The following is a 115,343-nucleotide window of genomic DNA, read 5'->3' as shown; positions in this document are numbered from 1 at the left end:
AACAACCACAGCTGTCAATGGTGGTCTTCTAGTGCAGACACTCGATCGAGCAGAGATCGATCCCGAAGCCTTCACGGTAGTGACAGAGCGCAAACCGACTCAAGAAGAGATGGATGCGCTACTCTTTGCCTGGAAAGTGGTTAAACATGTGAAATCGAATGCCATTGTTGTTGCGAAAGAGGGGCAGACTTTAGGTGTCGGTGCAGGGCAGATGAACCGTGTGGGTGCAGCTCAAATCGCACTCGATCAAGCAGGAGCAGAAGCAGAGGGTAATGTTTTAGCATCTGATGCTTTCTTCCCAATGCCAGATACTTTAGAAAATGCAGCGAAAGCCGGCATTAAAGCGGTTATTCAACCGGGTGGTTCAATTAAAGATCAAGATTCGATCGATGTCGCAAATCGTTATGGTATTGCCATGGTCTTTACAGGAACACGCCATTTTAAACACTAATCAATCGTAAGATTGAGAGTTAATCTCCTTAGATGGAGAAAAAAGCCAAAAAACAGAATCGTCCACTTGAAGTCGTAATTTTATTGTGTGGTGCTTTAAGAGCGATCAGAGATGAACGGTTCTGTTTGGAGGAAGTCAAAGTGCCGGAGGACGCAAGTTCTCCGGCATTTATGTATTGGGATTAATATAATCACCCCAATTTTGATCTTTGTGCCACTTTCTGTGTTGATTATCTGTTCAAATGAGATTTAGTCAAAAACTTTTATGCAGAATAGATTAAAATAAGAGCCTTTATTCTATTGATACTCAATATTTATATTGTACTCATTCGAGGTAGTGCATGGATTGGCAGCAGGTTATCTTCCAGTTTTTAGGTGGTTTGGGTCTATTTCTTTTTTCTATTAAGTATATGGGGGATGGGCTACAAAAGTCAGCTGGCAATCGACTACGCTCCATTCTAGACCGCTTTACGACAAACCCTTTTATGGGGATCTTAGCGGGTATCTTTGTGACTGTTTTGATTCAGTCAAGCTCCGGGACAACGGTGATTACTGTTGGATTAGTGAGTGCCGGCTTGATGACATTACGTCAAGCGATCGGCGTGATTATGGGGGCTAATATTGGGACAACGGTGACCGCCTTTATTATCGGGATCGATATCGGAGAATATGCCTATCCCATTCTTCTGACCGGTGCGGTTATGCTCTTCTTCTTTAAGTCGGCAAAGATCCAAAACTTAGGACAGATCTTCTTCGGCTTTGGTGGTCTTTTTATCGGGCTAGATCTAATGAGTAGCGGCCTTTCTCCACTTCGTCATCTTCCACTCTTTACCGATCTGATCTTAGAGATGAGCCATAGCCCGATCTTAAGTGTCTTTGTGGGAACGGTATTCACCTTAATTGTACAATCATCAAGTGCGACGATAGGGATCTTGCAAGGCTTATATGCAGAGAATTTAATCTCGTTAGAGGCGGCATTACCGGTTCTATTTGGGGATAATATTGGAACAACGATTACTGCTGTTCTTGCGGCGATTGGTGCTAATATTGTGGCAAAACGAGCAGCTGCAATTCATGTTCTCTTCAATGTCTCCGGTGCTATTATCTTTCTGCTCTTTTTAGGGCTCTTTACCCACTTTATTGTCTGGGTAACAGGCGCTCTTCATCTTGAGGCGAAGATGCAGATTGCATTTGCCCATGGAACGTTCAACATTGTCAATACCTTGATTCAGCTCCCCTTTATTGGTGCTTGGGCTTATCTTGTCACGAAGTTATTGCCGGAGCGGGAGAAGCAGAAAGAGAAGATTGCACTCTATCTTGATGAAACACTTATTGAAAAATCGCCCTCTATCGCAATAGGACAGGCCAAAAAAGAGGTGATTCATATGGGAAATCTCAGCTTAGATGGTCTTCGTACTGCTTATACCTATCTTAAGAATAATAATCCCGATGAAGCGGTCTTTGCCAATATGTTGGAGAAGAATATTAATCAGCTCGATGAGGAGATCACTAAATATTTAGTAAAGATATTCCCGCACTCAATCTCTCCTCGTGATTCAAATGAGCTACAAGCGCTTCTCAATTTAGTCTGTGATATTGAGCGTATCGGCGATCACTCTGAAAATATTATAGAGCAGATCAACTATATGAATGAGCGCAATATCGTTTTAAGTGATGATGCAAGGAATGAGGTCTATGAGATGTTTGAATTGACAATCAACTCAGTAGCGCTCTCGATAGAAGCGTTAGAGAAGGGGGATCTAAGCAAAGCACGTCACGTTTATGAATTAGAAGATCAGATCGATGAGATGGAGCGTTATCTTCGTAAGCAACATATCCATCGCCTTAACCATGGTGATTGTACGCCTAAATCGGGCTTAACTTATACCGATCTTCTCTCTAATCTTGAACGTATCGGTGATCATGCTCATAACGTTGCAGAGATGCTCTTAGATAAGGCGCAGATTAGAAAATAGATTGATGGTGTAATTATAAATATACCGCTAGATATAGCGGTAGGTATTTTTACCTATTAGAGAAGTTAGAAAAGTTAAAAAAGGCTCTTTATCAGAGCCTTTTGTTTGCATCATTTTTACATTAATTTTGTATCTTGTTGCATGGATGAATGATCATGGTAAAGATAAAGATCGTATTGCTCTGATCTTGTTAGCCCAATAAGAGCGAGTCATCTTCTACTTTATCGCCTCTTGTCTGTTCAAAGAGCATCAATAGATCAGAGATGGTGAGCTCTTTGCGCATCTCTCCTGAAACATCGAGAACAATCTCACCTTGATGTAACATCACGGTGCGATTGCCAAGGGAGAGGGCCTGCTGCATTGAGTGCGTTACCATCAATGTCGTGAGGCGATTTTTACTAACAATCTCTTCCGTGAGCTTTAAGACAAACGCTGCGGTTTTAGGGTCGAGGGCGGCGGTATGCTCATCAAGTAGTAAGATCTTCGATGGTTGTAGAGAAGCCATAAGAAGGCTAATCGCTTGTCGTTGCCCCCCAGAAAGAAGCCCCATACTATCTTCAAGACGATTCTCAAGGCCGAGTTTTAGGGTAGAGAGATGTTGCCGGAAAATCTCTCTTCGTTCTTGATTAATTGCCGGGGAGAGCCGAAAAGAGGGTGCGCCGCGATCATAGGCGAGCGCTAAATTCTCTTCGATTGTCAGGCTTTCACAGGTGCCGGTCATCGGATCTTGGAAGACGCGGGCAACTAACCGCGCCCGCTCTGATACCGTCTTTTTAGTGACATCTTCATCATTGATAAAGACTTTGCCGGCAGTTGTTGTCGCGTTACCACTAATAACATTTAAGAGGGTCGATTTCCCGGCACCATTTGTACCGATAACGGTGACAAACTCCCCCTCACGAATGGTGAGATTGACCTTCTTAAGGGCAATATTCTCTAACGGTGTATGTTCATTAAAGATCACTTGAACATTTTCTAAACGCATCATAACTATCTTCTCCCTCTCAATTTCTTAAATTTGCCCTTTATTTGGGGTAGGACTAGTGCAATAACCACTAATGTGGAGGTTATAAAGTTTAGATCTTGTGCGCCAACTCCAATTTTTTGTAATGGTTCGCTATGAAGCGCCAGTGCGATAAAGAGACGATAGAGTAGAGCACCTAAAATAACCGCTGTGGTGATCCAAAACATCTTTTTTGAAGTGATAAAGGTTTCGCCAATAATCACAGCTGCTAAACCGATAACGATTGTTCCCACACCAATAGAGATATCAGCGCCCCCTTGTGTCTGTACATAGAGAGAGCCTCCTAAAGCAATGAGCGCGTTAGAGATCATCATGCCGAGATAGGTGGTTAAATTGGTGTTGATTCCCTGTGCTTGCGACATCTTGATATTTGCACCGGTTGCTCTTGTTGCAAGTCCTGTACGGCTTCTAAAGAAGAGATCGAGTAGGAGTTTGCCGGCAACAATAAAGAGAAGAATAATCAGCGGCTTTACCCAAAATTGATTACTATAATCCTCATTGATAAATGGGGTGATAACGGTAGGTTCCCAAATTAAGGGTAGATTCGGTGCGCCCATAATTCTTAAGTTGACAGAGTAGAGCGCAATCATCACTAAGATACTTGCCAGAAGCTGCATAATCTTTAAGGAGACATGTAGCCAAGCAGTCACAAAACCTGCAGCAGCGCCGGCAAGGGTTCCAAAGAGCGTTGCAAGCCAAGGATTAACGCCGGCAATAATAGAGACGGCACAGACAGCGCCTCCTAAAGGAAAGCTTCCATCTGCGGTTAGATCAGGAAAGTTGAGTATTCTAAATGAGATCAGAACGCCTAAAGCGACTAATCCGTAGATTAAGCCCACCTCTAAGGCGCCGAAAAGCGAGATAATCGACATTAAAACTCCATATTAAAAAGATCGATATAAGAAAGAGAGCGCTCATAAGAGAGAGCTGATGAGATATTCGCATCTCTCTTAAAGCGCTATTTAAGTTACTCAATCACCTTAACGGCAGCATCGATCACTTCAGGAGGAAGGGTTACACCTTGCTGTGCTGCTGCTTTTAAGTTGACATAGAGCTCAGTATTTTGTGGCTTTTCTGAAGGGATATCGCCGGGCTTTTCACCATTTAAGATACGAACAACCATCTTGCCGGTTTGGCGACCCATGCCATAATAATCCCCACCTAAAGCGGCAACAGCACCACGCTCAGCCGATGAAGTATCTGAAGCGATAAGCGGAATCTTTGTCTGAACAGCTGCTTGATACATCGATTCATACGCTGAGACAACATTGTTATCGGTACTGGTATAGATCACATCAACACGATCTTGTAAGCTCTTCACCGCGGTAGAGATATCGGTTGTTCTTTGGGCAGGTGCCGGCACAACACGAATATTTTGCGGCGTTAAGATCTCTTGGAGCTGCTCTAAGACGATTGTGGAGTTAACCTCGCCGGGGCTATAGACAAAACCGATACTTTTAACTTCTGGAATAATGGTTTTAATAAGCTCTACTTGTGGTTCTAATGGAAGATGGTCGGAGACGCCTGTGACATTGCCACCCGTAGCTTCCCAACTACGAACAAGATTTGCGGCGACAGGGTCAGTCACTGCGGTATAAACAATTGGAACCGTTCTCGTTGAAGCAAGAAGCGCTTGCGCACTAGGGGTTCCAATTCCGACAGCCACATCGGGATGATCGCCGGCATATTTTTTAGCAATTTGCGCCGCCGTTGCACTATTACCTTGTGCGCTTTGGAATTGGATTTTAAGATTTTTTCCCTCTTCATAGCCCGCATCTTTAAGCTCATCAATAATTCCTTGGCGAGCCTGATCAAGCGCCGGATGTTCTACAATTGCTGTAATTGCCACATGTTTGGGCTTCTCAGCAACGGCGAATGTACCGATCGAGAGCGGTAATACTAAAGAGAGCATTTGTAACACTTTTCTTCTATTCATTATTTCAATATCCTCATTTTCTCTGATTGTTAATCGTTAATTTTTGATTGTTAATTACTAATTACTAATTACTAATGAGTCACTAGTAACCAATCATTGATCATTAATCGTATTTGTTAAATATTATTTTTAACTACCTTATCTTGATACTTTTATCTTGATACTTTTAAGATTTTGATAGAACTTCTCATCCCTCCCATTCCTCCCATTCCTCCCATTCTTCCCATATTTCCGTTAAATCATCTATTGAAATCATGGACACTTGAAGTTTCTAACTATAGGAGATCACTCGAAAAAAGTTCAATACTTTGAACATAACACAAAACAATTTATCTGGATAGTAACTGTTCAATAGAATGTTTCAATCTTGCCATTTTCAGGGGGATGAGAAAGGGTGCTATACTCGATAGAGGTATCATTAATATATAATTTCATAGAATCGTTTTATACGCTCGATGAGACGCAATAGGTTTTGTCGATTTGTAGGGTTATAAAATTGTTGATCTTATGAGGATATGATTCATCAGAGTAGATTAGGAGAGAGAATGTTAAATTGTAAAGATGGGATGTGTGAAGCAACGCCGCATCAGAAGCAAGAGGGCGTTCCTAGAGCGCTTGCAGAGAGAGGCCGGCATATCATCTATGTGAATGATCCGATGTGTTCATGGTGTTATGGAATCTCAGAGATCGTGACGGGACTCCAAGCTTATTGTGATAAGAAGGGGATAGGCTTTGAGATGATGGTGGGCGGACTTCGCTCTGGCGGTCCTGAAAGTTGGAGCGCTGCGCAACGACAATATCTACGAGAGGTTTGGAGTAGAATCACTAGAGTGACGGAGCAATCTTTTAACTTTAAGATTTTAGATCTTGAATATTTTGATTATGATACAACGCCGAGCTGCCGGGCGATTGTTGTCGCTAAAACATTATTGCCGGCAGATAATGGGCGAAGTTTAGTGCAATTTCTCCATGAATTGCAGAAGAAGTTTTATCTCAGAGGGGAAGATCCCAAAGAAGTCGATTTTTATCGTTCGATCTGTGAGCAGTTTAAAATCGATTTTGAGCAATTTACGACCCTTTTTCTCTCCGATGAGATAAAAGAGGAGACCTTAAGAGAATTTAATTGGTGTGCTGAACATGATGCGACCCTCTTTCCCACATTCCTCTGGATCGATGGCGGGGATATTCGCCGTTTAGCATCAGGCTACACCTCATTAGATCATCTAGTTCGCCGTATTCCTATTATCGAAGCGGAAGAGAGTGGTGCAGAGATAATTCCTTAAAGAATCATTACTCTATAAAGTTTTCTGATAAACGCCTGGAGATAGAGGGCTTAAGTTGAACCTCATTTTGTGAGAGATTCACTTAAGCCCTATTTAATTAATATCGATAGTATTGATATATCCGTACATCCATACATCTATACATCTATATATCTATATATGTATCTACAATGTTTAAACCATCGGTCTAATCTATAACTCTAATCAACAAGTCTAATCAACAAGTCTGACCTATCAGTCTACTTCAATGCAGATCAAATTTACTAATTGACGGCAATTCCGGTATTCGCTTTTACACGAATCTCATTATAGATCGCTGTCGCCTCTGCTTGATTGCACTTTTTAGCACCGATCAGCGTTCCTACATAGCCGGCGATAAAGCCTAATGGAATGGTGATAATGGCCGGTACAGCAAGATCGACTAGAGGTGAACCGACAAAGATCGCCGCTCCCGGTGTTTCAGACCAGATGTTAGGCCCCATCATTCCGAGAATGAGGCAGGAGATTACGCCTGTTGAAATCGCTGCGACAGCCCCTGTAGAGTTAAATTTACGCCAGTAGATAGTGTAGAGAACAACCGGCAAGTTTCCTGAGGCCCCAATGCAGAATGCAAATGAGACGAGGAAGGAGACATTAAGATTTTGGGCAAAGAGTGCGAGAAAGATAGAGAGTACTGCAATACCGATCGATCCTGCACGCGCGGCGGCAACTTGTTGTCTAACGGTCAATTTACCACCCTTAATAATCTCACCATAGATATCGTGAGAGATCGCCGATGCTCCTGTTAATACTAAACCAGAGACAACTGCTAAAATCGTGGCAAAAGCAACGGCACTAATAAAGGACATTAAGACATCTCCCCCTAAATAGTGAGCGAGCAGAGGAGCTGCGGTATTACCCGCTTTATTTTCTGCCATAATATTCTCAATCCCCACAAATTGTAGTGCGCCAAACCCTAAGAAGATGGTGAGTGAGAAGAAGATCGTTGTAATCCAGGTTGTCCAGGATATCGATGCTCTTGCCGTCTTTGCATCTCGAACGGTAAAGAAGCGCATTAAGATATGGGGAAGCCCTGAAGTACCTAAGACCAATGCCATCATCATTGAGACAGAGTCGAGTGGGCTTGAGTATTTAATGCCGGGAACTAAAAACTTCTCTCCATGCTCTTTAGCAATCGTATCGAACATATTGGTAATGGAGTAATCAAACTTAATAAAGACCATTGCTGCTAAGAGTCCAGTTCCAAAGAGCAGAAGGAAAGCTTTAATAATCTGTACCCAAGAGGTTGCCGTCATGCCTCCAAAGAGAACATAGCTCGTCATCATCACCCCAACAATCATCACCGCAATCCAATACTCAATTCCAAAGAGCAGTTTGATGAGTGCGCCGGCACCTACAAGTTGCGCAATCATATAGAGGATCACAATCACAATGGTTCCTGAAGCGGCAACACCCCGAACCCGCTTCTCATTAAAGCGAGCAGTGAGCATATCGGCAAGGGTATATTTTCCTAAGTTTCGCATCGGTTCAGCAATCAAGTAGAGCAGTACCAAGTTAGCGACAACATAGCCGATCGAGAAGAAAAATCCATCAAATCCCGTTAGAGCAATAGCGCCAGAAACACCTAAAAAAGCAGCAGCAGAGAGATAATCCCCGGCGATAGCAAAACCATTTTGCCAGCCTTTAAGGCCACCACCGGCGGTATAGAAATCGCTGGCTGAAGAGGTTCGCTTAGCCGCAAAATAGGTAACAACTAAAGTTAAGCCCACAATGGCTAAAAAGAAGGAGACAGATACCATATTCATCTTAATGTCCTCCTCTTGTTGCTTGATACTCGGCGATTAAACGTGCAGAGAGCTTATCGAAATGAGTCGCCTTTCGGATATAGAGCGTGCAGAGAATAATCGTCATCAAAAAAAGGAGCGCCGAATAGATCCAAACGCCGGTAATTGCGCCAATCACAGGTGTTTGTAATATCGGTTGAAAAGCCAAAATCGGCAGTAAAATGTAGATAAATAGAAAGATCCCCGTAATCGTAAAGAGAAAACGGTTCTTCTTCCTGACAAATTGGTGAAAGCTCTCCATCGATTCGATGGTGTTATAGTCCTCCCTTGTTAAGGGTTCTTTTTGTAGATCTATCATCTGATCCATATTTATTCCTCCTAGTGGTTATGGTCATCGCGATCTACTCTGTAATCTTTCTCTTCTTCTTATTATTATATTTATAATTATTGTTGTTTATTGTTAGTTATTATTATTCTCTGGCTATAGCTTTTAGCTATATTTTAATTTTTATGAATTGTCTTCGTGAGTTAATTTTTAAGTTAATATTTACCTCTATAATATTCGCTTCTATATTTTTGAATCTATATTTCCAGTCTATATTTCTTACCTATATTTCTAATTATTAATTCACGATTGCCTAATAGTACTACCCCAACTCTCATCTCGATGTCAAATAATTAAGCAAAAGGGGATAACGTTAAAATGGAAAATAGAAAGTAGCGAATAGAAAAAAGCTACTATCGAGTGATCTCAATAGTAGCTCTTAGTGAGTAGGGGACTACTCCTTAAAAGTTTAAACTTTTCAGCTTTTCAGTTTTTTAACTTTTAGGTTTTAAGTGTTTAGGTTTTAAATTTTTAAAAACCGATTTAAAAGGACTCTAGATCCACTTAGTAGGGGCGGCCATCGCGAAAAGCTTCGATCTTCTTATTTGTATCATATTGTGATAGCGCATAGACAGCCCAAAGTGCTGCTGGAATCCAGCCAATCAGAGTGAACTGAAGAATAAGACATACAATACCCGCCAATGGACGTCCGATAGTGAAGAAGACTAAAAATGGGATGAAGATGGCAATTAGTAAACGCATAATCGTACTCTCTCTTTTTATAATGAATTGAATCGAAACAATCAATCGAACAGGTTTTAATAAAATAAATTATTCTCAATTATATACTGAATAGCGCGATTATACAGCTTTTTCTTAATATTCTAATGGGATTTTTCAATCTGTTTCTACCTTTAACCTAAGGGCATCTATGCTATACTTTCGGGAATTATTGGGAGAGGATGGATCACAAGCCGATAATAATCTTGCGATCCTTGATCATCGTTGAAATCGATTCATTTAACATTCATTTAGGATAACTTTATAGATGAAAGTATTAATTGTAGGTAAAGGTGGCCGTGAGCATGCGCTTGCGTGGAAGAGTAAGAAGAGCCCATTAGTCTCTGAGGTTTTTGTTGCACCCGGCAATGCGGGAATGACAGAGGATGCAACATTAGTTGCGCTTTCGGAAACTGATCCTATTGCACTTGCGGATTTTGCAGAAAAAGAGGGGATCGATCTGACGATTATTGGCCCTGAAGCAAGTCTTGTTGCCGGCGTTGCTGATGAGTTTAAGCGTCGAGGATTATTGGTCTGGGGGCCTGATAAAGCCGCGGCTCAGATTGAGGGCAGTAAAGATTTCTCCAAAAAGATGATGGTGAAATATGGTGCGCCTACCGCCCATTCAGAGAGCTTTACCGATAGCGAAATGGCGAAAGCATATGTGGGAGAGATTGGACTTCCTATTGTGATTAAAGCAGATGGTTTAGCTGCCGGAAAAGGGGTTGTGATTCCTGAAACGATGGAAGAGGCATTAGCAACTATCGACGATATGCTCGAAGGCAATAAGTTTGGTGAGGCGGGCAGCTGTATCTTAATTGAAGAGATGCTGGTTGGAGAAGAGTTCTCTTTAATGTGCTTTGTCCATAATGGAACGGTGATTCCGATGGTGATGGCGCAAGATCATAAACGTGCATACGATAATGATGAAGGACCTAATACCGGGGGGATGGGCGCTTATGCACCTACTTTCGGAGCAGATAGCCCTGAAGTTTCGGAAGCTGTTGCTAAAATTATGCAACCGATTGTCGATGGCTTGAGCAGTGAGGGAATGCCATATACAGGATTTCTCTATGGTGGGCTCTTCCGCACAGCAGAAGGTTTTAAGGTAATTGAATTTAATGCTCGCTTTGGCGATCCCGAAGCGCAAATTATTCTCCCACTTTTAGAGAGTGATCTGATTGAGATTATCTATAATCTTTTAACGGAGAAGCCTTTGCCGGAAATTAAGTGGCGTCCACAATATGCGATCGGCGTTGTGCTTGCTTCTGAAGGTTATCCCGATCATCCCAATACGGGCCATCCATTGAAAAAATTGAACCTTAATGGTGAAGATGAATTGATTTTCTATGCCGGCGTTAGGGAAGAGAATGGAGTGTTGTTGAGTGATGGCGGCCGTATCCTTCTCAATGTTGCTATTGCAGATGATTTTAAAAGCGCTTATGAGAAAGCATATCGCAATATGAAAGCATTAGAAGTTCCCCATACTTTCTATCGCTCCGATATTGGGCATAAGCAGTTTAATCGCCAATAATTGATATTGATCGATCAATATTGAAATCAATATGAGAGAGATCTCGGTTAAAGAGCCTCTTCTTCGGAAGAGGTTTTTTTGTGTAAAAAAGAAGCAAAAAATAGCGATTTTTGTGTCAAGTTATTGTATAAATATTATGAAGATAATTTTATCTCTTCTAAATAGGTGAGCTATATCAATCTTTTTAACTTTCTTAAAGGGTATGAATTCTCAGCTTTTTAGAGGTGAATCTTGCAAATTGCGCATGAAAAGCCTCTTTTCATCAATTTTAGGTTATCAAGAAACGAAGTTAAAGGGATGGATCGATCGATACTACTTATGAAAAAAGATATTTTTTAAGGAGATTTAATCGCCTATTTTGTTGTGCGAAATTTGTGCAACTTTTAAGGTTGAAAAGTGCAAAACCATGAGAAATCATTGATTTTGTGTTACTATTTCGACGTCAAATTAAAAAATCTCTATTAAAACTAAGGGCATAGGGCTCTTAGGAAAGACTCTCCACTAGAGGGAGAGAAAGGATGTTAAAAACAGATGGTAGCAACAAATATTAGAGGAAAATTGCCAGACAAAGAGGGCGATCAACCCGGTGAAAATAGTGGTCTATTTTCATCGCTTCATCTCCCCGTCTTTATTAGCGCAAATATTATCATTTTTATTATTATCGCTTTAGCGCTCTTTCTACCCGATGCTCCGGCATTTTTTAGTGGGGCACTTGGCTGGATTACCGAGAATCTCGGTTGGTATTATCTTCTTGCGGTAGGAATCATATTAATCGCATTTATCTTTGTCGCATTGAGTCGTTATGGAGCTATTAAGTTAGGTCCTGACCATTCTGAGCCGGCTTATAGCGATCGCAGTTGGTTCGCGATGCTCTTCTCAACAGGGATGGGGATCGGAATCATGTTCTTCGGGGTGGCAGAGCCATTACTTCACTACCTCAATCCTCCAGTTGGAACACCTGAGACTATTGAAGCTGCTAAATCAGCGATGAATATCACCTTCTTCCACTGGGGAATTCATGCTTGGGCGATTTATGGTATCGTCGGTCTTATTTTGGCTTACTTTAGCTTTAGATTGAATCTTCCATTGGCAGTGCGTTCAGCACTTTATCCGATGATCGGTGATCGTATCTATGGTCGTTGGGGAGATGCGATCGATACTTTTGCGGTGATCGGTACAGTCTTCGGGGTTGCTACAACACTCGGCTTCGGGGTTATGCAGATCAATACAGGTCTAAACTACCTATTCCCTGCAATTCCTGTTGCATCGCCGACACAAGTGATCTTAATTATTATCACAACTGCTTGTGCAACACTTTCTGTCTCAATGGGATTAGATAAAGGAATTAAGATCCTTTCGGAGCTCAATCTTATTTTAGCCTTTGCTTTAGTGCTCTTTATCTTCCTCTTTGGGGGTAAAGTACTCTTCCTTTTAGAAGTATTAATGCAAAATATTGGCCAATATTTCTCATCAATTTTCAATAGCACTTTCAATATGTATAGTTATGAAGCGGCTTCATCTCCTGCGATGAAGGAGCAGATTGAAGGTTGGTTAGGGGGCTGGACAATCTCCTATTGGGGTTGGTGGATTGCTTGGTCACCATTTGTGGGGATGTTTATTGCAAAGATCTCACGTGGTCGTACTATTCGTAACTTCGTCGGTGGCGTTCTCTTAATTCCTGCAGGATTTACCTTCTTCTGGATGACAACATTTGGTAACTCCGCGATCGATATGATTGCATCAGATGGTGTTACCGAACTTAAAGAGACACTTTTAGGTCCTGATGGTAGTTCTAAAGCGCTCTTTGCCTTTATTAGTCATTTCCCTGTAGCAGAAGCAGTTCAGACAATTATTCCGGCAGAGTGGATTCGCGGAACGATCTCCTTTATTGCTGTTGTGATGGTTGCGGTCTTCTTTGTGACGAGTGCTGACTCGGGTGCTTTAGTGATGGATATGTTAGCAAGTAAGAAAGATGTGGCAGTTACACCACTCTGGCAGCGTATCTTCTGGGGTTCAATTACTGGTTTAATTGCTATTGTTCTGCTTCTTAATGGCGGCTTAGGATCATTACAAGCGGTTTCGACTATGAGTGCGTTCCCCTTTAGTATTGTGATTTTGATCTCAGTCTATGGACTCTTTAAAGCACTTCGTATGGACTTTGGTAAGATCGATATTCGTAATAAAGCGAATATGTATGTTCAGCCGAGTACTCGAGATTCTGGTGGTTGGCAGAAACGTCTACGTAACGTGACGGTCTATCCGCGTCGTGATAATGTCTTACGCTTTATGGAGCTAGTTGTTGTTCCCGCCTTTGAAGAGGTTAAATTAGAATTTATCAAGCAAGGCTTACCTGTTAACCTTCATTTAGAAGAGGAAGGGGATATCTCTCTTGAGATCGATCATGGTGATAATGCAAACTTTATCTATCGTGTTAAAGCGAAACATTATCTCAAACCAAGCTTTACACTACTTGATGAGGAATCAGATCAAGAGAATCAGAAATATTTCCGCGCGGAAGTCTATCTTGATGATGGAAGTAAGGGATATGACATTATGGGATATACCAAAGAGAATATTATGAATGATATTGTTGACCAGTACACAAGTCATCACTACTTCATACAGAACTTTGAGGTCCCTTCAGATTATGATGTAGGCTCAAACCCCAACGAATCATAATCGATACTCTAGAGTATGATAAGGAGCGTAGCTTATTAAAGTTACGCTCTTTTTTAACGTTTTTTTATCAATTAGCGGTGACTGAAACAGAAGCAACAGGGGCTGAACGCTGCCGGATCTTACTATCGCGTACTTCCAGAGATTACGCGCCGGCAGGACGGCAATTTTATTACTCGTAAGAAAGATTATTTTAAAGATACTATTTCCGACATTATTAATGTTTAATCACGGGCATGCCAAATTGTGGGCATACGGTGGTGAAAAGAGCGAGATGGTCGGCTCCCGCCATTCAATGAATCTTCTTAAGAATGATTGATTGAAACAGAAGCAACAGGGGCTGAATGCTGCCGGATCTTACTATCGCGTACTTCCAGAGATTACGCGCCGGCAGGAGGGCAATTTTATTACTCGTAAGAAGGATTATTTTAAAGATACTATTTCCGACATTATTAATGTTTAATCACGGGCATGCCAAATTGTGGGCATACGGTGGTGAAAAGAGCGAGATGGTCGACTCCCACCCCTCAACGAATCTTCTTAAGAATGATTGATTGAAACAGAAGCAACAGGGGCTGAACGCTGCCGGATCTTACTATCGCGTACTTCCAGAGATTACGCGCCGGCAGGACGGCAATTTTATTACTCGTAAGATAGATTATTTTAAAGATACTATTTCTGACATTATTTCCGACATTATTAATGTTTAATCACGGGCATGCCAAATTGCGGGCATACGGGGATGAAAAGAGCGAGATGGTCGGCTCCCGCCCCTCAACGAATCATCTTAAGAATGATTAATCGAGATTAATTGAGATTAATTGAAGTAAATTGAAGCGAAGAGAGCTGTTGAGTTGCCGGAGATCATTACTGTATGCATTTTTATAGGGGTATTAGCTATCTTCTCGCAATACTTTGAGAATTAAACTGATAATGATGGCGATAATACCACCGATAAAGGTCTCGATAATACGATCTATCAATAGCTCAACCTTTGGAGGATGATCCCAATACATGCCTAATTCAACAAGTACCAAGCTATAACAAGTAACGCCGAGCGTGACGATAAGATAACTCTGTTTAAAGCAGATGGGGAGAAGAAAAGCGAAAAAGAAGAGAAGAGCGACCATGATATAGAGTCTATTGATCGGGATATGGAGGGATATCTGAAAGAGAATAAAGAGTGCGATTACGGCAATCACACTTCCCCAGAAGCGTAACCAAGTATTATGAATAACGGTCATTGCTTTGGGCGGCATTACCATTAAGAATGTGATTGTTGCCCAGTAATTTTTTTCGATTCCTAACATTTGAGGAATAATCAGGCTTAAAAATAATCCTGAACTATAGATAAAAGCTCGCGGGATGAGATTCGTATCGAGTCGGAAGAGCTCATGGGTAAAGATCCCCTGTTTAAAGGCTTCAAGATCGATCTCTTTTCGTAGAAGATAGTGGGAGATAAGCAGTGCCGAGAGCGTACCGATCGCACCACCAATCGCAAGTTGATTATCTGCTATCGGTAGAGCAGTACCGATTGTTGCAAAAATAATGACAAAGCGAATTGCTCGATCAAAGACAGGATCTCTTCCAAAAAGGTAGTAGTAGAAGTAGCTAATAATAAAGAGAAAGAGATAGAACTTCCAAGTGAGATGAAATAGTTGACCAATATAACTACTGCTGAAGATCAATATGATCCACAATGCCACATAGAGAAGATTGCTCCGATCAGGTTTAGCATTGTAGAGCGCATAGGTACAGAGCACCGAAAATGAGGTCCAGGCGATTGCCGCATGTAGACCAATAAATTGTGCGGCAATCAGTGCGCTGATAGCCATGCTAAAGACAAAGACGAAGCTGTCTCGAAAAGAGATTTTTTTGGGCAGATTGGAAGGGGATTGTGACATATTTATAAGCTCCAGAAAACTGCTTTATCTAATCGGAATAAGCCGGCAATATTGATCCAGCCATAGAGTTAAATTCCGCACATTAGTGTATCACTGATCTATAGAAAAAATCTTGATCGATTCAATATGCTTTGGGGTTAATGATGTTAATGGTGTCAAAGGTGTTAGTGGTGCGTTGATGAGATCTAGTTGTTGATAGATAAAATCAGTCTCATGGGTGATCTTCCCACCATCGATAATACGCTTTAAGAGCGGTTTAGGCGTCTCAAATTGCGGTAAGGGGAGATCAAGCTTTTTAGCCATCGCTTGATAATAGCTCTTACGTTCGAGATGAAGTGGGGTAACAAGATTGTAGATTCTATCGATTATCTCAATCTCTTTGGGGTTCTTATTATTTTTTCTCTCTTGCTGCGCGATAAGTGTCGCAATAGCGCTTAAGAGATCTTCAATGTGGAGTAAGTTGATCGCATCATAGGGAGATTTAATCTCTTCTCGCCCGGCAAGAGAGAAGATAGGATGGCGACCATTGCCGATGAGCCCCCCTAAACGAAGAATGGTGCTCGGAATCTTGCTGCTGCGGATTACTATCTCGGCAGTTAGAATTGCTTTTGCATTTTGAGTTTGAGGAAGCGGTGGGATCTCTTCATGGATTAACCCACTGGTTGCGCCATAGAGGGAGGTAGAACTTAAAAAGAGCAGCTCACGTGCTTGGTAAATCTCTGCTAACTCAACGATTCTACCGATCATCTCACCGTAGGTGGGTGCCGGTGTTTGATGGGAGGCCTCTTGATCTATCGGTTTTTTGTTTTCCCACTTTTCTTTTTTATTATCTATGAAGGGGGAGGGCGGAATCGTAATGATAATGGTTCGATCCTGAAAATAGGACTCCATTTGTGATTGAGTCTCTTCTTGAAAGAGCTCTCTTTCAGAGAGCGATTTTAATTGTAAACTTCCTGAATAAGTGCTAGTTGCTGCCTTAATCTCCCGCTCTAATTGTGATGGAATCTCCCGTTTTGTTGCTATCACATCCGCCCCATGAAATGTTAATAATTGAGCTAATGGAAGTCCTGCCCAACCGGCACCAATAATGAGAATCTGTTGATTATTTAAACGATTATTCATCTATTTTCCTTACAATTGCATCTAAAATTAATCTATATCAATTGACATAGAGCAAAGAGTGAAGAGAAAGATGATCTCTGCTATAGTCAAAAGGAGAGAGTGGCTCAAGAAAGAGATAGCTTTTCAGAAGCTTAAAGATCCCGACGCTTGAGAATCTATTGAATTATCTCTATTGATTTCTTCTGTTAGTGTAAGCGATTTAGGTCAATAGAGATAATCGAATAGATCAGTTAAGGGATATTGATCATCTCGAGGTTTCTTTAGGGCAGGCGGTATAGGGTTCTGCTTTGAAGTTCTACTATCAATGGGCAATCAGATGATTGCACCTCTGCTACAAGTGATGAGTGGTTCAGCAATTTTATTTCGCTACTTAATCTTATATTGAGTGTCACTCTACTCCCCTTAAATGATCTACAAGATTGTGGTGCGATTAGCGTGCCGTCATTTTAAAGTCATTGATGAATTTTAAGGGGGTTCATAATGAAAAACAGTAATCTATTACATAATAAAGAGGGAAATGCCGGCAGTGATTGGCGCCGTTTTCTACTATTGATGATTGTTATCTTACCGCTCCTCGCATTCTGTCTTATTGGTGCTTATGGGTTAGGCGTTTGGATTATGCAGCTGCTCTTCTGGGGACCGCCGGCATAAGCGGATGCTATAGAGCAATCAGACAGTCAGTGATCTTATTTTGACTCATCACTACAACATCAACCTACTTATCAACTGCAGCATTATCGCTGCAATAGTTTTTGTTATCCACTTTTCGCTATCTAATTATTAGCATTAGCGATTTTCGCAGATATGATTTTGTTATCTGTTATTGAATGGGCGAATCTATCAATTCAAGATATACAAAGATGATGATTGATAGTGATGAGAGATGAGATCCCACAGAGAATTATTAGATTAAGGGATATAATCATGGGAATATTTAGACGATTAAAAGAGATGCTCTACAATCTCTTTTTAAAGCCGAGCATGCGTATAGGGCTCGGTGTTTTAGTAACCGGCGGATTTATTGCCGGCATTATCTTCTGGAATGCTTTCGATGCGGGTTTAAAGGCAACAAACTCAGAGGCATTCTGTATCAGCTGCCACACAATGGCAGATAATGTCTATCCAGAACTTCAGCAGACAGTCCATTTTCGGAATCGTACAGGGGTGCGTGCATACTGCTCCGATTGCCACGTTCCGCATAACTTCACCGATAAAATTGCCCGTAAGGTTCAAGCAAGCCGTGAGGTCTGGGCACACTTAACTGGTGATATTGGCACAAGAGAGAAATTCTTAGATAAGCGTTTAGTCCTTGCACAAAGAGAGTGGGATCGCTTAAATGCCAATGGTTCAAAAGAGTGTCGTGCTTGTCACGATTATGAACATATGGCTTTTGAGAAGATGGACATTATGGCAGAGATGGAGATGCGTGGCGCGGCAAGTCGTAATACAAGTTGTATCGAGTGTCATAAGGGGATTGCACATCAACTCCCTGTTGTTGAGAGTATCCGCAATGAAGATCTCGATAAACTCTTAACCTCAGCCAATAAAGAGTCCACGGCGGTTAATCATGAATATTATAACGTTCTACCACAGACACTCTATCTCGATGAGTCCTTAAGTGAGCCGATTGGTACCTTAGAGGTGGCAACGGAAGTTCGCATTATCGATAAGAAAGGGGATGCCGAGCAGATCGAGTATGAGTTATGGCGCAAAAATAAGGGTTATGGACGCGTTCTCTATGGTGCTTATAGTCTTAATATGGTTAGCGCAATTTTAGATAAAGAAGTTGCACAAAATAGTGAGTTTAATATTGTTGAGACGAAAGAAGATCCTTTAACAGGGCTTGAATGGCAACGAGTGAAGGGAACTGCTTGGATCGAAAAAGGTGGCTTAATGGCGGATATTACACCGATCTGGGAAGTCGCCAATGCAAGTTATACCAAAGGTTGTAGTACTTGCCATATTCAACCCGATACTGAGCATTACGATACCAATACCTGGCCAGGCTTATTTGCCGGAATGGTGGGCTTTACCAATATGGATGAAGATACCTCTAAGGTGGTTCTAAAGTATCTCCAGCTCCATTCGATGGATTTTAAAAATAATCAGAGCGCGCGTTAATACGCAGAGAGTATCAAGCTCCATTTAGAAAGATTATTCAGGAACATTAAAGTTAAAGAAAAGAGAGCGGTGAAGCGTTATCACGATCTATTCTCTTAAGATCAATAGAGCCTTCATCGATCTAATAAAGGATTGAAATATGAGTTATCAAACAGATAGATCTCGCCGGGGATTTTTAAAGATGGCATCACTGATCGCAGGTGGATCATTGGTTGCACCGGCATTGATGGCAGAATCTCTTCTTCATACTAAAGCGCCGACTGATGTCGATATAGAGACATTAACCGAATGGCGTATTTCGGGCGCTCATTGGGGTGCTTTCCGTGCAAAAGTAGTTGCGAATCGTCTTGTTGAGGTAGAACCTTTTGAGTTTGATCGTTATCCAACAAGAATTTTAGATGCCGTTCCCGGGATTATCTATAGCCCGGCGCGTGTTCGTTACCCTCTGGTACGCCTCGATTGGTATAAACATCGTCACAATAGTGATACGAGTCAACGTGGGGATAATCGCTTTATCCGCGTCAGCTGGGATGAAGCACTCGATCTAATCTATGAGTCATTAGAGCGAATTCAGACCCAATTTGGTCCTTGGGCGCTTCATACCGGAAATGTGGGTTGGCGCTCTGTCGGACAGGTGCATAGTTGCGGAAATCATATGCTTCGCGCAATTGCGATGCATGGTAATAGTGTCGGGACGGCTGGGGATTACTCAACCGGTGCGGGGCAGGTGATTATGCCCTATATTCTCGGCTCAACGGAAGTCTATTCGCAAGGTACTTCATGGGATATTATTCTCGAAGAGAGTGATGTCATTGTAATTTGGGGCTCCGATCTGGTGAAGAATCTACAGGTTGGCTGGAATACAGAGACACATGAAGCTTATGGCTACCTTGAGCAGCTCAAAGAGAAGGTCGCAGATGGGGAGATTCGGGTGATCTGTATCGATCCTGTTAAGAGTATGACAGCAAATTATCTCAATGCTGAGCATCTCTATGTTAACCCTATGACAGACCTTGCGGTGATGATGGGAATTGCCCACACGCTCTGGAAAGAGGATCTCTATGATAAGGAGTTCCTAGAGACCTATACCTTAGGCTTTAATGAGTTTCTCCCCTACCTAAAAGGGGAGACAGAAGATATGGTGGAGAAGACACCAGAGTGGGCAGCAGAGATCTCAGGCGTACCGGCCAATACCATCCGTGAGCTTGCGCGTACAATGGCGCAAAATCGCACACAATTGATGATCGGATGGGCATTACAGCGTCAACAACATGGAGAACAACCTTACTGGATGGCGGCTATTGTTGCTGCGATGCTAGGGCAGATCGGTCTTCCAGGCGGTGGTATCAGCTACTCGCATCACTATAGCTCTGTGGGAGTCTCTTCATCAGGAGCTTCAATGCCGGGAGCATTCCCTCTCAATCTCGACTTTGGCCGTGAGCCAAAATATAAGAGCACCGACTATAAAGGATACTCCAACTTTATTCCGGTTTCGCGTGTTGTCGATGCACTCTTAGAGCCGGGTAAAGAGATCAATTATAATGGTAATAAGATTAAGTTAGCGCCCTATAAGATGGCGATCTTTTCTGGTGCAAATCAGTGGCATCGTCAGCAAGATCGTAACAAGATGAAGCGGGCCTATCGCAACTTAGAGACCGTTGTTGCGGTCGATTATGCTTGGACAGCAACTTGTCGCTTTGCCGATATTGTTCTGCCGGCATGTACCCCTTATGAGCGTAATGATCTCGATGTTTACGGCACCTATAGTAATCGCGGTATTATCGCGATGCATAAGTTGATCGATCCACTCTACTACTCGAAGAGTGATTTTGATATCTGGCGTGAATTTAGTAAGCGACTCAATCGTGAAAAAGAGTATACGCAAAATCGTAATGAGATGCAGTGGATCGAGAAGATCTATATGGATTGTTATAATGAAAACTATCCAAAAGGCTTCTACATGCCCTCATTTAGAGAATTCTGGGAGCGTGGATATGTACTCTTTCCTGAGGGTAAACCATGGGTTCGCCATGCAGACTTTAGAGAAGACCCGGAGGTTAATGCTCTAGGAACACCTTCAGGCTTTATTGAGATCTATAGCCGAACGATTGCAAGTTATGGTTATGAAGATTGTAAAGGGCATCCGATCTGGATGGAGAAGGCAGAGCGTTCACATGGTGGGCCAAAATCTGATCGCTACCCACTCTGGTTACAATCGGCGCATCCCGATAATCGTCTCCATTCACAAGGATGTGAAGCGACAAAAATGCGCGAGAGCTATGCGATTGCCGGCCGTGAACCTGTCTTTATTAGCCCCATTGATGCAGAGAAGCGCGGCATTAAGCATGGGGATCTCGTTCGGGTCTTTAATGATCGTGGTCAGCTGCTTGCCGGGGCGAATGTTAATAATAACTTCCCAGAAGGGGTTGTTAGGATCTTTGAAGGTGCTTGGTATTCACCCCTCGATGAGACGATCGGTTCGATCGATACCTATGGTGATCCCAATACATTGACGATGGATGTGGGGACTTCAAGTCTCTCTCAAGCACCGAGTGCGAATACTTGTCTTGTGGAGATCGAGAAGTTTGTAGGTGTTGCACCAGCACCGACAGGATTCCATGGACCAACCGTTGTTGATATTGACGGGAATGAGACGGTAGAGGTATAGCCTAAATCCGCTTGAGAGCGTAACATAGAGTATTGATAGTTAGCGTATAGTAATTAGCGTATAGCAAAGAGATGCGTTGTAGTGAGTCTGCTACAGCGCATCTTGATTATTGAGTTGAGATAGATAACAGATAGGATTAGCTATGAGTGAAATAAGAGCCATCATTAATGAAGCGGCGGTCGTTGCGAAAATGAGAGGGGAGACCTATCAATGGTTTGCCCGAATCTTTGCGAATGAATTAACCGAGAGTGATGTTACGCTCTATCAGGAAGGGGCGCTCAATACGCTATTAGAGCTCTTTACCGAGATCGGCTTAGCAATAGAGGTGGATCAGGTTAAAGCGGCTATTGAGCGTTTTTCTGAGATTGAGCATATTAGTGTTGAGCTGCGGGCTGATTTTGCAAGTTGTTTTCTGCTCGATGATAAGAGTGGTGCAATTCCTTACGCTTCTCTCTACTTAGGGGATGGCGATATGATGTATGCCGAAGCTGAGCGGAAGATGCGTGAGCTTCTCTCAAAGAGTGGGTTAGCGATTTTAGATTCTTTCAAAGAACCCTCTGATCATCTTGCCATCTATCTTGCGCTTCTCCAAAAGTGGTGCGAGCAATTAGCGAGAGATCTAGAAGAGAAGCGGGAAGATTATTCTCTCTTAAAGAGCGAATATATTGCACAGCAAACCTTTCTTCAAGAAGGATTGCTCTCCTGGGTTCCTCTTTGGAATGAGCGATTGCAGCGTGTGACCCATTGCCGATGCACCTTTTATAGCGCTATGGGGTCACTTCTGGTGGCCTATCTTTTAGCGGATAATGATTACTTAACTGCAGAAATTGAGAGATTGATTGCGCTTGAGCTATAGCAGAATATGCACCATTTTGTTAAGGTGATGCACTATTAATAATTTCTCTTCCTTTAAGCTATTTAGGAGCTATTTTTATGATTAAAAAGATTACACTCTCCATTCCGGAAATTAGCTGTTCCCATTGCACAGATAGTATTAATGCTGCTTTACGGGAATTAGATGGTATTCAATCGGTTGAATCGAGTGTCGAGAAGAAGCAGACAACGGTAGAGTTTGCCTCGGAGATTATCTCAGAAGGTGCCATCATTGAGATTATTGATGATATCGGTTTTGCCGCAGAGGTGATGCCCCAATAAAGACAAAACCAGCGAAAAGATCGCTGGTTTTTTTTATCTCTCTAGTCTCTCTAGTTATCTCTCTACTATCTTCTCTTAATCAAATATCTTTAAGAAGTTTTGCAGTAGTGTCTGGAAGAAAGAGCGACTCTGATGGCTACTCCATTGAATTCCATTTGCATTACAGCTCTTCGTGATAAAGGGATTATCATTTCCCTGAATATCAAGAATAATCTCATTTCGCTCACACTCCCAAGAAGTGGGTGGGAAGGTCAGATGCCATTTCTGCATAAGATTCATCTCACGGCTAGTGAAAGGAACATTGTAACGATCATTCATGTAGAGATAGGTACGTGCAATCATTCCTTTAACCTCATCACGAGGAAGAACCTGCCGCTTCTTAAAATCAGTTCTAAATTGGCAAGCGCCATATTGATTAAATTGGGGCGATAATTCGGCAAAGCTAAAGTTAGAGCGATCGGCATTGATCTCACCGATAGCGGGTTGCAAGTTGTGCATATCCCCCTCCATCATCTTAAAGAGGGTATTTTCATCCACATCACCCACTTTACAGCCACTACGACCACCATCTTTCCAACACTGCATATTTTTACCAAAGGCATGCGCCGGAACCACATGTTCCCACTCAATACGATTCGCACGCTCTGGATTATTACGAATCACGTAACCGCAGCTGGCAAGATCAACAACGCCGCTCTGATTGTTGAAGGTAAAATCACAGCCACAATAGAACTCTTCTTGATCAGGATAGGCTTTGTAGATCTTAACAAGCTCTCTCTTTGCCTGCTCAAAGCTGGTGACCTTACTGCTCTTATCAGTGATCAGTCCATCGCCATAGAAGTATTGAAATAGACCAATTGCCGCAAGTGCAACAATTCCTAAAATCCACTGTTTAGGATTACGTTTCTTAAAACTCTTTTTAATAACTTTTTCGATCGACTTGTTAAAACCTGGGCGCATAATATAACTCTTGATTCCCTTGAGGAGTGAAATTGATCTAGTACTAGATCTTAAAAGTGAGGGCGCATTATACTGCTATTTGCCCATTTTGTGAAAAGAGTGGGGAATAAACCGCTATTATTGAGAGCCATTGAGAAAGATGGGCTATAATTTAACCACTTTTCCCGATCGATCGAGTAACTTGAGTAACTTGAGTAACTCATTGAGTAATTGATCGAATCAATGATTGAGTAATCAGAATGCAATCAGTTAGCCTGCTGACCAGTTAACTAGTTGATCAGTTAATGATGATTGCGCGTCGCCCATAAGGAATTCAAGAGATGATGATATTTGTAATACTCATGGTGATTTTACTGCTGCTATTAGTGCTTTTAGCCTATTATGTGGCCTATCTATTGATTATGCCGGCAACAATCTGGGGATTAGTGACCGTTGGGGCGATCGGTACAGGTTTACTGCTTCTACTCTTTCTCTTAGTGCGTCTGATCTTTATCACAATTGAGTGGTTTTTAGATCAAAGACGTATGAAGAGAGAGATCAGAATAGAAGCGGAAGCGGAGCGCGGGAGGGGAGGAGAAGAGTAATGGTGCGATTAATTTTTGTAATATTGATGATCTACCTACTCTATAAGGTGGGGCGTCTTCTTTTACGTGGATTGATGCTCCTGATTGCGGCTATCTACTCCTTTATCTCAGAAGAATCGCAAAAACAGCGAGAGAAAGAGAGCCTCTATCAGAAAGAACGTGCCTGGGAGGTGAAGCAGAAAGTCTCCCAATATCAAGCGCAAGGTGACCTCCCTTCATGGATGAATAGCGATCGCATCAACGATTTTAATCAGGGGGTTTATCAAGTTTTACGAGGTAGCGGTATCGGTATTGAAGATGCCAAACGACTCCTCAATCATCGAAATCCCTACCTAAGAGCGCTCTATGTTGCCGGCAGAATGGAGCGGAAAGGGGCAACTTATGAAGAACAGAAACGCGCTGCTGGTGAGACACTCGTCGCATTGTGGCAACGGGCAGATCATCGGCAACTCTTTTCAGATCATCTTGAGTAATAGTGATCAATAGCCCCTATGGTTCTACGACCCTCCGGCTCTACGGATCTATGGCTCTATGGAAACATCTTTAAAATCATCACTAATAATTTTTGTGCCGCCGGAGGCAGTTGACGACCGCGCCGAGTTATCATATAGGTCTCTGTTCGATTAAAATAGGGGTGACTTAAGTGGTGGAGTGCTAATCGATCTCGATCCTCCTCATAAAGCATAAATTCAGGCAGTAGCGTGACGCCACCACCAATCGCATACTGTTTTAACATATGGAGCTGGCTACATTTTAAGGTGGGGTGAAGCGTGACCTCCTCCTCATCTTCCACACGTTGAATAATTTGTCGAATCCCTTGAGAGATATCGCCCATCGCTAAGGGATAATCTCTGATTTGCGCAAGGGTTAAAGGCTCTTTCTCATTTAGAAGAGGATGTGTCGGGGGAAGAAAGGCTTTTACGGTATGTTGCCGCTTAAAATGGACCCGTAAATTGGGCTCTAAGATAGGATTAAAAGCGATTCCGATATGGGCTTCATTATCACTCACTTTTCGGACAACATGATTGCTACTTCCGGCAGAGAGCTGCACCTCAATCTGAGGATGATCTTTAGAAAATTGGGAGATAATTGTTGCTAAGTGGCGTAGATATCCTTCACCTGTTGCAATTGTTACCTTTCCTCGCTCTAATCCTTGTAGCGCCGCTAAAGAGGCGAGAAGATCCTCCTCCTGTTCTAATGAGTGAGCAAAATACTTTAAGACTAATTCTCCCGATTCTGTAGGATGCGCACCTCTTAAATTCTTCTCTAAGAGCGATGTTTTCAGCTCCTCTTCAAGCAGGGTGATTTGCCGGCTAATAGAGGAGGGCGCGATATTGAGAATATCTGCCGCATTACGAATTCCACCATATTTGACAGCTTGATAGAGATAGTAGACGCGATGCTTCTTAATCATAGAGTAACTCCTCGCTCTTTTTTTAGATGAGTGTTGCGTTAAAACGAACAAAATTCCCAATTCGTTTTATTGTTGCACATTTTGACTTTCTCTATACTGAAATTGATCAGAATTATCGAGATAAGAGAGAGAAGGGAGTGGAATATGGATCAGGAAATATTGAAGGATGTCGCAATTATCGGCTTAGGTAATATGGGGCTAGGGATGGCGAAGAATCTCTTGTCGAAGGGATACCGTGTCAGTGGTTTTGATTTAAGTGAAGCGGCACGAAATAGTGCTATGGATGCCGGCGTTAAGATTTTACCCGTAGAGGAGTTGGTCGCAGGGAGGAGAATTCTACTGCTCTCTCTACCAAAAGCGGAACATGTTCTTGCTTGCAGTTATGAGATTGAGAAGTGGGGAGAGAAAGGTTTAGTTGTGATCGATACGAGCACCTCAACTCCTGATGTTACGCGAGAGATCTATCAACGCTTTATTGAGAAAGAGATGCTCTTTGTGGATGCTCCTGTTTCTGGTGGGCCTAAAGGCGCGCTTACCGGCACGATGACAATGGTCGTTGGGGCGGATCGTTGGCTATTTGAAGCTTTACTTCCGCTCTTAAAGGCGATGAGCTCAACACAGGTTCATGTAGGAAAGGCGGGGGCCGGCAATATTGTTAAGATCTGTAATAACCTATTGATTGCGGCTCATCTCATTACGACTGCAGAAGCGCTCTCTCTTGCAACAAAAGCGGGAGTGGAGCCAGAGGCCTTTTTAGCCGGCATCAATAAAGGCTCGGGAAGAAGTGCTGCTAGTGAAGTTAATTTTCCACTTTGGGTTCTCAATGGTGCTTTCGATTCCGGCTTTACGATGGGATTGATGCGTAAAGATGTCGGACTAGCAGAGTCATTAATGGAAGAGATGGGGATGGAGTTGCCACTCAGTCAAGAAATTATCGCTCTTTGGGAGAATAGTCGTACTCTTCTAGAGGATCATGCCGATTTTAATGAGATTGTAAAGCAGAGCGATAGCAAGATTTATGGCTAATTTCTTTATTGCCAATTTATTTATCACTCAATGATCTTTAGTAGTGACCTTTAACAGAGAGTTAGAGAAATAGAGAGATAGAGAGATAGAGAGAGATAGCTAGAAACTCGAAATGAGTATTAAAAGAATAAGATAAAAGAATAAGATAAAAAATAAGATAAAGAGATTAAGAACAAGGAGAGGAGAGAAGATGGGGCGTTATTATAGAGAAGAGAATCAGATACAAAACCGTTTCTGGGAATTATTTAATCGATTTTTCCCCGGCGCCGAGAGTATCGGCAGTTATATCGGCGGAGAGTGGTTTATTGGGGATGGGAGCGATATTGAGCTCTATAATGCTGATAATGGAGAGCTCTTCTACTCTTATCGGGATGCCTCAGCGGAGATTATTCCTAAGCTCAATGAGGTCACAAAAATTGCACAAGCAAAATGGCGAGCGATGAGTGCTGCTGATCGTGGACGCTTGATTTTTCAGGTCGGTGCTAAGATCCGGGCCGTGAGTGCTGAACTTGCGGAGCTAGAAGCGATTGTCGGCAATAAACCGATTCGTGATGCGCGTGGGGAGGTCGCTAAAGTTGCAGAGATGTTTGAGTATTATGCCGGCTGGAGCGATAAGCTGCATGGGGAGGTGATTCCAGTGCCTACGACTCATCTCAATTATGTTCTCTACGAACCTTTAGGAACCGTGTTACAGATTACGCCTTGGAATGCCCCTATCTTTACGGCAGGATGGCAGATTGCGCCGGCAATTACCGCAGGAAATACCGTGATCTTAAAACCCTCAGAATTAACGCCGGTCACCTCCTTAATCTTAGCGAAATTGATCGAAGCGGTTGGCATCCCGAAAGGTTTAGTCAATGTTGTTGCCGGCTATGGTCATACCATTGGGCAGATGATGATTCAACGTTGCCATATTGAGAAGGTTGTTTTTGTCGGTTCTCCTAATACCGGTGAGCAGATCGCTGTTGCTGCTGCACGAAAGGGAATTCCTGCCATTTTAGAGTTAGGGGGGAAGTCCGCCAATATTGTCTTTGCTGATGCCGATTATGAGAAAGCATTGAGAGGGGCGCAAAATGCCATTTTTGGTTCCGCAGGGCAGAGTTGTGTCTCCGGTTCACGCCTATTAGTCGAGCGAACTATTTTTGAGCAATTTGTCAATGATCTTGCTGCAACTACGAATCAGTTCCAAGTGGGGAATCCGCTTGATGAAGCGACACAGATCGGCCCTATTCAGAACCGAAAACAGTACACCCATGTCTGCAAAATGATTGCGCAAGCTTTGGCGGAAGGCGCAAAAATTCCTAATAATAATGTAGAATCTCTCCCTTCAAGTAGCGGGTATTATGTTTATCCTACTGTTTTGATCGGTGATAATCGGATGCAGTGTGCTCAAGAAGAGATCTTCGGTCCTGTTGTTGTGGCAATACCTTTCGACAGTGAAGCAGAAGCGATTGCTATTGCCAATGAGAGTGCCTTTGGGCTTGCCGGAGCGGTTTGGTGTCGTGATGTTGCAAAAGCGCATCGTGTTGCCGATCAGGTAAGGGCGGGAACATTTTGGATCAATGGTTATAAGACGATTCATGTGAGCTCCCCTTTTGGCGGTTATGGCGCGAGTGGTTATGGGCGTTCATCTGGATTAGAGGCTTTAAGGGCTTATAGTCAGGTCAAAAGTGTCTGGGTTGAAAGGGCGGTCGAACCGTTTGTAAACTTTGGATATGGCGCTCAGGAGAAGTCATCATAGATAGGCGTTGTTGATGACAACAGTCGATATCATATTTTCGAGATATATGAGATGCTCGAGTTGTATGGGGCATATGTGCCATGTGGAATATGCGATCTTCATCGAGATATGTCTCGAAATATGTCATTAACATAAGATGTAGATGTAGATGTAGATGAAGCAGTAGAAGCAGTAGTAGATAGATAATAATGAGAATAAATAAGATAAAGATCACTTCAGTGATCATGGAGGATTAGAGTATGAGCAAACATGAGCATTATTCGAAGCTATTAGATTGGCGTCTGCATCTGGTGGTTATTATCGTTACCATTCTGGCAGAGATAATTGGCATTATGAAATTTGATATCGGGATCGGAATTGTTATCCTTCTTCCGCTTCTTTACGCCTTTCTCTTCTCTGTCCTCTTTAACGGTAATATTATTCCCGGCACCGGGAGAATTATTGGCCCAAGCGCACAGACGGCGAGCCATTGGGTTTTGATCTGTGTGATGCCTTTTATCGCCAAGTTCTCTATCGGTATTGGTCCTAAAATTAATGATATTATCGCTGCAGGTCCGGCACTGATTTTGCAAGAGCTTGGGAATGTAGCTACCGTTTTAGTCGCAATGCCGGTTGCCGTTCTTCTCTTTAGAATGGGGCGTGAATCGGTTGGGGCAACTCACTCAATTGCGCGTGAGCCTAATATTGCATTGGTGGCAGACCGTTTTGGCATTAAGAGCCCAGAAGGGATTGGCGTGATGGGGGTCTACGTGATGGGGACACTCTTCGGCGCGATCTATTTCTCTCTTCTTGCCGGTTTTATGGCCTCTTGGGACTACTTTGACGTTCGCGCTTTAGCGATGGCGTGTGGTGTCGGGAGTGGCAGTATGATGGGGGCATGTTCCGCATCACTTGCCGAAGTTGTTCCCGATAGAGCAGAAGATATTGTTGCTTTTGCGGCAACATCAAATCTCTTAACTTATGGGACAGGGCTCTTTGTGAGTGTCTTTGTCGCGTTACCTTTAGCGGAGTATTGCTATAAATTCTTGAGTAAAATGCGTCAACCGGCAGCACTCAATAGTGCGATGGAAGAAGCATTAGAGCAAGATTCAGCAGTAGAAGCAAAAGTGGTAGAAGATAGTGAAGAGCTTCGTCTTTCAACGATTCAAGTACTTATCGCATTGGCGGTGATGTCCCTTATTCTTCTGATCTCTAACTGGGCTGGCACAGGAATCTCCCCATTAGTGGCATTGCCCGGCATGATCGTGATCTACGCTTTAAGTGTTGGCGGCGTTTTGTTAGGAAAGGTTATTCCCATTAAAATTCCAGCCATTGCTTGGATCTCACTTCTTGCGATCTTCTTTGGTCTCCCCTTTATGCCAACGGCAGATTATCTTGTTGCAACTACCGAAAAATTAGGATTATTACCCCTAATTACGCCGGCATTAGCCTATGCAGGGATCGCTATCTCAAAGCGGGAAGTTGAGCTCTTTAAAAAGTCAGGGATCAAGATCGCAATCGTAGCGCTCTTAACCTTCACCGGCACCTTTTTAGGCTCCGCCTTTATCGCTGATCTTCTCCTTTAGTAGAAGAGCTACTTTTTTCAATAAGAGAATCATCAGTTGAGATAATAAGAGTGATTTCGATTAATTCGGAGTCACTCTTTTTTTATCTTCATAATCAACCGCTCTATCTGTGACTTGGTTAATTCCTTTATCTAAAAAGGCCAATTTGCAGTTGATAGTCATTTGTAAAACTAAATCATAATAGCGTCATTAATCATAAAACTTATAGCGTTATGCGGTATGCGTTTTATCAGTTTTATTAGTTTTATCACTTTTATTATATCAATAATGATATTTGTTAATTCGCTATATCTATTTTTTGTTATTGTGAGGATAAAGGGTATTAAATATTATTTTGTTGCATCTTGTAATGTGTTGCATCTTGTAATGTATTGCATCTTGTAATGCCTTATCAAAAATGAAGAGATTAGGTAGAGGTTAATTATGGACTATCTTCACGGTTCTGATTTAAAAGCGATTCTCCACTCGAAACGTGCGAATATCTATTACTTGGAATATTGCCGGGTGATGCAGAAAGATGGGCGCGTTCTCTATCTTACAGAGGCGAAGCGGGAGAATCATTACTACAATATTCCGATTGCTAATACGACTGTAATTCTACTTGGTACGGGAACGTCTATCACTCAAGCGGCAGTTAGAATGCTTGCGTCAGCTGGTGTCTTAATCGGTTTTTGTGGTGGCGGGGGAACACCTCTTTTTATGGGAACAGAGATTGAATGGATGACACCTCAGAGTGAGTATCGACCAACGGAATATCTTCAAGGTTGGTTAGGATTTTGGTTTGATGAACAGAAAAGGTTAGTGATTGCAAAATCCTTTCAAGAGTCACGTATCAATTTTCTTCGCCATGTATGGGCGAAAGATCGAGATCTACATCAAGAGGGATTGACACTCGATCTTCCTGATTTAGCTGCTGCTTTATCCGTATTTGAATCAAAGATTCCTAAAATAAATAGGGTTGGAGATCTTCTTCTTGCAGAAGCTCTCCTAACAAAGCAACTCTATAAAATTGTGGGAAAGCAGACAGGCCTGCATGACTTTAGCCGTAATCATGAAGGGAATGATGATGCAAATGATTTTCTCAATCATGGTAATTATCTTGCTTATGGGCTAGCTGCTTGTACGCTTTGGGTATTAGGAATTCCTCATGGTTTTGCAGTGATGCACGGAAAGACAAGGAGAGGCGCATTAGTCTTTGATGTAGCTGACCTCATTAAGGATTCGATAGTGCTTCCATGGGCTTTTATCTGTGCTAAAGAGCGAGCCACAGAACAAGAATTTCGGCAACAGATATTGCAGAAATTTACACAACATAAATGCCTCGATTTTATGTTTGAGGAAGTTAAAAAGGGTGCGCTTCGTTCGTGGGAAGACGTTGATCGATCGGAAGAAGCGGAACGAGGTGAGTAGTTATGATGGTAACCTTTATTAGTCAATGTGAAAAGAAGGCATTAAATCGTACTCGACGTGTATTAGATGCCTACGCGAATCGCATTGGTGATAATGTTTGGCAAACGATTATTACAGAAGAAGGCTTATTAATGGTCAAGAAACTTCTGCGTCGCACCGCCTCTAAAAATACAGCTGTCAGTTGTCACTGGATACGCTCTCGTTCAAGAAGTGATCTCTTATGGGTTGTAGGAAATCGTAACCGCTTTAATGAGATGGGATATGTGCCGGTGAATTGGACAATGAAAGATTTAATAACGGATGTGATGACTATGAAAGCAAAAGAGAATGAATTATATGCAAATACACAATTACAACCTTTAGCTGAGCATTTATTTGCCGTAGGTTGGCTTGCGGAAGAGATTTTTAAACGCACTGTGAAAAATGATGAATATCAAAAGCTCTCTCAAATAGCATTCCTCGCAGGATGTTTACACGATTTAGGAAAACTCGATCCCTATTTTCAGGAGTGGGTTCGTAAAGGAAAACAGAAAAACCCTGAAGATGATGGTCAACATATAGATGTGAAATTTACATTTGATAAACACCCTAGACATAATGAAATTTCTGCGATTTTATTAGCAATTTTTGATTCCGAGCTTCAGGGATTAAATTTAAGGCAAAAGGAAGCATTGATTCATACAATCTATTGGCATCATGCAAAACCTTTTAGAAAAACAGATGATTTTGAAGAGGTTTTTAAGGCATATGAATATCTGCGAAAGAATTTAGATAGCAGCGCTTTTCAAAAATTAATTGTAGGTACAAAAGAACTCCTCAAAGAGATCCAGAGAGTTGCGGATCAATATCAAAATAGAGAATCTCTCATTACTCGACAAAATTGGTCGGTAGATGCATTAGAAGATCTTTTTGAGCAATTTGAATATCACTATAAAGGAAAAACTTTTGCAGAATTTAAGAGTTATTCCTTGACAGATGACTTTGATCGACTGAGAAATAATATTCAAAAAAATGCACATAATAATCTTTTACGATCTTGTTTGATTAGTGCTGATCGATTGATTTCTCAACAAACCGCTGAAAATTTAGTATCGCTCATTGCTGAGGGGCGTTTAGATACATTGATTGAGGATATGGTGGAAGATGATGTTTCTCTATTAATGCCCCATTTAGAATCGGCTTCTACCAAATTTCCCTTGAGTGACAGAACGAAAACTCAAAATAAAATGGCTGAAGTACTGAGTCAGAAGCGTGATATCCCTGTATTAGCAGGTCCTGCTGGATGTGGTAAAACAAGAATAGCTTTAGAGTGGGCGCGTTTACAAAAAGCATCTCAAATTATCTGGGTGTGTCCAAGAGTTCAGGTTTGCCAAGGGATCTTTCAAGAATTAATCGAAACTTATCTCCCCGATGCGGATGTGGAAATTTTTACCGGTGAATTTAAGTATACTAATGAATGGGGCAATGAAACACCAGAAGAGGATTACTTTTCGGGAGATGTCATTGTCACAACGATAGACCAAATTTTTGGGTCAATTGTGAGTCATACTCGTGTTGATAGCTTAATTCCATTTATGCAAGCTCATGTGGTATTTGATGAGTTTCATGAATATATTCCAATGGATATTTTTAATATTCTATTTGCGGAGTTAATCGCAAATAAAAATATGCATGAAAACTATCAGAAAAAAGCGTTGTTAGTATCGGCTACGCCTCACTATTTTTATTTAAAAGAGATTTTAGGGGTTCATCCTGAAGATGTAGTAGAGATGGCATCTTTTAATCCAAGTCAATATCAATTGCAATTTGTTGAGTATGATGAAAAATCTTTGGATAACAATCCATTTTTCCAATCTTACGAAAATAATACCTTTGTTATTAGTAATACAGCATTGACAGCTCAGCTAGGTTTTATCTATCAAAAAGATCAAGAAAATAGCATCCTGTTTCACTCGAAATATAAAAAGAGTGATAAGCGAATTTTATTTGATGAAGTCTATAACTCCTTTAAAAAGGATGGAACTCATAAATATGCTGTTTTGAGAAGTGGTCCTATTGTTCAGGCATCTTTGAATATCTCTGCAGATGCGATGTTGACAGAGATGACATCACCAGAAAATATGTTGCAACGTTTAGGGCGGTTAGATCGCTTTGGGCAGAATAAAGACCCTAATATTTTAACTATTGCCGTTACTGAAGCGGTTAAAAATGGTAAATCTCTTGGCACATCAGCCTATTTTCTCAATCAACTAAATAGCTTACAGACAACCAAACATTGGTATGACTTTTTACAAGAAAAAATAGGAGAGCGTACTTTTTTATTGACGGAGTTATATCAGATTTATAAAGACTTTTATCATTCTGAATTAGGGTTTAGGGCGACGCAAGAAGATTTAGAGAGAGCCATTAAACAGAGTATTACATTAATAGGTAAAAAAGTAGCCGAGCCAAGTGTCGTTGTTAAAAATAAGACTAAGGATCAGAAAGTAAGAATTAGTAAAAACTCTTTACGTGGAGATAGTCGATTTGTGCAATTAGCTTTGTTAGATCTTGATGATTATCAGCATCCTATCTTTATGAATGCTTATGCGTATGAGCCACCGCTCGATGATATGAGTGAATACGATAATTTAACAGAGTCTTTAGCCGCTGTAAGAGATCTTTTACCATTTATTGCTCAAAAACAGGGCATTATTGATCCAAGCCATCCTATGAAGGGAATTCCGGCGAAAAAAATCAAGTTAAGAGAACAAGTGTTAGAAGGATATGCTCGAGATCCTGATTATCCACTTTACTTAAGCTATCACATTGATGACTTAGATAAAGTCGGTGGTGTAGGACAACGCAATGAACATGCCATCTATTATGCGATATGTAGTCAACAAGCAATAGGCATGATTGCTTATGACAAACTGCAATTATTAAATCACTCTCAAGGAGAAGACAATCATGAATAAGGTCACAGGTATTAAAAGTGTAGATTTTAAAATCAAAGCGTTCGGTTATGGTGTGGTGAATTGGAATGGACCCACAACGTTAATGGGGGATAATGGTAAAACGGTTGATAACCATACACTGCCGAAATTGCGAGGCTATACTAATCTATCCGGCAAAGTGAAAGATGATACAGGTTATAAATATCGTAAAGAAGCCTCTGATATCAATTTTCAAGAAACACCCATGTATATCAGCCAAAACTGTATTCGTCATCATCTCTTTAGAGATCAAGCTTATGATCTGCATTATGCAAAAGATAAAAATTTAGAAGATGTGATTGCTTCTATTACCGGATTAATTAGAGGTTATGTTGTTCCTTCTAGTCAATGTAAACGCACAAGTCCGCTTTTAATTACCGACTTTGTGGATCAATTAGGAAATGGTAACTTTGAGCAGATGGGACGATCGGGTTCAAAAGAGAAAGAGATCAATAAGAAAGGGGAAGAATCGAGTAACTCTTTCTTCTCTAAAACAACTTTTGGAGATACGGAATATGAAGCTTATGGCTCTATCAGTATTGAACAGTTAGAATTTATCTCGCTTGATAAAAAGTTTGATCGTGCTGCGCTGGTCATTAAAGAAGGCGATGGTGAGAAAGTTGCTCAGAAAGTGGCTGATTTTATCAAGAGCTTAGACCCCTCTAGAGATCCTAAAGCGGTATTTCACCCTAATTATGTGCGTGTAGGAACGATTTTTGAAGAAGGGGAAGCAGGAATACTGTTAGATAATACGGCGATTGATATTCTTGTGAAAGAGACCTTAAAAATGTTACAAAATCTCACTATTCGTCAAGCAAAAGGCTATATGTATGTGGATAGTGTTGAGGTCGATTACAACGATAGTAATAAGATGATGCGAATTAAGCGTAATCCTGAACAAATTGAATCTACACCTGAGCGGGATTATGCGGTTTATTTTAAAGCACAATAGGAGGGGACATGCAAATCATTATTGATTACGAATCCTCTTGGCGAAATTCTTTCTTAGATGGCTCTAATAATGAGCCATTACCTAAGAATGGCCGTAAGTTTATTGCATCTATGACTGAATTGAAGAAAGCAGGTAACTATAAAGCGCATCAAATCACCAAAGATACGGTGATGGGGATTTTGAATAGATTAATAGGGGATCAGCGTAAGCTCTATCAATCAAGGTTAGATGAACATTACTATTTTCAATATATCGAATCTATATTGACAGAAAAAGATATCGAAGATCATATTCAATACAAAGATCAAGAAATGGTATTTATCCGCAATATTTCAGGTAGTGAAGATCAAAACTCCTTTACAGGCATGATTAAAGCCAAAGATGTCTCATTTAATAGCGAATTTTCTGAGCATTTATGGGGCGTATTATTTATCCCCTTCCCAGAGATTGCAGATTGGATTCTTGCTGATGATATTCAAGTAAAGATAGAAAATCTTCCAACTTTAGATCCTATGAGTGTTATTGAGCAATTAGAACATTTAAATACGATTAAAGCTATTGAACTAGAAGGGAAACTGAAAGAAGCTTATGAAAAAATAGTCCTCAGTTTTCCAGAGGTCGATTTTAAACTTACGGCGAAAGGTCTATTTACGCCTATCAGTTTTTATACTGCAGCTCTATATCTTCAGCTCGATCGTTTAAGTAAACAATACGATTTAAGTGAAGTTGTAACAGCACAAGGAGGGTTAAGTGGTATTTCTAAAAGAGGATTTACCAAAAAAGATTTTATGAAGCGTTATACGACAGGCCCCAAAAAATTGGTATGGGGAAATCCTTATTTACTCAAAACGAGAGTAAAGGGTGAGGGAGAAATGACGCAGTTACTGACTAAAGTAACGGGAAAATTAACGATAAACCTAAATATTTCTTCTGAAGAAGCACGGGATCTAGAAGATAAGATTCGAAATGCCGGAGTTTCAGCCTTTTATCTTGGTAAGAAAGGATTAGCGTATGTTTCAGATATTCGTATCTAAAGGAAGGATAAGATGAAATATTACATTGAGCTGACATTGATCGAGAATAGTCAGGGGAACTTGTATTCTTTATGGACTAGAATCTATACCCAGATACATTTAGCATTTGTTGAGCGTAAAGATAAGCGCAATAGAATTCATTATGGCGTATCTTTTCCTAATTACTTTTTTAATGAAAGAGCTAGTATCGGTATCTTGGGTGATAAAATTCGCATTTTTGCAGAGACCAAAGAGGAACTGTTTCTTCTTGTGCTTCCAAAGTGGTTAGAGCGATTGTCGGATTATGTTCATATTCAATCAATTAAGGAAGTACCTAATAAAATTGAGAGTTATGCGAAATATCAGCGCTATCAGTCTAAAGGGGATGCTCGGTTAGAGAAGGAAAGAAGAGGATATGCTGAACATTACGCTCAACAAAACTCTGTCTCTATCGAAGAAGCGTTAAACAGATATTCTCACTGGGAAAGAAGAGAAGTCAATTTTCCTTATATCCAAATAAAGAGTTTACAATCTGATCAAAACTTTAAACTTTTTATTAAAAAAGAAATTGTTAATGTGGATTCAGATAATAGTTTTAATCAACTCTTTACAACCTATGGTTTATCTGCTGGGGGAGTTGTTCCCGAGTTTTAACCATTATTTTTTGCTCTTTAAAAAATTGCTTATAATTCAATAGGTTATAAAAAAGGGAAAAATCATTGGTATTTTAAGGTAAAATAGCCCTTGTGCCAGATTTTTCCTTTCTTTTTGGATTTTAATCTATTGTTCACTGCCGTATAGGCAGCTTAGAAAATATAGTTTTCGAGTTGCTCTTTCGTTATTTCGTTCACTGCCGTATAGGCAGCTTAGAAAATATCCTCTTTGCGCGCTTGACTTGTTCTGTCGTTCACTGCCGTATAGGCAGCTTAGAAATCATCGAGGTGATCAGAAGCTGTTTTGGGATCGTTCACTGCCGTATAGGCAGCTTAGAAAAAATAACATTTATGCGTAACAAAGATAGATAAGTTCACTGCCGTATAGGCAGCTTAGAAAATCTTTCTTGTGATGTTAGTCGTGTTTTGGATGTTCACTGCCGTATAGGCAGCTTAGAAACTTTGAGTTGGACTTCGACCACGACATCAATGGTTCACTGCCGTATAGGCAGCTTAGAAAAAATTTCTACATTGGATGCATTATTAAGACTCAGTTCACTGCCGTATAGGCAGCTTAGAAAGTAATCGTTGTGTCTTCGCCGAGATAATTAACGTTCACTGCCGTATAGGCAGCTTAGAAAAGAGGTATAAACAATGTGGGAATGGTTGGACAGTTCACTGCCGTATAGGCAGCTTAGAAAATTATTCAATAACCCACAATAGTTGATTGGATGTTCACTGCCGTATAGGCAGCTTAGAAACAGTCAAAATCATCAACATCTGCACACTCGACGTTCACTGCCGTATAGGCAGCTTAGAAAACTCGGACAGGATGTGAATATCGGCTTTATCGGTTCACTGCCGTATAGGCAGCTTAGAAATAATCGATCAGCATTCCCCAGTTTTGATGTTGGTTCACTGCCGTATAGGCAGCTTAGAAAGAAGATCGATGCGCCGATGAATGACGAGTATCGGTTCACTGCCGTATAGGCAGCTTAGAAAATCTTCAATCTTTCAAACGCTTCGTTGATGAGGTTCACTGCCGTATAGGCAGCTTAGAAAACATAATCTATAGTAACTCTTGTAAAACCATCGTTCACTGCCGTATAGGCAGCTTAGAAAATCAATACAATACAATCAAAATGCGGGGTTAGGTTCACTGCCGTATAGGCAGCTTAGAAAACATAGGTTCGCCGACGTACGACAAATATTGAGTTCACTGCCGTATAGGCAGCTTAGAAAAATTAATGTGGGTTATTGAATAATGGCACGATGTTCACTGCCGTATAGGCAGCTTAGAAAACTCGCTCTAATGTTATGTGACATGATCCGCCGTTCACTGCCGTATAGGCAGCTTAGAAAAGTATGTTGAAGCCGTTACCTCTCACAATATCGTTCACTGCCGTATAGGCAGCTTAGAAAATTTACTCATGATAGTTAAATTTTTTAGTGGTGTTCACTGCCGTATAGGCAGCTTAGAAAAAGAAAGATCTCCATTACGATTAAACCATATCGTTCACTGCCGTATAGGCAGCTTAGAAATAACTTCTCTCTAAACTCTGAAATTTCAAAAAGTTCACTGCCGTATAGGCAGCTTAGAAAAATAGCTAATTTAACGTCAATATATGCGCTTAGTTCACTGCCGTATAGGCAGCTTAGAAATAACGCTCTTTGAAGAATCAGAATGGCTTGCCGTTCACTGCCGTATAGGCAGCTTAGAAAAATTAGAAATAAACTCACACGTTGAATTTGTCGTTCACTGCCGTATAGGCAGCTTAGAAAAAAGATTTTAATAATCACATTACGTTTATTATGTTCACTGCCGTATAGGCAGCTTAGAAATTTAAAAGATAATTTTCAAAAAGTTATCAACTGTTCACTGCCGTATAGGCAGCTTAGAAATCTTGAGTGCGAATCGCCAAGTTTTTCGGGCTGTTCACTGCCGTATAGGCAGCTTAGAAATCTTGAGTGCGAATCGCCAAGTTTTTCGGGCTGTTCACTGCCGTATAGGCAGCTTAGAAAATTCAAAACATCAACATTTAAGATGTCTTGAGGTTCACTGCCGTATAGGCAGCTTAGAAAGAGTCGATACATAATTCTGCTCTCTACTAAAAGTTCACTACCGTATAGGCAGCTTAGAAACAGTTTTGATCTCGTTGTATAGAGATATCCAGGTTCACTGCCGTATAGGCAGCTTAGAAAAGATAAGATAGGTTTGGATTTAAATGATAATAGTTAACCGTGGTACAGGCAGCTTAGAAATCATGAATTCCCTTTACAACTTTAAAAAACAGTGGGGAATTATCTCTTAAATCGTTACCTAAAACAGGTTAGGGCAGATAGAAAAAGGCCGTTAATATAACGGCCTTCTCTTTAGGTTTAATCTGATATTAATTAATGATTAATGAATCACCAATTAGAATGGAGCGTCGATATCGACAACGTCTACGAGTTTGATGTTAACGAACTCTTTAAGACCTAAGTCGATCAATTCGCGGCCATAACCTGAACGGCGAATACCACCGAATGGGAGGTCTGCTTTAACCATTGTTGGATGGTTGACGAAAACCATTCCTGTTGAAATTTGATTTGCAACACGACGGCCACGCTCATTATCTGAAGTGAAGACAGATCCACCTAAACCAAATGGTGAGTCATTCGCGATGCGGATTGCATCAGCTTCATCTTCTGCTTTGATAATCATCGATACAGGGCCGAAGAACTCTTGGTAGTATGCAGGATTATCAGGTGTTACATTTGTTAAAATTGTTGGTTGAACAAAACAGCCTTGCTCAGGAACTTTTGGACCCACTTCTGTTGCAATTGCGCCATGTTTTACGGCTTCTTCGATCTGTTTTAAAAGACCATCTTTCGCACGTTGTGAAGAGAGTGGTGCAAGTTGAGTTTCAGGGTCCATCGGATCACCAGCTTTTAATGCTGCAACGCCGGCAGTATATTTCTCTAAATACTCATCATAGATTTTTGCATCAAGAATCATACGTTTTGAAGAGACACAAACTTGACCTGCATTCCAATGACGACCAAATACACCCCAAGCTACTGTTTTATCGATATCCGCATCATCTAATACTACAAATGCATCAGCACCACCTAATTCCATAATCGCTTTTTTAAGATGTTTGCCGGCAACTTGAGCCACTGCAGAACCTGCAAATTCAGAACCTGTTAAAGCAACACCACAAACGCGAGGATCAGCTAGTACAAGCTCAACGTCATCATGTTCAATAAAGAGATTTTGGAAAACACCTTCAGGAAGACCGGCATCTTTCATCAATTGTTCAAATGCTAAAGCACATTGTGGAATATTCGATGCATGTTTGAGGATAAGCGTATTACCCGCAGAGAGTTGCGGTGCGAGAATACGTGCAACTTGATAGAAAGGGAAGTTCCAAGGCTCGATAGCAAGAAGAACACCTAATGGCTCATATACTAATTCTGCATCACCTTCTGCAGGGTCCATAACAGGAAGTTTTCTTGGTTGAAGTTGCTCTTCTGCATGACGAACATAGTATTCTAAGATCTGTGCGGAAAGTTCCACTTCACCTTTTGCTTCAGCAAAGATTTTACCCATCTCAAGAGTGATCACTTTCGCATACTCATCTGCATTTTTACGAAGAAGATCCGCAGCTTTTTGAAGGTAGACAACGCGCTCAGAGACCGGAAGTTTTTTCCAGTTTTGAAATGCTTGATCCGCAACGCCGATTGCCGAAACAATCTCTTCACGTGTTGCACTTTCGAAAGTTTTAATCACTTCATTTGTATAAGGGTTAACTGTTTGAAATGCCATAATTGCTAATTCCTAATAAATTTTAAATGTAAAATCATTATAGACCTCGCTTCTACGCAATGCACCCATTTTACTAATAGGAATGAATAACATTTAGACGAGTGGAACTCTTGATTTTTCTTATCCTATTGATTTTGATTGGATAAATAACAATTAAAGAATTTGTAAAATGTTGCGCAATTTCTACTCAAGCTGACTTAGCTCACTTATTTTTATCTTTTTTATCTTTTCATAAAGCTATTGTCACACTATTTTGAAAAAATTTTAGGGGGAACTTGAAGGAAATTTGAGAGAGATTCGTTCAATTTTATTATGAGTCTATCTATTATTAGCCTATCGGCTGATGGGTCTTTTTAGGGGATGTGGTAGGGTAGAGAAGAATTATGATATTGAGCTGGGGGAGATTAAGCTATGGCAAAGATTAAGATGATTGATGAGATCGATTTTGGGGCGCTCTATAGAGAACATGCAAAAGCTTCATTGCGCCGGCCTAAAACAGCAGCTGACTGGGATGCTCGGGCAGAGAAGTTGGCGGCGGAAGGAGAGGGTAGTAGTAATGACTATGCAGCAGCCTTTTTAGATCGGATGGAACTCTCCGGCGTTAAAACGGTATTAGATGTTGGCTCTGGTAGTGGCACGATCGCACTTGCAGTTGCGCCTTATGTGGAGAAGGTCTATGCGCTTGATCATAGTCCAAAGATGTTAGCACTCTTAGCTGAAAAGGCGAAAATGGCGGGCATCGATAATATCGAGACTATTCTTCTCTCATGGGAGGATGATTGGTCTGATGTGCCGGTCTGTGATATTGCGCTCTCTTCTCGCTCTTCGATGGTCTCCGATCTTGAAGATGCGCTCGATAAACTTAATAGTCGAGCAGAAAAGGCGGTCTATATGACAATGACGATGCGGCAAGGTTATATCAATCGGGAATTTCTCGATCTTTTAGAACGGGAGTATATCGGTTTTCCAACCTATATCTATGCGCTCAATCTTCTCTATCAACAAGGCTATAATGTTGCTGTTGATTTTATTACGGCAGATCATCGCCGGCAGAGAGAAGCGCTTTCGTTAGAGGATTTTGTGAAGGAAGTCGATCGCTCATTAGGCCCGCTCTCATCATCTGAAAAAGAGCGGGTTGAGAGATATTACTCTGCCAATCATGAGCGTCTTTTGCAGCTCTATCACGATATCCGACCATGGGCTTTTCTCCATTGGGATCGTCGCTAATTGATTGCCGAAGATAGACTCAAGATGGATTTAAGATTGATTCTTAATATCTAAATGATTATTTTGATGTGCTATTTTCGGCGCTATTTCTGATAATCTTTTTCTAACCCTGAGCAGGAAGCGCCTCTAAGACTTTAAGGACGATCTGACTAGAGTTTTTAGCTGCAAGATCGAGATATTCAACAAAGCTCATCGGCATCTCTTTATCAGGAAGATCAGAGAGTGCGCGCATCACGATGAAGGGGGTTTGATAGAGATGAGCGACTTGTGCGATGGCGGCAGCTTCCATCTCTACCGCTAAAACATTGGGAAAGATCTCTTTAATCATAGCGACCTGTTTTTGATCCGCGATAAAAGCATCTCCTGTGGCAATAAGGCCAATTTTAGAATTGATATCGAGCTCTGTAAGAACCTTTTCTACCAATGCGACAAGTTCAGGATCGGAGGGAAATGTTTTAGGGAGATCGGGAAGTACTGCAGGCTCTAAACCGATAGGGGAGAGATCGACATCATGATGCCCACTTTCACTAGAGATAATAATATCACCAATCTCCATCCCAGAAATGAGGCCACCGGCAGAACCGATATTGATTATCATCGATGGATGGTAGTGTTCATGAAGAAGCGTCGTTGCCATTGCAGCTTGCACCTTGCCTACGCCAGAGCGAAGAAGAACTACTTGATGTCCTTGAAGCTCTCCCTGAATAAATTCAACGCCGGCAATAATGCGTTTTTCTGGGGAATTGATCATACTTGCTAAGAGAGTAACTTCTTGTGCCATCGCACCAATGATTCCGATCATGATATATCTTCTATCCTCTTATCTAATACTATTTTTACAGTTGGTTTTATAGTGGATTTTACAGTTAATTTATACAGATGTTATACAGATGATTATTTCACAGATGATTGTTTTATAACGATCCTCTATTTTTCGATTCTCTATTTTATATTGTGATGAATGGGAATGATAGGGGTATTGGTGACTTACTCATAATGATACATCGAGATATCAATGCTAGATCAAGATGACTCGTGACTGCCGGGAATGTGGATTCATATTTTGAAGTGCTTATTTTGAAAAGAGCGTCAAAAAAGTGGCAATTCTCCTCTTAGAAAGAAGCTTACACTCAGGCAAGGTAAAGTTGATATACTACCTAAGATTTAGCCTTATCCTTTATCAGCAGAGCGGGATGATGGCACTTATATTGAGTATCAATTGAAGAGAGAAGGTCATGGGTCAAGTAGCAGGAAAGGAAGAAACAAAATTAAAACGGGGGCTTAAGAATCGTCATATTCAGATGATCGCTTTAGGCGGAGCTATCGGTACGGGATTATTTTATGGATCAGCTGAGTCGATCGCTTTGGTCGGACCGGCGATTCTACTCGCTTATCTATTGGGTGGATTTATTATCTATCTTATTATGACGATGATGGGGGAGATGTCGACTCATGAGCCTGTTGCCGGCGCATTTAGCCATTTTTCTTATAAATATTGGGGCGAATTCCCGGGCTTTTTAGCGGGTTGGAACTACTGGTTTCTCTATATATTGGTCAGTATGGCTGAGCTCTCGGTGATTGGAATCTATATACAGGTTTGGTTTCCGGAGATTCCTCTTTGGGTCTCTTCACTGACGGTATTGATCATTATCACCATTATTAATCTCTTCTCGATTCGGATCTATGGTGAGTTTGAGTTTTGGTTTGCATTGGTAAAAGTACTGGCAATTATGCTTCTTATCGCTCTCGGTGCTTATCTTATTATCACCGGCACCGATGGTGCTTCCATTGCTAATCTTTGGCAGCATGGTGGATTTTTCCCTTATGGTGTTAAAGAGTTTCTTCTCTCCTTAGTCATTGTAATGTTCTCCTTTGGAGGAACAGAGCTGATCGGTATAACGGCAGGGGAGGCAGATGATCCCAAAAAGTCGATTCCTAAAGCGATCAAGCAGGTGATTTGGCGTATTCTTCTCTTCTATATCTTATCGATTGCTGTGTTGATGATTTTGCACCCTTGGAATGAGATCGGAACGGATGGTAGCCCCTTTGTTATTATCTTTAAAGAGATGGGTTTTGGTATTGTGAATACCCCATTTGGCGAGATCAATATCCCGGCGACCTTCTTCAACATTGTGGTATTGTCGGCGGCGATCTCTGTCTACAATAGTGGAATCTATAGTAATGGGCGGATGCTCTTTGGTTTAGCAGAGCAGGGCAATGCGCCTAAATTCTTTATGAAGCTCAATCGTAATTCCGCGCCGGTGGTGGCTATCCTCTTCTCATCACTTTGTACCTTGATTGCTGTTGTCATCAACTTCTTAGTGCCGGAGGGAGCATTTATGCGCATTATGTCTCTTGCGGTAGCGGCTGCAACTATCACATGGGGATTGATTGTGATTGTGCAATATAAGTTTAGAAAGCAGGTAGATGAGAAGAGCTTAACCTTCAAAGTCCCTTTCTATCCGATCAGTAACTTTATTGCATTAGCTTTCTTGGCATTGCTTCTTGTGATGATGACGCAATCGGGCAGTATGGTTTATGCTGTGATTGTTATTCCGATCTGGATTATCGTGCTCTATATTGGTTTTAGGGTGAAAAAACGATTAGAGAAGCGTATGTGAGCATAAGCGTTGTTGAATGAGATTGAGTTAGTGTCGACGGATAGATAACAATTTAATAATCAGAACAGTCGCGTAACTTCTACTGAGTATAGTGAGGCTGATATTTTAAGGGATTATTCTCTTGAGATATCAGCTTTTTTATTTCAGAAGGATTAACCGTTCAGGTAGCGATACTTGCCGGCATGTAACTTTTGGAAGAATGCAGTGGTAATCTCCTGCAACTCATTAACCTTTGTTGTTTTAACAAATAAGAAGGATTATGGTAGGGCGGGAATCGACCATTTCGCTCTTTTCACCGGTGCATGCCCGCAGATCGGCATCGATGATGCCGAGAAAATAGTATTAAATTGATGTTATTTGCCAACGTGAGATCATCAACTACCGGCGCATGACTCATGGAAGTGCGAGATAGTGAGATCCGGCAGTGTTCAGCCTATTTCTTTTGATTATTCATTCTTAAGAGGTTTATTGAAGGGCGAGAACCGACCATTTCCTTCTTTTCCATGATCGGCATCAATGATGCTCATTGCCGGCACGCAACTTCTGAAAGAACGAGATAGTGAGATCCGGCAGCGCATCAGCCTTTTTCTATTAATAAGCTCTTAAACCGAGTTATTAAACCGCGGCATAGAGGAAAGTGATAGTGATTGTCTGGAGCGTAATATATTGATAGAGGAAATAGCTCCCGATAGTCACAAAGAGGAGTAGGAGAATGAGTCCATAAGGCTTTCCTCGTGGAATCGGCATTCCATAACGATTAGCAACAGCGCTTCCCGGCATAATAAAGGGGAAGAGTCGAATTAAGAGTGCTAAAGAGATTAGAATAAAGAAGAGTGTATAGTAGACCGTTTTATCTAATGTCATCGGCATCATAATAATAATGAGCTCTAATGAGTAGGGGAATATAAAGAGGAGCGTCGCCCACCATCCCGAGAGATTGATATCATGAAGGCGCATCACGACGGCACGAATATTAAGAAGAATAACAGCACCAATAAAGCCGGCATGGAAGATGATTCTTCCCAATGTTTGGGTCATGTCGATCGATTTATCAGCAGATTCAGTTAGAGAGAAAATTCCCTGTTCAATCACAAAGTAGTAGACGCAATAGATCACAATCGCCAATAAGAGATAGGTTGTAAAACGATTGGCAAATTCGAGGCGTCCAATTCTACCGGTGAAATTGATCGCAAAATAAGCAGGCGCTTTCTGTATCTTTTCATGGGGTTTGCTCATAGATCTTCCTCTTCTTTGAGTCATATCGATATTGTGAACTCGATATTATAGGGTAGATATGACAGATCTTGTACAATTGAATATTGCAAGATCGATATTGTGTCGATACTGTAGTGTGAATCTGATAAAGATGATATTACAAAAGTAGAAAAACCGAGATCATGACTTCTCGGCTTCTCTTCTATCTATATATCCTATGCATCTTACATAAGGGATTGATGATTACTCGCTATTTTTTCTTCTCTTTTTCACTCTCATCTGTGAAGGTTAAATCTTTCCCTCTAAAGACACGAATGATAACACCTTTGAAGACCCAGATATTGATAAGCCCCAAAAGAAGGAGAATGGTGATCACAGAGTAAGCAAAGTAGAGCTCGGACATATCTTTGATAGATGCGAGTAATCCGGTCTTAAAGTGAAGTACAATCAATGCAATGACGGCGACGACATAGACAATAAGAAAGAGTGACATCCACAACTTTTTAACGCCCTCTTTCGTGAGAAGGAAGAGCGAAACGATGTAACAGATAATGAGAAGCGCTAATAAACCGATTAAAACTATTTCCATGTTATAAACTCCTTATAAGAGGTCTGTTGTATCAGATCGATATCGATTTTGCCTAAGCATCTAAAGGTTGGTTCTTTTTCTCTTCAAGATATTTCACAATAAAATCATGAAAATCCTCTACTTTTTGTGCGCCTTGAATCGCGATCTCATTATCGATCACAAAGAAAGGAACGCTCTGAATATTGATGCGATGTGCGATCTTTTCATCATCACGAACGGCATTTACATAAGTTTCATCATCTAAAGATTTCTTCACATCGGTAAGATCGAGTTTTAGTTTATCGGCAATCTCAATCAGGGCGACGATATCACTCAGGTTAACACCCTCCTGAAAGTAAGCCTTAAAGAGAAGATCCGCACAAGCCTTAATTTTACTAGGCGCTCTATTGGCAACATAGTGAAGAAGTTGATGCGCTAAAAATGTGCTTGTAGGAATGACTTTATCATTATTGATCGTAAGGCCAACGGTTGCAGCCATTCCCGCGGTATTGACCGTCATCTCTTTCGCTTTTTCAACAGTTGTTTGGTAGCGTTCAGCTAATACTTCAGCTAGAGATTCTTCAGTATAGAGCGGCGCATCAGGCGCAAGTTCAAAGCTGCGATACTGAATTTTGATCATCGCCATCTCCTCTTCACTCAATTGCATGATGGCTTGTTCTAAATTGTGTTTACCGATATAACAAAATGGGCATGAAAAATCAGACCAAATTTGGATATTCATACGGGACCTTTCCTTGATCGACAAAAAATGAGATTATAAAAGTTCTTGTTATTATAACAAACAAGTATCAAACAAGCAGATAAAAGGAGTAAATATGACTGGGGAAAGAACCGTAGAGAGTGTTAATGGCTATCAAGGTAAGAACCTATTAAAGACACTCGGTATCGAGATGGTTGAGCTAAGTGAGAAGTATGCTGAGGCAAAGATGCCGGTGACAGAGGCACTTCAACAGACGATGGGCTATCTCCATGGCGGTGCAACAATTGCATTGGCGGAAACTGTCGGAGGGATCGGCTCTTTTGCCATACTACCTCTTGATGAAGCTTGTGTCGGAATGCAGATTAGTGCAAGTCATCTCTCTTCGGCAAGTATAGGTGATACGGTGATCGCGAAAGCTGATCTGCTCCATAAAGGGCGTCGAAGTCATGTTTGGGATGTGAATATCTACTCAGAAAAGAGTGGTAAGTTAATCTCAACAATTAAAGTGACAAATGCGATTGTACCGATTCAGAGCGCAAAACCTAAGAGTGAAGATTAGATAGAGTATCCAACACCGATACGGCCGTATAGATGGGGGCCTGCATCATTTCTTCCCTGAATAGATGCGCTCCCACCACTTGCAGCGCAGCCACTTAAGATAAGTAGGGTAACTATCATCATTACGGGAAATATTCGTTTGCTCTGCTTAATCCATTTAATCATTCTATCTCCACAATTAATGTCGGTGAGTTTTCAGTATTAACACTTCCAATATTAACATTTTTAATATCAGCTCTTTGTTCAATTCTCTCTGCTCAATTAGAGTTATTATAACGACTTTTTAGTGCTCAATATCAAATAAATTTAAGTGATTTCAGCGATTTTAGCAGTTCAAGTTGATTATTTAAGTTGTAAAAAAGCCCTAGATAAGATATCTAGGGCTTTATCGTTACTCGATAATTTATAATGTTGCTCTACTAGAGATCACTCTTTAGTAAAGCATCACCAATTAGTAGTAACGGATTCTACGGTTAGATTCGCGCATTATACGTTTGTAATGGCGTTTCTGAGCCGCAGCCTTCTTGCGCTTTCTTTCAGCTGTCGGTTTTTCATAGTACTCACGTGCACGCACCTCAGATACGATACCTGCTTTTTCGCAAGACCGTCTAAAACGACGCATAGCAACGTCAAATGGTTCATTCTCACGAATTTTGACGGAAGGCATTGAACATCACCTCAATTATTAATAGGTTAAAATAAATTGCTCTTATACTAAATGTAGTCAGAGCACCAATCCACTAGTATAACCCCAGTTATGAAGAATTTCAATAATAGGGGCTATTTCATGAATGTGTTACTTATCTTTGAGCTTGATTCATAAGCTCATCGAAAGTTTTCTTCTCAGTAACAATCGCCGCTTTTTCTGCTAAGAGATCTACAACTTGATCTTCTAAAGCGATATTACGGATATTTTGCATACTGTTTTTATCTTTTTTGAAGTGTTCGATCACTTCTGCTGGATCTTCATAAGTTGAAGCAATAAGCTCTAAACGTTTATCAACGTAGCTCTCATCCGGCGTAATTTTGTTATCTTCAATAAATTTGCTAACAAGAAGGCTTAAACGAACTTTTTGCTCAGCTTGTTTTGAGAAGATTTGTGTGATCAATTCCATTAATTGATTCGCTTCTTCTTGGCTACGTGGCTGAGGGAAGTTTGATTGTTGCGCCATTGCTTGTGCTTCAGATACAACCATCACTTGTGGAACTTCTAATTCGTGATTTTTCTCAAGTGATTCTAAAACTGAAGATTTAAAGCGGTTATGGATAACGTTACTTAATTCGCGCTCCATATTTTTGCGTAACTCTGAACGAAGTTTTTCAACATCGCCGTCAGCAATACCAAAACGCTCTGCAAATTGAGCATCGATCTCTGGTAATTCACCAACTTCTACACTGTTAACAGTGATATCGAACTCAGCTTCTTTACCTTCAAGATGTTCTGCTTGATAATCATCAGGGAAGGTGACCTTAATTGTTTTAGTCTCACCTTTTTTCATTCCAACGATCTGATCTTCAAATCCAGGGATCATGCTGTTAGAGCCTAAAATTAATGGTGTATTTTCAGCTTTACCACCTTCAAACTCTTCACCATCAACACGACCTACAAAGTTGATGTTGACGCGATCTTCAAGTTTCGCAGCCTCATCACTCTCTTTCCATGTTTGGCTCTGTTTTTGAAGCGTTGTGAGCATATTTTCAAGATCAGCATCCGTTACTTCAGCTTCAAACTTAACCGCTTCGAGCTTGTCAAGGTTGTCTAATTTAACTTCGGGCATCACTTCAAACTCAGCGGTAAAAGAGTATTTGTTCTCTTCTGATGGGCGATCAATCACCGGTTGACCTGCTGGCTCTAGCTTAAGTTCAGTAATCGTTGCTTGATATTTTTTGCCAATCGCTTCACCGATCACTTCATTTTCAACTTCAGCGCCATGCATATTGCGAACAACTTTAACTGGAACTTTACCAGGGCGGAATCCATCAACGCGAACGCGACGAGCTAACTCTTTAAGACGCGACTCAATATCTTTCTCAACTTGCTCTGCATCAAGCTCAATAACGACGCGGCGTTTGAGGCCTTCTAATGTTTCTACTGACATAATTATATACCCGATTCTAAGATTGAATTCTAAAATTGAAAATATAAAAAAAGGTGCTCATGCAAGCACCTTCTTCAACTTATTAAGGTGATCTCTATCACCATAACTCAATATGGTGCGAGCGGAGAGACTCGAACTCTCACGGATGAACCACTAGATCCTAAGTCTAGCGCGTATACCAATTTCGCCACGCTCGCATAAGCCGTAAATTATACATTGTCTTTATTGCTTGTCAAGACTTTTTGAGTTGCCTATTTTGCCTCTCTTGCTGCTTGAGCAATGCAATGAACTATGAGGAAAGATGATAATCTATTTCTGTAAAAACACAAGCATTTTTATTGCTAAAAAAATGAGCGTATCATTTATCACATTGATTCTTATCCATTTTAAGGGAGGGATCACTGAACGATAACTGTCTGATTGCCTTTAAGTTATCACCCTGCAGTTATTATCTTTAAAAATGGTGTTTAAAAAATGGAGATAGTAAATAATCGGCTGATAGGAAGGTTTATGGAGGGCGCCATCGAGCAGATGCTATAGCGGGCAGATTCTATATCGAGAAGATGCTATTAGAAAAGTGTCTATTATATTGACAATCTAAATTTTAAAGATCAGGCTATAATTGAAAATTAGTATGATATTTGCCCAAAGCAGAGCACTCTATACCTTCTATGTTGAGATACTGATATTGAGTAATTTCTGTTGAATAATTCATGTTGAGTAATATTCTCACCATAGTGTGGTTCTTTGGCATCATCTAGAGATATCAATAAAAGGTCTATAACGATCTGCTTAATTTCTTTACCTTAATATTAAGGATTAATTTTATGAAAAAACTGAAGTATTTTTTTACTGCGCTGATTGTTGCGCTCGTTGTGACCGCATGTTCTGCCGATAAAGATTCACCAGAAGGTGCTGTGCGTCAATTTGTTGAGATGTTTGCAACGGGTGATGCTTCTAATTGGACCAATGTTGTCTATATTCCTGATGAAGCTAATACGCCGGAAGAGGCGCTCGGTAAAGCTGTTGTTCAAGAGAAATTATCGCTTCTTGCGGAAGAGGGGAAAAATTATTATGACTCACAAGGTGGGCTTAAAGATATTACCTTCGATAATGTAGAGTATAATAAGAGCAAGACAGAAGCGACAGTACTTTTCCAAGTTCATTATAAAAATGGCACAAGTGAAGATCCAGAAGAGATCGAAACAATGAAAGGAAAAGAGGGTTGGAGAGTAAAGTTCTAACAGTTTTCTAATTGTTGAGCTTTTATCCAATTAATTCTAGATCTCTCATTTAGGTGATATTGACATTTGATGTTGGGATCAAGTTGAGAGGCTAATAGAAGATCGATAGAGAAGAAGAACGTTAACAGCGTTCTTTTTTTATATTCTTTATATGCTTTATAAGTTTGGACTTATCCATTTTTTAGGGCGATCACTTATGCGCAATTATCCTAAACGCAATTATCCTAAACGCAATTATTTTAAAATTTTTCGCCCATTTTCTGTTCTCTTATCGCTTGGGCGATTAGCTCAAGGGTATGTCAGAAGTATCAATCGGCGTGTGAGATTACTCCTTATTGTGTTATCTCTCTTCTGTATTACATTATTGATAGCGCTTATTGTCGTCTTAGAGATTGATCTCAATCCTTTTAGTAATCAAGAGTATTACCAGCCTTGGGATTCGACCTATCGCGATCAATTGGCTGTAGGCGATATTGTCTTTCGTACGGCATATGGGAAGGAGAGTCGCTTTGTGCAGTGGATCAGTGGTGGGGAGTTTTCCCATATAGCGCTGATTACGGCAGTTGAGCCAGAGATTATTGTGACTCATGCCACAACAAATGATGAAGAGACGCTTCCTAATCAAGTTTTAGCAACACCGATTGAGAAATTTCTCTCCCCAACCTTTGCTAAAACTTATCTGATTGCGCGGCCAGAATTTTTGCCTGATATCGAGCGATTCTATTTTGCAGAGATGGTTGCAGCTAGGGTAGGAGAGCCTTATATCTTAAAAGGACGTGAGGAGGAGAACCTCTACTGCACAACTCTTTTAGAGATTCCATTACAACAATTTGCGCCTCATCTTGCCACTCAGTTGAGTTGGCAGGAATTATCTTTGCCAGGAGTTGCCGGGGAATATCTCTTTCCTGATGCTTTTTTATCATTACCTGATATGCGACCGCTTCTGATTGATGATCAGTGGATAGAGGATCTGTGAAGCAATAAGGTAATAAAGCAATAGGAGAAGCTTGTAAAAAGTATTGAAAGTAAGCAATGTAGGAGAAGCAGTACAGGAGAAGCAGAGTAAGTGATATAGAGTAATATTAATAAAGTGATTCTCTGATGAATCTGCTAAATCTATCTACCTATTTCACTTAATCCATTCAATCTTCAATCCACTCAATCTACTTAAACTGACTCATTACTCTTCAGCTCCTTCTTCAGACTGAGATGTGGCGCCTTGCTGCCAGAAATTTTCAATTGTTCGAATTAATCTCTCCTGAATCTCTTCAGAATAGGAGCTGACAGCATAGTCGCTATAGAGCTTGTGATCCTTTTTGGCATAACTTTCAGCAATACGAATTAAAATATCATCCTTAATAATCCAACGTTTAGGGAGATTTTTCTGAATTGCGATCAATTCACGCATCTTCGCTAAAGCTTTTAGGAGCTGTTTAGATGCGCCTCTTAAACGCTTATATCCCTTCACTTTACGCCATGCTTGTTCTGGTTGTGGCTCATATCGCTCCCGTTCTGTTAGGGGGGTGAAATGGGAGCGTAGCTCTCCCTCTTTGCCGGCATCACAGATCTCTTTTTGAAGTTTATGATATGTCGGAATAAGGTAGTGAACATCATCGTAAGCATACTTTAGCTGTTCGCTCGTTAGAGGACGAAGATCCCACTGTGTACGGGTCTGATCGCGAATAAGATCAACATTACAATAGTGAAGAACAAGGTCATGATAGCTCATGCCGACCTTCTGCTGTTGTGTGATCTGTGCTGCAATCTGGGTATCGAATACCGGCGCGGGAAGAATATCGAGCGCATGAAGAATCGCCTCAAGATCTTGGCTCGCAGAATGGATAATTTTCGTAATATGTTCTGCTGTTAAGAGTGCTTTGAGGTGGGTAAAATCTTGAAGCGCTAAAGGATCGATACAGACTGCTTCTGTCTCTGTTGCAAGTTGAATAAGGCAGAGCTTCGGGAAATAGGTTTTAACCCGAAGAAACTCTGTATCGAGCGCTAACAGTTCAATCTGCTGGAGCTGCTTTTGGCACCACTGATCTAAGGCTTCTTGAGTATCGATGTAGAGGTCTTTCATATCTTATTCCGCAATATAGTGAGGGTCTTATTATACGGATTTCTTCTCTTTTTGGGTGAAATTGGTTAGAAATCGGGAACGAGATTGAATAATTGATGCAAAAATCGCTACTTTTTGTCCGATTTTTCACTGATGATTATCATGTTTACTTGGTACTTTCAGTGTAAGATAGAGAGGTTAAGCGTCAGCAGAGAGAAGAGTTGAAGTGAGATTGATTGACGTAAAGCGTTTACGACAATATTTATGGAAAACGTTTATGAAAAACGTTGATAAAGAGCATCACTGAAGAATGCGAATAAAGAACGCGAATAAAGAACAGATTAAGATAAGTGAGGAGTTTTATATGGTTCCCTTTTCCGCCTTAAATGCGATCCCCTACTTGATGGAGTATCAAGAGAAATCACCATTAGTTCATTGTATGACAAATGATGTTGTCCAAAATTTTACGGCAAATCTACTCTTAGCGACGGGGGGAAGTCCGGCAATGATTCCTGATATTCAGGAGTGCGCAGAGTTTACAGAGATCTCTAGCTCGCTTCTAATCAATGTGGGAACTTTAACGCAGATACGAGCAGAAGCGATGCTCCATTCAGCAAAGCAGGCAATGGTTACGGGAACACCTTGGGTATTAGATCCTGTAGGGATTGGCTCAGCGCTCTATTTTCGTACAAAGATAGTGCATGAGTTACTCGCTTATCGTCCTACTGTGATTCGGGGAAATATTGCCGAAATAATGGTATTAGCCGGTATTGATGCTCTTGCTAAAGGTGTTGATTCTCATGAGTCGGGCAGTGATGTAGCTCAATATGCAGAGATGGTTGCCAGAGAATTTCAGACAATAGTGGTGATGACTGGCGAGGTAGACTATATTACCGATGGCAGTCGAGGTTATACCATCTCTGCTGGAACGACACTCTTAACGCGAGTGACCGGGACAGGCTGTTCGCTCTCTGCGCTTGTTGCCGGAATGATCGGCTCAACACCAGATACGCTAGAAGCCGCTGCGACAGCTTGCTATTTAGTTGCGCTTGCCGGCGAATTTGCTGCTGAAAAAGCGACAGGAATGGGTTCATTCGCCCTTCAATATCTCGATGAGATCTCCAATATGACTCCTGAGAGATTATTAGAGATTGCAAAAAGGGAAGCCCCCGAGATTCAGTTTTAATAATTGAGTATTGAGTATTGAGTATTGAGTATTGGACAATCAAACGATCAAATGCCGTGCTCTAGGGCTTCAAAGTTTTAAGGCTATAGGATGAAATGACTATTAAGATGAGATGGTCACATTATTGATCGATTAGTGAATATATAAAGGAGAAAGGATGGGATATCCGAAAATTCGTCGGGAGTTGAGTCGTACCTCATTTGATCTATCGCTCTATCTTGTGCTCGACCCTGAGCTCTGTGGTGGTATTGCAGGTATGGTCTCAACGGTTTATGAGGCCGTTGAACGAGGTGTTACCTGTGTGCAGCTTCGCTCAGAAAAAGAGGTTGATAAGCGTTATTGGTATGATGCGGGATTATTACTGAAAGCGCTTTTAGAAGATTATGATGTGCCGCTCATTGTGAATGACCATATCGATGTGGCGCTAGCTATTGATGCAGATGGTGTTCATGTGGGGCAGAAGGATCTGCCTGCAGATGTCGCACGTCGTTTGTTAGGTCCTAACAAAATTTTAGGGCTCTCTGTCGGTTCAATCTATGAGATGGAGCAGGTCGAACTGCAAGATGTCGATTATGTTGGAATTGGCCCTGTCTTTGCAACCTCAACAAAAAAAGATGCACGAAAGGCTCTTGGAGTTGAAGGATTGAGTATGATTGCCGCGCAGAGAGATATTCCAAAGGTCGCAATCGGTGGAATTAATATTGATAATGCAGCAAGTGTTATGAAGAGCGGTGTCGATGGAATTGCCGTTGTTTCCGCTATCTGTGGGCAGGCAGATATTGCGTCAGCTACAAGACGATTGGCATCGATTGTGCGAGGTGAGAATGAATAAGATCTTAACAATTGCCGGATCTGATCCTAGCGGTGGTGCCGGTATTCAGGCAGATTTGAAGACCTTTTCGGCACTTGGGTGCTATGGGATGGCGATTCTCTCGGCATTGACAGCTCAATCTACACAAGGTGTTACGGGCGTTTTGCCGGTTCCTACAGAATTTATTGAGAAGCAGTACCATACATTAATGGATGATATCGATGTTGATGCCGTTAAAATGGGGGCACTTGTCAATAGTGAGATTATTACAACAGTTGCAAAATTGTTAACGGAGCGACCGATCCCTTTTGTTGTTTTAGATACGGTGATGATAGCAAAAGGTGGACATCCACTATTAGTTGAGGAGGCCGTGACAGCTATCCGTGAAGCGCTACTTCCTTTAGCAGATATTATTACGCCCAATCTACCCGAAGCTGCGGCGCTTTTAGGAGTGAAGGAGGCGCAAAATATTGACGAGATGGCAGAGCAGGGAAGAGCGCTTCTCTCTTTAGGACCTAAAGCAGTCTTGATGAAAGGTGGGCATCTTGAGAGTGAGGAGAGTCCCGATCTTTTGGTAACAGAAGAGGGGATTGAGCTCTTTAACGCAACGCGTATTGCAACTAAAAATACGCATGGTACCGGCTGTACACTCTCTGCCGCAATTGCCGCCCTCTATCCTTCTCATGGATTAAAAAATGGTGTTCGTTTAGCAAAAGCCTATATTGAAGGGGCGATTGAGCATGCCGATCGACTACATGTCGGGAAAGGCATTGGGCCAACACACCATTTTTATCGTTGGTGGTAGAGATGAAGTATCATTTTCAAAATAGAGATCCTCAGCTGATCTATAAACTTTTAGCCTCTACGATTGTCCCGAGGCCGATCGCTTGGGTGACAACAGTTGATCAAACGGGCATATCTAATGCTGCTCCTTTTAGCTTTTTCAATATGATGGGGAGCGAACCACCGATTGTCGCACTCGGAATTCAACATTCGGCGGATGGTAGTGCTAAAGATACATTGCGTAATATTCGTGAGCAAAAAATTTTTGGCATCAATCTGGTCAATAGAGATGATGCTGAGCTGATGAATTTAACCAGTAGAGATTATGATGCAAGCGTTGATGAGCTCAAAGAGCATCAAATTGAAGTGATAGCCGGAGATCTTCTCCCTATCCCACTGATCGCAAGTTCACCCGTTAAGATGGAGTGTCGACTCTATCAAGAGATCCCAACGGGGGAGAATCAAGCAGTTATTCTCGGCGAAGTGGTGATGCTTCACTTGATTGATGAAGCTTTAATAGATGCTGATGCCGGTTACGTAGATGCAACGAAGTTAAATCTGATCGCCAGAATGCATGGTAGAGGGTGGTATAGTGAGCAGGATAATCTCTTTGAGATGTTGCGTCCTGACTCTGAAAGGCGCTAACGTCGTCTTTTTCCACGACTTTGTCGCTCTTGCATCTCCGCAATACTTGTGCGAATTTGAAGATAACTCTCTAAGCGTCGAGGAGAGATCAATCCTTCATGAATCGCATCTTGATAACGGCAACCGGGATCATCGGTATGGCTGCAGTTGCTAAAACGACATGGTGTTGTAATCGCTTTTAGCTCAGGAAAGCCTTCATCAATTGCAGCGAGTGGGAGATGTTCAATATTGAAACTACGAACGCCGGGAGAATCGATAAGATAGCTCTCTGTCATCGGCAGATGGTAGAGGGTAGTTGTTGACGTTGTGTGATTCCCTAATCCCGTGGAGGCATTAATTTTTTGTGTCTGCAGTGCTAAAGAGGGGATGAGGTGATTTGTCAGTGAAGATTTACCGACGCCAGATTGGCCGACAAAGATCGATGTTTTCCCCTCTAGCTCCTCTTCTAATTGAGTGATCAATTCGGGCTGGTAGATAGAGGTCTCAAAAATAGGAATAGAGAGCTTGCGGTAATCCTCTAAGAAGGAGAGATCGATAGAATCATCAATTTGGTCGATCTTATTGAGAATAAAGGAGACTTCAATGCCGAAGTAGTAGGCAGCGATCAGATATCGATCGATCAGTGAAGGGCTTGGCTCAGGTTTAGGGGCGATCACAATATAGAGTTGATCAATATTAGCGGCTAAAATCTTTTCAGCCCCGCCAAAAGCGATCCGTGAGAAGTGGTTTTCTCGTGGTAGACGAGCGATCACAACCGGTTCACTCTGCTCTAATTGGTAGTAGACATAATCTCCACAAACAATGGTTCCAAGGCTCTGTCTGACAGCTGCTTTATGGAGATTTAGCTCGCCATCTTCGAGTGTCACATGTTGACCATGCTGTGCAATTACCCGACCGGGCGTTGCATTTTGTAGCTCTTCATTAGAGAGAAGCGCTTGTTGACGCGCTTCAATCACCCTTTTTTGTTGATTCGTCAGACGGCGGCTCATCTTTTCTTATCGCTCTCTATTTTTCAAGATGGGGGAGTTTATTAGGAACACCATCCCACTTCTCTGCATCGGGAAGAGGCGGTTTCTGTTCTGTAATAACGGGCCACTTACGTGCTAATTCCGCATTGAGTTCTAGGAAAACCATCTGATCTTCACTAAGATCATCATCCGCAAGAATTGCGCCGGCAGGGCATTCAGGTTCACAGAGGGTGCAGTCGATACACTCATCAGGATCGATCACAAGAAAGTTCGGTCCTTCATGGAAGCAGTCAACAGGGCATACCTCAACACAGTCGGTATATTTACATAAGATACAATTATCTGTTACGACAAATGTCATTTATAACTCTCCAAAGATCAGTTCGATTGTAGATTGATAAGATGTTTACGATTAATTTGCTTTGAAACTTATTGTGACGCTATTGAGAGGTGATTACAAGTGGTAATCGGTAGCATTGTTGGGGTTAATTCTCTAGAGTTGTTGTTTAGAGTTAGTAAACGCTATAGAAAGAAGAGCTCAGTTTCGATTAAGAGTGATATTGGTCTCCTAATTTAACTGAGCTCTTTTTATGAGTTTTTCTAATAGATTCCTCTAGTTTTTCCTCTAGTTTTGACAATCTATTTTACAATCACATTGGCAATACGGCGCTTACCGACTTGAATAATAACATTATCCCCTTTTGAGAGAGTTAAGCCTTTATCTTCGATGCGCTCTTGATTGATGCGAACCGCGCCTTCTGTAATCATTCTAAAGCCTTCAGAATTTGAGCTGACGAGTCCAGCATCTCGCATTGCTTGAGCGATACCGATCGCACCATCTGTTGAAGTCACTACTTTTTCTTCGATATTCTCAGGAAGATTTCCTTTCTGGAAGCGCTCGATAAAGTTACGTTGCGCAGAAGCGGCGGCTTCAGCATTGTGATAACGGGTGATGAGCTCTTCACAAAGTTCAAATTTCACATCGCGCGGATTGCGTCCTGCTGTAACTTCCTCTTTGAGGCGTGCAATTTCCGCATTTGAACGGAAGCTTAAAAGCTCAAAGTAGTTCCACATAAGATCATCTGAGATCGACATCAATTTACCAAATTGCTCATCGGGTGCCTCATCAACGCCAACATAGTTGCCCAAAGATTTAGACATCTTATTGACACCATCAAGACCGACTAAGAGGGGCATAGTAATGGCACATTGTGGTTTATCATTACCATAAGCGCGCTGTAGATCGCGACCCATTAAGAGATTAAATTTCTGATCTGTTCCTCCGATCTCCACATCTGTTTTTAGATGTACAGAGTCATAACCTTGAAGAAGAGGGTAGATAAACTCATGAATGGCGATCGGTTGTTGTGCTTTATAACGTTTTTCAAAGTCATCACGCTCTAACATACGGGCTACGGTATGGCGCGATGCGAGTTGAATCATGCCTGCAGTACCTAGCTCACCTAACCATTGTGAGTTGAAGACAACTTTAGTCAACTTAGGATCGAGTACTTTAAAGATCTGCTCTTCATAGGTCTTAGCATTTGCCAAAACTTGCTCACGAGTAAGGGGTTTGCGTGTAACATCTTTCCCCGATGGATCGCCAATCATGCCGGTAAAGTCACCGATAAGAAAGTTCACTTCGTGACCAAGATCTTGGAAGTGACGCATTTTATTGATTACGACGGTATGTCCGAGATGTAGATCTGGAGCTGTAGGGTCAAATCCTACTTTAATGCGGAGCTGACGATTCTCTTTCAATTTAGCGGTTAAATCTTCAATGGAGATCACTTCATCAGTACCACGTTGAATAATCTCTAGACTCTCTTCTATGGTTGCCATGCTTTTTTATCCTAAATTTTATTGATTTGTTAATTACTACTATTTTAATGCTACTATTCTAATTGCTTTTGACTGCTTTTATAAGGTTGCTTTTATGGGACTATTAAGCTCCATTTATCTAGAGCTTAACTATTAAAGTCTCATCATAAAGCCCAGTCATTAAAGCTTACTTATTAAAGTTTGCCTATTTTTGCCTGTTTTTGCTTATTAAAGCCGGTGTTAAAGCCGGCATTAATAGACCAGCCTATTAATGACCTATTGAGGATAATCGTGCTGAAAATCCTGTTATTGAAAGGAGTGGCGCTGCTGTTGCCGCTCTTCAGCTGAAGGGGGGAATACTACCTCCTCCATCTCAATCTTAGGTTCACCTAAGCGACTCTCTTTTGTGATAGTTTTCTTTTTCATCTTAAGGGTCGACTCTGGTTTATAGGTCTCATCCCGGCGCTCTTTTGCAAGCTCTTCTGGTGATGGCTGAATTGTTTCAGCTGTTTGATTCGGGCGACTATATTGTGTATTGACGCGAGTGCCGATACCATCAGAGCCGATTGTACTCATTGCCGGTGCAGGCATTTCGATAGCGGGCATCTCCGGGCTTGACATCAGCTCTATTGAAGGGGCTGCTACAGGTGCTGTTGCCGGCATATATGTAGTTGAGGCTTGCTCATGTTGTTGATGAGCATTGGATATATGATTGGGCGTATGGGAAACTTTTTCCCCGATAATAATAGGAATCCCGGTCTGCTGTTGTACGGCGAGATTTACCATATCGTAATTGATCGATGCATTAGGATAGGGCTTTATAAACTCTGCAAGTTGCTGTAGCGCTTGCTCTTTGAGTGCCGGTACAGAGAGATTATCCTCTTCTAATGGGGGATGCACTTCGATCATAATATCATTACCCAAAAAGCCATATTTCACAGGCTGATTGAGGAAGGTGACCATGGTATTAGTTGGGACCATATCATAAAGATGCTCGATATGCTGCGGGTAAAAACGCATACAACCATGAGTTACACGCATACCAATGCCGGTCTCATCATTTGTTCCATGAAGGAGATAGCTAGGTAGCGCAAGACGTAGTACACGAGTTCCTAAGGGATTGTCTGGGCCTGCCGGAACAACACTAGGAAGAGTGCCACGCCCCATCTCGACATGCTCTCTACGAATTGATTCTGGTGGATACCATGCAGGATTCTCCTGTTTACGGGTAATTGACCAGGAGCCTAATGGCGTTTTCCAATCCATCCGACCAACGCCTACAGGGTAGACATAGACCTTATCTGAACCTTCTAAGAAGTAATAGGTTCGCATTTCAGGAATATTGGAGACAATTCCCGAACGTTTACCTTCTGGTAAGATAAATTGGGTGGGCAGTACAAGGGGTTGGTTCTCATTGAGCATCCAGGCATTAATCCCGGGATTTGCCCAGCGCAACTCATCATAACCCATCTCATGACGGATCGTGAGATCGACAAGTGACTCATGTTTTTTAGGGGTGACATAGACGAGCTCACCAATCACATCATCACCCGCTTTGGGCTTTTGGTACTCAACATACTTTTGGGCGTATGCAGAGGATACGAGGAAACCAACGGCTAATAATATGCGCTTCAATTTCATATATTACTTCTCAGCAAGGTTAGATCGTGGAGGAAATCCTACTATCCCTGAAGCTTATGGAATTTTTCCATGAGCTCTTCTTGCGTCTCGACGCGATCAGGGTTTTTAGGGATACATTCAACTGGACAGACTTCAACACATTGTGGTGTATCGAAGTGACCGACACATTCTGTACATTTATCGGGATCGATCACATAGATCTCAGGTCCCATTGAGATTGCCTCATTAGGGCACTCAGGTTCACATACATCACAGTTAATGCACTCATCAGTAATCATTAATGCCATTGTTTTTCTCCTAAAATGACAACGTTGTTGTGGGTCAATCGCTATCGCTTCTTTATAGTCTATCTGTTATCTGGTTAGAGGACTATAAAAAGCGATAGTTTTTGTATAAAGAGAGGTAGATTGTATCCGATTGTTGTTAGAGATACTCTCTATTTTGCATATAAGGTTTAAGCACCTCTGGAATACGGATACGACCATCTGCCTCTTGATAATTCTCCAATACCGCAACTAAGGTGCGACCAACAGCAAGACCGGAGCCATTGAGTGTATGGATCAACTCAGGTTTGCCACTTTCGCTATTGCGGAAGCGCGCTTTAAGGCGACGAGCTTGGAAATCTTCACAGTTTGAGCAGGAAGAGATCTCACGATATTTCTGTTGTCCCGGCAACCAAACTTCTAAATCATAAGTTTTTGCTGCGGAAAAACCCATATCTCCGGTGCAAAGGACGACACGGCGGTAGGGGAGTTCTAATTTCTCTAAGATCACCTCAGCATGGCGAACAAGACGTTCTAATGCATCGTAAGAATCTTCTGGTTTTGTGAAGTGGACCAATTCAACCTTCTCAAATTGATGTTGGCGAATCATGCCGCGTGTATCTCTACCATAACTTCCCGCCTCAGAACGGAAACAGTTACTATGTGCCACTAATTGGGTCGGAAGCGCACTCTCTTCTAAGATCACATCTTGCGCTAGATTTGAGAGAGGAACCTCAGCTGTTGGGATAAGATAGAAATTGCGCTCATCTTCTAACTTAAAGAGATCTTCAGAAAATTTTGGTAATTGTGCCGTACCATAAAGACTCTTTTGATTGACGACAACAGGGACATTCACCTCCATATAGTTATGCTCTTCAGTATGTGTATCGAGCATAAATTGCGCTAATGCGCGGTGAAGTTTTGCCATATTTGATTTAAGAACAACAAAGCGAGAGCCACTAATTTTAGCCGCTGCTTCAAAATCCATTCCTAAAGATTCCCCTAAAGCGACATGATCTTTCGGCTCAAAATCAAATTCACGAGGAGTTCCCCAGCGTTTAATTTCAACATTATCATCCTCATCTTTACCGACCGGCACATCATTGTGCGGGAGATTGGGCATATCGAGGAGAATCTTTTCTAACTCTTCGCTGACAACATTGAGTTCAGCCTCAATTTTCGAGAGTTGATTACCTAAATCCGCTACAGAAGCCAAGATCTCAGAGGCATCTTCCCCTTTCGATTTTGCGATACCGATCTCTTTTGAGCGTTTATTGCGCTCATTTTGTAGTTCTTGAAGTGAGATCTGCAATGTGCGACGACTCTCTTCAAGTTTATTGAATTGCTCCGTGTCTAAGTTGTAGCCACGTTTTGCAAGTAGAGTAACAACATCATCTAAATTCTGTCTTAATAAGCGTGGATCAATCACTTGTATATCCTTCATGAAGAGTGAAAATTAACCCCGTATTATATACGAAAAATGGTATGGCTTCCAAAGTAATATCAGTTCTCCTACCCGTTGAGAAGATTAGCGCTCTATTCCCATTACTTTAAACAAGTAAACAAGCTCAGGTAAGTAATAGCGTGAGATGATAAGAGACTTCAATGAGCTTCGATGAGTTTGATAGGAGTAGTGATATGATAGAGGGCGCTAATGGCGCGGAGGAATAGTCGATGGCAATAGTCGATGGTAATAATCGATAGTAATTGATTGATAGCAATGTATCGATAGCAATAATCGCTATTAATGACCGCTGATGATAACAGATGATATTATCTCTTAATGATGTTATATCGATCTTATATCGAGAGAAGGAATTGAGATAGATGAATAGAGAAGAGAGAGGAGAGGGGCGAGTTAAGCACTTTCGCCGACTATTAATTGCTTGCACACTGCTATTGACGGGATGTAGCTCTGTGATGCATTCTCAAAATGAGGCGATGGATCATTATCGATCAATAATCCTTGAAGAAGCGAAGCTCGATGCTAAAGAGCGTGAGAGGCTCTATCAAACGGAAGGATGGTATCAAGAGAAAGTTTGGCAAAAGGGAAGTAACAGAGAGGAGATCCGCCTCACTCCCGAAGCTTCAGCATTACGAACCCGGGACTTTGTAGAGTGTTTAGATGCGGCAAATGCGATTGAGTCAGGAATTAGTGAACGAATGGGAGGAAGAGATCCCATTCAGGTTATTCATGGCAGAGCGACGGTTGAGGTCTGTATGGTATCGCGAGGATATCATCTTCTTCCTTATACAACGCCCTTGATCTGTGAAACAGATCATTATGATGTTTTGCCAGTCTGCCATTTTGCGCGCCATGAGATCCTCAATTATCGGGATCAGTGGCGCTAAGAGCGCCGAAGAGCTCTTTTTAAGAACTTTTTTTAAGAAAAAGAGATTACGCGATATTTTTGTGCTAGAAAGATCGCGCTCTCCATCGATTTTTTAATAAGTGGCTGAAGATAGGCAAAGTTTTCATCTTCTAATTTAAGGCAGTTGATAACCCGTAGCAGCGAAGCGAGCTCTGCTGTTACCGAAAGGGTGAGAAGATAGAGTGCCGGCGAGTGCTCTTTATCATCAAAACTATAATGTTGATCATAGTAGTAGAGAAGATCATTAAAGACTTTAATGGCATTGAGTCGCTCGGGGGTAAACTTCTCAATAAATTGCGTTTCAGAGAGAATAATTCGCTCTTTTTGGGCGGTAAGATTTAGATCCGCAAGATACTCTTCAGTCAGATAATGTTCTGATAAAAGATCAACTTTTCGGGAAAAGGTGAGCAACATCATCTGAAAGTGTTGGTTAAAGAGCTGCCTTTTCGCTTCCTCTTTCTGTTCCCGCATCTCCTCTCGCGTTCTCCCTAGTTCCTCACGATTAATAGCTAACTCTTCGCGATTGAGTTGTAAGTCCTCCCGCTGTAGGTGGAGAGAGTAGAGAACGCCGGTAAAAGCAACGCCGGTAAAGAGCGCCACGATCGCATCGAAAAAGATACTCTCATTGTTAGGGCTCTTAAGTGTTAGATAGATTGCGATTAACCAAGTCATTACAATAAAGGAGATGGTAATAACAAATAACCAATTGAAGGGTTCGCGTTGTTCACGTTTTTTGCGGCGCATAAGTTTTAGCTCCTAAAGAGTGTGACGTAATAGGATCAGTTTATTGATAGATGTTTCTTAGATACTCTGTCTGATAGAGGTTTGCTTTTGATATCTCTCTTTAGCCCTCTATTTAAGTTCTTTGATGGAGATCTTTTCTTAGGAGTCTCTCTAAATCTGCCTCTATTTTAGTCATTTTATAAAAAGAAGCTATAGCCGATCATATATAAAAGAGTGTATAAAAGAATGGATATAAAAAAGCGCTAGAATCTTTAGCATATTCTGCTTGAGAATCTAGCGCTTTTACTGATTTGAGCTGATGGTTGAGATCGTTGAGATCTACCTGAATTCTTAATGATTGAATCGATCGGATAGTTCGAATAGATCAAAATAATCAGACGATCTTCTGTAGGTTATGATGCTTGCTCACCACTTTCTAAAAAGGCATTAGGATCTTGGAATCGCTCCTGATTGAGTAACCCTAACTCCTTATCGGTCACTACTGAAGCGGTTAGCGCACCTGAGATATTGGTCATTGTTCTACCCATATCGATCATAGGGTCGATAGCAAGCACCATACCGATTAAGGGGAAATATTCTCCCATTCCCATCCCTGAGAGAGCAATGGTTGCAGCAATCGTTGCCGTTCCTGGGACGCCGGCAATCCCGATCGATCCAATGACGATCACAATCAATAACATGATATAGAATTGAAGATCTGTCTCAATACCTACCATATGCGCTACCATCATCACTAATAGTGCAGGGAAGAAGCCGGCACAACCATTCATCCCCATTGTTGTTCCAAGGGAGGGGATTAAGTTTGCGGTACTACCAGAAACCCCCATTCGCTCTGTCAGAGTGGAGATTGCAAGGGGTAGTGTTCCTACAGATGAGCGGCTAGAGAAAGCCATCACTAATGTATCGCGTGATTTACGGAGAAACATTAATGGAGAGAGACCATGGCCGGCAATGATTAAGAGATGAATCATAATCATAATAAAGGTCGCAACATAGATCGCAATGACAAAGCTTGAAACCTTGATTACAGCAGGAATACCATTTGTCATAATAGTACCGGCAAGTAGTGCGATAATTGCGTAGGGCATATATTTAATAATAGTCATGGTGATGCTCATAACGATTTTATGAAGTGCATCGATCAATTTTTGAAAAATTGCGATCGCTTCAACCGCTTTTGGGCGCATACGATTAGCCGCAACTCCCACTAGCGCTGAGAAAATCACAAGCCCAATGATATTGTTATTATTCATTGCCGAGATAATATTATTGGGGACAAGATTGACAAAAGTATCGACCAAAGTAGTATATTCACGCTCTTTTGCCGCCGTCTCAACTAATGCATCGCCATAACCTAAATTCATAATATTGGCGATAAAGATCCCCAGCAAGGCGGCAATACCTGTTGTAAAGAGCAGCCAGAATATTCCGCGACGCGCCACTTTAGTAAGGCGTTGATCTCCACCAAAATCTAAAATCACCTTAACAATGGAGACAAAGACAAGCGGAATGACGAGCATACGGATAAAGGCGATAAAGGTTCGGCCAAAGAGACCATACCATGTTGCCGTCTCTTTTAAGACAATATTGGCTTGATCAGGAAAGCCTTGCCATGCCTGAATTCCTAAACCAATGAGGGCGCCAAAGATGAGCCCAACAGACATACGCATAAAGAAGCTCGATTTACGCTTCTGTAGACGGTAGATAATCCAAAAGGCGATCGCTAATATCAGTAGACCGATGATCGTCTCATAGCGGGAGATCGCTAAGAAGTTTTCAAAGAAAGCCCCTTGAAAAAGCGGGGTTTGTGGGGTGCCGATACTCTCAGGCATGATCTGCTCCTTCTCTTATAAGAATTTAATTGAGTGCGCTTTATAGTTGCTTTTTTAGTCACTTTTGTGATCGATCAGTTCATCTACTGCTCATTCATTTTGAGGAATCGATTCTTTTGACTGACTCTACTCTATGGTTAGCTTAAGATTAATTGTTATGAATCACAACAAAAACTTATTATATATGATAGGTATGTTTTTGTCTTTCTCTTTTATTCATCTACTTTTCATCAATAAACGTGCATCAATAAGCAGGTAAAGAGGGAGTAAAGCGAGTAAAATTGTGCTAGATTATATCCTTTTTATTATTCCCCCAACTAAGTACGGAAAGAGTCACTTATGCGCTTAAAGAAAGTTAAACTCTCTGGTTTTAAATCGTTTGTTGAGCCGACAACTTTTGTTTTAACGAGCAAGCTAAATGGTATCGTCGGTCCTAATGGCTGTGGTAAATCCAATATTATTGATGCCGTTCGTTGGGTCATGGGAGAATCTTCCGCTAAGCAGCTACGTGGGGAGTCGATGAGTGATGTCATATTCAATGGCTCTGAGCGTAGAAAACCTGCCGGCATGGCCTCTATAGAGTTGATCTTTGAAAATGATCAAGGGCGTTTAGGGGGCAAATGGTCAGAGTATCGAGAGATTAGTATTAGAAGAACGCTCGATCGGGATGGAAAGAGTCAATATTTTTTAAACAATACTCGCTGTCGTCGACGCGATATTACCGATATCTTTTTAGGGACCGGATTGGGACCTCGCTCCTATGCGATTATTGAGCAGGGAATGATCTCTCGTATTGTTGAATCAAAACCCGATGAGTTACGTATCTTTTTTGAAGAAGCGGCTAATATCTCAAAGTATAAGGAGCGCCGGCATGAGACGGAGCAGAGGATAGAACATACACGCGAGAATTTAGAACGACTTAACGATATTCGTCTAGAGCTCGGAAAACAGCTCACAAAATTGGAGCGGCAAGCAGATGCGGCAAGACGTTATCAAGCCTTAAGAGAGCAAGAGCGAACGATTCGTTACTCGCAAGTGACGGAGCAGAAGAGAGCGATCGAGGCAGATATTGAGAAGCTTCATCAGGATCATGTTGGGGAGTATGAGCAGTTTCAAACGGTTTTAGCGCAATATCAGGAGATCAGTGCAGAAATCGTGGTACAAAAAGAGCACTTTGAAACGCTTGAGGCGACTCTTGCGGAACGAAATCGTGAACTCTATCCCTATAAACAGGCGGTAGATCATCTCAATCATGAGCAGATACGACTTCAAGATCTTCAAAAACAGGCGTTAGAATCACAGTCGGAGTGGCAGGAGAATGGCGAGAGACTCTCTCAAGAGTTAGAGGTGACCACTACTGAACTTGCCACATTAGAAGAGAATCTAACGGAAGAAAAATTCACCTTAGAGTCCCTCGAAGAGCAGCTTTGGCAAGAGCGTGATCAGTTAATGACATTAGAGCAGTCGCTCGAGTCGGCAGAGAAGCGAACACAACAACTGCGTGATCAAGTAAAGCAGCTAGAGCAGAAGCTTCAATTAGCAAGACAGAGCCGGCAGTTTCATCAAGAGCGCTTAACGCAAGTGATCGCAGAGCGTGAAACTTTAGAATTGCAAGATCTCTCTGAGGAGGTGCCGGAAGCTTCAGAAGAGTCTCGAGCGCTAGAAGCTTCATTAGTGACCTATCGTAAAGAGCAGAGTGAACTCAATACTCAAATAGAGGTTGGGGATAGTGAGCTTATTACCTTAAAGGCTGAGATTCGCGGTTTACAAGATCAGCAGCGACAAGAATTAGCCACAAGAAACCAACTTGCCGGCGAAATTAGCATGTTGCAGAAGATGCTCAATCAAGATGAGCAGAAATCACGCTCTCCACTCTTTGAACATCTCGTTGTTAAAGAGGGATGGAATAGTGCGGTAGATACTGTTTTACAACAATTTTTAATGGTAGAGACAGAGAAGCAGCGGGGAAGTAGCTATATGATTGGGGAGCATCCCTATCAATATGATTCTCATCAACTGGGATACTATATTGAGAGTGATATTGCGATGGGCTCACTGCTCTCACATCTCTATATCTTTGATGACTCCCATCTCGATCCTCTTGCGGTAGAGAAAGATGCCGGCTTTATGGCCCGCAGAGAAAAGTTAGCACTCTATGAGATGATCGTAACAAAATCTGGGTTACTCTTCGGTCCTGATTGGGCGCTCTACAATACACAAGATGCCCAATTTGGGATCTTAGCACGGCAGCGTTCTTTAGAGAATGCGATCTCGGAGCGTCAAGCGATTGATCAAAAATTGGAATTTCTCGATGAGACCCTCTATGAGAAAGAGGAGGGGCTAAAGGCGCGTCAACAACTTCTTGATAGAGCGCGTACAGCGTTACAAAAAGTTAATCGAGAATATTATGATCTTGAGAAAAAATTGAGTCTGCTACTACAAGCTGAGAGCCATCAAGCAGAGGTGCGCCATCGGGCAAAACGCCGCTTTGATGAATTAGTTGAAGAGGAGCGTAAGCATCAAACACAACTTGCCCATCTTGCTACCGAAATAACAGTTGCAGAAGAGGAGCAGATGCTTCTCCAAGAGCAGTTTGAAGAATCATTGCTTCAATATGAGATGCAGAAGAGCCACTATAGTGAGCAGAAACAGCAGATGGAGCAGTTGCGTGAAAGTCATCGCGCACGAAAAGGGCAAGTGGATCAATTAGAGCATCACTTTGTTCGTCTTAAAGAGCGTCACAATAGAGCTGAAGAGGAGTTAACGCTACTGCAGAAGCGTTTAAAATCTCAAGAGAAAGTGGGAGATTATCAGGACCAAATCGCCGATCTTGAGGTGGAAAAGGTGATCGCCATTGAGCGACTTGTCACCTTTGAATCTGAGCTTAAAGCTTTAGAGCATGAGGTAGAGAAGGGGCGTATTGCACTCACCACACTTGAAGAGCGTCGCGATATCTTCAATAGCTCTTTAGAAGCGTTGAAGAAAAAGATGAATCAATTTTCGATCCGAGAGGCGGAGTTCAATACAAAACGCGCCATCATATTAGAGCAGTGGGAAAAGATTGTTTCGGAGATCTCAGATGAAGAGCTATTAATAGCGAAAGAGCATTATCAATCTGCAAAAGCAGAGGTATTAGAAGAGAAGTTAAAAGAGATTCAGAGCGCTATTCAGAAGATGGGAGCGGTTAACTTAATGGCGATTGCTGAGAGTGAAGAGCTTCGGGAACGTAAAGAGTATCTCGATACCCAACATGAAGATCTAGAGACAGCACTATCGATGCTTGAAAAGGCGATTCGAGAGATTGATCAAGAGACGCGTACCCGATTTATGGAGACTTTTGAAGCAATCAATGATGATTTCTCAACCCTCTTTCCCCGTCTCTTTGGTGGTGGAAAAGCTTATCTTGAATTAACCGAGGATGATGCTCTAACCAGTGGAATTAATATTATTGCACATCCTCCGGGTAAAAAGCCGGGGACGATCCATCTTCTCTCAGGGGGAGAGAAGGCTTTAACGGCGATGGCATTGGTCTTTTCCATCTTCAATCTTAATCCGGCACCATTTTGTATGCTCGATGAGGTGGATGCACCGCTTGATGAGGCGAATGTTCGCCGTCTTGGGAAATTGATCGATGAGATGAGTGAAAAGGTACAATTTATCTTTATTACCCACAATAAGGCGACAATGACAATCTCCGATTCTTTAATTGGTGTCACAATGGCAGAGCCGGGTGTCTCCCGCCTAGTATCGGTCAATCTTCAAGATGCAATAGCTTTTTCGGAAGAGTAGAGTGGGTAGAAAGGAGAGATATTGATGAGAGAGATGAGATTGAAGAGTGTAGAAATTAGCTCCCCGAGTAACCCTCGAGTAAAAGGGTGGCGGAAATTGGAGCAGAAGCGAGAGCGAGATCGTGAGGGGCTTTATCTTATTGAAGGATTTCATCTCCTCGAAGAAGCGTTACTCAATGATGCGGAAATTGAGAGTATTCTCTATAGTGAAGTGATGGTTGCAGAACACCCTACTGATTGGCAGAAGATTAAGGCTGCTCTAGAGCAATATTTAGATCGATATTTAGATCGATATTCAGATCGGTCTTCGGATCGAGATACAGATCGAGATTTCGGTCAATCTGGATCTATAAAGAAACATGGCGTATCCGATGTGGAAGGTGGAATATCACTTGAAGCGATTGTTGTGTCAGAGAGTATCATTAAATCATTAGCAGATACGGCAACTCCACAGGGGGTTATTGCGCTTGTTCGACAGCCTAAGCGCACTTTAGAGGATTTTCTAATAGCGGGAGAGGGGCGACCATCTGCTCATCTTCTGTTGCTCGACAGCGTTCAAGATCCTGGCAATGTAGGAACGATGATTCGGACAGCAGAAGCCGCTGGTTTTCAAGGGGTTATCTTAGGTGAAGGATCTGCCGATCTCTATAATCCTAAAAGTATCCGAGCAACCCAAGGAGCGCTCTTTCAGATCCCAATTTTAACGGGGGTTTCTCTGCCTCAATTATTGCCTCTGCTCCACAAGGCGGGATATCACTCTTGGGTTACCACTTTAGATGAGGCACAATTTTATAGTGATCTGAGTGCGCCGGCGCGTTGTGCATTAGTGATGGGGAATGAAGGGCAGGGTGTCTCCCCAACATTATTAGCGATGGCAACGCAGAAGGTGAAAATTCCGATGCTTGGCGCTACAGAGTCTCTCAATGTTGGGGTTGCCGCTGGAATCTTGATCTATCATCTACTTGCCGGGAATCGCGGCGCGTAATTGGGGAAGATAGCGCTGAAAATAGACCTCATCGATCCTCTCTCTTGGATAAGACTGCTCTTTTTCAAGAATAGTAGAGATCACTTGTGCGGCATGAGTCACAACTCTTTCTAAAGAGAGTTCGGGCTGATTAAGAAGGCTATTTGCGATCATAGCGGTAAAGATATCTCCCGTGCCGCCAAAATGGATCGGAATCATCTTATAGGGGATTTTAAAGTAGTGTTGTTCCCGTTCGCTATAACCAAAGATGTAAAAGTGATCATCGATCTTCACACTTGTAATAAGAATCGATTTTGCCCCCATCTGATGGAGCGAATCGAGCCAATGATAGACCTTTTCCTCAGTGACATAATGATACTCTCTCTCCTCTCCTAAAATCAGCAATGCTTCAGTAAGATTGGGAATAATGAGATCGGAGAGCATAACAATATCTCGCATACCGGCAACAAGCTTATGGGAGAGTCCACTATAGAGCTCACCCCAATCGCCCATAATAGGATCAGCAATCAGAAAAAGTCGCTTTTTCTGTGTCGCAATTAACTCTTTGATAATAGCGACTTGAGCCTCTGAAAAGAGAAATCCGGTAATAAAGAGATCAAATTGGAATTGATGTTTTTGCCACATCGCTAAGCTCTGTGCCATATAATCTGTCAATTCATAAACGATCGCATCACCATAATCGAAACTATTAGAGACAACGGCAGTAGGAAGGTAGCTAAGTGTTCTATTCTCTGCTGTAAGAAGTGGTGTCATAACCGAAAAGGAGACCTTACCGACACCGGCAAAATCACCAATTAAGAGGATCTCATCTCCCTTTTTACCACTCTCTTTTTCGATCTTTTGGTGAGTAGTGCTACTGCTCATTTGGTTTTTTAGATCCATTTTCACGCTCTTTTTTCTGACTTTCCAGATTCTCTCTATTTTCTTTGATCTCTTTGATCTCTTTGAACTCTTTAGTCTTCTTGATCTCATCTTGTGAGGGTGTTTTTATTTTTTCTCCCTTTTTCTCTACTTTTGTTGGCGGTGGAAGCTGTAATGGTGGTCTGTTTTTCTCATTTTGACGATTCTCCTCCTCTTTTGCTTCCCGACGTTGCGATTGATCAAAGTCGATAAACATCCGCGTTACAAGTCGTTTCTCTTTACGGTTAAGAGCATCATAGAAAGCTTGATATTGGCGATTCTTCTCCTTAAACATTCGATGAAAAACAGCAAGATATTCTCGGGTATTGATCTGCTCTAAACTACGATGACCACTATAAACTTCTCCCGGCTGAGGATTGGAGCCACTTCGCATCAATGTTTCATGCGCCTGTCTTGCCTCGACAATCGGAATGCGCCATCGAGGTTGCTCTAATAAGCGCTGATATTGAATATAGAGATCGGGAATCTCCTTGATCTCTTTGATACTCTCCAGTTTGTTGGGATTGATATAGATGGGAAAGTTAAGCCCTTGATTTTTTTCATCTTCCGGATGGCGAGGATGAAGTTCTATAATCGCCTCTTGTTCAAGACTGGTAACATTTGCAAAGCCAGGAAGACCGTTGATCCCTAAGAATTCAATGCGATCCTCCATAAAGTCTTCAAGCGTAAAACGGGTATGCTGCATCGTTGTTCCATAAAAGTAGGCCTTATGGAAGATATGTTGGAAATTAGCACGAATACAGTTGGCATACTTGAAGGTGGTATTGGTAATTTGTGCCTCTTCAAAGCTCGCTTCTGTCAGATCAGTCATGGTGAAGCTTGAGATATTGAGGGTTGCATAATTGAAGTTGGTATCGAAGCAATTACTATTATCAAAAGTAACATAGTTGAGGCGAGCATAAGTGAAGTTCACATTACGCAGATTCATATTTTCAAGATCGGCATGATCACTGTAGACCCCTTTGAGGATCGAGCTAGCTAAATTGAGCTTAAAGTTGAGCGCACGAACAAGCGTCTTATCGTGACTATGCTCTTTTTTACTCAAGAGACGAAAGAGGATGGCAATCTCATTGCCAGGTTCTTCTTCATGCTGCCGAATCACTTTAGAATCATCATCGTAGCGTTCTGCATAGGCTCTTGAAAATCGAGTCTTCGCAATAGAAGGGTAGTAGGTTAGAAGATACTCTTCACTATTGGTTAAAGTACGAATATGACCACATAGAATGCTTAAGACCTGCTCATGGAGTGAAAAAGCTTTTTGATACGCTTTAATCTGGGATTGATCGGCAGGATTCTGCTTTAGGTAACGTTTCTTGAGTGACGATTGTCCTCTTATCTCTGTCGGAGGGAGAGGTTTGCTCGTGATATAAGGGATAATAGGGTAATCTTTATAACGGTGGTAATAGACATTGTAATGGCGACTATCGAGATAAGGGAGCGCCTTGACCGCATCTTTAACAATCTCCCAAAGAATATAGATTCCCCCTAAACGTACTGATTCATTCTTATCCCCGAGTAGCTTAATACCCTCTAACATTCGGCGATCGATCTCACTCTCACGATCTTTCTGTTGTGTATATTCAAGATGTTTCTCGGAGTGACGCAACGAGCGATGGCGAACAGAGGCGACATAAGCGGAGACACTAAAACCTAAAACAGCAAAAGCACCAAAGTAGAGGGAGGTTAGAAATGTATATTCGCCGCCATAAAGTTTTGAGGGAGGAACTTGCGCGATTAGAGAGACAATATCAACAAAGAGAAGCGAGAGAATCAATATCATTGGAATCACAAAGATTCCCATCACAAAGAGGCTATGTTGACTGCTCAGCCTCTTAAGAATGACAGAAGCATTGGGTGTTTTCGCATAGAGAATAAAGCGTTTAAGTCCCGTCAGTAGCGCATTGTAGAGCATACTAAAGATAAAGAGGGTCACCGGGACAATAAAGATCAGGCTAATAATGGAGATATTATTGTGGAAGGGAGAATGTACGGCTAACCATAATCCGACAGGAATAAAGGCTAATAGATGAGCTGCTATTCGTCGATTACGACGACTTTTGAGAACCCATGTAATCAATCGATGAAGTTGTTGTTTAATACTTTTACCGTAATTGAGAAATTGCGTCATATCTTTACCAAAAATAATATTTTAGTTCTCAATTATGCCATTAATAGGGGGAAACTGCATCAAGCCATCCAGTGATGCTATCTTTTGCTCAATTTTATTCGATCTCTTCTTATCTTTTTTAACCCTCTATTTTTAAAGCGATTTCTCCTCCTCTTTAGGAAGAAGGAAGGTTAAAATCCCAATAATAGGGAGAAATGAGGTCAATACAAAGACTGTTTGTAATGATGTGATATCCGCAAGCCAGCCTAAGAAGAGGGCGCCGATGCCGCTCATACCAAACATTAAGCCAAAGAAGATGCCGGCAATCATTCCCACACTGCCGGGAACAAGTTCCTGAGCAAAGACAACAATTGCGGAAAAGGCAGAGGCCAAAATAAGACCAATAATCACAGCACAGATCATCACTCCCATAAAGGGAAGATGGGGAAGCGCCAAGGTAAAAGGGAGCGTTCCGAGCATTGAGAACCAGATAACAGTTCTTCTGCCAATCTTATCGCCAATCGGTCCGCCGGCAAAAGTTCCTATCGCAATCGCTGCAAGAAAGAGGAAGAGGAGGATCACGGCATTTGAGCGTTCAATAGCAAATTTTTCAATAAGATAGAAGCTAAAGTAGTTGGTAAAGTTAGCCATATAGAAATATTTGGCAAAAATAAGAATGCCTAAAATAATCAAGGCCCAAATGGTACGTCTTTTACCATAAGGAAAGGTGATTTTTCTCTCTCTCACCTTCTGTTCATTGCGCTGATATTCCGCACCCCAATGACCAAGATAGCTAAGGAGGAGAAGCGCAACAATACCAGCGATAACAAAGTAGAGAATATTCTCTTGATGAGCATATTTCACAATGATAATCCCGGCAATCAAGGGTCCAAAAGCAGATCCCATATTGCCACCAACTTGGAAGATTGATTGTGCTAGTCCAAAGCGGCCGCCTGATGCGATGCGTGTTAATCGAACGGCTTCGGGATGAAAGATGGAAGAGCCAACGCCCATCATCGCCGCGGCTATTAGAAGATGAGGGTAACTTGTTGCAAAGGCGAGTAGAGTGATGCCACTTGTCGTAATTAACATGCCAACAGGAAGGAGATAAGGCTTAGGGTATTTATCGGTCCAAAGACCAATGGCGGGCTGCAAAATAGAGGCGGTACATTGGTAGATTAGGCTAATAAGGCCGATTTTGGCAAAGTCGAGAAGAAAAAGCTCTTGCAACATAGGGTAGATAGCTGTGAGCATCGATTGTATAAAATCATTAAGCATATGGGCCGATCCTAACATCAATAGGATCGGTACTGCTGTCTGTAATGAGCGAGTCTGCATATTCCTCTCTATCCTCTTATGATTATTTCGATAGCGACTGTTATTGGTAGGGTCATTGCTATCGATTTCTGGTCTATATCTACTATTTAAGGGTGGCTATCCATTCTTATTATTTTTTTAAATCCCTCTACTTTAATATGGGGATTTAAGATCGGGATGTAAGCGATAGTTTCTATCTGCTCTATTTGAAAGTATCAGAGTTTATCAGCAGACTCAATTGTTAGATTAGCAAATCAGATCTCTCTAATTTCTCCCACTCTATTTTTTGTATTTGATTCTATAAGAGGACTTGCGGAAGGGCGGGAATCGATCATTTCGTTTTTTAAGTCGTTGCATGCCCGCAGATTGGCATCAAGAATGCAGGAGGTAATATTGTTAAAGTAGCGATACTTGCCGGCACGGGATTAATGGAAGCATGCAGGGGTAATCTCTGGCAATTCATCACCTTCTCTTTGGTTCAACGAGAAGGTAAGAAGAATAAAAAAGGGCACTCTTTAAAGAAGAGCACCCTATATAGTTTATTAACTCATTAACTCATTAACTCATTAACTCATTAACTTATTAACTCATTAACTTATTTAGGTCATTTGACGCTTAAAATAGTGAGTTATCAATAGTTGTTAGCAGTAGCATTTACGAACGCATCGCTTCTTTATAGGCAACTGCCGTCTCATCGAAGCGATCCATAATCTTTTGTGAAGGACGGCTAAAGAGACTGACAATGACAATTGTGATTGAAGCGAGAACAAATCCAGGCACAATCTCATAGAGATTAAGGATTGGGAATTGTGCAAGAATATCAGCAACTTCAACATTTCCACTTGCTGCTAACCACTCTTTCACTTTCGGGAAGATAATCACAGTGAGTGCGCCGACAATCATACCGAAGAGAACACCATTACGTGAAGTACGCTTCCAGAAGATAGAGAAGATCACCACCGGACCAAATGCCGCACCAAATCCTGCCCATGCATAGGAGACAAGCGAGAGAACCTTACTATCAGGATTGTAAGCAATATAGATAGAGATCGCTGCAACAAGGAAAACCATCATACGACCAATCCAGACTAACTCACCATCACTTGCTTTTGGACGGAGGAATCCTTTATAGAGATCTTCTGTTAATGCACTCGAAGAGACCAATAATTGGCAACTTAAGGTACTCATAACTGCTGCTAAAACACCCGAAAGAACAATTCCTGCAATCCATGGGTTTAAGAGTACTTTAGCGAGCTCCATAAAGATCGATTCTGCATTACCTTTCACAACTTCGCCAGCAGCATTAACACCACCTAAAACATTGATTCCCTCTTCAGGATGCTCTAAGAAATAGGCATAACCGAAGAAACCAACAGAAACGGCACCAATCAGACAGAGCGCCATCCATGTGATAGAGATACGACGGGCAGCGGGGATAGTCTTCACAGAGTCTGCCGCCATGAAGCGAACAAGAATGTGGGGCTGACCACAGTAACCTAAGCCCCAAGCAAGGAGAGAAACAATCGCAATCCATGTTAAGCCGTGGGTAAAGTTAAGATGCTTTTCGCTCTCATTACGAACCACTTCGATAGTATTCATAATGTCAAACTCACCAAAGTTGTTCATCTTTAAAATAACAACAACCGGTACTAAGAGAAGGGCAAAGATCATCAATGTTGCTTGAACCGTATCGGTCCAGCTTACAGCAAGGAATCCACCGATAAAGACATAAGCAATTGTCGCAATCGCGCCGACCCAAATGGCAACGTCATATTGCATATTGAAGGTAGACTCAAAGAGTCTTGCACTTGCAACAACACCTGATGCACAGTAAATGACGAAGAAGAAGAGGATAATAACAGCAGAGATAATCTTAAGAATTTTACTCTTATCATCAAAACGGCTATGGAAATAGTCAGGAAGTGTTAGAGCATCATTTGCTTTCTCTGTAAACATCCGCAGACGACCAGCAACAAAGAGCCAGTTGAGATAAGCTCCTAATGTTAAGCCGATAGCGATCCAAGATTCAGAGATACCGGCGATAAAGACGGCACCGGGTAACCCCATCAAGAGCCAGCCACTCATATCGGATGCTCCTGCCGAGAGAGCGGTGACGACACTTCCTAAGCTTCTTCCCCCTAAAATATAGTCTGAAAGATCTTTTGTTGATTTATAAGCATAAAACCCGATTCCTATCATCGCAATAATATAGATGAAGAAGGTTATATGCAGCGGTTGTAATCCACTCATGTAATGCTCCTTTGATTCATTTTGGTGGTATGTAATGATCGATCGCTTGAGAATGATCGTCATTATTTCTCTTATTGACAGGCTCTATTAACTTAAACTGCTCGTTAACGCTAAAGGTCAAAGATCAGTGCTAATTGTGAACCATTTTGAGTCATATTTAGCCATGTTTAGCCATGTTTTAATGGAGTCATCCACCACAATGGAACAAAAAAGGATAATTATGCCATTTTTGTATCGAAAGTGGGGATGATCTCAGCTTGATGAATATTATTTAGACGAAGAGCGCTCCTCTGTTGCCGGATGATCGCTCTGATTTCCTTCATCCACAGCATAAGCCTGGGTGAAGAGTGCAGCATCACCGCCAATTGCTGCCGTGTTGATGGAGAGTGAATGCTCACTCATAAAGCGAAGTAGATAGTTAGGACCACCTGCTTTAGGACCTGTTCCTGAAAGTCCCATGCCGCCAAAGGGTTGTACACCAACTACCGCACCTACCTGGTTACGATTGACATAGAAGTTCCCAATACGAGCGCGCTCTACAATATCATTGACGAAGGTATCATTACGGCTATGAATCCCCATCGTTAAGCCATAGCCTGAACGGGTCACCTCATCTAATAGGCGCGGAAGATCATCGCGATGGTAACGAACAATATGGAGGATCGGTCCGAATTGCTCTTTTTCTAATTCTAGGATCGAATCGATCTCAAAGATTACCGGGGAGATATAGAAGCCATTTTGGCAAGGGCTTTCAGGTGCTTGTGCAATCAGTTTTCCTGCGGCAGTCAACTTCTCGATATGCTCCATTAAGCCTGCTTTTGCACGCGCATCAATAACAGTGCTTACATCGGTTTTTCGCTCAAAGGGGAGTCCGACAACATAATCGGCAAGCGCACCTTTGAGAAGCTCAATAATACGATCCGCAATCTCATTTTGGAGATAGAGAACACGAAGTGCAGAGCAGCGTTGGCCGGCACTGACAAAAGCAGATTGAAGAACATCGCGCACCACTTGTTCGGGAAGTGCCGTTGAATCAACAAACATCGCATTTTGTCCACCTGTCTCTGCAATTAACATCGGAATAGCTCCATCACGTTCAGCGAGATTGCGATTGATTGCTTTTGCAGTTCCAGTTGAGCCGGTAAAGCAGACGCCAACGACACGTGGATCTTTAGTAAAGAGATCCCCAAGTAGTTTTCCATCTCCGGGAAGAAGGGCAATTACAGATTGTGGCAGACCTGCGTCAAAGAGAAGTTCTACAGCGCGGTAAGCGATCATCGGCGTTGCTTCTGCCGGCTTTGCTAAAACAGTGTTACCGGTAACAAGTGCGGCAACAACTTGACCGAGGAAGATCGCCAGTGGGAAGTTCCAAGGGCTAATACAAGCAATCACCCCTTTTCCACTATAGAAGAGCGTATTGCGTTCACCTGTTGCACTGCGGAAGAGAATCTCATTTTGATACTTCTTCGCTTCCACTGCATAGTAACGGCAAAAATCGACCGCTTCACGGACTTCATCAACACCATCTTGGATTGTTTTTCCCGCTTCTAAGCTACAAAGTGCAATGAGTTCTTCACGGTTTGCTTCTAATAGGTCGGCAAATTTTTCAATAATTTCTGCACGCTTCTCAAAACCTAAAGCATTCCAATCAAACCATGCGGATTGCAGTGTTGTGATTGCGGCTTCAACATTTTCAGCAGTTGCGGTACTTACCTTTCCGACAAAACGACTCTGATCTGCCGGTGAGTAGCTCTCTACTTCTGGGTTACCCGTGATACTTTGACCACCGATGATAGGCGTTGCTCTCCAACTCTGCTTTAAGAACTTCTCATAAGATTGGGCAAAGGGGTCCCAGGTTGAGCTGACATTGGTATTAAGCCCACGAGAGTTGCGACGTTTACCATAGAGATCATCGGAATAGATCACTGCAGGGTTTTTAATAGAATCATATTGAGAAAGGAGTGAAATAGGATCTTCTACTAATGATTCGATTGTCACTTCTGGATCGACCAATTGATGGACAAATGAGGAGTTTGCTCCATTTTCTAAAAGTCGACGGACAAGGTAGGGTAGAAGGTCATGGTGCTTACCAACAGGGGCATAGATACGCACGCTACAGCCACGTTTTTCAATCACTTCATTATAGAGTGCCTCTCCCATGCCATGGAGTCGTTGAAATTCAAAGTTGGGGTTTTGCGCCATATCGCTAATATTGAGAATAGCTGTTACAGTCTGTGCGTTATGAGTTGCAAACTGTGGTTTGATATGGTTTTGCGCCATAGGGGAGAGAAGATATTTCGCACATGCAAGATAGGAGATATCGGTACTCTCTTTACGGCTAAAGAGGGGGAAGTTATTTAATCCACGTACTTGTGAATCTTTGATCTCAGTATCCCAATAGGCTCCTTTTACAAGGCGAATAGGGATCGTGGTATTTTTTGCTTTAGCCAGAAGCGTTGCCCAGATCAGCGTTGGAAGCGCATGTTTAGCATATCCTTGTACGACCAAGCCGAGTCCACCCCATTGAGCTATCTCCTCTTCAGCGAGTAGCTTTTCAAAGAGCTCTAAAGAGAGCTCTAAGCGATCAGCCTCTTCAGCATCAATACTGATCTCAACTTCACGCTCTTTCCCTAAAAGCGCTAACTTTTTAACGCATTCAAAGAGCTCACTCATCACAAGATCATGATTGGCGACATTGTAGCGAGAGTGCAATGCCGATAATTTAATAGAGAGAGAAGGTTTTGGGCTCTTGGGAAGAGGGCTCTCTTTTCCTACAGCTAAGAGTGCTTGCTTATAATCTTCAAAATAGCGTGCAGCATCATCTTCTGTCATCGCCGCTTCACCAAGCATATCAAAGGTATAGGTATAGCCGCCTTCTCGTAGTTTTCGTCCATTAGAGAGCGCTTCTTCAATTGTCTCACCTAGGACAAATTGCTTACCCATCACTTTCATCGCTTGATAGGTTGCACGACGAATAATCGGCTCACTCAATTTATTACAGACACGCTTGAAAAGACCGCTCGCTTCATTGACGTCGATAATATTGCCCGTTAAGATCAAGCCCCAAGTGGCGAAATTAACAAGGCTCTTATCACTATTACCGCGATGGCTCTCCCAATCGATGCCGGTAAGTTTGTCTTTAATAAAAGCATCCGCAGAGGCTTTATCAGGAATGCGCAGATACGCTTCTGCAAGACACATTAGAACCAATCCCTCTTTTGTTGAGAGATTATATTCTCGTAATAGTGCATCGAGCGAACTCTCAATATCGGGCTTGCTCCGAATATCTTTAATAAGAGAGTAGGTCTCTTGGCGGATCTTATTCGATGTGGATGCATCAAATGTTAAACTCTCTTTTAATCTGTTAACACAGACAACCTCATCTTCAAGATAAGTTTTACCGATCAATGGAAAGAATTCCGCGGGGGATAATGCCGGTAATTGTTGATCTTGTAAAATTTTTGTGAGCATCACTCATTCTCCTCTGATGTGAAGATCTATCGATTTAATCTAAAAGCTTAAGGCTAAAAGCTTAATATTAAGAGCTCAATAGCCCGATAATAGTCGCGCAATAGCTTAAACATTAAACAGATATTAAACTCATTGATTAAATCTTATGGTTTACATTTTTTGACACTTTTTGCGTTATTAGTGCTATCGATACTACAACTGATAAAAATGGTAGAAATTTCTGGATATTAATGGGTATTTAATGGATATTTAATAGATACCTCTTCCTTTTGGAGTTGAATCTATCCTCTTAGCAACAGCTTACATAGTGGCTTAGATAAGGTCTAACGCCTCTCTGATTCTTGGAAACTCTCTCATTAATGGGAGGTGATCATTTTTGGTGATTAAGTTAATCATTAAAATAAATACTTTATTATCAATCACTAAAGAGTATTTATTTAAATAATTAAAAGATCTGTAAAGATATATCATTACTACTCCATAATAACAACCTATGGAGCTGTTTATAAATTGCACGATAGTATAAAAAAACGCCACCCTTTGTAAGGTGGCGTCTTCTTTTAGCGCTAAAAGTAATTTTAAAAGCTGTTTTAGAAGCGTTCCGTCGAGCATTCTCTCTATTGAGTAATTAACACTCTAAGAAATACTCTAAGGCTCTATTTGTTCTCTATATTGGTTCTTATTTGAGTGTTCCCACCATCTCTGAAGGAACAACCCATTGGTCAAACTCCTCAGCAGTTAGGTAGCCTAGCTCAAGCGCAGACTCTTTTAATGTTGTCCCTTTAGCATGAGCGTTTTTCGCAATTGCTGCCGCTTTATCATATCCAATATGGGTATTGAGTGCAGTGACTAACATTAAAGAGTTATTGACTAATTCTGTAATACGATCGCGATTAGGTTCAATACCGATAGCACAGTGATCATTAAAGCTCTCCATACCGCCGCCCAAAATGCGGACAGATTGCAGGAAGTTATTGATAATCATAGGGCGGAAGACATTGAGCTCAAAGTTACCAGATGCGCCACCAATATTGATCGCAACATCATTACCGAATACTTGCGCACATCCCATCGTTAAAGCTTCAGATTGTGTTGGGTTCACTTTACCCGGCATAATTGAGCTTCCAGGTTCATTTTCAGGAATAGAGATTTCACCAATTCCAGAGCGAGGACCTGACGCTAACCAGCGAACATCATTAGCGATCTTATTGAGTGATGCTGCAAGGCCTTTTAATGCGCCATGTGCTTGAACAATGGCATCAGTTGTTGCTAAAGCTTCAAACTTGTTTGGGGCTGTTACAAAAGGCTCTTTTGTGAAGTCTGCTATCTCTTTAGCAACACGAACAGCATATTCTGGATGGGTATTGAGGCCTGTTCCAACGGCAGTGCCGCCAAGCGCTAATTCATAGAGATGGGGAAGTGCTGCTTCGATATGTTTTTTACTATGAGCTAACATCGCTTCCCAGCCAGAGATCTCTTGCCCTAATGTCAATGGTGTTGCATCTTGAAGGTGGGTACGACCAATTTTGACAATATCTTTAAATGCCTCTGCTTTTGCTTTAAAGGTTGTATGGAGACGATCTAACATAGGAAGGAGAAGGCGTTTGATCTCTAATACTGCCGCAATATGCATTGCTGTTGGGAAAGTATCATTAGAGCTTTGTGCTTTATTGACATCATCATTAGGATGGACTAAACGCTCTTCACCTCGAACACCACCTAAGAGTTCGCTTGCACGGTTAGCTAATACTTCATTCATATTCATATTAGTCTGAGTACCAGAACCTGTCTGCCAGAGAGAGAGGGGGAACTCAGAGTTATGTTTGCCGGCTAAAACTTCATCAGCCGCTGCGATAATCGCTTCTGCTTTTTTAGCATCTAAAGCACCAAGATCCATATTCACTTTTGCCGCTGCACGTTTTACAATTGCGAGCGCTTCAATAAGCTCTTTAGGCATCTTCTCGGTAGAGATCTTAAAGTTCATTAATGAACGTTGGGTCTGTGCGCCCCAAAGTTGCTCATTGGGAACCTTCATTTCGCCCATGGTATCTTTTTCAATACGAAAATCGGTCATAAGTTGATTACTCCTTATAGTTTTAGTGATAAATAGAATGATAAATAAAACTTGGTTCTTTTTACTTCAATTGAATCGATCTGATCTGCTTTTCTCTAGAAGCGCTTAAAGTGATATTAAAGAATATGATGCCACAGAAAAAAGTTTGAGACTACGTTTTAACTACATGAGGGTCATTTACTCAAAACTCAAGCTGGCTGATCTTTTTCTTTCTTCTGAAGAGTGATTATTGATTATGTAATGAGTAAGGGAGAAAAGTAACCTCCTGGAGAACAAATGTGCAATTTTAATAATTCTTACAGCTTTTCTGGTCACTTTATCGATGCCTGACAAAAAGTGATAGAAGCGTTATAGGCAAACACCATAAAAGAGACTATAAAAGAACCGTAAAAGAACTATAAAGGCATTATTAAAAGCGCTACGAAAGTGCTATGAAAATTATAAGAGGGAATTATAAGAGGGGTTGATAGAGAGAATTGATCAAGAGTTGGTCACTTTTTGCTATAATGGTGGTATTGGGCTAAAACAATTGAGCTCCCCACAAAGGATAATGAAATAACTATGGCACCTTCTTATAAGAAGCATCTCACCTATATACAAGGTTTTATTCAATCACCTCGTAGTATTGGAACATTGATGCCCTCATCACCAACCCTCTGCCGGGCGATGGTTTCAGAATTAGATTGGAATCAACCCAATTTAAGAGTGGCGGAATTAGGTGCCGGTGACGGTGTTTTAACAAAGCATATACTTCATGCGATGCCCGCGGATTCAACATTAGCAGCTTATGAGATCAATCCACTCTTTTTTGCCGACTTGGAAGGGATCAGTGATCAGCGCCTTACGCTCCATAAGCATTCAGCAGAGCGGTTGAGTCAACCTTACAATATTATCTTCTCTTGTCTTCCTTTTTTATCCCTTCCTCTGCGTGTCTCCTTAAAGATTTTGCGCTCAGTCTTAGCGATTTTGCAACATACCGGTGGTGATTTTATCCTTTTTCAATATACCCAAAGAATGGAGCGTGTACTCTCCCGCTACTTTCAGTGGGAACGAAAGCGGGTAGTTAAAAATTTCCCTCCTGCTTATGTCTATCATTGTCGTGCAAAGATTCGATAACGTCTTGCTTCAACAAAGAGCATTATGACACTTAAGAGAAAGAGCAGAGCAAAGAGTGCCATTAACCATTGAATAGAGATAAGGGAAAAACTAGCAAGAGCACCAAAGAGCCCGATCATTAGAAGCATGACACTATTTTCACACAGATTTTGAATAGCGATGGCACTTCCTACACTCTTAAAGAGCGAGCCGCGTGTCTGGAGCAGTGCATTGAGTGGAATTAAAAAAGCACCACCACAAGCGCCGATCAGTAGTAATATAAAGATGGTGAGATAATAACTCTCCTGTAGAAGAAAGAGAAAGATCAATCCTGCCATCAGAATGCCGGAAAATAGGCTGATAAAGAGATTGCCACTTCGGATAAAGAGGGCGGCAAAGAGCGTTCCGGCAATGACTCCTATGCCGACGATAACACTTAATTGCGCGACAACTTCTGTGCCGGCACCTAAACGTTCTCTTACCCAATCATTAAGAAGCAGTTTTAAGGTGGCGACTCCTGCCCAGAAAAGGGAAGTTCCCATAATTGCAAAGCGGGCCCGATGATCTTGAAAGAGCGTTTTAAGCGTTGTGGTAAAGAGGTGCCAAATGACCCTTGGTTTAAATGGGGCACGTTTTTCCACGACAATAGTTGGAATTAAAAAATTAAAGAGAGTGGCTAATAGATAAGCGACTAATGTTAGTAAAATAGCATAGAGAGGATTGCCCTCAGCTAGAAATCCACCGAGTGCTGCGCCGGAGAGAATCGCAACAATTGTTGACCCTTCGATCAGACCATTGGCTTTGATTAGTAACTTCTCCGTAACAAACTCGCTTAAGATGCCAAACTTTGCCGGTGAATAGATCGCCGCACCTAAGCCGACAAAAGCATAGCTTAGAAAAGGGCTAGCATCGATAAAGAGCAAGAGCACACCTACAATCTTTAATCCATTTCCCCACAACAGAATCTTCGATTTGGCAATATTATCTGCAAGAAAGCCAACAAGCGGGGCAAGAGCAATATAGAAGAGGAGAAAAGAACCTTGAAGGATATAACTACTCTCTCTTCCATAATGACTACTTTGGAGTAATTCTAGCAGGGCAAAAAAGAGGGCGTTATCGGCAAATGCAGAGAAGAATTGTGCATTTGCGGTAGTAATGATGCCTCGATTAAAGAGTCGTTCCCGATCGATTGAAAGGAGATTTTTACCATTTTTTACTCTTAATTTATTGATTCTATTGATTCCATTGATCATATTGAGGCCTCTTCTATCGATCTCTCCTCTATGAGTTCATTGAGGGCTTGATAATTGACCTTGCCACTGCCTAATCTTGGAAGCTCTGGGAGGTAGCGATAGTCTCTACTAATTGCTAATTCTGGCAGACCTAAAAGGCGAGCAGTCTCTGCTAATGCTTTCCGATCGGGATCTCCTGGAATTGTTGTAAAGATCACAATAGCTTCTCCCTTTTTATCATCTTTACGAATCACGGCAGCGTGTTGATAGTCGGGATACGCTTCATGAAAGAGGCGCTCTGTTGTCTCTAGTGAGACCATCTCGCCGGCAATTTTAGCAAAGCGTTTGACTCGTCCTTCAATCTTCAGAAAGCCCTCTTCATCAATCGTGACAATATCACCTGTATCATACCAACCATTATGATTATCGAGATAAGTGGTAGAAAGGATCCCGGGTTGATCGACAAAGAGATATCCTTTCATAATATTTCCCCCCTTAACTAAGAGTTTCCCGCCCGTTGCAATCCCTTCAATTGGGAGTAACTTTGCTTCCATACCAGGAAGAAGCTTTCCTAAGCGATCAGCTTTATAGTTGCCTGGGAGATTGATGGAGATCACTGGCGCACATTCGGAGGCGCCATATCCTTCTAAGATACGGATACCAAACTTCTCCAGCCAATTCTCCTTAACATGTTCATTTAACTTCTCTGCGCCGGCAACAACATAACGAAGTGATGAGAAATCAAGGGGGTGAGCATAGCGTGCATAATTTTGTAAGAAGGTGGATGTTCCAAAGAGAACGGTCGCTTGTGTCTCATAGATAAGCTCAGGAATGATACGGTAATGTAACGGCGAGGGGTAGAGAAAAGCCTTTGCCCCAGAAAAGAGGGAGGTGAGTAATCCAACGGTTAAACCAAAGGCGTGAAATAGAGGGAGTGTCACCATAAAGGTATCTTTAGGGGAGAAGTCGGCAACGGTGTGTAGCTGCTCAACATTGGTGAGTAGTGAGCGATTACTATGGACAACGCCTTTAGGGATACCTTCCGATCCTGAGGTAAAGATAATGGCTGCTTCTGCATCGGCATCAACTTTAGGGAGTTGACGCAGAGGGTTGCGTCTCGCCCAAAGAGCCCATAATTTATCTTTGAAAGTGATCTGTGGTTTCAGTTCTTCAAGGTAGTGCCATTGAATATGTGGCAGTGCTGCGACAATGCCCTCTAACTTAGCCTCTTTCAGAAAACGTTTAGAGGTGATGATCTGTTGAATATCGGCGGCAATTAGGGATGTCTTAATGCTTTCTAATCCGGAAGTATAATTGATCATCGCTGCTGTACGGCCGATCGCATTAAGGCCGAAGAGAGAGATTGCTGCTGCAGAGCTATTCGGTAGCATCAGACCGACGCGCTCTTTCTCCTCTGTTATGCGAGAAAAGAGGCGGGAAAAGAGCAGACTATAGGTGATAATTTGTTGATAGTTCAATGCTTTGCGTTCAATATCTTCTAGGACTGCGGTTTTTTTACCAAATTGCTCACGTGCAGAGAGAAGTGCTGCAAAAAGCGAGGTGGGTTGAAAAGTATGTAAACGGGTATTCATGAGGATCTCCTGCGTTTTATTGGCAAGTTCATGGTGAGAGAGTCTTCTTTTTCGGTTATTTTTTCTATTATCTACATCATTATCTGTAGTGGGTTTCTGCTTGTCTGATAGATACTGGGGGGCGTCAACATCGATAGTGATCTTTGGGAAGGCGCGTTGTTTGATAACACCTTTTAAGCGACTAAAGTAGCTGAGCTGTGCGCCATTAATATAGACGGGGATAAGTGGCCGGCCACTCTTTTGAGCGATAAAAGCGGCACCTTCATAAAACTTCATAAAGCTCCCTGTTAGCGTGATACGTCCTTCAGGGAAGATCACAACACTTTTCCCTTTCTCCACATGTTGTAGCAGTTGCTTAATTGCCATAGGGTGGCGTGGATCAACCGTTAAGTGGGAAACAAAGCGAAGAAGTGGGCGAAAGTACCAACGTGCCGCGATTCTGCGATCAATGACAAAGAGCGGACGCTGTGGAAGATAGAGTCCTAACAATATTCCATCTAAGAAAGATTGATGATTACAGATAATAATCCCCTCTACCATTTCACTGCGAGGATCAATATTGAGCTCTATTCGATAGAACAACTTAAAGAGAAGATATAAGAATCGGCGCATAGCGGACCTCTATTACCATTTAATTAGATAGAAGATGAAGAGTAAGGTAAACGATAGTTAACTTCGGCTAGATTATGCTCTTCTACCACTGAAGTCAAGCAGAAAAGTAATCAAGTGTTAACTTAGTTAGTTTTAATAATTTGTTTAGTCATTTGTTTAGTAATTTGATGATGCCTAATTGTAGCAAGTGCAGTCAGTGTAATAAGTGCAATAGGTGCAATAGGTGTGATGAGTGTATTGAGTGTATAAAGTCTTAGATAAAGGGAGGGAGTCAAGCGATAGAGAAACAGGAGGGATGAGTGACAATTTCTGCTATACTAAACGTTAACGATTGTTAGCTTGAATGACTCGTTTGGGTGATTAATTTTACTCAATTGAGTAACGTTCTATCAGACTGTAATCACGAAATATAAGATTCAAAGTTAAAACTTTAAATTAAGACTTTAAATTAAAGTTTTAATTAGGACTTTAAATTAAAACTCCAAATAATTGAAAAGGGACGCGTATGAAATTTGATTTTTCAAATGAGGGGAGCAAAAGCCGTTATCTTATTGCTGCTTTAACACTCTTTGCTGAACGAGGTTATGATCTTGTCTCGGTACGCGATATCTCGAAAGAGGCGGGAACCTCAGAAGCTGCCCTCTATAAACATTTTAAGAGTAAAGAGGAGATGGCACTCTATCTCTTTCGTTTAATATTAAAACGATATACTGCTGAAATTGGCATGATTGCGCGTAATGATTCCTTAAGTATTATTGAGCGATTACAAGAGATGCAGCGTTATACCTATGATCTCTATCACGCCGATTCTGCAAGCGTTCAGTTTGCGCTACTCTCTCAATATAAATTTTGGACAACGGTGGAAGATGAGTTAAAACCTCATTTTTGGATGCAACAACTACTGGCAGAGGGAATAGCTTCAGAAGAGATTGATTCCCGATTTTCACTAGCAACACTAACCTCTCTCTATACAGGTGCAATTTTAGAACCCCTTATTCAATACCAATATTTTCAAGAAGAGCATCCCTCTTGGCGCCAATTTAGGGAAGAAGTGTCCTATAGTATTAGGAAGTTATTAATGAAAAATTGATGTAGTACCAGCACTTTTTAAGTGCTGTGCTATATTGATATCCTTTTTATTTGATAGATTCAGAGAGATAAATTATGAAAAGATTATTAATGGCATCAGTAATCTCCGCAATGGCACTGAGTTCTTTCAGTATGGCGCAAGGCTTTGATCAATATATTTCTGCTAAAGGAGTATGGAGTTATGCGACAGATAAATTTGAACTAACAGATTCTGATAGCTTTAAAAAGAGCAAGGGTGTTGCCGGACTTCGTATCGCCTATGGTCTTTCAATCCCTCTTTTAGAGGATACTTTAAGAACAGAATTAGAGTATGGATATAATGGTAAAGTAAAATTTACGATTGATGGCGACAGCAGTGAGATGAAATCACAATCGGTTATGCTCAATGCGTATTATGACTTTAATACCGGCACAGAGTGGACGCCCTATATCGGTGCAGGCTTGGGGTATGCGCGTTTGAAGAATGAGTTTTCTAATCCTGCTGAAGATCAATATACATCAAAAAGTAAAGGGAACTTTGCCTGGAATGTTAGTGCAGGTACTGCTTATGCCATCAATAGAGATGTTGCAGTAGATCTTAGCTATCGTTTCACCGATTATGGCAAAGTTAATCATGATGACCATCGCTACTTTGATGTTAAAAAGAGTAAACAGCGCGCTAATGAGCTCAACTTAGGGATTCGCTACAGCTTCTAATAATAAGATTTTTGAGGATGATTAAATCTCATATTAGGACCCTATATTGGGATCTTAATATCAATTTTAATATCAAGTAAAATGCCGCTCTCATTGGAAAGCGGCATTTTTTATCTCTCTTTTTTAGAGGCAGAATATTTATGGAATTTAATCCCCTCTTAGGGTGATCGCTATGCCATCTGCCCAATCGTATTTTTAAAGCGACGATTGGCAAAGTAGAAGAAAGCAACACCAATTAGAATCAGGTAGAGCATCGATGGCCAGACAATGGTTATTCCGGCACCTCTAAAGAGGATCGCTTTACCTAATTCGATAAAGTGTGTTGTTGGTGCTAGTAACATGATGTTTTGAATAAGCTCCGGCATGCTCTCTCTTGGAGTCATACCACCTGACAGCATCTGTAGGGGGACTAAGACTAAGAGTAGCAACATGCCAAATTGGGGCATATTTCGTGCAATTGTTGCCAAATAGATACCGATAGAGGTTGTAGCAAAGAGATTCAGTGCTGCACCAAAGATAAAGAGCAAAATAGAGCCTTCGATAGGAACATCTAAAGCACCTTGAACCACAAAGATTAAAGAGAGGCTTGATGCGATTAAAACCACTAAGCCCATTGCCCAAACTTTCGATAACATAATCTCAAATGGGGTCAGTGGCATAACAAGAAGATGCTCTATCGTTCCACGCTCCCGCTCTCGAATAACTGCCGCTCCCGTTAAGATAATCGAAAGCATCGTCACCAGGTTGATAACTTCATTAATGGCACCAAACCATGAGGCAGTGAGATTCGGGTTAAAGCGCATTCTCTCTACAATATTAACCGGGAGATCGGCATCAATTCGTTCACGTTTAAGATACTCTCTTACCTCAGCATTGATGATTTGATTGATGATCATATTGCCCGTAAAACCTTGAGTCATACGCGTTGCATCGATATTGAGTTGAATCGTTGGTTCTCTTCCACCTAATAGATGTTGCTGAAAAGAGGGGGGAATATTGAGAACGAAAGTATATTTTCCACGATCCATACCAGAATCCATCTCACTTAGGGTGATCTCCTCCGGTAATGTGAATTGAGGAGGATAGAATGCGCTCTGAATTCTCTCAGAGAGCGTAGAACGATCCTCATCAACAATCGCAATTGCGGCATTCTGTAAGCCATCAGGTACAGCAGTTGCTGCTGTATAGACCGAAACGGTAAAGGTAAATGCAATAAGAATAAGTAACATTGGATCACGAAAGAGTGACCAAAGCTCTTTTACCCCTAAATTGTAGATATTTGCAAACTTTGTTTTCATCGTTTAGGAATCCTGTTTTTTAAGAAGAAGGACACTACAGAGAACAATGAGAGGACCTCCAATCGCTAAAATCATCATCTCTCCTGTTAGATCGTTGAAGTAGAGCGCTTTACTGAAGATTCCGCGTGAGACTGTCAACATGTGCGATGCCGGATAGATCTCCCCAAAGAAGCGAGAGAAACCCTCCATAGAGCTGACAGGATTGATCATGCCTCCAAATTGAACCGCAGGAATTAATGTTCCTACTAAGGTGAAGAACATCGCTCCAATCTGGCTACTGGTAAAACTTGAGGCAAAGAGACCAAAGCCGGTAGAGAAGATTGAAAAGAGCAGGGCGGCAAATGTTAAGGAGAGTAGCCCCCCTTTTATCGGTACACCAAATACAAGAATCGCCAATATCACCATGATAAAGAAGTTCAGCATAGCGATGACAATATAGGGAATCTGTTTGCCTAAGAGAAACTCAAACTTAGTGACAGGCGTGACATAGAGATTGAGAATGGAGCCGAGCTCCTTTTCCCGAACGACAGAGAGTGCCGCAAGCATTGCCGGAATAATTAAGAGCAAAATAGGAATCACTGCCGGCACAATAGAGACCAAGCTCTTCACATCAGGATTATAGCGATAGCGCATCTCAATATTGAAATCACTTGGAAGAGAGATGCCATGACTATATTTTGCCTCTTTTTTGAGCCAATCGAGATGCATTCCTTGAACATATCCTCGGATCGTCTCTGCTCTTTGGGGCATCGCACCGTCGATCCAGACACCGATAGAGACAGGGTGACCTTTTGCCACATCCCGTGCAAAGTTGGGCGGAATTTCTATCGCTAAGGCGATATCTGCATTTCGCATTCGCCGATCGAGCTCTTCATAATCGTAGAGGGGATCTTGTTCAATAAAATAACGAGAGCCTGAGATATTATTGGCATAGCTATTACTGAGCGTTGTCTGATCTCGATCTAAGATTGCGTAGGGAAGATCTTCCACATCTAGGGTAATTCCATAACCGATCGTCGCCATTAAGATAAGTGATCCCAAAAGGGCTAATGTTGCTCGAACAGGATCTCGGCGTAATTCTAAGGCCTCGCGCCATGTATAGCTAAGAAGACGCTGCAGGCTAAATCGTTTCGGGGGACTCGCTTCATCGGGCTGATCAACCGCTTCTTTGAGCGCTTCTTGTGCCGTATGATTATCGACATTATCTGCCGGGATATCATCTCCTGCACCAGCATCGATAAGATATTTGATAAAAGCTTCTTCGAGCGTCTCCGTTCCCTGTTTGATAATCAGATTTTGAGGCGTATCACTATCTAAAACTTTACCAGCATGCATCATCGACATTCGATCGCATCGCAATGCTTCATTCATAAAGTGGGTAGAGATAAAGATCGTCACACCATCTTTTCGCGAGAGTTCAATCAATAGGCGCCAGAAATTATCTCGTGCGATCGGATCTACGCCGGAGGTAGGCTCATCGAGAATCAGTAACTCTGGTTTATGAACCATCGCAACGGCAAGAGAGAGACGCTGCCTCATTCCCAGAGGAATATCATCGGGTAATTTGTTCAATACAGAGCGAAGATCGAAGCGATTGACCATCTCTGCAACCCGTTCATCAATTCTCTCTTTAGGGACATGAAAGAGTTTTGCGTGTAGTTCAAGGTTCTGTAACACCGTCAATTCACTATAGAGCGAGAAAGCTTGCGACATATAGCCCACCCGTTTTCGCACATTAATATCTTCTGAATCGATCGGATTGCCAAATAGCCAAGCTTCTCCTTCAGTTGCCGGCAAGAGACCTGTTAACATCTTCATTGTTGTCGACTTTCCACAACCATTTGAGCCTAAGAAGCCAAAAATCTCCCCCTTTTGAATCTCAAAGCTAACACTATCAACGGCGGTAAAAGTTCCGAAACGTTTAGTTAAACCCTCAGCCTTAATAGCAACTGCTGTGTTTTCATCAATCTCTAACGGTGGGACAACAACCGGTTCATATCCTGCACGTTTCTCTGCTGGGAGGAGTTTAATAAAGGCAGATTCTAATGATTCACTATCGGTACGATCGAGGAGTTCTTTAGGAGTTCCAGTGGCTAAGATCTTCCCATCATCCATCGCTAAGATCCACTCAAAGCGTTCGGCTTCATCCATATAGGCTGTTGCGACAATAACGCTCATCTCAGGGCGATCTTTCTGAATTCTACTGATCAGATCCCAAAATTGTGCCCGTGCTAATGGGTCAACCCCTGTTGTCGGTTCATCGAGAATAAGGAGGTCAGGATCATGAATCAAAGCGCAACAGAGTCCTAATTTCTGCTTCATTCCTCCCGATAGTTTGCCGGCAGGACGATCGAGGAAGTTGTAGAGCCCTGTACTTTTAGTCAGATCATCAATTCGTTCCCGGCGCTCTTTAGCATCATGACCAAAGAGACGTCCGAAAAATTGAAGGTTCTCCTCTACAGAGAGGGTATGGTAGAGGTTTTTCCCAAGACCTTGCGGCATATAGGCAATCCGAGGGCAAATTCTATCGCGAACCTCTTTTTGACGCATATCTCCCCCTAAAACCATCACCTCTCCCGTTTGGATAGCGCGGGAGCCTGCGATAAGGGAGAGTAGAGTTGATTTCCCTACACCATCAGGACCGATCAATCCCATCATAACGCCTTGCGGTATCTCTATGGAGAATGATTCTAATGCTCGATTTTCGCCATAATAGAAGGAGACATCTTTAATGGTGACTACAGGTTCTTTCATACTCATTTAAGCATCCTTATCTACAGAAGATGATGATTAAGGGGTGATTTAAAGGGGCATTAATAGCTCTTTTAGTGGCTATTTCGCGACTTTCTTGCAGCTTTTTAATTATTCCTCATTGCCTTCAGTGAGCGGTCCTTGAAGAAATTTAGGCCATTTCTTATCAGGATCAAGCTTGATATAGGCTTCGCCGGTAACGCCCGTTTTAATATATTTTTGATAGCGCTCTAAAAGATCATCATCGATCTTCGCTTTTACGCGATACATCAATTTTTGACGTTCATTTTGGGTCTCAACCGTTTTAGGTGTAAATTGCGCTTCAGGCGAGACAAAGGTTACGCGAGCGGGAATAGGGGAATCGGGAGCGACATCAAGAAGAATTCGTACTTCCGTACCATCTTTTTCTCCTTCAATTAATTGCCCGGTATACTCTGTTGGCACAAAGAAGGTCATATAGACTTTAGAGAGATCGAGAAGATTGAGGACTTTGCCACCAGCTCCTAAAACTTCTGAAGGCTCCGCTATACGATACTGGATACGCCCACTAACAGGTGCGATAAGATTGCTCTCTTCAATATCGGATTCAACACGTTTAACCGTTGCTTCTGCTGCAGAGACCTGAGATTCTGCGGCAACAAACTGTGCTTTTGCGGCATCGATCGCAGCTTGCGCAGCTAATACTTGCGATTCTGCTGTTGCAATCTCAGACTTTAAGACACGAGTGTAAGCTTCTTGGTCATCGAGATCTTGCTCCGTTGCCGCGCCTCGTTTCACTAATGTCTGAATACGGGCTAATTTACGCTCTGCGGCATAGAGTTTGCTCTCTGCTGCGGAAACAGCTGCTTTTGCCGCAACTTTATCACTCTCTCTCGATTTGATAATCGCTTCAGCTGAATTTGCTTGATGTCTTGCTTGTTCAAGATATGCTTTAGCCTCGGAAAGTTGCGCTTCAAGAGAGCCGAGTTGCATCACGGCTAGAAGATCGCCAGCATCAACATAGTCTCCCTCATCCACTAAAATATGGTCAACACGACCGGGAAACTTGGTCGCAATATCGAGTGGCGTAACTTCAATTCGGCCATTACTCTTGATAAATCCCGCCATCTCATCACGATTTAAGAACATATTGGCAATCACGATAAGGGCGAGGATGACAACACCACCGATAATATATTTTTTTCGATTATTTTTTTGCATTAGAACAAACCTCAGATCTATCTAAATTATAAGAATTTGAAGCAATAAGGAGCCCTCAATAGCTCCTCTTCTGTTATCTCTATCTCTAAATTTTAACACCCATTTTACCTTAACGGGAAAATAAAAGAGAACCTAGAAGAATAAGGGTTGTTCAGCGAGAAGAGAGAAAACGCATAACCTGCTTATTTATAAGATTTATTCATAATATTAAGCGTAACTGTTTTGTATGTAGAAATATAATTTTAAAAGTTAAGGGTTATGTCGTAGTTATTTTTTTATTTTCCTCTCTTAATAAGCGCTTGATTAGATCCTGAGTTTGCTATTTTCGTCTGAAAAATTATAAACGACATTGATAAACATCTGTAACCCATAGATAAAGGAATCCTCATCGAGCCCAAATTGAGGATGGTGATGAGGGTAGATATAACCTTTTTCTTGATTACCGGCACCAATAAAAGCAAAAGTAGTGGGGAGAATCTCTGAATAAGCACTAAAATCTTCACCACAAAGGTAAGGGGGATCGGCAATCACTTTAGCTTCTCCAATCATCTCGGCAATCTTTTTAACAACTTCCGTCTTATCTGCATCATTTTTTGTAATACCATAACCGATGGTGTAATCGATTTCACAACTAGCATCAAAATCGGTACAGCTTGAAGTGATGATACGCTCAATCTGCTGCTTAAAAAGGGCTCGTGCTTCAGGGGTTGTTGAGCGAACACTCCCACCGATCTCTGCATATTCTGGAATCACATTGAGTCCTAAAGGATTGCCGGCACGAATATAGGTATTACTAATAACCCCCGCTTCTAACGGTGCTAATTGCCGGGAGACGATACTCTGTAATCGGCAGACAATTTGAGAGGCTATTAAGACAGGATCAATACAATTTTGAGGTTCTGAAGAGTGTCCGCCTTTACCTATAATTTTTGCTTTATAGATATCGGTATTAGCGGTAACAGCACCGATTTTAAGATCGATCACGCCGGTAGGGAGCATCGACCAGAGATGATGTCCATACATAAAATCGAGCTCATCTAAAACACCTAATGCCACTATTTCTCTAGCACCACCGGGAAGAAGCTCTTCAGCATGTTGAAAAACAGCCCAAACTTCTCCCGTCAACTCTTCAAAATGATCATTAAAGTAGTGGCAAGCAGCCATTAAGATTGCGGTGTGAGCATCATGACCACAAGCATGCATTTTGCCAGGATTTTTAGAGATAAAGTCACAATCCTCTCTCTCTTCATTAATCGGTAGGGCATCGATATCGGCTCTCAGACCAATTTTAGGACCAGGTTTTCCACTCTTAAATTTAACTAAGAGGGAGGTTTTAGTCAGTGGAAGAACTTCGGCATGCTCAAGCTTAGTCATCTCTTTAGCGATAAATTGACTCGTTTCAAACTCTTCAAATGAGAGCTCAGGGTATTGATGGAGATGGCGACGATAGGCGATCAATTTTGCCTCATAAGGCTTTAATGCTTCTTGAGTGATAAGTTTCATAATAGTGAACACTTCCTTTGATAATTGCTATTGCTATTTATATTGTTATTTTGATTCCCACATCTATCTCTATAGATGCTTTTATGGATGCTTTTATGAATATTTTTATATCTATTTTTCATATCTATTTTTTATAGATAACTTGATACATCTTATCGTGCCGTCATCATCAATACCAAATAATTTCCATTACCGCCATTGCCTCATTACCTCATTGCCTCATTGCCTCATTGCAAGAGGGATTTCCTCAGAAGGGGATGGAAGAGGTCAATTGTGAATAAAAAAACGGTGCAATATCGTGATTAGATATGCACCGTTTCTATCAGTACTTACAACAGTACTTTCAGCATTTAAAAGTCTTTTTTATTTATAATAACTTCTCTTTAATAAAGGTCGTTGCAACTTCAATTGCTTTTTTGATGTGTGCTGGCTCACTACCGCCACCTGTTGCAGAATCGGGACGACCGCCCCCTTTACCACCGACCTCTTGTGCTGCTATATTGAGAAGCTCGCCGGCTTTGATGCGATTAGTTAATGCCTTGGCGACACCACTTACTAATGCTACGCGCCCATCAACTTCAGAGAGCAGAAGCGTGATTCCCGCTGTCTCTGCCTGTAAGTTATCACAAAGCTCTCTCAGTGAGCGGTTATCCGCGCCTTTAATATCGGCAACTATAACCTTGATACCATCGATTTCGATAGCGCTATTGAGGATCTCATTACGACTTGCAAAAACCAGTTTTGATTGCAACGCCGCAATCTCTTTACGCAGTGATTTAGCTTCATCAAGTGCTTGATCAACACGACTCTCAATGTGTGCATGATCTGTCTTCAAAGTTGATGCTAAGTGATGTAATGTTGCGCTCTGCTGAAGCATAATCTCAACCGCTGTTCCGCCGGTCACTGCTTCAATACGGCGAACACCTGCAGCAATGCCGGTCTCTTGCGTGACTTTAAAGAGGCCAATATCACCTGTTGCAGAGACATGTGTTCCACCACAAAGCTCGATAGAATCTCCCATCTCAACTACGCGTACAACATCGCCATACTTCTCACCAAAGAGCGCCATAGCGCCTCTCTCTTTTGCAGCATCGATCGGCATCTCATTAATCTCAATTAATGAATTCTCACGAATCGCGCCATTCACGAGGCGCTCAATATTTTGTAGCTCTTCAAATGTCACAGGCTTATTGTGAGAGAAGTCGAAGCGGAGGCGATCATCAGTCACAAGTGAACCTTTTTGTTCAATATGATCCCCTAAAACTGTTTGAAGTGCATGATGAAGAAGATGTGTTGCCGAGTGATTCTTTTTGATCAGATCACGACGGGTATGATCCACTTTCGCAGAGACTACCGATTGCGTCTTAACTTCTCCTGCTTTAACAACACCAATATGGAGGAAGATATCTTGCTGTTTCTTTGTATCTTTCACCAAGAATTCAAATCCATCGCCGGTAATAGTACCGGTATCACCTACTTGTCCACCTGCTTCTGCATAGAAGGGGGTCTCTGTCAAAATAAGAATCGCTTCCATTCCTTCTGCAACAGCGGGAACACTTTCGCCATCGACTAAAATTGTCGCTATATTACTCTCTAATTGATGACTATGGTAACCATGGAAGATTGTCTCTTCACTATTTTGCAGATCAAGAAGACGCTCTGCACCAAAATTGCTTGCCGCTCTAGCACGCTCTCTTTGCGCTCCCATACAGCGTTCAAAACCTTCCATATCGAGGGTAAGATTCTGCTCTCTTGCAATATCATTGGTAAGGTCTACTGGGAAGCCATAAGTATCATAGAGCTTAAAGATGGTCTCTCCCTGAATCACATCGCCCTTAAGCTCGGCAATATCCGCTTCAAGAAGTTTAAGGCCATGCTCTAAAGTGGTAGAGAAGCGTTTCTCTTCATCCTTAATCGTATCGATAATAAATTGTTGTTTCTCTCTTAATTGTGGGTAAGCATCTCCCATCTCCGCTACTAATGTGGGAACGAGTTTATAGAAGAAGAGCTCTTTCTGTCCCAATTTATAGCCGTGACGAATCGCGCGACGAATAATACGACGAAGCACATAACCACGCCCCTCATTTGAAGGGAGGATACCATCTGCAATTAAGAAGGCGACAGAGCGGATATGATCACTTAATACTTTTAAGGAGCTACTTTCAAGATCTTTCGTGCCGACTGCATCTGCTGAGGCTTTAATCAATTTTACAAAGAGATCGATCTCATAGTTACTATGTACATTTTGTAAAATTGCGGCAATACGCTCTAAACCCATACCCGTATCGATAGAAGGATTAGGAAGAGGATGAAGCTCACCACTCTCATCGCGGTTAAATTGCATAAAGACCAGATTCCAGATTTCGATAAAGCGATCGCCATCTTCCTCAGCCGATCCAGGAGGCCCCCCCCAAATATGATCGCCATGGTCATAGAAAATTTCAGAGCAGGGACCACAAGGACCTGTATCGCCCATCTGCCAAAAGTTGTCAGAAGAACCATCCTCTTTATCGCCGATACGGATAATCTTTTCCGCCGGGACACCGATCACCTCGTTCCAAATTTTAAAAGCCTCATCATCGGTATGATAGATGGTGACTAATAACTTCTCTTCCGGTAATTGATAAACCTTTGTCAAAAGCTCCCATGCATATTTGATCGCATCGAGTTTAAAGTAATCTCCAAAGCTAAAGTTTCCAAGCATCTCAAAAAAGGTATGGTGGCGAGCTGTAAAGCCGACATTTTCAAGGTCATTATGTTTACCACCGGCACGGACACATTTTTGTGAGGTCGTTGCTCGTTGATAAGGGCGTTTTTCTAACCCTAAAAAACAATCTTTAAATTGATTCATTCCCGCATTGGTAAAGAGAAGAGTCGGATCATTAGCGGGAAGAAGTGAACTCGATGCAACTTCTTGATGGCCTTTACTGACAAAGAAGTCGATAAATTTACGGCGAATTTCATTAGTCTTCATGGATTGGTTTACTTTATTTAAATAATTTAACTAGTTGGTTGATGGGGTGATTAATAATTAATATATTAATATTGATGATATTGAACTCTTTTTACTCTGAGTCTATTTTGAGTTTCATCACCCAAAATATCTAAAAATATATCCTATCAATTTTATACGGCTAACGCACTAATTGGAAATGAATTGCGCTCAATTGTTCTCTATTGGGTTCTATAGATCCCTATTGACACCTATTGAGCTCTATTGATTTTAATAACAGCAGGAACTAAACAAAAGTGTTAGTCATAAATTAATGGTAAATGGCGATCAATCACTTACTATTTTTGTATAAAAATGCCGGCTCTTTTATGCCGGCATCTGATTCTATACTTCTTATTACTATGCTTCTGCTTTGATATGTCTAGCTCTATACACCTAACTCTGTACTACTCTCTGAAGAGCCAAGGCGCTTGTTCCGCTCTCTTTTTCTCATAAGCACGAATCTCATCTTGATGATCTAAGGTGAGGCTAATATCATCAAGTCCATTGACTAAGCAGTGCTTCCGGAATGGATCGATCTCAAAATGGAAAGGTCCGGCAAGGATCTCTTCTCCGGATTTTGCCGTGACATTCTGATTAGGGAGGTCGATTGCAATCTCAAGCGCATCTACGTTATCTGTAAGTTGAAAGAGCTTTTCGACCTCTTCCGATGTGAGGCGGATGGGAAGAAAGCCATTTTTAAAACAGTTATTAAAGAAGATATCGGAATAGCTTGTGCTGATTACAGCGCGAAAACCGTAGTCTGTTAAGGCCCAAACAGCATGCTCTCTAGAGGAGCCACAGCCAAAGTTATCACGAGCAAGAAGGATTGTTGCTGCCTTATATTGTGGCTTATTAAGTGGGAATTCCGGATTGAGAGGGCGTTGGCTATTATCCATTCCCGGCGCACCGCGATCGAGATAGCGCCACTCATCAAAGAGGTTGGGGCCAAATCCCGTTTTATAGATGCTCGTTAAAAACTGTTTGGGGATAATCGCATCGGTATCCACATTTGCACGATCAAGAGGAACAACAATTCCAGTATGGGTTACAAAAGGTTGCATATATTTGACTCCTCAATCTTAATTAAATTCACGAACATCAACAAAGTGGCCGGCAATCGCTGCCGCTGCTGCCATTGCGGGGCTCACTAAATGGGTGCGGCCATTATTGCCTTGACGCCCCTCAAAGTTACGGTTGGAGGTAGAGGCGCAATGCTCATATGGCTCTAGTCGATCTGGGTTCATTGCAAGACACATTGAGCATCCCGGTTCACGCCACTCAAAACCCGCTTCAATAAAGATCTTATCTAAACCTTCTGCCTCTGCTTCTGCTTTGACTAAGCCAGAACCCGGAACCACCATAGCTAACTTAACATTATCAGCTTTCTTTCTACCCTTAACAATTCGTGCTGCATCGCGAATATCTTCAATTCTTGAGTTGGTGCAAGAGCCGATAAAGACCTTATCGATCTTAATCTCTTTAGGGGATTGATTCGGTTTTAAGCCCATGTAATTGAGCGCTTTCTCTATACTCTCTTTTTGTACAGAAGAACATGCCTTTTCAGGATCAGGAATCAACTCATTAATGCCGATCACCATCTCCGGGCTTGTTCCCCAACTCACTTGTGGTTCAATTTTTGCAGCATCGATAGTAATCACCTTATCAAAATGGGCTCCTTCATCACTATGAAGCGTCTGCCAATATTGAACGGCTTTCTCCCAGTCGGCTCCTTTCGGCGCAAAGGGGCGATCTTTAACATACTCAATAGTTGTCTCATCGACGCCTACTAAACCGACACGAGCACCCGCTTCAATCGCCATATTACAGATCGTCATACGACCTTCCATAGAGAGATTGCGAATCGCTTCCCCGGAAAACTCAATTGCATAGCCGGTACCGCCAGCTGTACCGATCTTCCCGATAATGGCAAGAACAAGATCTTTAGCCGTTACATTAGGTTGTAACTCTCCGACAACCTCGATCTTCATTGTTTTTGATTTTTTCTGTACTAAGCAGCTTGTCGCCATGACATGCTCAACTTCACTAGTACCAATACCAAAAGCAATTGCGCCAAAGGCACCATGGGTTGCAGTATGTGAGTCACCACAAACAATCGTCATTCCTGGAAGTGTTGCTCCCTGTTCAGGGCCGGCAACATGGACAATTCCTCGACGAATATCGCCGATGGGAAAGTAGGCAAGATCATGCTCAGTTGCATTTTTGTGGAGTGTATCGACCTGAAGACGCGCAATGGGATCAGTAATATTATCGATATCACTTGTTGTCGGTGTATTGTGATCTGCCATTGCGACAATTGAGTTTTTGCGCCACAGCTTTCGACCTGCTTTCTCTAGCCCTTCAAATGCTTGCGCACTCGTTACCTCATGAATAATATGACGATCAATATAGAGAAGTGCCGTACCATCTTCTTCTGTTCGTACGACATGATCATCCCAAATTTTTTCGTAAAGTGTCTTTGCTGTCATCTATTTCTATCCACTATCTGCTTTAGTAAGTCATTCGCCAATCTGATTTAAATCTGATTTAAATCTTATTTTTATGGAAATTGGCCCTTTATTTATCTGTCCACTGATTATTAATCATCAGTATCTAGTCATCTGTATTTAACCATCAATATTAAATCACTACTATTTAATGATCGGTCCGATCTTAAGGTCGGAATGATGATTAGCTCTATATTGTTAACTCTGCACTGTTAACGCTAACATTGTGTCCACTACTTTTGCGCAATGGTCTTGCTCATTGAGCCCCATATAATATCGATCCAATAGTATCGCAATACTATTGATTATGCGTTATAAACGGGCAATGAAATAATCGATCTATTTCAACACTCTTTTGTGAAGAGTAGAAAAAGAGTCACTAGGGTATAGCATACTCTTTTAAATCGATATCGATTCCTTGTGGGAGGGGATTATAAAAAATGATCATTTTCGATCTACCGCTACAATAGCAGTAATACATTTAGATGATATTATCAAATAAATTGTGAGAGGGTGGTAGAATAGTTGCCACTTTTAATGGCTGTTTTTAATCGTCATTAGATTAGAGCTATTAGATTAGAGCTATTAGATTAGAGCTATTAGATTAGAGAAGCATTTTAAGAGCAGAAATATAAGCGGATAGATATCGAAGCGTCCGAGTGGTGACTTGTCGTTACTATTAGGAGATATTGATTGAGAAGAGGATTTGATGGGTATGGCATCAGAAAATAATAGAAGAGAAGAGAAGCAGACTGAACAGGAGAAACAGGTTTGGGTCGTTAAGATCGGCAGCGCGATGATTACTAATGATGGGCAGGGCGTCGATCCTGAAAGGATTCACCATTGGTGTTCGCAGATTAGTAAGCTTCAAGCGGAAGGGATCGATGTTGTGGTGGTCTCTTCGGGTGCCGTTGCCGAAGGTATGAAGCTTCTTCAGTGGGAGGAGCGTCCCCAGTTTCTGAATGAGTTACAAGCTGCAGCCTCGGTCGGTCAATCTTCCTTAGTTAATGCTTGGATGAAGGGATTTAATGCCTTTGATCTTAATGTCGGGCAGATTCTTTTAACCCATGAAGATGCATCTGATCGTAAACGTTATCTTAATATTAAAAATACGATTCATACATTGATCGATTATAAAGCGATTCCCATTATTAATGAGAATGATACAGTCTCCTTTTCAGAGATTAAGTTTGGGGATAATGATACCCTCGGAGCACTTGTTGCAAGCCTTATTGAGGCAGATGTCTATATTATTCTCACAGATCAAGAGGGTGTTTATGAGAGCGATCCTAGAAAGAACCCTGATGCTAAGATGATTGAAGAAGCAGATGCGCATGATGAACGATTATTAAGCATGGTAACGAGTGAAGGCGGTCGATTTGGTACCGGCGGAATGTATACCAAAATTATGGCTTCCCATATTGCGGCAACTTCGGGAACAACCACCTATATTGTCAAAGGGGATCGAGAAAATGCCTTGCTTGGAATTGCAAGAGGAGAACGAATCGGGACAAAATTAAATGCCGATGGAACTCGTTTGACTGCTAAAAAACGATGGATGCTTGGGCAGAAACAGATCAAAGGACGCATTGTGATCGATGGTGGTGCCGTTAAGGCGCTTTTAAAGGATGGCAAAAGCCTTCTTCCCATCGGCGTTCTCTCTGTCGAAGGTGCGTTCGATCGGGGAGATATTATTCTCTGCCTTGATCAAGAAGGTCGTGAGATAGGGCGGGGCCTGACCAACTATCATGCAATGGAGGTGGAGTCGATCCTCCGAACGCCTTCTCATGAAATTGTCAACAAACTGGGATATATCATCACCGATGAACTAATTCATCGAAACAACTGGGTTGAAACACAATAATTTACATCCATATTGATAGATAACAATTAAATTTTAAGAGAAATTCAGGTATTATAGAGGGCTTGTAAATTAAACAATACCTTATCGTTAAGCCGATATATTGATACAACAATTCGTACAACTTTTACTCCTATTCGTACAATCGTATTCGTACAAAATTACGTAAAAAATTACATATAACTTTTGATTTGGTTAAAGGTCTCAGATGATTAATAAATTGATCCGAAAAATATTTGGTACACGTAATGATCGCCTCATTAAGGAAGCGAGAGGTTATGTGGCGAAGGTTAACGCATTAGAAGAGCAGATGCGTGCAATGTCGGAAGAGGAATTAAAGGGGCAGACCACGCTCTTTAAAGAGCGTTTAGCAAAGGGAGAGACTCTCGATGACCTTTTACCAGAGGCATTTGCTACAATGCGAGAAGCTTCAAGTCGAGTGATGGGAATGCGCCATTACGATGTGCAGCTTATTGGTGGTTATATGTTGCATCAAGGTCGTATTGCAGAGATGCGTACCGGTGAAGGTAAAACATTGGTGGCAACATTGGCGGTCTACCTCAATGCATTAGCCGGCAAAGGGGTACATGTTGTAACGGTGAATGATTATCTTGCTCGCCGAGATGCGGAGTGGATGGGGAAGGTCTATAACTATTTAGGACTCTCTGTAGGCGTTGTAGTCTCTAATCAGAGTCTTGAAGAGAAGAAGGCGGCTTATCAAGCAGATATTACCTATGCAACTAATAATGAGTTAGGGTTTGATTATCTACGCGATAATATGGTCTATGACATGAGTCAAAAGGTGCAAAGACCCCTCTCTTTTGCGGTGATCGATGAGGTTGACTCTATCTTAATTGATGAAGCGAGAACACCGCTTATTATCTCAGGGCCGGTTGAAGGGGGTGCAGATCTCTATCATGCTGTTAATAAATTAATTCCTCATCTTCAAAAGCCAACGGAAGAGGGGCCTGTTGATTTTGAGATTAATGAGAAAGATAAACAGGTTAACCTAACAGAAGAAGGGCATCAGCATCTTGAATCCCTTCTTGTTGAGGCCGGTCTCTTAAAAGAGGGAGATAGCCTCTATGATAGTAATAACCTTAAGCTCTATCATCATGTCGACAATTGTCTTCGTGCGCACTATATTTTCCAACGCGATGTTGATTATATTGTACAGAAAGGTGAGATCGTCATTGTTGATGAGCATACAGGTCGAACTTTGGCGGGACGACGCTGGTCTGATGGACTGCATCAAGCAATCGAAGTGAAAGAGGGTGTTGAGGTTAAGCCTGAAAATCAGACATTAGCCTCTATCACTTTCCAAAACTATTTCCGTATCTATGAAAAACTTGCGGGTATGACCGGTACTGCCGATACAGAAGCACCAGAATTTTTAGAGATCTACGGACTTGAAGTTGTTGTAATTCCGACGCATAAGCCGGTTCAGAGAAAGGATTACGGTGATCTAATCTACCTCACACAGAAAGAGAAATATGAAGCGATTATTAAAGATATTCTCGACTGTTATGAGCGTAAACAGCCCGTATTAGTGGGGACAGCTTCAGTTGAAGTTTCTGAATTAATCTCTGACCTACTTAAAAAACAGAATATTCCTCATGAAGTACTCAATGCCAAGCAACATGAGAGAGAAGCATACGTTGTTGGTAGAGCTGGTATTCCAGGAGCAATTACAATTGCGACTAACATGGCCGGTCGTGGAACAGACATTGTTCTAGGCGGAAATGTTAAATTAGAAGAGCAACTCTTTTTAGAATCAAATCCTAATGCTACAGAGAAAGATCTTGAAGAGCTTAGAGCGAGAGCAAAAGAGCGTCAAGAAGAGGTGCTAGCATTAGGCGGCTTACATATTATCGGGACAGAGCGTCATGAGTCTCGCCGAATAGATAATCAGCTTCGTGGTCGTGCTGGACGACAGGGGGATGTCGGATCTTCTCGCTTCTATCTCTCACTTGATGACCATTTAATGCGTATCTTTATGAATCCTAAGATGCGTAATTTGATGGCGAGTTTAGGGATGGGGAATGGTGAAGCATTAGAGCATCGCATGATTACCCGTTCTATTGAAAATGCACAACGTAAGGTTGAAGGTCACAACTTCGATATCCGTAAAAATCTTTTACAATATGATGATATTGCTAATGATCAACGTAAGATCATCTACCAACAGCGTGATGATATTCTTCGTGCAGATGATATCACCAACGCAATTAATATGATGCGTGAGCAGGTCTTTGGTGATCTAGTCGAGAAATATATCCCCCCTCAAAGTTATGCTGAACAGTGGGATCTTGCAGGATTGATGGATGTTCTTAAAAATGAATTTAGAATTGAGATCGATTTTGAAAAAGCGCTTAAAGAGAATCCCAACTTAACAGAAGAGGAGATCTATAACGCGATTATCGCCGAGAGTGAGCGTCAATATGCCGAGAAGAAGCAACAGGCGAATGCAGATGTTGATCCTTCCCAATTTAGACGTTTTGAGAAATCAGTCTTACTTGAAGTGCTCGATAGTCAATGGAAAGAACATCTGGCAGCGATGGATTATTTAAGACAGGGAATTCAGCTCCGCGCTTATGGTCAACGCCGTCCAGAGCAGGAGTATAAACGTGAATCCTTTATCCTCTTTGAAGCGATGTTAGATCAAATCCACTATAAAACAATCCGTTTCTTAAGTAATATTGTTATTCGTGTAGAAACGCCGGAAGAGCTTTCAGAAGCACTATCAGCACCAGAAAATGCAGAGAAGAAGGTGATTGAAGGTTCTGTAACTAATGCTGCTGATGTAGAGCGTTTAATCGATGAGATTGGCAATATTAAAGAAGAAAATATTGCTGAGACTGAAGCGGCAATTAAAGCTGATATCGATTCCGGGGCTTTTGCTCAGGTAGGCCGAAATGAGCCATGCCCATGTGGATCGGGTAAGCGTTATAAAGATTGTCATGGTAAGATCTCTTAAATTGAGAGATTACCAATGAGATTGCCAATAGCATGATAGAAGAAGACCTTGCAATTTAAACTGCAAGGTCTTTTTTATTATCGGAAATAGATTTAAATTGATCTTAAATGGATCTAAATACAAGACTTCTTTAAATCATAAATCACATTAAAGCGCTTTAATATGTGTCGTAAGTTGTGCTCTAGCACTATCGACAGTTAAAGGCTCTTTAAAGAAATCCGGATTCATCACCTCAATTTTACTGTAGGGAATTTTATGCATCTTAAAGAGATGCTCAAGGCGATCTGTTGTCAATGCATAAGTTTTGTAGTCCTGTAGATAATCTTTCATCGCTTCATCATAGATGGAGGGGTGTGCAACATAGAGAGCAACTTCATCGAGCTTCCAGTAGAGAATATGGCCACTTCCTAACTGGTTGAGTTTCTCTGTTTGATCAAAAATTACCGCCTGCATGATCTCCCAGAGCTCTTCTAATCCGATCTGAATCAGCTGAGAAGCAAAGAGCCCATTGAGATCTGCGAGCGTCACAATAGACATATTGAGGATATCTTGCTCAAAAGCATTCTGAAAATCGCTAACAATCTTGCCATTGAGGTGTGCTTTTGTAATGAGCTCACGCTCCATTTTCTCAATAAAATCTGCTGCCTCCGGCGTCTCCGGCATCACTACGGTAAAGGGGAGAACCTCTAGAACATCGGCAAATTCACTCAATTCTTTATTGAAGTGAAAGACTTCAAATTGCTCTTCAGCCGTGCCGATACCGATAATAGAAGGTTTAAAGTTTTTCTCTCTAAAGTGAATTTTAGAGAGCTCAAAGAGCTGTGTATAGATAGGGAATCCAGGTCTTATGATTTGATGGAGATGGTATATTGAACCAACACCGATAAGACCGAAGTTTTGAATTCCCGGGAAATGGCTTGCAATATTTTGCCCAATACTTTGAAGAAGTTCAGTTGCTGCCTCTTTATCAAGATAGAGCGCTTCATCTTCAGTTTTTGAAGTATGTTGAATGACGACCGCAAGATCAATTGTACGAAGTCTGTTATCCATAATATCCTTGCTTGTATCCTTGCTGATATATAAAGGGTGATATAAAAGGTTAATTTCTCATTGTACGACCGACTAAGGGAGAAAAGCAAAGGATCCAATCAATAAAGAGGAATTTGCACTTAAGATCTTTCAGTTAGTGGCTTTCAAGCGAAGAGGGAGCGAGGCATCGATAAGATTGATGATCAAGGCTTATCAAATAACATATAAATGCACTATATCTATACACTCTATATTTAGATATATTGTGTATAGTGGATCCTACTATGATAATTTTACTATGCGGTAGTTAAGGAGAGTAGAGAGTAGTAGAGAGATGCCGAGATCGTAATCGGTCAATGGAGTAGTGGGCTAATAGCGCTGTAGTGTAAATAAGGGAATGTTTTCATTATGTTCAATGCTTTCAATGCTTTTTTATTGAGGAATGATTTTTATCTAACCTCACATCTAACGTTTCATTGAGTTAGATAAGCACTTTCACTAAAGAGTTAGACCCTTTAATCTCTATTGATCTCTAGTGATCTCTATTGCTCTCTATTAATCTATTAAATCTCCATTAATCTCGAGATTCGTTGTACTATTTCATTGTGCTAATTTGTACTAATATTAGATTGTTGATGATTGGTTGTATCACTATCGACATTTCGCCTGATCACTCGATGCAATCACTCTTCTAAGTTGGAAATAACAAAATAATTACTATGAAAAAATATCGAAAATACCTTATCGGTGCGCTTCTGATTCTTCTTGCTCTCTCTGCTTATCTCTATTTTACCCCAGAAAAACGAGTCGCCTATCTCACAACAGCTGTAGAGCGAGGGGATCTAGAGGTGAGTATTTTAGCTTATGGCAAAATGGAAGCATCTGATCAGATTGATGTGGGAGCGCAAGTCTCAGGACAGATCAAAAAGATGTATGTAAAGTTAGGTGATCGGGTAGAGCGAGGTGATCTCTTAGTCGAGATTGATGACCTCCCACAACAAAATGCAGTCAAAGATAGTGAAGCTCGCTTAAAAAATATGATCGCTTCCAAAGCGGCTAAAGAGGCACAACTTCTCAATGCTCGAATTAATTTAGAAAGACAACAGAAACTGATCCGAAATGGTGCGACCACTCAAAATGAGCTTGATCAGGCAGAGGCGACTTTAAAAGTTTTAGATGCGGAAGTTGATGCCCTTATTGCACAGATAGCGCAGGCGCAAATTGCCCTTGATACTGCTGAGCTTAATCTCGATTACACAAAGATCACGTCACCTATTGATGGAATGGTTGTCGCGACCGTTGTTAAAGAGGGACAAACAGTTAACTCGACTCAGACCGCACCTACGATCGTTAAAGTTGCAGATCTTTCGACAATGACCATAAAAGCGCAAATCTCTGAGGCGGATGTGACAAAACTTCATCCTGGAATGAAAGCTTACTTTACTATTTTAGGGGAGCCTAACCAACGTTATGAGGCGATTTTGCGTCAGATTGAGCCGGCAACAGAATCTTTTCAGACAACCATTGGTAATGTTGTTACCAATTTTAATGAGGCCGTCTACTATAATGGTTTGTTCGATGTAGAAAATCTTAACAATCTCTTCTATATCGGTATGTCGACGCAAGTGCATATTATTTTGGAAGAGAAAGAGAATGTTTTGATGATCCCTATGGCGGCACTTCGCTTTAAGCCATCAACAATGCCGGCGGTAACAGTTCCAAAAGGGGAGCGAGTTGTCTGGATCTTAGAGGATGAAGAGAGTGGTAAGATCGTGCCACGGATGATTAAAACAGGGCTCTCTAATAGTATCTCTGTGGAGGTTATCTCAGGACTTCAAGAGGGAGATCGTGTTATTACGGCAGAATCTACCGGTTATAATAATGCCGGCAGCATGGGAATGATGGGAAGAAGACGATAATGAATAGGGATGATTTAGGCCAATCTTCAGAAGGATCTTTAGAACCGCTCATTCAATTGAGGGATCTTCGTCGCTCATTTCAATCGGGAGATCTCTCTGTTGAGGTTTTAAAAGGAATCACACTCTCAATTGAAGAGGGTGAGTTTATCGCGATTATGGGTGCTTCAGGTTCAGGAAAATCGACCTTAATGAATATTATAGGGGGATTAGATTATCTCTCTGCCGGGAGTTATCACTTCAAAGGAAGGGATATAGCGCACTATAGTGATGATGAGCTTGCTGAACTTCGAAGGGAACATTTCGGCTTTATCTTTCAACGTTACCATCTTCTTAATAGTTTAACTGCTAAAGGAAATGTTGAGATGCCGGCGATCTATTCAGGAATGCCGGGGGCACTCCGCCATCAACGGGCAGAAGAGTTATTAACGCAATTGGGGCTCTCAGAGCGAGTCAATTACTATCCAACCCAACTTTCAGGTGGGCAACAACAGAGGGTCAGTATTGCGCGAGCTTTAATGAATGGGGGAGAGATTATCCTTGCAGATGAACCAACAGGGGCCTTAGATAGCGAAAGTGGCGCGGCAGTCTTGGGGATTTTAAAAGATTTAAATCGTGCAGGGCACACCATAATTATGGTGACGCATGATCCTGATGTCGCAAGTCATGCAGATCGTATTATCGAGATTAAAGATGGGCTGATTATTGGTGATGAGCGACAAATTTCCGCCCAAGATATTGTTCAAAATAATGCAGAATCAGAGAGTAAAGCGACTCAAAAAGAGCAAAAGAGCTGGAAACGAGCTTCGGGGCTCTCCCATCTTGGGCTGCGTATCAGTAATGCCTTTAAGATGGCGATTCTCTCAATGTTGATGCAGAGACTTCGAACATTTTTAACGATGCTTGGGATTATTATAGGGATTGCCGCCGTTGTACTGGTGATCGCATTAGGTCGAGGATCGACAGATCAGATTATTGCAGATATTCGACAGATGGGAACCAATACATTAACAATCTATCCTGGCACTGGCTTTGGGGATCGTCACTCTCAGAGTGTGCAGTCGCTACGCCCGGCAGACGTTGAGGCACTTAAAAAACTCCCCTTTATTCATAGTGTGACACCTGTTGTCTCAACTGTAGTTGAAGCACGATATGGTAATCAATCGGCAATCAATACTCAGATTCAAGGGGTAGGTGCGCAATTTTTTGATGTTCAAGGTTATGAGATAACTGAAGGGATCGCATTTGATGAAGAGAGTGAACTGTCACTCGCGCTTGAAGCGGTGATTGATGAAAATAGCGTGAAAACTTTTTTTAGTGAAGGGAAGAGTCCTATTGGTGAGGTCATTATTATAGGGCAATTACCTGTTCGAGTGATTGGTGTTGCGACTTCGAAATCCCAAGGGATGTTTAGTAGTGATACCATGACTATCTGGATTCCCTACTCAAGTGCAATGCATCGCCTAACCGGTGGGACATCATTTAGAAATATTACAGTCAGGGTCGATGATGATGTCAATATGGCATTAGCAGAAAATAGTATTACCGATCTATTGACTGATCTACATGGGAAAAAGGATTTCTTTATCTATAACGCGGATGCCATTAAGGAGATGGTAGAGTCAACAACGTTAATTATGCGAATTTTAGTAACAGCAATAGCGTTAATTTCTCTACTAGTTGGGGGGATAGGGGTCATGAATATTCTTTTAGTCTCTGTTGCTGAGAGAACTAAAGAGATCGGAATGCGCATGGCAGTTGGCGCTCGTAAAAGTGATATATCTCAACAGTTTCTTATTGAATCGGTGTTAGTCTGCCTTATTGGAGGAGTAGTAGGGGTCGCTTTAGCGCTCTCTACAGGGTTTATATTAAAACAACTAGGAGGAATGATCCCATTAAGCTTTTCGTTACCCTCAATTATCTTCTCCTTTATTGCTGCATTTTTGATCGGGATCCTTTTTGGCTTCTTTCCGGCAAAAAAGGCAGCAGAGCTCGCGCCTATAGAAGCATTAGAGCGTTCCTAAGCTGAATCTATCAGCAATCTGCGCAATATCTCAACAATATCTCACCTATTTATGAATGGGAGATTGAAATATTTGTCATAACTTGGCAAACTGATGCAACTTAGGTTTAATCTGTATGTTTTATTTTTTATTAATTGGAGTCTATCTATGAGTCAAAATAAACGGCCTTTATCGCCATTTATGCTCGGTAGCGGATACAAATGGCAAGTTACTTCGGTAATGAGTATTTTGCATCGTGCCTCCGGCGTTGCGTTGGTGTTAGTTCTACTAGTCATTGGTGCTTGGTTGGTAAGTTTAGCAGCAGGTCCAAGTGCATTTGCCACAATGACCGCTTTCTTAAAAAATCCTTTTGTAGTGCTCCTTGTTATTCTTGGAACATTCGCTGCTTGTTACCATTTTTGTAACGGCATTCGTCATCTCTTTTGGGATGCCGGAAAAGGTGTGGATATTGAATCAGCTAAAAAGAGCGCGAAGATCGTACAGATCGCTGCTCCTGTTTTAGCGGTTCTTATTCTTATTGTTGGTTTTGCAGCATAAGGAAGCGTTATGAAAAGATATCAAACCCCACTAGGTCGCGTTAAAGGTTTAGGATCAGCGCATGCAGGTTCTGTCTCTTGGTTAGCACAAAAAGTCTCTGCTGTTGTTTTAGCACTGCTCTTTCTTTGGTTCGCTTTCTCATTTGCAAGCCTATATGGTAAAAGTTTTGAAGAGGTATTATTCTGGGTGGGAACTCCGATGAATACCGTTCTTTTAGTTGTTTTAGTCGTTGCAGGAATCTATCACGCTATTTTAGGCCTTCAAGTTCTTATCGAGGACTATGTCAGTAAGACCTGTCAACGCATTGTTATTTTAAGTGCGATGCGTGTGATCTTATCTGTGATTGGTGTTGCAATTGTTTGGGCTATTATCCGCGTTGGATTTATCGTTAGCACCATGATGATGCACTAATTGTGTATGCACTAATATCTAGAAGATGTAGAAATTTTACAGAATAATAATTCTCGGAGTTTTAATCGATGAGTAACTTAAAAGAGTATAAAGATTATAAGATTCATGAGCATGTCTATGACGTTGTCGTTGTAGGTGCAGGTGGCGCAGGCCTTCGTGCAACGCTCGGTATGGCAGAAAAAGGTTTAAAAACGGCTTGTGTTACTAAAGTATTCCCAACTCGTTCACATACTGTTGCGGCACAAGGTGGTGTATCAGCAGCGCTTGGTAACATGGGTGAAGATGATTGGCGCTGGCATATGTATGATACGGTTAAAGGATCTGACTGGTTAGGTGACCAGGATGCTATCGAATATATGTGTCGTGAAGCAATCCCTGCAATTTTAGAACTTGAGCATTACGGTCTTCCATTCTCCCGTACTGAAGAGGGTAAGATCTATCAACGTCCATTTGGTGGAATGACAACCAATTTTGGAGAAGGCCAAGCACAAAGAACTTGTGCCGCAGCAGATAGAACAGGGCATGCAATGCTTCATACACTCTATCAACAGTCACTCAAACATAATGCAGAGTTCTACATTGAGTACTTTGCAATTGACCTACTTATGGATGAAGGTGAGTGCCGTGGAGTTGTGGCTTGGGATTTAGCTGATGGCTCAATGCATGTATTCCGCGCTCAAATGGTTGTTTTAGCGACTGGTGGTTATGGTCGAGCATACTTCTCTGCAACTTCAGCGCATACCTGTACTGGAGATGGTAACGGAATGGTAGCTCGTGCTGGCTTACCGCTACAAGATATGGAATTCGTTCAATTCCATCCAACAGGAATCTATGGCGCAGGTTGTTTGATCACAGAAGGTGTTCGTGGAGAAGGGGGCTATTTAACCAACTCTAATGGTGAGCGTTTCATGGAGCGTTACGCACCAAACGCAAAAGACCTTGCATCACGTGACGTTGTTTCACGCTCTATGTTGATCGAAATTCGTGAAGGTCGTGGTGTTGGTCCTAAGAAAGATCACATCTTCCTCCACCTTGAGCATTTAGGGCCTGAGGTGATTGAAGAGCGTCTTCCAAGTATTGCTGAGAGTGCAAGAATCTTCGCTGACGTCGATGTTCGTAAAGAGCCGATCCCTGTTATTCCAACCGTTCACTACAACATGGGGGGGGTTCCAACCAACTACCATGGTGAAGTTGTAACATTAAAAGATGGTGATCCAGATTCAGTAGTTCCCGGCCTTATGGCAATTGGGGAAGCTGCATGTGTATCAGTACATGGTGCTAACCGTTTAGGATCTAACTCCCTTTTAGACTTAGTTGTTTTTGGTCGTGCAGCAGCTAATCGTGCAGCAGAAATTTTAGAGCCAAGCGCAGCGCACAAACCATTAGATGATCAAAAAGTAATCGATATCTTAGATCGTTTCGACAAAATTCGTCATGCTGATGGTAGTATCCCAACGGCTGAATTACGCGATAAGATGCAGCGTGCAATGCAGGAAGATGTTGCGGTATTCCGTATGCAAGAGACGCTAGAAGATGGTGTCAGACGTGTTGATGAGGCATTTAAACAATTTGCAGATATCAAAGTGCATGATAGAAGCCTTATCTGGAACTCAGACCTCGTTGAAACTCTTGAGTTATCTAACCTTTTAATCTGTGCAGTTGCAACTGTGAAGTCTGCAATCAATCGTACAGAATCACGTGGAGCGCATGCTCGTGAAGATTATCCTCATCGTGATGATGTTAACTGGATGAAACACACATATGCGTGGGTTGATGAAAATGGTGATGTGAAGATCGACTATCGTCCTGTTCACACCTATACGTTAACTGATGAAGTAGCGTATATCGAACCTAAAGAACGTACTTACTAATAGCAACAGATTAGTGAAGAAAGGTTAAATAGAAAGGAAAAGATTATGGCTGAATTTAAATTACCCGCAAATTCGGTTGTTAAAGAAGGTAAGTTCTTTAAAAACGAAAATGCGACCAATAAAAGAGTCTTTAAAGTATATCGTTGGAATCCTGATACCGGTGAAAACCCGCGTTATGATCGTTATGAAGTTGATCTTGACGCATGTGGTCCAATGATTCTTGATGCGTTACTTCTTATTAAAAATACAATGGATCCAACTTTAACGCTTCGTCGTTCATGCCGTGAAGGTGTGTGTGGTTCTTGTGCAATGAATATTGATGGTACTAATACGCTTGCGTGTACAAAGGCAATTAGCTCTGTTAAAGATGGCGAAGTGACTATCAATCCATTACCGCATATGCATGTTGTTAAGGACTTAGTTCCAGATTTAACACATTTCTATGCGCAATATGCATCGATTAAACCATGGTTACAGACAGATACAGCGACACCACCACGTGAGCGATTACAATCAATCGATGAGCGTCGTAAGCTTGATGGTTACTATGAGTGTATCCTCTGTGCATCATGCTCTACCTCATGCCCGAGCTACTGGTGGAACTCTGATAAATATCTTGGTCCTGCAGTATTACTTCAGGCATATCGCTTTATCTCTGACTCACGCGATGAGTACAAAGGGGAGCGTCTTGATATGTTAGAAGATCCATTTAAGCTCTATCGTTGTCATACAATCATGAACTGTACCAATACCTGTCCGAAAGGTTTGAATCCTGCAAAAGCGATTGCAGAAATTAAGAAGTTAATGGTTGCAAGACACTAATAATGATAGAGGATGATGAAGGTGTGAAATTGAAACACCTCCATTAAAAGCGTAAGCAAAATAGAAGTGCCGATCATTTAATCGGCACTTTTTTTACTTTCACTTTTATTTTTTATTTTTTACTTTTATTTCACTCGTTATTTTTGATTTTTAAATTTTTAAAGATAGAGGAACTTTAAGTTTTTTAAATCTTACAGT

General features: G+C 41.7%; 88 protein-coding genes, 1 tRNA gene and 1 CRISPR repeat array (1 of these 90 cut by a window edge). Of the genes, 45 read left to right on the top strand and 44 right to left on the bottom strand.

The window, feature by feature from the left end:
• Together purH and DC082_RS02110 are read left to right on the top strand one after the other, a co-directional pair.
• Nucleotides 1-451, top strand: the final stretch of a protein-coding gene (gene purH / locus DC082_RS02115) for a bifunctional phosphoribosylaminoimidazolecarboxamide formyltransferase/IMP cyclohydrolase (protein ID WP_109235551.1). The gene continues 1,091 nt to the left of window position 1, outside the view; the window shows 451 of its 1,542 coding nt (coding positions 1,092-1,542); its start codon lies beyond the left edge, outside the window; the stop codon is at nucleotides 449-451.
• Between the two features lie 340 nt (nucleotides 452-791).
• A complete protein-coding gene (locus DC082_RS02110; RefSeq protein ID WP_094567308.1) occupies nucleotides 792-2,426 on the top strand; it encodes a Na/Pi cotransporter family protein in 1,635 nt (544 codons plus the stop codon).
• 190 nt (nucleotides 2,427-2,616) lie between these two features.
• Here the strand turns inward: DC082_RS02110 and DC082_RS02105 are convergent, their stop codons facing one another.
• The 3 genes from DC082_RS02105 to DC082_RS02095 all read right to left on the bottom strand — a co-directional run bounded on the left by DC082_RS02105 (nucleotide 2,617) and on the right by DC082_RS02095 (nucleotide 5,386).
• Complete coding sequence (locus DC082_RS02105; RefSeq protein WP_109235550.1) at nucleotides 2,617-3,414, bottom strand: ABC transporter ATP-binding protein; 798 nt, start codon at nucleotides 3,412-3,414, stop codon at nucleotides 2,617-2,619.
• A gap of 2 nt (nucleotides 3,415-3,416) precedes the next feature.
• Nucleotides 3,417-4,322 (bottom strand): ABC transporter permease, encoded by a 906-nt coding sequence (locus DC082_RS02100; protein ID WP_109235549.1) that lies wholly within the window; start codon nucleotides 4,320-4,322, stop codon nucleotides 3,417-3,419.
• Between the two features lie 95 nt (nucleotides 4,323-4,417).
• Nucleotides 4,418-5,386 (bottom strand): ABC transporter substrate-binding protein, encoded by a 969-nt coding sequence (locus tag DC082_RS02095; RefSeq protein ID WP_109235548.1) that lies wholly within the window; start codon nucleotides 5,384-5,386, stop codon nucleotides 4,418-4,420.
• Between the two features lie 545 nt (nucleotides 5,387-5,931).
• On the opposite strand from DC082_RS02095, the gene DC082_RS02090 reads away from it, so the two are divergent.
• Entirely contained in the window at nucleotides 5,932-6,669 is a 738-nt protein-coding gene (locus tag DC082_RS02090; protein WP_109235547.1) for a DsbA family protein, read from the top strand.
• Between the two features lie 263 nt (nucleotides 6,670-6,932).
• Here DC082_RS02090 and DC082_RS02085 read toward each other — a convergent pair whose 3' ends face one another.
• The 3 genes from DC082_RS02085 to DC082_RS02075 all read right to left on the bottom strand — a co-directional run bounded on the left by DC082_RS02085 (nucleotide 6,933) and on the right by DC082_RS02075 (nucleotide 9,540).
• Nucleotides 6,933-8,474 (bottom strand): solute symporter family protein, encoded by a 1,542-nt coding sequence (locus DC082_RS02085; protein ID WP_109235546.1) that lies wholly within the window; start codon nucleotides 8,472-8,474, stop codon nucleotides 6,933-6,935.
• A gap of 1 nt (nucleotide 8,475) precedes the next feature.
• Nucleotides 8,476-8,820 carry a DUF485 domain-containing protein gene (locus DC082_RS02080; protein WP_275665699.1) on the bottom strand — a complete coding sequence of 115 codons (345 nt, stop codon included), beginning with the start codon at nucleotides 8,818-8,820 and terminating at the stop codon, nucleotides 8,476-8,478.
• A 522-nt stretch (nucleotides 8,821-9,342) separates the two neighbouring features.
• Entirely contained in the window at nucleotides 9,343-9,540 is a 198-nt protein-coding gene (locus DC082_RS02075) for a YqaE/Pmp3 family membrane protein (RefSeq protein ID WP_094567314.1), read from the bottom strand.
• A gap of 286 nt (nucleotides 9,541-9,826) precedes the next feature.
• On the opposite strand from DC082_RS02075, the gene purD reads away from it, so the two are divergent.
• From purD to DC082_RS10675, 4 genes are all read left to right on the top strand, one after another.
• On the top strand, nucleotides 9,827-11,092 hold the full coding sequence (gene purD, locus DC082_RS02070) for a phosphoribosylamine--glycine ligase (RefSeq protein ID WP_109235545.1): 1,266 nt from the start codon (nucleotides 9,827-9,829) through the stop codon (nucleotides 11,090-11,092).
• 531 nt (nucleotides 11,093-11,623) lie between these two features.
• Entirely contained in the window at nucleotides 11,624-13,771 is a 2,148-nt protein-coding gene (locus DC082_RS02065) for a BCCT family transporter (RefSeq protein WP_109235544.1), read from the top strand.
• Between the two features lie 316 nt (nucleotides 13,772-14,087).
• The gene (locus DC082_RS10680; protein WP_157957387.1) at nucleotides 14,088-14,231 is read left to right on the top strand and encodes a hypothetical protein; all 144 of its coding nucleotides are present in this window, start codon (nucleotides 14,088-14,090) and stop codon (nucleotides 14,229-14,231) included.
• Between the two features lie 91 nt (nucleotides 14,232-14,322).
• A complete protein-coding gene (locus tag DC082_RS10675; RefSeq protein WP_157957386.1) occupies nucleotides 14,323-14,478 on the top strand; it encodes a hypothetical protein in 156 nt (51 codons plus the stop codon).
• A gap of 183 nt (nucleotides 14,479-14,661) precedes the next feature.
• Here the strand turns inward: DC082_RS10675 and DC082_RS02055 are convergent, their stop codons facing one another.
• Both DC082_RS02055 and DC082_RS02050 read right to left on the bottom strand, forming a co-directional pair.
• Nucleotides 14,662-15,672, bottom strand: a complete 1,011-nt coding sequence (locus tag DC082_RS02055) for an FUSC family protein (protein WP_109235542.1) — start codon at nucleotides 15,670-15,672, stop codon at nucleotides 14,662-14,664.
• 90 nt (nucleotides 15,673-15,762) lie between these two features.
• A complete protein-coding gene (locus tag DC082_RS02050) occupies nucleotides 15,763-16,794 on the bottom strand; it encodes a Rossmann-fold NAD(P)-binding domain-containing protein (protein WP_109235541.1) in 1,032 nt (343 codons plus the stop codon).
• 480 nt (nucleotides 16,795-17,274) lie between these two features.
• Between DC082_RS02050 and DC082_RS02045 the strand changes: the two genes are divergently transcribed.
• The 5 genes from DC082_RS02045 (at nucleotide 17,275) to DC082_RS02025 (ending at nucleotide 22,738) form a co-directional block, all read left to right on the top strand.
• Entirely contained in the window at nucleotides 17,275-17,445 is a 171-nt protein-coding gene (locus tag DC082_RS02045) for a hypothetical protein (RefSeq protein ID WP_094567319.1), read from the top strand.
• A gap of 273 nt (nucleotides 17,446-17,718) precedes the next feature.
• The gene (gene torC / locus DC082_RS02040; RefSeq protein ID WP_189363296.1) at nucleotides 17,719-18,915 is read left to right on the top strand and encodes a pentaheme c-type cytochrome TorC; all 1,197 of its coding nucleotides are present in this window, start codon (nucleotides 17,719-17,721) and stop codon (nucleotides 18,913-18,915) included.
• 139 nt (nucleotides 18,916-19,054) lie between these two features.
• Nucleotides 19,055-21,583 (top strand): trimethylamine-N-oxide reductase TorA, encoded by a 2,529-nt coding sequence (torA, locus tag DC082_RS02035; RefSeq protein WP_109235540.1) that lies wholly within the window; start codon nucleotides 19,055-19,057, stop codon nucleotides 21,581-21,583.
• Nucleotides 21,584-21,725: 142 nt separating this feature from the next.
• The gene (torD, locus tag DC082_RS02030; protein WP_109235539.1) at nucleotides 21,726-22,439 is read left to right on the top strand and encodes a molecular chaperone TorD; all 714 of its coding nucleotides are present in this window, start codon (nucleotides 21,726-21,728) and stop codon (nucleotides 22,437-22,439) included.
• 77 nt (nucleotides 22,440-22,516) lie between these two features.
• Nucleotides 22,517-22,738, top strand: a complete 222-nt coding sequence (locus DC082_RS02025; protein ID WP_109235538.1) for a heavy-metal-associated domain-containing protein — start codon at nucleotides 22,517-22,519, stop codon at nucleotides 22,736-22,738.
• A gap of 75 nt (nucleotides 22,739-22,813) precedes the next feature.
• Here the strand turns inward: DC082_RS02025 and DC082_RS02020 are convergent, their stop codons facing one another.
• Nucleotides 22,814-23,698 carry an endonuclease gene (locus DC082_RS02020; RefSeq protein WP_109235537.1) on the bottom strand — a complete coding sequence of 295 codons (885 nt, stop codon included), beginning with the start codon at nucleotides 23,696-23,698 and terminating at the stop codon, nucleotides 22,814-22,816.
• Between the two features lie 320 nt (nucleotides 23,699-24,018).
• Here DC082_RS02020 and DC082_RS02015 point away from each other — a divergent pair, with 320 nt between their 5' ends.
• Nucleotides 24,019-24,282 (top strand): hypothetical protein, encoded by a 264-nt coding sequence (locus DC082_RS02015; protein ID WP_094567324.1) that lies wholly within the window; start codon nucleotides 24,019-24,021, stop codon nucleotides 24,280-24,282.
• The gene (locus DC082_RS02010; protein ID WP_094567325.1) at nucleotides 24,282-24,755 is read left to right on the top strand and encodes a hypothetical protein; all 474 of its coding nucleotides are present in this window, start codon (nucleotides 24,282-24,284) and stop codon (nucleotides 24,753-24,755) included. The genes DC082_RS02015 and DC082_RS02010 overlap by 1 nt, the downstream gene beginning before the upstream one ends.
• A 56-nt stretch (nucleotides 24,756-24,811) precedes the next feature.
• Here the strand turns inward: DC082_RS02010 and DC082_RS02005 are convergent, their stop codons facing one another.
• Entirely contained in the window at nucleotides 24,812-25,696 is an 885-nt protein-coding gene (locus tag DC082_RS02005) for a LysR family transcriptional regulator (protein WP_094567326.1), read from the bottom strand.
• Between the two features lie 156 nt (nucleotides 25,697-25,852).
• On the opposite strand from DC082_RS02005, the gene DC082_RS02000 reads away from it, so the two are divergent.
• The 8 genes from DC082_RS02000 (at nucleotide 25,853) to cas6f (ending at nucleotide 37,032) form a co-directional block, all read left to right on the top strand.
• On the top strand, nucleotides 25,853-26,722 hold the full coding sequence (locus tag DC082_RS02000) for an NAD(P)-dependent oxidoreductase (protein ID WP_373296266.1): 870 nt from the start codon (nucleotides 25,853-25,855) through the stop codon (nucleotides 26,720-26,722).
• Nucleotides 26,723-26,912: 190 nt separating this feature from the next.
• Entirely contained in the window at nucleotides 26,913-28,463 is a 1,551-nt protein-coding gene (locus DC082_RS01995; RefSeq protein ID WP_109235535.1) for an aldehyde dehydrogenase family protein, read from the top strand.
• 239 nt (nucleotides 28,464-28,702) lie between these two features.
• Complete coding sequence (locus tag DC082_RS01990) at nucleotides 28,703-30,028, top strand: DUF3100 domain-containing protein (RefSeq protein ID WP_109235534.1); 1,326 nt, start codon at nucleotides 28,703-28,705, stop codon at nucleotides 30,026-30,028.
• Between the two features lie 423 nt (nucleotides 30,029-30,451).
• A complete protein-coding gene (cas1f, locus tag DC082_RS01985; protein ID WP_109235533.1) occupies nucleotides 30,452-31,438 on the top strand; it encodes a type I-F CRISPR-associated endonuclease Cas1f in 987 nt (328 codons plus the stop codon).
• Between the two features lie 2 nt (nucleotides 31,439-31,440).
• Nucleotides 31,441-34,395 (top strand): CRISPR-associated endonuclease Cas3'', encoded by a 2,955-nt coding sequence (locus DC082_RS01980; RefSeq protein WP_109235532.1) that lies wholly within the window; start codon nucleotides 31,441-31,443, stop codon nucleotides 34,393-34,395.
• A complete protein-coding gene (gene cas7fv, locus DC082_RS01975) occupies nucleotides 34,388-35,365 on the top strand; it encodes a type I-Fv CRISPR-associated protein Cas7fv (protein ID WP_109235531.1) in 978 nt (325 codons plus the stop codon). Before DC082_RS01980 ends, cas7fv begins: the two co-directional genes overlap by 8 nt.
• Nucleotides 35,366-35,373: 8 nt before the next feature.
• Entirely contained in the window at nucleotides 35,374-36,399 is a 1,026-nt protein-coding gene (cas5fv, locus tag DC082_RS01970; protein WP_109235530.1) for a type I-Fv CRISPR-associated protein Cas5fv, read from the top strand.
• A 12-nt stretch (nucleotides 36,400-36,411) separates the two neighbouring features.
• Nucleotides 36,412-37,032 (top strand): type I-F CRISPR-associated endoribonuclease Cas6/Csy4, encoded by a 621-nt coding sequence (gene cas6f, locus DC082_RS01965; protein ID WP_109235529.1) that lies wholly within the window; start codon nucleotides 36,412-36,414, stop codon nucleotides 37,030-37,032.
• Nucleotides 37,033-37,163: 131 nt separating this feature from the next.
• A CRISPR array of direct repeats spans nucleotides 37,164-39,293; the repeat unit is 28 nt; unit sequence GTTCACTGCCGTATAGGCAGCTTAGAAA.
• A gap of 154 nt (nucleotides 39,294-39,447) precedes the next feature.
• Here cas6f and DC082_RS01960 read toward each other — a convergent pair.
• Nucleotides 39,448-40,839: an NAD-dependent succinate-semialdehyde dehydrogenase gene (locus tag DC082_RS01960; protein ID WP_109235528.1), complete on the bottom strand. Its 1,392-nt coding sequence runs from the start codon at nucleotides 40,837-40,839 to the stop codon at nucleotides 39,448-39,450.
• Nucleotides 40,840-41,250: 411 nt separating this feature from the next.
• Between DC082_RS01960 and DC082_RS01955 the strand changes: the two genes are divergently transcribed.
• Nucleotides 41,251-42,066: a class I SAM-dependent methyltransferase gene (locus tag DC082_RS01955; protein ID WP_109235527.1), complete on the top strand. Its 816-nt coding sequence runs from the start codon at nucleotides 41,251-41,253 to the stop codon at nucleotides 42,064-42,066.
• Between the two features lie 103 nt (nucleotides 42,067-42,169).
• Here the strand turns inward: DC082_RS01955 and DC082_RS01950 are convergent, their stop codons facing one another.
• Nucleotides 42,170-42,871 (bottom strand): 5'-methylthioadenosine/adenosylhomocysteine nucleosidase, encoded by a 702-nt coding sequence (locus tag DC082_RS01950; protein ID WP_109235526.1) that lies wholly within the window; start codon nucleotides 42,869-42,871, stop codon nucleotides 42,170-42,172.
• Nucleotides 42,872-43,301: 430 nt separating this feature from the next.
• Between DC082_RS01950 and DC082_RS01945 the strand changes: the two genes are divergently transcribed.
• The gene (locus DC082_RS01945) at nucleotides 43,302-44,687 is read left to right on the top strand and encodes an amino acid permease (RefSeq protein WP_109235525.1); all 1,386 of its coding nucleotides are present in this window, start codon (nucleotides 43,302-43,304) and stop codon (nucleotides 44,685-44,687) included.
• A gap of 615 nt (nucleotides 44,688-45,302) precedes the next feature.
• Here the strand turns inward: DC082_RS01945 and DC082_RS01940 are convergent.
• From DC082_RS01940 to DC082_RS01930, 3 genes are all read right to left on the bottom strand, one after another.
• Nucleotides 45,303-45,923, bottom strand: coding sequence for a DUF805 domain-containing protein (locus tag DC082_RS01940; protein WP_157957385.1), 621 nt, complete (start codon nucleotides 45,921-45,923; stop codon nucleotides 45,303-45,305).
• A 229-nt stretch (nucleotides 45,924-46,152) separates the two neighbouring features.
• On the bottom strand, nucleotides 46,153-46,491 hold the full coding sequence (locus DC082_RS01935; RefSeq protein WP_109235523.1) for a hypothetical protein: 339 nt from the start codon (nucleotides 46,489-46,491) through the stop codon (nucleotides 46,153-46,155).
• Nucleotides 46,492-46,543: 52 nt separating this feature from the next.
• The gene (locus tag DC082_RS01930; protein ID WP_109235522.1) at nucleotides 46,544-47,212 is read right to left on the bottom strand and encodes a DsbA family oxidoreductase; all 669 of its coding nucleotides are present in this window, start codon (nucleotides 47,210-47,212) and stop codon (nucleotides 46,544-46,546) included.
• Between the two features lie 94 nt (nucleotides 47,213-47,306).
• Between DC082_RS01930 and DC082_RS01925 the strand changes: the two genes are divergently transcribed.
• Complete coding sequence (locus DC082_RS01925) at nucleotides 47,307-47,750, top strand: PaaI family thioesterase (protein WP_109235521.1); 444 nt, start codon at nucleotides 47,307-47,309, stop codon at nucleotides 47,748-47,750.
• On the opposite strand, the gene DC082_RS10670 is transcribed toward DC082_RS01925, so the two are convergent.
• The 4 genes from DC082_RS10670 to DC082_RS01910 form a co-directional block, all read right to left on the bottom strand.
• A complete protein-coding gene (locus DC082_RS10670; protein ID WP_157957384.1) occupies nucleotides 47,747-47,914 on the bottom strand; it encodes a hypothetical protein in 168 nt (55 codons plus the stop codon). The two genes, DC082_RS01925 and DC082_RS10670, sit on opposite strands and share 4 nt — an antisense overlap.
• Nucleotides 47,915-48,200: 286 nt before the next feature.
• Nucleotides 48,201-48,416: a 30S ribosomal protein S21 gene (gene rpsU / locus DC082_RS01920; RefSeq protein ID WP_094568120.1), complete on the bottom strand. Its 216-nt coding sequence runs from the start codon at nucleotides 48,414-48,416 to the stop codon at nucleotides 48,201-48,203.
• A gap of 133 nt (nucleotides 48,417-48,549) precedes the next feature.
• Nucleotides 48,550-49,848, bottom strand: a complete 1,299-nt coding sequence (gene tig / locus DC082_RS01915) for a trigger factor (protein ID WP_229821528.1) — start codon at nucleotides 49,846-49,848, stop codon at nucleotides 48,550-48,552.
• Nucleotides 49,849-49,961: 113 nt separating this feature from the next.
• Nucleotides 49,962-50,045, bottom strand: a tRNA-Leu gene (locus DC082_RS01910).
• 630 nt (nucleotides 50,046-50,675) lie between these two features.
• Here DC082_RS01910 and DC082_RS01905 point away from each other — a divergent pair.
• Both DC082_RS01905 and DC082_RS01900 read left to right on the top strand, forming a co-directional pair.
• A complete protein-coding gene (locus DC082_RS01905) occupies nucleotides 50,676-51,092 on the top strand; it encodes a DUF4878 domain-containing protein (protein WP_094568118.1) in 417 nt (138 codons plus the stop codon).
• 196 nt (nucleotides 51,093-51,288) lie between these two features.
• Entirely contained in the window at nucleotides 51,289-52,068 is a 780-nt protein-coding gene (locus DC082_RS01900) for a C40 family peptidase (protein WP_157957383.1), read from the top strand.
• A 204-nt stretch (nucleotides 52,069-52,272) separates the two neighbouring features.
• Here the strand turns inward: DC082_RS01900 and DC082_RS01895 are convergent, their stop codons facing one another.
• Nucleotides 52,273-53,172, bottom strand: coding sequence for a ribonuclease D (locus DC082_RS01895; protein ID WP_109235518.1), 900 nt, complete (start codon nucleotides 53,170-53,172; stop codon nucleotides 52,273-52,275).
• Between the two features lie 343 nt (nucleotides 53,173-53,515).
• On the opposite strand from DC082_RS01895, the gene thiM reads away from it, so the two are divergent.
• The 4 genes from thiM (at nucleotide 53,516) to DC082_RS01875 (ending at nucleotide 56,576) form a co-directional block, all read left to right on the top strand.
• Nucleotides 53,516-54,337: a hydroxyethylthiazole kinase gene (gene thiM, locus DC082_RS01890; RefSeq protein ID WP_109235517.1), complete on the top strand. Its 822-nt coding sequence runs from the start codon at nucleotides 53,516-53,518 to the stop codon at nucleotides 54,335-54,337.
• A gap of 157 nt (nucleotides 54,338-54,494) precedes the next feature.
• The gene (gene thiE / locus DC082_RS01885; RefSeq protein WP_109235516.1) at nucleotides 54,495-55,169 is read left to right on the top strand and encodes a thiamine phosphate synthase; all 675 of its coding nucleotides are present in this window, start codon (nucleotides 54,495-54,497) and stop codon (nucleotides 55,167-55,169) included.
• Nucleotides 55,162-55,953 (top strand): bifunctional hydroxymethylpyrimidine kinase/phosphomethylpyrimidine kinase, encoded by a 792-nt coding sequence (thiD, locus tag DC082_RS01880; RefSeq protein ID WP_109235515.1) that lies wholly within the window; start codon nucleotides 55,162-55,164, stop codon nucleotides 55,951-55,953. Before thiE ends, thiD begins: the two co-directional genes overlap by 8 nt.
• A 2-nt stretch (nucleotides 55,954-55,955) precedes the next feature.
• Complete coding sequence (locus tag DC082_RS01875) at nucleotides 55,956-56,576, top strand: flavin reductase family protein (RefSeq protein ID WP_109235514.1); 621 nt, start codon at nucleotides 55,956-55,958, stop codon at nucleotides 56,574-56,576.
• Here DC082_RS01875 and rsgA read toward each other — a convergent pair.
• From rsgA to serS, 6 genes are all read right to left on the bottom strand, one after another.
• Nucleotides 56,573-57,565 (bottom strand): ribosome small subunit-dependent GTPase A, encoded by a 993-nt coding sequence (gene rsgA, locus DC082_RS01870; protein WP_109235513.1) that lies wholly within the window; start codon nucleotides 57,563-57,565, stop codon nucleotides 56,573-56,575. The genes DC082_RS01875 and rsgA overlap by 4 nt on opposite strands.
• A gap of 16 nt (nucleotides 57,566-57,581) precedes the next feature.
• On the bottom strand, nucleotides 57,582-57,905 hold the full coding sequence (gene fdxA / locus DC082_RS01865) for a ferredoxin FdxA (RefSeq protein WP_094568110.1): 324 nt from the start codon (nucleotides 57,903-57,905) through the stop codon (nucleotides 57,582-57,584).
• 278 nt (nucleotides 57,906-58,183) lie between these two features.
• Nucleotides 58,184-59,386, bottom strand: coding sequence for a tyrosine--tRNA ligase (tyrS, locus tag DC082_RS01860; protein WP_109235512.1), 1,203 nt, complete (start codon nucleotides 59,384-59,386; stop codon nucleotides 58,184-58,186).
• 285 nt (nucleotides 59,387-59,671) lie between these two features.
• Nucleotides 59,672-61,006, bottom strand: a complete 1,335-nt coding sequence (locus DC082_RS01855) for a L,D-transpeptidase family protein (RefSeq protein ID WP_109235511.1) — start codon at nucleotides 61,004-61,006, stop codon at nucleotides 59,672-59,674.
• 41 nt (nucleotides 61,007-61,047) lie between these two features.
• The gene (locus DC082_RS01850; protein ID WP_094568107.1) at nucleotides 61,048-61,293 is read right to left on the bottom strand and encodes a YfhL family 4Fe-4S dicluster ferredoxin; all 246 of its coding nucleotides are present in this window, start codon (nucleotides 61,291-61,293) and stop codon (nucleotides 61,048-61,050) included.
• Nucleotides 61,294-61,429: 136 nt separating this feature from the next.
• Complete coding sequence (serS, locus tag DC082_RS01845) at nucleotides 61,430-62,698, bottom strand: serine--tRNA ligase (protein WP_109235510.1); 1,269 nt, start codon at nucleotides 62,696-62,698, stop codon at nucleotides 61,430-61,432.
• 398 nt (nucleotides 62,699-63,096) lie between these two features.
• Here serS and DC082_RS01840 point away from each other — a divergent pair, with 398 nt between their 5' ends.
• Nucleotides 63,097-63,621, top strand: coding sequence for a hypothetical protein (locus DC082_RS01840; RefSeq protein WP_109235509.1), 525 nt, complete (start codon nucleotides 63,097-63,099; stop codon nucleotides 63,619-63,621).
• Nucleotides 63,622-63,653: 32 nt separating this feature from the next.
• On the opposite strand, the gene DC082_RS01835 is transcribed toward DC082_RS01840, so the two are convergent.
• On the bottom strand, nucleotides 63,654-64,385 hold the full coding sequence (locus DC082_RS01835) for a hypothetical protein (RefSeq protein ID WP_109235508.1): 732 nt from the start codon (nucleotides 64,383-64,385) through the stop codon (nucleotides 63,654-63,656).
• Nucleotides 64,386-64,777: 392 nt separating this feature from the next.
• On the bottom strand, nucleotides 64,778-66,217 hold the full coding sequence (locus tag DC082_RS01830) for a cation:dicarboxylate symporter family transporter (protein ID WP_109235507.1): 1,440 nt from the start codon (nucleotides 66,215-66,217) through the stop codon (nucleotides 64,778-64,780).
• A 339-nt stretch (nucleotides 66,218-66,556) separates the two neighbouring features.
• Here DC082_RS01830 and DC082_RS01825 point away from each other — a divergent pair, with 339 nt between their 5' ends.
• Both DC082_RS01825 and DC082_RS01820 read left to right on the top strand, forming a co-directional pair.
• Entirely contained in the window at nucleotides 66,557-70,006 is a 3,450-nt protein-coding gene (locus tag DC082_RS01825; protein ID WP_109235506.1) for an AAA family ATPase, read from the top strand.
• 24 nt (nucleotides 70,007-70,030) lie between these two features.
• Nucleotides 70,031-70,990, top strand: coding sequence for a TrmH family RNA methyltransferase (locus DC082_RS01820; protein ID WP_109235505.1), 960 nt, complete (start codon nucleotides 70,031-70,033; stop codon nucleotides 70,988-70,990).
• Here the strand turns inward: DC082_RS01820 and DC082_RS01815 are convergent.
• From DC082_RS01815 to fumC, 6 genes are all read right to left on the bottom strand, one after another.
• Complete coding sequence (locus DC082_RS01815) at nucleotides 70,964-71,872, bottom strand: PfkB family carbohydrate kinase (RefSeq protein ID WP_157957382.1); 909 nt, start codon at nucleotides 71,870-71,872, stop codon at nucleotides 70,964-70,966. The genes DC082_RS01820 and DC082_RS01815 overlap by 27 nt on opposite strands.
• Nucleotides 71,844-74,039, bottom strand: coding sequence for a pentapeptide repeat-containing protein (locus DC082_RS01810; RefSeq protein WP_109235503.1), 2,196 nt, complete (start codon nucleotides 74,037-74,039; stop codon nucleotides 71,844-71,846). The genes DC082_RS01815 and DC082_RS01810 overlap by 29 nt, the downstream gene beginning before the upstream one ends.
• A gap of 132 nt (nucleotides 74,040-74,171) precedes the next feature.
• Nucleotides 74,172-75,356, bottom strand: a complete 1,185-nt coding sequence (locus tag DC082_RS01805) for an MFS transporter (protein ID WP_109235502.1) — start codon at nucleotides 75,354-75,356, stop codon at nucleotides 74,172-74,174.
• Nucleotides 75,357-75,989: 633 nt separating this feature from the next.
• The gene (gene putP / locus DC082_RS01800; protein ID WP_109235501.1) at nucleotides 75,990-77,585 is read right to left on the bottom strand and encodes a sodium/proline symporter PutP; all 1,596 of its coding nucleotides are present in this window, start codon (nucleotides 77,583-77,585) and stop codon (nucleotides 75,990-75,992) included.
• 267 nt (nucleotides 77,586-77,852) lie between these two features.
• Nucleotides 77,853-81,056: a bifunctional proline dehydrogenase/L-glutamate gamma-semialdehyde dehydrogenase PutA gene (gene putA, locus DC082_RS01795; RefSeq protein WP_109235500.1), complete on the bottom strand. Its 3,204-nt coding sequence runs from the start codon at nucleotides 81,054-81,056 to the stop codon at nucleotides 77,853-77,855.
• Nucleotides 81,057-81,735: 679 nt separating this feature from the next.
• Nucleotides 81,736-83,130 carry a class II fumarate hydratase gene (gene fumC, locus DC082_RS01785; RefSeq protein ID WP_109235498.1) on the bottom strand — a complete coding sequence of 465 codons (1,395 nt, stop codon included), beginning with the start codon at nucleotides 83,128-83,130 and terminating at the stop codon, nucleotides 81,736-81,738.
• 561 nt (nucleotides 83,131-83,691) lie between these two features.
• On the opposite strand from fumC, the gene DC082_RS01780 reads away from it, so the two are divergent.
• The gene (locus tag DC082_RS01780; RefSeq protein ID WP_109235497.1) at nucleotides 83,692-84,246 is read left to right on the top strand and encodes a class I SAM-dependent methyltransferase; all 555 of its coding nucleotides are present in this window, start codon (nucleotides 83,692-83,694) and stop codon (nucleotides 84,244-84,246) included.
• Here DC082_RS01780 and lplT read toward each other — a convergent pair.
• Nucleotides 84,222-85,478: a lysophospholipid transporter LplT gene (lplT, locus tag DC082_RS01775; RefSeq protein WP_109235496.1), complete on the bottom strand. Its 1,257-nt coding sequence runs from the start codon at nucleotides 85,476-85,478 to the stop codon at nucleotides 84,222-84,224. The two genes, DC082_RS01780 and lplT, sit on opposite strands and share 25 nt — an antisense overlap.
• Entirely contained in the window at nucleotides 85,475-87,661 is a 2,187-nt protein-coding gene (locus DC082_RS01770; RefSeq protein WP_109235495.1) for an AMP-binding protein, read from the bottom strand. The genes lplT and DC082_RS01770 overlap by 4 nt, the downstream gene beginning before the upstream one ends.
• 505 nt (nucleotides 87,662-88,166) lie before the next feature.
• On the opposite strand from DC082_RS01770, the gene DC082_RS01765 reads away from it, so the two are divergent.
• Nucleotides 88,167-88,751, top strand: coding sequence for a TetR/AcrR family transcriptional regulator (locus DC082_RS01765; protein WP_109235494.1), 585 nt, complete (start codon nucleotides 88,167-88,169; stop codon nucleotides 88,749-88,751).
• A gap of 74 nt (nucleotides 88,752-88,825) precedes the next feature.
• Nucleotides 88,826-89,446, top strand: coding sequence for an outer membrane protein (locus DC082_RS01760; protein ID WP_109235493.1), 621 nt, complete (start codon nucleotides 88,826-88,828; stop codon nucleotides 89,444-89,446).
• 170 nt (nucleotides 89,447-89,616) lie between these two features.
• Here the strand turns inward: DC082_RS01760 and DC082_RS01755 are convergent, their stop codons facing one another.
• The 7 genes from DC082_RS01755 to leuC form a co-directional block, all read right to left on the bottom strand.
• Nucleotides 89,617-90,744, bottom strand: a complete 1,128-nt coding sequence (locus tag DC082_RS01755; RefSeq protein ID WP_109235492.1) for an ABC transporter permease — start codon at nucleotides 90,742-90,744, stop codon at nucleotides 89,617-89,619.
• 3 nt (nucleotides 90,745-90,747) lie between these two features.
• Entirely contained in the window at nucleotides 90,748-93,498 is a 2,751-nt protein-coding gene (rbbA, locus tag DC082_RS01750) for a ribosome-associated ATPase/putative transporter RbbA (RefSeq protein WP_109236164.1), read from the bottom strand.
• A 108-nt stretch (nucleotides 93,499-93,606) separates the two neighbouring features.
• Nucleotides 93,607-94,695, bottom strand: a complete 1,089-nt coding sequence (locus DC082_RS01745) for an HlyD family secretion protein (protein ID WP_109235491.1) — start codon at nucleotides 94,693-94,695, stop codon at nucleotides 93,607-93,609.
• A gap of 303 nt (nucleotides 94,696-94,998) precedes the next feature.
• A complete protein-coding gene (locus DC082_RS01740) occupies nucleotides 94,999-96,198 on the bottom strand; it encodes an amidohydrolase (RefSeq protein WP_109235490.1) in 1,200 nt (399 codons plus the stop codon).
• Between the two features lie 367 nt (nucleotides 96,199-96,565).
• Complete coding sequence (alaS, locus tag DC082_RS01735) at nucleotides 96,566-99,172, bottom strand: alanine--tRNA ligase (protein WP_109235489.1); 2,607 nt, start codon at nucleotides 99,170-99,172, stop codon at nucleotides 96,566-96,568.
• Between the two features lie 425 nt (nucleotides 99,173-99,597).
• Nucleotides 99,598-100,254: a 3-isopropylmalate dehydratase small subunit gene (gene leuD, locus DC082_RS01730; RefSeq protein ID WP_109235488.1), complete on the bottom strand. Its 657-nt coding sequence runs from the start codon at nucleotides 100,252-100,254 to the stop codon at nucleotides 99,598-99,600.
• 18 nt (nucleotides 100,255-100,272) lie between these two features.
• Nucleotides 100,273-101,679, bottom strand: a complete 1,407-nt coding sequence (gene leuC / locus DC082_RS01725; RefSeq protein ID WP_109235487.1) for a 3-isopropylmalate dehydratase large subunit — start codon at nucleotides 101,677-101,679, stop codon at nucleotides 100,273-100,275.
• Between the two features lie 733 nt (nucleotides 101,680-102,412).
• On the opposite strand from leuC, the gene proB reads away from it, so the two are divergent.
• Both proB and secA read left to right on the top strand, forming a co-directional pair.
• Nucleotides 102,413-103,561 (top strand): glutamate 5-kinase, encoded by a 1,149-nt coding sequence (gene proB, locus DC082_RS01720; RefSeq protein WP_109236163.1) that lies wholly within the window; start codon nucleotides 102,413-102,415, stop codon nucleotides 103,559-103,561.
• Between the two features lie 205 nt (nucleotides 103,562-103,766).
• Nucleotides 103,767-106,535, top strand: coding sequence for a preprotein translocase subunit SecA (gene secA / locus DC082_RS01715; protein ID WP_109235486.1), 2,769 nt, complete (start codon nucleotides 103,767-103,769; stop codon nucleotides 106,533-106,535).
• A gap of 147 nt (nucleotides 106,536-106,682) precedes the next feature.
• On the opposite strand, the gene DC082_RS01710 is transcribed toward secA, so the two are convergent.
• A complete protein-coding gene (locus tag DC082_RS01710) occupies nucleotides 106,683-107,585 on the bottom strand; it encodes a hypothetical protein (protein ID WP_109235485.1) in 903 nt (300 codons plus the stop codon).
• Between the two features lie 698 nt (nucleotides 107,586-108,283).
• Here DC082_RS01710 and DC082_RS01705 point away from each other — a divergent pair.
• From DC082_RS01705 to DC082_RS01680, 6 genes are all read left to right on the top strand, one after another.
• Nucleotides 108,284-109,483, top strand: a complete 1,200-nt coding sequence (locus DC082_RS01705; protein WP_109235484.1) for an efflux RND transporter periplasmic adaptor subunit — start codon at nucleotides 108,284-108,286, stop codon at nucleotides 109,481-109,483.
• Nucleotides 109,483-111,504, top strand: coding sequence for a MacB family efflux pump subunit (locus DC082_RS01700; protein WP_109235483.1), 2,022 nt, complete (start codon nucleotides 109,483-109,485; stop codon nucleotides 111,502-111,504). Before DC082_RS01705 ends, DC082_RS01700 begins: the two co-directional genes overlap by 1 nt.
• Nucleotides 111,505-111,651: 147 nt before the next feature.
• The gene (gene sdhC, locus DC082_RS01695) at nucleotides 111,652-112,041 is read left to right on the top strand and encodes a succinate dehydrogenase, cytochrome b556 subunit (protein ID WP_109235482.1); all 390 of its coding nucleotides are present in this window, start codon (nucleotides 111,652-111,654) and stop codon (nucleotides 112,039-112,041) included.
• Nucleotides 112,042-112,050: 9 nt separating this feature from the next.
• Complete coding sequence (gene sdhD, locus DC082_RS01690; RefSeq protein ID WP_109235481.1) at nucleotides 112,051-112,452, top strand: succinate dehydrogenase, hydrophobic membrane anchor protein; 402 nt, start codon at nucleotides 112,051-112,053, stop codon at nucleotides 112,450-112,452.
• 68 nt (nucleotides 112,453-112,520) lie between these two features.
• Nucleotides 112,521-114,323 (top strand): succinate dehydrogenase flavoprotein subunit, encoded by a 1,803-nt coding sequence (gene sdhA, locus DC082_RS01685; protein ID WP_109235480.1) that lies wholly within the window; start codon nucleotides 112,521-112,523, stop codon nucleotides 114,321-114,323.
• Between the two features lie 45 nt (nucleotides 114,324-114,368).
• Nucleotides 114,369-115,145: a succinate dehydrogenase iron-sulfur subunit gene (locus DC082_RS01680; RefSeq protein ID WP_094568074.1), complete on the top strand. Its 777-nt coding sequence runs from the start codon at nucleotides 114,369-114,371 to the stop codon at nucleotides 115,143-115,145.
• Nucleotides 115,146-115,343: the final 198 nt, after the last annotated feature.

Source organism: Ignatzschineria indica, from assembly GCF_003121925.1.
Taxonomy (GTDB): Bacteria; Pseudomonadota; Gammaproteobacteria; order Cardiobacteriales; family Wohlfahrtiimonadaceae; genus Ignatzschineria; species Ignatzschineria indica.
The sequence above is the reverse complement of the archived record's forward strand: the minus strand, read 5'-3'. Positions and strand labels throughout refer to the sequence as shown.

Bases quoted from the DNA above. Each gene is read 5' to 3' on its own strand.
- DC082_RS01935 (WP_109235523.1), bottom strand. From the start codon at position 46,491: ATGGAAATAGTTTTAATCGGTTTATTAGCGCTTCTCATTATCTGTTAC.
- DC082_RS01905 (WP_094568118.1), top strand. From the start codon at position 50,676: ATGAAAAAACTGAAGTATTTTTTTACTGCGCTGATTGTTGCGCTCGTT.
- DC082_RS02045 (WP_094567319.1), top strand. From the start codon at position 17,275: ATGAAAAACAGTAATCTATTACATAATAAAGAGGGAAATGCCGGCAGT.
- cas1f (WP_109235533.1), top strand. From the start codon at position 30,452: ATGGACTATCTTCACGGTTCTGATTTAAAAGCGATTCTCCACTCGAAA.
- DC082_RS01875 (WP_109235514.1), top strand. From the start codon at position 55,956: ATGAAGTATCATTTTCAAAATAGAGATCCTCAGCTGATCTATAAACTT.
- DC082_RS02010 (WP_094567325.1), top strand. From the start codon at position 24,282: ATGGTGCGATTAATTTTTGTAATATTGATGATCTACCTACTCTATAAG.
- DC082_RS01945 (WP_109235525.1), top strand. From the start codon at position 43,302: ATGGGTCAAGTAGCAGGAAAGGAAGAAACAAAATTAAAACGGGGGCTT.
- DC082_RS01850 (WP_094568107.1), bottom strand. From the start codon at position 61,293: ATGGCATTAATGATTACTGATGAGTGCATTAACTGTGATGTATGTGAA.
- DC082_RS01700 (WP_109235483.1), top strand. From the start codon at position 109,483: ATGAATAGGGATGATTTAGGCCAATCTTCAGAAGGATCTTTAGAACCG.
- DC082_RS01780 (WP_109235497.1), top strand. From the start codon at position 83,692: ATGGCACCTTCTTATAAGAAGCATCTCACCTATATACAAGGTTTTATT.
- cas6f (WP_109235529.1), top strand. From the start codon at position 36,412: ATGAAATATTACATTGAGCTGACATTGATCGAGAATAGTCAGGGGAAC.
- DC082_RS01680 (WP_094568074.1), top strand. From the start codon at position 114,369: ATGGCTGAATTTAAATTACCCGCAAATTCGGTTGTTAAAGAAGGTAAG.
- rsgA (WP_109235513.1), bottom strand. From the start codon at position 57,565: ATGAGCCGCCGTCTGACGAATCAACAAAAAAGGGTGATTGAAGCGCGT.
- cas5fv (WP_109235530.1), top strand. From the start codon at position 35,374: ATGCAAATCATTATTGATTACGAATCCTCTTGGCGAAATTCTTTCTTA.
- DC082_RS01830 (WP_109235507.1), bottom strand. From the start codon at position 66,217: ATGCCTGAGAGTATCGGCACCCCACAAACCCCGCTTTTTCAAGGGGCT.
- DC082_RS02055 (WP_109235542.1), bottom strand. From the start codon at position 15,672: ATGTCACAATCCCCTTCCAATCTGCCCAAAAAAATCTCTTTTCGAGAC.
- proB (WP_109236163.1), top strand. From the start codon at position 102,413: ATGGCATCAGAAAATAATAGAAGAGAAGAGAAGCAGACTGAACAGGAG.
- leuD (WP_109235488.1), bottom strand. From the start codon at position 100,254: ATGCAACCTTTTGTAACCCATACTGGAATTGTTGTTCCTCTTGATCGT.
- lplT (WP_109235496.1), bottom strand. From the start codon at position 85,478: ATGATCAATGGAATCAATAGAATCAATAAATTAAGAGTAAAAAATGGT.
- DC082_RS01760 (WP_109235493.1), top strand. From the start codon at position 88,826: ATGAAAAGATTATTAATGGCATCAGTAATCTCCGCAATGGCACTGAGT.
- DC082_RS02065 (WP_109235544.1), top strand. From the start codon at position 11,624: ATGGTAGCAACAAATATTAGAGGAAAATTGCCAGACAAAGAGGGCGAT.
- DC082_RS01990 (WP_109235534.1), top strand. From the start codon at position 28,703: ATGAGCAAACATGAGCATTATTCGAAGCTATTAGATTGGCGTCTGCAT.
- DC082_RS01840 (WP_109235509.1), top strand. From the start codon at position 63,097: ATGAATAGAGAAGAGAGAGGAGAGGGGCGAGTTAAGCACTTTCGCCGA.
- DC082_RS02075 (WP_094567314.1), bottom strand. From the start codon at position 9,540: ATGCGTTTACTAATTGCCATCTTCATCCCATTTTTAGTCTTCTTCACT.
- DC082_RS01805 (WP_109235502.1), bottom strand. From the start codon at position 75,356: ATGCAGACTCGCTCATTACAGACAGCAGTACCGATCCTATTGATGTTA.
- DC082_RS01995 (WP_109235535.1), top strand. From the start codon at position 26,913: ATGGGGCGTTATTATAGAGAAGAGAATCAGATACAAAACCGTTTCTGG.
- DC082_RS02015 (WP_094567324.1), top strand. From the start codon at position 24,019: ATGATGATATTTGTAATACTCATGGTGATTTTACTGCTGCTATTAGTG.
- DC082_RS02105 (WP_109235550.1), bottom strand. From the start codon at position 3,414: ATGATGCGTTTAGAAAATGTTCAAGTGATCTTTAATGAACATACACCG.
- DC082_RS02085 (WP_109235546.1), bottom strand. From the start codon at position 8,474: ATGAATATGGTATCTGTCTCCTTCTTTTTAGCCATTGTGGGCTTAACT.
- DC082_RS02100 (WP_109235549.1), bottom strand. From the start codon at position 4,322: ATGTCGATTATCTCGCTTTTCGGCGCCTTAGAGGTGGGCTTAATCTAC.
- torD (WP_109235539.1), top strand. From the start codon at position 21,726: ATGAGTGAAATAAGAGCCATCATTAATGAAGCGGCGGTCGTTGCGAAA.
- torA (WP_109235540.1), top strand. From the start codon at position 19,055: ATGAGTTATCAAACAGATAGATCTCGCCGGGGATTTTTAAAGATGGCA.
- DC082_RS01705 (WP_109235484.1), top strand. From the start codon at position 108,284: ATGAAAAAATATCGAAAATACCTTATCGGTGCGCTTCTGATTCTTCTT.
- DC082_RS02090 (WP_109235547.1), top strand. From the start codon at position 5,932: ATGTTAAATTGTAAAGATGGGATGTGTGAAGCAACGCCGCATCAGAAG.
- rbbA (WP_109236164.1), bottom strand. From the start codon at position 93,498: ATGAAAGAACCTGTAGTCACCATTAAAGATGTCTCCTTCTATTATGGC.
- DC082_RS01960 (WP_109235528.1), bottom strand. From the start codon at position 40,839: ATGGCATTTCAAACAGTTAACCCTTATACAAATGAAGTGATTAAAACT.
- DC082_RS02025 (WP_109235538.1), top strand. From the start codon at position 22,517: ATGATTAAAAAGATTACACTCTCCATTCCGGAAATTAGCTGTTCCCAT.
- DC082_RS02050 (WP_109235541.1), bottom strand. From the start codon at position 16,794: ATGAATAATCGTTTAAATAATCAACAGATTCTCATTATTGGTGCCGGT.
- DC082_RS01835 (WP_109235508.1), bottom strand. From the start codon at position 64,385: ATGCGCCGCAAAAAACGTGAACAACGCGAACCCTTCAATTGGTTATTT.
- alaS (WP_109235489.1), bottom strand. From the start codon at position 99,172: ATGAAGACTAATGAAATTCGCCGTAAATTTATCGACTTCTTTGTCAGT.
- DC082_RS01855 (WP_109235511.1), bottom strand. From the start codon at position 61,006: ATGAAATTGAAGCGCATATTATTAGCCGTTGGTTTCCTCGTATCCTCT.
- DC082_RS01955 (WP_109235527.1), top strand. From the start codon at position 41,251: ATGGCAAAGATTAAGATGATTGATGAGATCGATTTTGGGGCGCTCTAT.
- DC082_RS02110 (WP_094567308.1), top strand. From the start codon at position 792: ATGGATTGGCAGCAGGTTATCTTCCAGTTTTTAGGTGGTTTGGGTCTA.
- DC082_RS02095 (WP_109235548.1), bottom strand. From the start codon at position 5,386: ATGAATAGAAGAAAAGTGTTACAAATGCTCTCTTTAGTATTACCGCTC.
- DC082_RS01710 (WP_109235485.1), bottom strand. From the start codon at position 107,585: ATGGATAACAGACTTCGTACAATTGATCTTGCGGTCGTCATTCAACAT.
- DC082_RS01765 (WP_109235494.1), top strand. From the start codon at position 88,167: ATGAAATTTGATTTTTCAAATGAGGGGAGCAAAAGCCGTTATCTTATT.
- rpsU (WP_094568120.1), bottom strand. From the start codon at position 48,416: ATGCCTTCCGTCAAAATTCGTGAGAATGAACCATTTGACGTTGCTATG.
- DC082_RS01770 (WP_109235495.1), bottom strand. From the start codon at position 87,661: ATGCGCCGATTCTTATATCTTCTCTTTAAGTTGTTCTATCGAATAGAG.
- sdhC (WP_109235482.1), top strand. From the start codon at position 111,652: ATGAGTCAAAATAAACGGCCTTTATCGCCATTTATGCTCGGTAGCGGA.
- secA (WP_109235486.1), top strand. From the start codon at position 103,767: ATGATTAATAAATTGATCCGAAAAATATTTGGTACACGTAATGATCGC.
- fumC (WP_109235498.1), bottom strand. From the start codon at position 83,130: ATGACCGATTTTCGTATTGAAAAAGATACCATGGGCGAAATGAAGGTT.
- tyrS (WP_109235512.1), bottom strand. From the start codon at position 59,386: ATGGCAACCATAGAAGAGAGTCTAGAGATTATTCAACGTGGTACTGAT.
- cas7fv (WP_109235531.1), top strand. From the start codon at position 34,388: ATGAATAAGGTCACAGGTATTAAAAGTGTAGATTTTAAAATCAAAGCG.
- DC082_RS01895 (WP_109235518.1), bottom strand. From the start codon at position 53,172: ATGAAAGACCTCTACATCGATACTCAAGAAGCCTTAGATCAGTGGTGC.
- thiE (WP_109235516.1), top strand. From the start codon at position 54,495: ATGGGATATCCGAAAATTCGTCGGGAGTTGAGTCGTACCTCATTTGAT.
- DC082_RS01940 (WP_157957385.1), bottom strand. From the start codon at position 45,923: ATGAGCAAACCCCATGAAAAGATACAGAAAGCGCCTGCTTATTTTGCG.
- DC082_RS01815 (WP_157957382.1), bottom strand. From the start codon at position 71,872: ATGGATCTAAAAAACCAAATGAGCAGTAGCACTACTCACCAAAAGATC.
- fdxA (WP_094568110.1), bottom strand. From the start codon at position 57,905: ATGACATTTGTCGTAACAGATAATTGTATCTTATGTAAATATACCGAC.
- DC082_RS01745 (WP_109235491.1), bottom strand. From the start codon at position 94,695: ATGCAAAAAAATAATCGAAAAAAATATATTATCGGTGGTGTTGTCATC.
- thiD (WP_109235515.1), top strand. From the start codon at position 55,162: ATGAATAAGATCTTAACAATTGCCGGATCTGATCCTAGCGGTGGTGCC.
- DC082_RS01820 (WP_109235505.1), top strand. From the start codon at position 70,031: ATGAGAGAGATGAGATTGAAGAGTGTAGAAATTAGCTCCCCGAGTAAC.
- leuC (WP_109235487.1), bottom strand. From the start codon at position 101,679: ATGACAGCAAAGACACTTTACGAAAAAATTTGGGATGATCATGTCGTA.
- tig (WP_229821528.1), bottom strand. From the start codon at position 49,848: ATGTCAGTAGAAACATTAGAAGGCCTCAAACGCCGCGTCGTTATTGAG.
- DC082_RS01900 (WP_157957383.1), top strand. From the start codon at position 51,289: ATGCGCAATTATCCTAAACGCAATTATCCTAAACGCAATTATTTTAAA.
- putP (WP_109235501.1), bottom strand. From the start codon at position 77,585: ATGAGTGGATTACAACCGCTGCATATAACCTTCTTCATCTATATTATT.
- DC082_RS02080 (WP_275665699.1), bottom strand. From the start codon at position 8,820: ATGGATCAGATGATAGATCTACAAAAAGAACCCTTAACAAGGGAGGAC.
- sdhD (WP_109235481.1), top strand. From the start codon at position 112,051: ATGAAAAGATATCAAACCCCACTAGGTCGCGTTAAAGGTTTAGGATCA.
- torC (WP_189363296.1), top strand. From the start codon at position 17,719: ATGGGAATATTTAGACGATTAAAAGAGATGCTCTACAATCTCTTTTTA.
- DC082_RS01825 (WP_109235506.1), top strand. From the start codon at position 66,557: ATGCGCTTAAAGAAAGTTAAACTCTCTGGTTTTAAATCGTTTGTTGAG.
- DC082_RS01740 (WP_109235490.1), bottom strand. From the start codon at position 96,198: ATGAAACTTATCACTCAAGAAGCATTAAAGCCTTATGAGGCAAAATTG.
- DC082_RS01925 (WP_109235521.1), top strand. From the start codon at position 47,307: ATGACTGGGGAAAGAACCGTAGAGAGTGTTAATGGCTATCAAGGTAAG.
- thiM (WP_109235517.1), top strand. From the start codon at position 53,516: ATGGTTCCCTTTTCCGCCTTAAATGCGATCCCCTACTTGATGGAGTAT.
- DC082_RS01980 (WP_109235532.1), top strand. From the start codon at position 31,441: ATGATGGTAACCTTTATTAGTCAATGTGAAAAGAAGGCATTAAATCGT.
- DC082_RS10670 (WP_157957384.1), bottom strand. From the start codon at position 47,914: ATGATTAAATGGATTAAGCAGAGCAAACGAATATTTCCCGTAATGATG.
- DC082_RS01930 (WP_109235522.1), bottom strand. From the start codon at position 47,212: ATGAATATCCAAATTTGGTCTGATTTTTCATGCCCATTTTGTTATATC.
- DC082_RS01810 (WP_109235503.1), bottom strand. From the start codon at position 74,039: ATGACGCAATTTCTCAATTACGGTAAAAGTATTAAACAACAACTTCAT.
- putA (WP_109235500.1), bottom strand. From the start codon at position 81,056: ATGCTCACAAAAATTTTACAAGATCAACAATTACCGGCATTATCCCCC.
- purD (WP_109235545.1), top strand. From the start codon at position 9,827: ATGAAAGTATTAATTGTAGGTAAAGGTGGCCGTGAGCATGCGCTTGCG.
- DC082_RS01755 (WP_109235492.1), bottom strand. From the start codon at position 90,744: ATGAAAACAAAGTTTGCAAATATCTACAATTTAGGGGTAAAAGAGCTT.
- DC082_RS02020 (WP_109235537.1), bottom strand. From the start codon at position 23,698: ATGCGCCCAGGTTTTAACAAGTCGATCGAAAAAGTTATTAAAAAGAGT.
- sdhA (WP_109235480.1), top strand. From the start codon at position 112,521: ATGAGTAACTTAAAAGAGTATAAAGATTATAAGATTCATGAGCATGTC.
- DC082_RS02005 (WP_094567326.1), bottom strand. From the start codon at position 25,696: ATGATTAAGAAGCATCGCGTCTACTATCTCTATCAAGCTGTCAAATAT.